General features: G+C 63.8%; 111 protein-coding genes, 1 tRNA gene and 2 pseudogenes (2 of these 114 cut by a window edge). 45 read left to right on the top strand and 69 right to left on the bottom strand.

The features are described from left to right. Window positions 1–177, top strand: the 3' end of a protein-coding gene (locus DW352_RS05410; RefSeq protein ID WP_115689240.1) for an allantoate amidohydrolase. It extends 1,050 nt beyond the left edge of the window; only the last 177 of its 1,227 coding nucleotides appear in the window; its start codon lies beyond the left edge, outside the window; the stop codon is at window positions 175–177. Here DW352_RS05410 and bioD read toward each other — a convergent pair. Both bioD and bioF read right to left on the bottom strand, forming a co-directional pair. Beyond that, the gene (gene bioD, locus DW352_RS05405) at window positions 169–846 is read right to left on the bottom strand and encodes a dethiobiotin synthase (RefSeq protein ID WP_115689238.1); all 678 of its coding nucleotides are present in this window, start codon (window positions 844–846) and stop codon (window positions 169–171) included. The two genes, DW352_RS05410 and bioD, sit on opposite strands and share 9 nt — an antisense overlap. Window positions 847–848: 2 nt before the next feature. Beyond that, entirely contained in the window at window positions 849–2,000 is a 1,152-nt protein-coding gene (gene bioF / locus DW352_RS05400) for an 8-amino-7-oxononanoate synthase (RefSeq protein ID WP_115689236.1), read from the bottom strand. Window positions 2,001–2,067: 67 nt separating this feature from the next. On the opposite strand from bioF, the gene DW352_RS05395 reads away from it, so the two are divergent. The 3 genes from DW352_RS05395 to DW352_RS05385 all read left to right on the top strand — a co-directional run bounded on the left by DW352_RS05395 (window position 2,068) and on the right by DW352_RS05385 (window position 4,634). Then, on the top strand, window positions 2,068–3,354 hold the full coding sequence (locus tag DW352_RS05395) for an adenosylmethionine--8-amino-7-oxononanoate transaminase (protein WP_115689234.1): 1,287 nt from the start codon (window positions 2,068–2,070) through the stop codon (window positions 3,352–3,354). A 14-nt stretch (window positions 3,355–3,368) separates the two neighbouring features. Next, window positions 3,369–4,259 carry an amidohydrolase family protein gene (locus DW352_RS05390; protein WP_115689232.1) on the top strand — a complete coding sequence of 297 codons (891 nt, stop codon included), beginning with the start codon at window positions 3,369–3,371 and terminating at the stop codon, window positions 4,257–4,259. A gap of 96 nt (window positions 4,260–4,355) precedes the next feature. Then, window positions 4,356–4,634 carry a hypothetical protein gene (locus tag DW352_RS05385; RefSeq protein ID WP_162826800.1) on the top strand — a complete coding sequence of 93 codons (279 nt, stop codon included), beginning with the start codon at window positions 4,356–4,358 and terminating at the stop codon, window positions 4,632–4,634. A gap of 10 nt (window positions 4,635–4,644) precedes the next feature. Here the strand turns inward: DW352_RS05385 and DW352_RS05380 are convergent, their stop codons facing one another. Beyond that, the gene (locus DW352_RS05380) at window positions 4,645–6,051 is read right to left on the bottom strand and encodes a serine/threonine protein kinase (RefSeq protein WP_115689228.1); all 1,407 of its coding nucleotides are present in this window, start codon (window positions 6,049–6,051) and stop codon (window positions 4,645–4,647) included. 3 nt (window positions 6,052–6,054) lie between these two features. Next, on the bottom strand, window positions 6,055–6,795 hold the full coding sequence (locus DW352_RS05375) for a metallophosphoesterase family protein (RefSeq protein ID WP_115694246.1): 741 nt from the start codon (window positions 6,793–6,795) through the stop codon (window positions 6,055–6,057). A 189-nt stretch (window positions 6,796–6,984) separates the two neighbouring features. Between DW352_RS05375 and DW352_RS05370 the strand changes: the two genes are divergently transcribed. Next, window positions 6,985–7,668, top strand: coding sequence for a Spy/CpxP family protein refolding chaperone (locus DW352_RS05370; protein WP_115689226.1), 684 nt, complete (start codon window positions 6,985–6,987; stop codon window positions 7,666–7,668). A gap of 88 nt (window positions 7,669–7,756) precedes the next feature. On the opposite strand, the gene rimO is transcribed toward DW352_RS05370, so the two are convergent. Beyond that, window positions 7,757–9,100 (bottom strand): 30S ribosomal protein S12 methylthiotransferase RimO, encoded by a 1,344-nt coding sequence (gene rimO / locus DW352_RS05365; protein ID WP_115689224.1) that lies wholly within the window; start codon window positions 9,098–9,100, stop codon window positions 7,757–7,759. A gap of 142 nt (window positions 9,101–9,242) precedes the next feature. Next, the gene (gene olsC, locus DW352_RS05360; protein ID WP_245434327.1) at window positions 9,243–10,058 is read right to left on the bottom strand and encodes an ornithine lipid ester-linked acyl 2-hydroxylase OlsC; all 816 of its coding nucleotides are present in this window, start codon (window positions 10,056–10,058) and stop codon (window positions 9,243–9,245) included. 441 nt (window positions 10,059–10,499) lie between these two features. Between olsC and DW352_RS05355 the strand changes: the two genes are divergently transcribed. Continuing rightward, window positions 10,500–10,859 (top strand): hypothetical protein, encoded by a 360-nt coding sequence (locus DW352_RS05355; RefSeq protein WP_115689220.1) that lies wholly within the window; start codon window positions 10,500–10,502, stop codon window positions 10,857–10,859. 10 nt (window positions 10,860–10,869) lie between these two features. On the opposite strand, the gene DW352_RS05350 is transcribed toward DW352_RS05355, so the two are convergent. Further along, a complete protein-coding gene (locus DW352_RS05350; RefSeq protein ID WP_115689218.1) occupies window positions 10,870–12,075 on the bottom strand; it encodes an MFS transporter in 1,206 nt (401 codons plus the stop codon). A gap of 164 nt (window positions 12,076–12,239) precedes the next feature. Here DW352_RS05350 and DW352_RS05345 point away from each other — a divergent pair, with 164 nt between their 5' ends. Further along, a complete protein-coding gene (locus tag DW352_RS05345; RefSeq protein WP_115689216.1) occupies window positions 12,240–12,911 on the top strand; it encodes a TetR/AcrR family transcriptional regulator in 672 nt (223 codons plus the stop codon). Here DW352_RS05345 and DW352_RS05340 read toward each other — a convergent pair. The 6 genes from DW352_RS05340 to DW352_RS05310 form a co-directional block, all read right to left on the bottom strand. Next, window positions 12,908–13,546, bottom strand: a complete 639-nt coding sequence (locus DW352_RS05340; protein ID WP_162826799.1) for a TetR/AcrR family transcriptional regulator — start codon at window positions 13,544–13,546, stop codon at window positions 12,908–12,910. The genes DW352_RS05345 and DW352_RS05340 overlap by 4 nt on opposite strands. A 17-nt stretch (window positions 13,547–13,563) precedes the next feature. Continuing rightward, window positions 13,564–14,439, bottom strand: coding sequence for a DMT family transporter (locus tag DW352_RS05335; protein ID WP_115689212.1), 876 nt, complete (start codon window positions 14,437–14,439; stop codon window positions 13,564–13,566). Between the two features lie 221 nt (window positions 14,440–14,660). Further along, on the bottom strand, window positions 14,661–15,035 hold the full coding sequence (locus tag DW352_RS05330) for a hypothetical protein (protein ID WP_162826798.1): 375 nt from the start codon (window positions 15,033–15,035) through the stop codon (window positions 14,661–14,663). Window positions 15,036–15,439: 404 nt separating this feature from the next. After that, window positions 15,440–16,231: a phytanoyl-CoA dioxygenase family protein gene (locus tag DW352_RS05325; RefSeq protein ID WP_115689208.1), complete on the bottom strand. Its 792-nt coding sequence runs from the start codon at window positions 16,229–16,231 to the stop codon at window positions 15,440–15,442. Window positions 16,232–16,668: 437 nt separating this feature from the next. Then, window positions 16,669–17,025: a hypothetical protein gene (locus tag DW352_RS05315; protein ID WP_115689204.1), complete on the bottom strand. Its 357-nt coding sequence runs from the start codon at window positions 17,023–17,025 to the stop codon at window positions 16,669–16,671. Window positions 17,026–17,709: 684 nt separating this feature from the next. Continuing rightward, complete coding sequence (locus DW352_RS05310) at window positions 17,710–18,720, bottom strand: hypothetical protein (protein ID WP_162826797.1); 1,011 nt, start codon at window positions 18,718–18,720, stop codon at window positions 17,710–17,712. Between the two features lie 1,353 nt (window positions 18,721–20,073). On the opposite strand from DW352_RS05310, the gene DW352_RS27280 reads away from it, so the two are divergent. From DW352_RS27280 to DW352_RS26705, 5 genes are all read left to right on the top strand, one after another. After that, on the top strand, window positions 20,074–20,340 hold the full coding sequence (locus DW352_RS27280; protein WP_245434326.1) for a hypothetical protein: 267 nt from the start codon (window positions 20,074–20,076) through the stop codon (window positions 20,338–20,340). Between the two features lie 95 nt (window positions 20,341–20,435). After that, on the top strand, window positions 20,436–20,687 hold the full coding sequence (locus tag DW352_RS27675; RefSeq protein WP_483469168.1) for a beta-barrel domain-containing protein: 252 nt from the start codon (window positions 20,436–20,438) through the stop codon (window positions 20,685–20,687). Window positions 20,688–20,885: 198 nt separating this feature from the next. After that, window positions 20,886–21,554 carry an acyl-homoserine-lactone synthase gene (locus DW352_RS05300; protein WP_115689200.1) on the top strand — a complete coding sequence of 223 codons (669 nt, stop codon included), beginning with the start codon at window positions 20,886–20,888 and terminating at the stop codon, window positions 21,552–21,554. Next, complete coding sequence (locus DW352_RS05295; RefSeq protein WP_115689198.1) at window positions 21,535–21,852, top strand: hypothetical protein; 318 nt, start codon at window positions 21,535–21,537, stop codon at window positions 21,850–21,852. The genes DW352_RS05300 and DW352_RS05295 overlap by 20 nt, the downstream gene beginning before the upstream one ends. Beyond that, window positions 21,800–22,363 (top strand): hypothetical protein, encoded by a 564-nt coding sequence (locus DW352_RS26705; protein WP_162826796.1) that lies wholly within the window; start codon window positions 21,800–21,802, stop codon window positions 22,361–22,363. Before DW352_RS05295 ends, DW352_RS26705 begins: the two co-directional genes overlap by 53 nt. Window positions 22,364–22,586: 223 nt before the next feature. Here DW352_RS26705 and DW352_RS05285 read toward each other — a convergent pair whose 3' ends face one another. Together DW352_RS05285 and DW352_RS27570 are read right to left on the bottom strand one after the other, a co-directional pair. Further along, the gene (locus tag DW352_RS05285; protein ID WP_115689194.1) at window positions 22,587–23,783 is read right to left on the bottom strand and encodes an HNH endonuclease; all 1,197 of its coding nucleotides are present in this window, start codon (window positions 23,781–23,783) and stop codon (window positions 22,587–22,589) included. Window positions 23,784–24,256: 473 nt separating this feature from the next. Next, on the bottom strand, window positions 24,257–24,520 hold the full coding sequence (locus DW352_RS27570) for a hypothetical protein (protein ID WP_115689192.1): 264 nt from the start codon (window positions 24,518–24,520) through the stop codon (window positions 24,257–24,259). A gap of 173 nt (window positions 24,521–24,693) precedes the next feature. Between DW352_RS27570 and DW352_RS05275 the strand changes: the two genes are divergently transcribed. Both DW352_RS05275 and DW352_RS05270 read left to right on the top strand, forming a co-directional pair. After that, window positions 24,694–24,966 carry a hypothetical protein gene (locus DW352_RS05275; protein WP_115689190.1) on the top strand — a complete coding sequence of 91 codons (273 nt, stop codon included), beginning with the start codon at window positions 24,694–24,696 and terminating at the stop codon, window positions 24,964–24,966. Between the two features lie 283 nt (window positions 24,967–25,249). Continuing rightward, complete coding sequence (locus DW352_RS05270; RefSeq protein ID WP_162826795.1) at window positions 25,250–25,609, top strand: hypothetical protein; 360 nt, start codon at window positions 25,250–25,252, stop codon at window positions 25,607–25,609. Between the two features lie 1,517 nt (window positions 25,610–27,126). On the opposite strand, the gene DW352_RS05265 is transcribed toward DW352_RS05270, so the two are convergent. Then, window positions 27,127–27,414, bottom strand: coding sequence for a ribbon-helix-helix domain-containing protein (locus DW352_RS05265; RefSeq protein ID WP_115689186.1), 288 nt, complete (start codon window positions 27,412–27,414; stop codon window positions 27,127–27,129). A gap of 218 nt (window positions 27,415–27,632) precedes the next feature. On the opposite strand from DW352_RS05265, the gene DW352_RS05260 reads away from it, so the two are divergent. Beyond that, the gene (locus DW352_RS05260) at window positions 27,633–28,007 is read left to right on the top strand and encodes a DUF930 domain-containing protein (RefSeq protein ID WP_115689184.1); all 375 of its coding nucleotides are present in this window, start codon (window positions 27,633–27,635) and stop codon (window positions 28,005–28,007) included. Window positions 28,008–28,199: 192 nt separating this feature from the next. Here DW352_RS05260 and DW352_RS05255 read toward each other — a convergent pair whose 3' ends face one another. The 9 genes and pseudogenes from DW352_RS05255 to DW352_RS05220 all read right to left on the bottom strand — a co-directional run. Continuing rightward, a complete protein-coding gene (locus DW352_RS05255; protein WP_115689182.1) occupies window positions 28,200–28,406 on the bottom strand; it encodes a hypothetical protein in 207 nt (68 codons plus the stop codon). Continuing rightward, on the bottom strand, window positions 28,403–28,720 hold the full coding sequence (locus DW352_RS05250) for a hypothetical protein (protein WP_162826794.1): 318 nt from the start codon (window positions 28,718–28,720) through the stop codon (window positions 28,403–28,405). Before DW352_RS05250 ends, DW352_RS05255 begins: the two co-directional genes overlap by 4 nt. A gap of 32 nt (window positions 28,721–28,752) precedes the next feature. Further along, on the bottom strand, window positions 28,753–28,998 hold the full coding sequence (locus DW352_RS05245) for a hypothetical protein (protein ID WP_115689178.1): 246 nt from the start codon (window positions 28,996–28,998) through the stop codon (window positions 28,753–28,755). Between the two features lie 9 nt (window positions 28,999–29,007). Further along, window positions 29,008–30,822: a helicase HerA domain-containing protein gene (locus tag DW352_RS05240; RefSeq protein ID WP_115689176.1), complete on the bottom strand. Its 1,815-nt coding sequence runs from the start codon at window positions 30,820–30,822 to the stop codon at window positions 29,008–29,010. A 10-nt stretch (window positions 30,823–30,832) separates the two neighbouring features. After that, a complete protein-coding gene (locus DW352_RS26700; protein ID WP_162826793.1) occupies window positions 30,833–31,045 on the bottom strand; it encodes a hypothetical protein in 213 nt (70 codons plus the stop codon). 31 nt (window positions 31,046–31,076) lie between these two features. Next, window positions 31,077–33,710 carry a DNA methyltransferase gene (locus tag DW352_RS05235; protein WP_115689174.1) on the bottom strand — a complete coding sequence of 878 codons (2,634 nt, stop codon included), beginning with the start codon at window positions 33,708–33,710 and terminating at the stop codon, window positions 31,077–31,079. Beyond that, a complete protein-coding gene (locus DW352_RS05230) occupies window positions 33,707–34,252 on the bottom strand; it encodes a hypothetical protein (protein ID WP_115689172.1) in 546 nt (181 codons plus the stop codon). The genes DW352_RS05235 and DW352_RS05230 overlap by 4 nt, the downstream gene beginning before the upstream one ends. After that, window positions 34,249–34,536 (bottom strand): hypothetical protein, encoded by a 288-nt coding sequence (locus DW352_RS05225; RefSeq protein ID WP_115689170.1) that lies wholly within the window; start codon window positions 34,534–34,536, stop codon window positions 34,249–34,251. The genes DW352_RS05230 and DW352_RS05225 overlap by 4 nt, the downstream gene beginning before the upstream one ends. Window positions 34,537–34,761: 225 nt before the next feature. Beyond that, window positions 34,762–35,136 (bottom strand): annotated as a pseudogene (locus DW352_RS05220) (molybdopterin cofactor-binding domain-containing protein); the annotation flags it as partial. Between DW352_RS05220 and DW352_RS05215 the strand changes: the two are divergent. Both DW352_RS05215 and DW352_RS05210 read left to right on the top strand, forming a co-directional pair. Further along, complete coding sequence (locus DW352_RS05215; protein WP_115689166.1) at window positions 35,108–35,545, top strand: hypothetical protein; 438 nt, start codon at window positions 35,108–35,110, stop codon at window positions 35,543–35,545. The pseudogene DW352_RS05220 and the gene DW352_RS05215 sit on opposite strands and share 29 nt — an antisense overlap. Then, window positions 35,542–35,904, top strand: a complete 363-nt coding sequence (locus DW352_RS05210) for a hypothetical protein (RefSeq protein WP_115689164.1) — start codon at window positions 35,542–35,544, stop codon at window positions 35,902–35,904. The genes DW352_RS05215 and DW352_RS05210 overlap by 4 nt, the downstream gene beginning before the upstream one ends. Before the next feature lie 139 nt (window positions 35,905–36,043). Here the strand turns inward: DW352_RS05210 and DW352_RS05205 are convergent, their stop codons facing one another. Continuing rightward, the gene (locus tag DW352_RS05205) at window positions 36,044–36,391 is read right to left on the bottom strand and encodes a hypothetical protein (protein ID WP_162826792.1); all 348 of its coding nucleotides are present in this window, start codon (window positions 36,389–36,391) and stop codon (window positions 36,044–36,046) included. A 1,008-nt stretch (window positions 36,392–37,399) separates the two neighbouring features. On the opposite strand from DW352_RS05205, the gene DW352_RS05200 reads away from it, so the two are divergent. The 4 genes from DW352_RS05200 to DW352_RS05185 all read left to right on the top strand — a co-directional run bounded on the left by DW352_RS05200 (window position 37,400) and on the right by DW352_RS05185 (window position 39,042). Next, a complete protein-coding gene (locus tag DW352_RS05200) occupies window positions 37,400–37,807 on the top strand; it encodes a hypothetical protein (protein WP_162826791.1) in 408 nt (135 codons plus the stop codon). A gap of 227 nt (window positions 37,808–38,034) precedes the next feature. Further along, entirely contained in the window at window positions 38,035–38,430 is a 396-nt protein-coding gene (locus DW352_RS27165) for a hypothetical protein (RefSeq protein WP_115689158.1), read from the top strand. Next, on the top strand, window positions 38,427–38,786 hold the full coding sequence (locus tag DW352_RS05190; protein WP_115689156.1) for a hypothetical protein: 360 nt from the start codon (window positions 38,427–38,429) through the stop codon (window positions 38,784–38,786). The genes DW352_RS27165 and DW352_RS05190 overlap by 4 nt, the downstream gene beginning before the upstream one ends. Next, a complete protein-coding gene (locus DW352_RS05185; RefSeq protein ID WP_162826789.1) occupies window positions 38,779–39,042 on the top strand; it encodes a hypothetical protein in 264 nt (87 codons plus the stop codon). Before DW352_RS05190 ends, DW352_RS05185 begins: the two co-directional genes overlap by 8 nt. 884 nt (window positions 39,043–39,926) lie before the next feature. On the opposite strand, the gene DW352_RS05175 is transcribed toward DW352_RS05185, so the two are convergent. The 5 genes from DW352_RS05175 to DW352_RS05155 form a co-directional block, all read right to left on the bottom strand. Then, the gene (locus DW352_RS05175; RefSeq protein ID WP_115689150.1) at window positions 39,927–41,615 is read right to left on the bottom strand and encodes a hypothetical protein; all 1,689 of its coding nucleotides are present in this window, start codon (window positions 41,613–41,615) and stop codon (window positions 39,927–39,929) included. A gap of 84 nt (window positions 41,616–41,699) precedes the next feature. Next, window positions 41,700–43,661, bottom strand: a complete 1,962-nt coding sequence (locus tag DW352_RS05170) for a hypothetical protein (protein ID WP_115689148.1) — start codon at window positions 43,659–43,661, stop codon at window positions 41,700–41,702. A gap of 125 nt (window positions 43,662–43,786) precedes the next feature. After that, window positions 43,787–44,092 carry a hypothetical protein gene (locus tag DW352_RS05165; protein WP_115689146.1) on the bottom strand — a complete coding sequence of 102 codons (306 nt, stop codon included), beginning with the start codon at window positions 44,090–44,092 and terminating at the stop codon, window positions 43,787–43,789. A 59-nt stretch (window positions 44,093–44,151) separates the two neighbouring features. Next, window positions 44,152–44,610, bottom strand: coding sequence for a hypothetical protein (locus DW352_RS05160; RefSeq protein WP_162826788.1), 459 nt, complete (start codon window positions 44,608–44,610; stop codon window positions 44,152–44,154). 712 nt (window positions 44,611–45,322) lie between these two features. Then, window positions 45,323–45,979, bottom strand: coding sequence for a terminase small subunit (locus tag DW352_RS05155; protein ID WP_115689142.1), 657 nt, complete (start codon window positions 45,977–45,979; stop codon window positions 45,323–45,325). 427 nt (window positions 45,980–46,406) lie between these two features. Between DW352_RS05155 and DW352_RS05150 the strand changes: the two genes are divergently transcribed. Continuing rightward, window positions 46,407–46,838, top strand: a complete 432-nt coding sequence (locus DW352_RS05150; RefSeq protein WP_162826787.1) for a hypothetical protein — start codon at window positions 46,407–46,409, stop codon at window positions 46,836–46,838. A 311-nt stretch (window positions 46,839–47,149) separates the two neighbouring features. On the opposite strand, the gene DW352_RS05145 is transcribed toward DW352_RS05150, so the two are convergent. The 9 genes and pseudogenes from DW352_RS05145 to DW352_RS05105 all read right to left on the bottom strand — a co-directional run bounded on the left by DW352_RS05145 (window position 47,150) and on the right by DW352_RS05105 (window position 54,283). Next, window positions 47,150–47,629: a hypothetical protein gene (locus tag DW352_RS05145; RefSeq protein WP_115689138.1), complete on the bottom strand. Its 480-nt coding sequence runs from the start codon at window positions 47,627–47,629 to the stop codon at window positions 47,150–47,152. Further along, on the bottom strand, window positions 47,607–48,173 hold the full coding sequence (locus tag DW352_RS05140; protein WP_115689136.1) for a hypothetical protein: 567 nt from the start codon (window positions 48,171–48,173) through the stop codon (window positions 47,607–47,609). The genes DW352_RS05145 and DW352_RS05140 overlap by 23 nt, the downstream gene beginning before the upstream one ends. A gap of 331 nt (window positions 48,174–48,504) precedes the next feature. After that, entirely contained in the window at window positions 48,505–49,845 is a 1,341-nt protein-coding gene (locus tag DW352_RS27160; RefSeq protein WP_210209934.1) for a hypothetical protein, read from the bottom strand. 276 nt (window positions 49,846–50,121) lie between these two features. Next, complete coding sequence (locus DW352_RS27155) at window positions 50,122–50,367, bottom strand: MerR family transcriptional regulator (protein ID WP_210209933.1); 246 nt, start codon at window positions 50,365–50,367, stop codon at window positions 50,122–50,124. A gap of 110 nt (window positions 50,368–50,477) precedes the next feature. Next, window positions 50,478–51,377, bottom strand: a complete 900-nt coding sequence (locus DW352_RS05120; protein ID WP_162826786.1) for a hypothetical protein — start codon at window positions 51,375–51,377, stop codon at window positions 50,478–50,480. Window positions 51,378–51,733: 356 nt separating this feature from the next. Continuing rightward, window positions 51,734–52,684, bottom strand: a complete 951-nt coding sequence (locus tag DW352_RS05115) for a tyrosine-type recombinase/integrase (RefSeq protein WP_342634903.1) — start codon at window positions 52,682–52,684, stop codon at window positions 51,734–51,736. Window positions 52,685–52,780: 96 nt separating this feature from the next. Further along, window positions 52,781–52,927 (bottom strand): annotated as a pseudogene (locus tag DW352_RS27565) (Arm DNA-binding domain-containing protein); the annotation flags it as partial. Between the two features lie 207 nt (window positions 52,928–53,134). After that, a tRNA-Ser gene (locus DW352_RS05110) sits at window positions 53,135–53,224 on the bottom strand. Window positions 53,225–53,353: 129 nt separating this feature from the next. Next, the gene (locus DW352_RS05105) at window positions 53,354–54,283 is read right to left on the bottom strand and encodes a LysR family transcriptional regulator (protein WP_162826785.1); all 930 of its coding nucleotides are present in this window, start codon (window positions 54,281–54,283) and stop codon (window positions 53,354–53,356) included. A gap of 142 nt (window positions 54,284–54,425) precedes the next feature. On the opposite strand from DW352_RS05105, the gene DW352_RS05100 reads away from it, so the two are divergent. From DW352_RS05100 to DW352_RS05065, 8 genes are all read left to right on the top strand, one after another. Then, the gene (locus tag DW352_RS05100; RefSeq protein ID WP_115689126.1) at window positions 54,426–55,406 is read left to right on the top strand and encodes an MBL fold metallo-hydrolase; all 981 of its coding nucleotides are present in this window, start codon (window positions 54,426–54,428) and stop codon (window positions 55,404–55,406) included. Between the two features lie 15 nt (window positions 55,407–55,421). Next, window positions 55,422–56,444, top strand: a complete 1,023-nt coding sequence (locus tag DW352_RS05095) for a Bug family tripartite tricarboxylate transporter substrate binding protein (RefSeq protein WP_115689124.1) — start codon at window positions 55,422–55,424, stop codon at window positions 56,442–56,444. 58 nt (window positions 56,445–56,502) lie between these two features. Next, window positions 56,503–57,465 (top strand): tripartite tricarboxylate transporter substrate binding protein, encoded by a 963-nt coding sequence (locus DW352_RS05090; protein WP_115689122.1) that lies wholly within the window; start codon window positions 56,503–56,505, stop codon window positions 57,463–57,465. 11 nt (window positions 57,466–57,476) lie between these two features. Then, window positions 57,477–58,268 carry a transporter substrate-binding domain-containing protein gene (locus tag DW352_RS05085; protein WP_115689120.1) on the top strand — a complete coding sequence of 264 codons (792 nt, stop codon included), beginning with the start codon at window positions 57,477–57,479 and terminating at the stop codon, window positions 58,266–58,268. A gap of 220 nt (window positions 58,269–58,488) precedes the next feature. Beyond that, window positions 58,489–59,403 (top strand): septal ring lytic transglycosylase RlpA family protein, encoded by a 915-nt coding sequence (locus DW352_RS05080; RefSeq protein WP_115689118.1) that lies wholly within the window; start codon window positions 58,489–58,491, stop codon window positions 59,401–59,403. Window positions 59,404–59,478: 75 nt separating this feature from the next. Next, window positions 59,479–60,699, top strand: a complete 1,221-nt coding sequence (locus DW352_RS05075) for a D-alanyl-D-alanine carboxypeptidase family protein (protein WP_115689116.1) — start codon at window positions 59,479–59,481, stop codon at window positions 60,697–60,699. Between the two features lie 158 nt (window positions 60,700–60,857). Then, window positions 60,858–61,526 carry a dTMP kinase gene (gene tmk / locus DW352_RS05070; protein ID WP_115689114.1) on the top strand — a complete coding sequence of 223 codons (669 nt, stop codon included), beginning with the start codon at window positions 60,858–60,860 and terminating at the stop codon, window positions 61,524–61,526. Further along, a complete protein-coding gene (locus DW352_RS05065) occupies window positions 61,523–62,554 on the top strand; it encodes a DNA polymerase III subunit delta' (RefSeq protein ID WP_115689112.1) in 1,032 nt (343 codons plus the stop codon). Before tmk ends, DW352_RS05065 begins: the two co-directional genes overlap by 4 nt. A 4-nt stretch (window positions 62,555–62,558) precedes the next feature. Here DW352_RS05065 and DW352_RS05060 read toward each other — a convergent pair whose 3' ends face one another. The 5 genes from DW352_RS05060 to DW352_RS05045 all read right to left on the bottom strand — a co-directional run bounded on the left by DW352_RS05060 (window position 62,559) and on the right by DW352_RS05045 (window position 65,277). Then, window positions 62,559–63,182 carry a phosphatase PAP2 family protein gene (locus tag DW352_RS05060; protein ID WP_115689110.1) on the bottom strand — a complete coding sequence of 208 codons (624 nt, stop codon included), beginning with the start codon at window positions 63,180–63,182 and terminating at the stop codon, window positions 62,559–62,561. A gap of 61 nt (window positions 63,183–63,243) precedes the next feature. Further along, the gene (locus tag DW352_RS26690; protein ID WP_162826784.1) at window positions 63,244–63,405 is read right to left on the bottom strand and encodes a hypothetical protein; all 162 of its coding nucleotides are present in this window, start codon (window positions 63,403–63,405) and stop codon (window positions 63,244–63,246) included. Window positions 63,406–63,490: 85 nt separating this feature from the next. After that, window positions 63,491–63,883: a DUF6481 family protein gene (locus DW352_RS05055; protein WP_115689108.1), complete on the bottom strand. Its 393-nt coding sequence runs from the start codon at window positions 63,881–63,883 to the stop codon at window positions 63,491–63,493. 120 nt (window positions 63,884–64,003) lie between these two features. Further along, on the bottom strand, window positions 64,004–64,693 hold the full coding sequence (locus tag DW352_RS05050) for a PhoH family protein (protein WP_115694245.1): 690 nt from the start codon (window positions 64,691–64,693) through the stop codon (window positions 64,004–64,006). 329 nt (window positions 64,694–65,022) lie between these two features. Next, a complete protein-coding gene (locus DW352_RS05045; RefSeq protein WP_162826783.1) occupies window positions 65,023–65,277 on the bottom strand; it encodes a hypothetical protein in 255 nt (84 codons plus the stop codon). 282 nt (window positions 65,278–65,559) lie between these two features. On the opposite strand from DW352_RS05045, the gene DW352_RS05040 reads away from it, so the two are divergent. The 6 genes from DW352_RS05040 (at window position 65,560) to murJ (ending at window position 73,673) form a co-directional block, all read left to right on the top strand. Beyond that, complete coding sequence (locus DW352_RS05040) at window positions 65,560–67,185, top strand: sensor histidine kinase (RefSeq protein ID WP_245434453.1); 1,626 nt, start codon at window positions 65,560–65,562, stop codon at window positions 67,183–67,185. A gap of 97 nt (window positions 67,186–67,282) precedes the next feature. After that, window positions 67,283–68,422, top strand: a complete 1,140-nt coding sequence (locus tag DW352_RS05035) for a DUF2778 domain-containing protein (RefSeq protein WP_115689102.1) — start codon at window positions 67,283–67,285, stop codon at window positions 68,420–68,422. A gap of 198 nt (window positions 68,423–68,620) precedes the next feature. Further along, window positions 68,621–70,216 carry a methionine--tRNA ligase gene (metG, locus tag DW352_RS05030; protein WP_115689100.1) on the top strand — a complete coding sequence of 532 codons (1,596 nt, stop codon included), beginning with the start codon at window positions 68,621–68,623 and terminating at the stop codon, window positions 70,214–70,216. 2 nt (window positions 70,217–70,218) lie between these two features. Continuing rightward, complete coding sequence (locus DW352_RS05025; protein ID WP_115689098.1) at window positions 70,219–71,013, top strand: TatD family hydrolase; 795 nt, start codon at window positions 70,219–70,221, stop codon at window positions 71,011–71,013. Beyond that, window positions 71,010–71,807: an MBL fold metallo-hydrolase gene (locus DW352_RS05020; RefSeq protein ID WP_115689097.1), complete on the top strand. Its 798-nt coding sequence runs from the start codon at window positions 71,010–71,012 to the stop codon at window positions 71,805–71,807. Before DW352_RS05025 ends, DW352_RS05020 begins: the two co-directional genes overlap by 4 nt. Window positions 71,808–72,044: 237 nt before the next feature. Beyond that, window positions 72,045–73,673, top strand: a complete 1,629-nt coding sequence (gene murJ / locus DW352_RS05015; RefSeq protein WP_245434325.1) for a murein biosynthesis integral membrane protein MurJ — start codon at window positions 72,045–72,047, stop codon at window positions 73,671–73,673. Here murJ and DW352_RS05010 read toward each other — a convergent pair. The 10 genes from DW352_RS05010 to DW352_RS04965 form a co-directional block, all read right to left on the bottom strand. Further along, a complete protein-coding gene (locus DW352_RS05010) occupies window positions 73,662–74,981 on the bottom strand; it encodes a TRAP transporter large permease (RefSeq protein WP_245434324.1) in 1,320 nt (439 codons plus the stop codon). The two genes, murJ and DW352_RS05010, sit on opposite strands and share 12 nt — an antisense overlap. Window positions 74,982–74,994: 13 nt before the next feature. Further along, on the bottom strand, window positions 74,995–75,510 hold the full coding sequence (locus tag DW352_RS05005) for a TRAP transporter small permease (RefSeq protein ID WP_115689095.1): 516 nt from the start codon (window positions 75,508–75,510) through the stop codon (window positions 74,995–74,997). A gap of 211 nt (window positions 75,511–75,721) precedes the next feature. Continuing rightward, complete coding sequence (gene dctP, locus DW352_RS05000; protein ID WP_115689093.1) at window positions 75,722–76,690, bottom strand: TRAP transporter substrate-binding protein DctP; 969 nt, start codon at window positions 76,688–76,690, stop codon at window positions 75,722–75,724. 150 nt (window positions 76,691–76,840) lie between these two features. Continuing rightward, window positions 76,841–78,412, bottom strand: a complete 1,572-nt coding sequence (locus DW352_RS04995) for a phytoene desaturase family protein (RefSeq protein WP_115689091.1) — start codon at window positions 78,410–78,412, stop codon at window positions 76,841–76,843. 136 nt (window positions 78,413–78,548) lie between these two features. Continuing rightward, window positions 78,549–80,165: an ATP-dependent acyl-CoA ligase gene (locus DW352_RS04990; RefSeq protein WP_115689089.1), complete on the bottom strand. Its 1,617-nt coding sequence runs from the start codon at window positions 80,163–80,165 to the stop codon at window positions 78,549–78,551. A 3-nt stretch (window positions 80,166–80,168) separates the two neighbouring features. Beyond that, window positions 80,169–80,951 carry a cyclase family protein gene (locus DW352_RS04985; RefSeq protein WP_115689087.1) on the bottom strand — a complete coding sequence of 261 codons (783 nt, stop codon included), beginning with the start codon at window positions 80,949–80,951 and terminating at the stop codon, window positions 80,169–80,171. A gap of 10 nt (window positions 80,952–80,961) precedes the next feature. After that, window positions 80,962–82,200, bottom strand: a complete 1,239-nt coding sequence (locus DW352_RS04980) for an SDR family oxidoreductase (protein WP_115689085.1) — start codon at window positions 82,198–82,200, stop codon at window positions 80,962–80,964. After that, window positions 82,197–83,378, bottom strand: coding sequence for a thiolase family protein (locus tag DW352_RS04975; protein WP_115689083.1), 1,182 nt, complete (start codon window positions 83,376–83,378; stop codon window positions 82,197–82,199). Before DW352_RS04975 ends, DW352_RS04980 begins: the two co-directional genes overlap by 4 nt. A gap of 1 nt (window position 83,379) precedes the next feature. Then, entirely contained in the window at window positions 83,380–83,880 is a 501-nt protein-coding gene (locus DW352_RS04970; protein ID WP_245434323.1) for a flavin reductase family protein, read from the bottom strand. After that, window positions 83,877–84,389 (bottom strand): flavin reductase family protein, encoded by a 513-nt coding sequence (locus DW352_RS04965; protein WP_115689081.1) that lies wholly within the window; start codon window positions 84,387–84,389, stop codon window positions 83,877–83,879. The genes DW352_RS04970 and DW352_RS04965 overlap by 4 nt, the downstream gene beginning before the upstream one ends. Before the next feature lie 152 nt (window positions 84,390–84,541). Between DW352_RS04965 and DW352_RS04960 the strand changes: the two genes are divergently transcribed. Further along, window positions 84,542–85,210, top strand: coding sequence for a GntR family transcriptional regulator (locus tag DW352_RS04960; RefSeq protein ID WP_115689079.1), 669 nt, complete (start codon window positions 84,542–84,544; stop codon window positions 85,208–85,210). A gap of 27 nt (window positions 85,211–85,237) precedes the next feature. After that, entirely contained in the window at window positions 85,238–86,326 is a 1,089-nt protein-coding gene (locus tag DW352_RS04955) for an LLM class flavin-dependent oxidoreductase (protein ID WP_115689077.1), read from the top strand. Here DW352_RS04955 and DW352_RS04950 read toward each other — a convergent pair. From DW352_RS04950 to DW352_RS04925, 6 genes are all read right to left on the bottom strand, one after another. Continuing rightward, window positions 86,277–87,254 (bottom strand): NADP-dependent oxidoreductase, encoded by a 978-nt coding sequence (locus tag DW352_RS04950; protein WP_162826781.1) that lies wholly within the window; start codon window positions 87,252–87,254, stop codon window positions 86,277–86,279. The two genes, DW352_RS04955 and DW352_RS04950, sit on opposite strands and share 50 nt — an antisense overlap. Then, window positions 87,247–89,118, bottom strand: a complete 1,872-nt coding sequence (locus DW352_RS04945) for a dipeptide ABC transporter ATP-binding protein (RefSeq protein ID WP_210209932.1) — start codon at window positions 89,116–89,118, stop codon at window positions 87,247–87,249. The genes DW352_RS04950 and DW352_RS04945 overlap by 8 nt, the downstream gene beginning before the upstream one ends. 2 nt (window positions 89,119–89,120) lie before the next feature. Next, the gene (locus tag DW352_RS04940) at window positions 89,121–89,978 is read right to left on the bottom strand and encodes an ABC transporter permease (protein WP_115689073.1); all 858 of its coding nucleotides are present in this window, start codon (window positions 89,976–89,978) and stop codon (window positions 89,121–89,123) included. Then, window positions 89,978–90,994, bottom strand: a complete 1,017-nt coding sequence (locus tag DW352_RS04935) for an ABC transporter permease (RefSeq protein ID WP_115689071.1) — start codon at window positions 90,992–90,994, stop codon at window positions 89,978–89,980. The genes DW352_RS04940 and DW352_RS04935 overlap by 1 nt, the downstream gene beginning before the upstream one ends. 104 nt (window positions 90,995–91,098) lie before the next feature. After that, window positions 91,099–92,634, bottom strand: a complete 1,536-nt coding sequence (locus DW352_RS04930; protein ID WP_115689069.1) for an ABC transporter substrate-binding protein — start codon at window positions 92,632–92,634, stop codon at window positions 91,099–91,101. Window positions 92,635–92,817: 183 nt separating this feature from the next. Further along, window positions 92,818–93,504, bottom strand: coding sequence for a hypothetical protein (locus DW352_RS04925; RefSeq protein WP_115689067.1), 687 nt, complete (start codon window positions 93,502–93,504; stop codon window positions 92,818–92,820). A gap of 136 nt (window positions 93,505–93,640) precedes the next feature. Here DW352_RS04925 and DW352_RS04920 point away from each other — a divergent pair, with 136 nt between their 5' ends. From DW352_RS04920 to DW352_RS04910, 3 genes are all read left to right on the top strand, one after another. Next, window positions 93,641–95,050 (top strand): FAD-binding oxidoreductase, encoded by a 1,410-nt coding sequence (locus tag DW352_RS04920; RefSeq protein ID WP_115689065.1) that lies wholly within the window; start codon window positions 93,641–93,643, stop codon window positions 95,048–95,050. An 88-nt stretch (window positions 95,051–95,138) separates the two neighbouring features. Next, window positions 95,139–95,858, top strand: coding sequence for a GntR family transcriptional regulator (locus tag DW352_RS04915; RefSeq protein ID WP_115689063.1), 720 nt, complete (start codon window positions 95,139–95,141; stop codon window positions 95,856–95,858). Between the two features lie 23 nt (window positions 95,859–95,881). Further along, the gene (locus tag DW352_RS04910; RefSeq protein WP_115689061.1) at window positions 95,882–96,655 is read left to right on the top strand and encodes an HpcH/HpaI aldolase family protein; all 774 of its coding nucleotides are present in this window, start codon (window positions 95,882–95,884) and stop codon (window positions 96,653–96,655) included. A gap of 111 nt (window positions 96,656–96,766) precedes the next feature. On the opposite strand, the gene DW352_RS04905 is transcribed toward DW352_RS04910, so the two are convergent. From DW352_RS04905 to DW352_RS04875, 7 genes are all read right to left on the bottom strand, one after another. After that, complete coding sequence (locus DW352_RS04905; RefSeq protein ID WP_115689060.1) at window positions 96,767–97,594, bottom strand: ATP-binding cassette domain-containing protein; 828 nt, start codon at window positions 97,592–97,594, stop codon at window positions 96,767–96,769. A gap of 183 nt (window positions 97,595–97,777) precedes the next feature. Then, complete coding sequence (locus DW352_RS04900; protein ID WP_115689058.1) at window positions 97,778–98,656, bottom strand: ABC transporter ATP-binding protein; 879 nt, start codon at window positions 98,654–98,656, stop codon at window positions 97,778–97,780. Beyond that, a complete protein-coding gene (locus DW352_RS04895) occupies window positions 98,653–99,552 on the bottom strand; it encodes an ABC transporter permease (RefSeq protein WP_115689056.1) in 900 nt (299 codons plus the stop codon). The genes DW352_RS04900 and DW352_RS04895 overlap by 4 nt, the downstream gene beginning before the upstream one ends. After that, entirely contained in the window at window positions 99,545–100,552 is a 1,008-nt protein-coding gene (locus tag DW352_RS04890) for an ABC transporter permease (protein WP_115689054.1), read from the bottom strand. Before DW352_RS04890 ends, DW352_RS04895 begins: the two co-directional genes overlap by 8 nt. Before the next feature lie 168 nt (window positions 100,553–100,720). Then, on the bottom strand, window positions 100,721–102,253 hold the full coding sequence (locus DW352_RS04885) for an ABC transporter substrate-binding protein (RefSeq protein ID WP_115689052.1): 1,533 nt from the start codon (window positions 102,251–102,253) through the stop codon (window positions 100,721–100,723). Between the two features lie 168 nt (window positions 102,254–102,421). Continuing rightward, window positions 102,422–104,002 carry a phytoene desaturase family protein gene (locus DW352_RS04880; RefSeq protein WP_115689050.1) on the bottom strand — a complete coding sequence of 527 codons (1,581 nt, stop codon included), beginning with the start codon at window positions 104,000–104,002 and terminating at the stop codon, window positions 102,422–102,424. Window positions 104,003–104,087: 85 nt separating this feature from the next. Further along, window positions 104,088–104,870, bottom strand: a complete 783-nt coding sequence (locus DW352_RS04875) for a cyclase family protein (RefSeq protein ID WP_115689048.1) — start codon at window positions 104,868–104,870, stop codon at window positions 104,088–104,090. Between the two features lie 294 nt (window positions 104,871–105,164). Here DW352_RS04875 and DW352_RS04870 point away from each other — a divergent pair, with 294 nt between their 5' ends. Together DW352_RS04870 and DW352_RS04865 are read left to right on the top strand one after the other, a co-directional pair. Then, window positions 105,165–107,315, top strand: a complete 2,151-nt coding sequence (locus tag DW352_RS04870) for a thiamine pyrophosphate-dependent enzyme (RefSeq protein ID WP_115689046.1) — start codon at window positions 105,165–105,167, stop codon at window positions 107,313–107,315. A 17-nt stretch (window positions 107,316–107,332) separates the two neighbouring features. Next, entirely contained in the window at window positions 107,333–108,907 is a 1,575-nt protein-coding gene (locus DW352_RS04865) for an indolepyruvate oxidoreductase subunit beta family protein (RefSeq protein WP_115689044.1), read from the top strand. A gap of 103 nt (window positions 108,908–109,010) precedes the next feature. Here the strand turns inward: DW352_RS04865 and DW352_RS04860 are convergent, their stop codons facing one another. After that, a complete protein-coding gene (locus DW352_RS04860) occupies window positions 109,011–109,511 on the bottom strand; it encodes a MarR family winged helix-turn-helix transcriptional regulator (protein WP_115689042.1) in 501 nt (166 codons plus the stop codon). 134 nt (window positions 109,512–109,645) lie between these two features. Here DW352_RS04860 and DW352_RS04855 point away from each other — a divergent pair, with 134 nt between their 5' ends. After that, a complete protein-coding gene (locus tag DW352_RS04855; protein ID WP_115689040.1) occupies window positions 109,646–111,094 on the top strand; it encodes an oxidoreductase in 1,449 nt (482 codons plus the stop codon). A gap of 174 nt (window positions 111,095–111,268) precedes the next feature. Next, window positions 111,269–113,155, top strand: partial view of a bifunctional salicylyl-CoA 5-hydroxylase/oxidoreductase gene (locus DW352_RS04850; RefSeq protein WP_115689038.1) — the 5' portion only. The gene runs 432 nt beyond the window's last position; only the first 1,887 of its 2,319 coding nucleotides appear in the window; it begins with the start codon at window positions 111,269–111,271; the stop codon falls past the right edge of the window.

The raw sequence follows: 113,155 nt of genomic DNA, 5'->3' as shown, positions 1-113,155 counted from the left end.
CCGTCCGGAGCCGGTCACGACGCGCAGACCATGGCGCAGCTCTGTCCATCCGCGATGATGTTCGTGCGTTGCCGCCGCGGCATCAGCCATAACCCGGCGGAGTATGCGAGCCCGGCCGACATGGGGCTCGCGGTCGCGGCCCTCATTCGATTTATCGAGCGCTTCGCGTCACAGTAGCGCGGCGATGCGCGCGAAGGCCGGATGCTGCGTGAGGCCGCCGGGCAGCCGCGGCAGGCCGATCACGGGCGTTGCATCCGTGAAGCGCGTGAGGCTTGCGACCGTTTCGTCGAGCTCGACCGGATTGCGTTCGCTCTCGCTCACCACGATGGCCGCGACTTTCAGCTTGCGTTGCGTCAGCACGTCGAGCGCCGTGAGCGTGTGGCTGATGGTGCCGAGATAGCCGCCGACCACGAGGATGAGCGGGATGCCGAGCGTGGCCATCCAGTCCAGCACCGTGCGCTGGCCGTCGATCGGAACCATGATGCCGCCGACGCCCTCGATGAACAGCATGCCCTTGTTGCCCTCGACCGCCGCGCGGCTGAAGCCGACCAGCGCGTCGAAGTCGATCGGCCGGTTCTCGCGCGCCGCCGCAAGGTCCGGCGACAGCGGCGCACGAAAGCGCCATGGCGCCATCGCGGCGATTTCTTCGGCATTGGTCTCCCTGCCGAGCGCCTTCAACAGCACGGCCGGATCGCTCGTCGTTTCCGTCGAGGAGTCGTAGCCACTGACCACCGGCTTGAGCGCCTCGACCGATTGGCCCGCCTCGCGCAGATAGCGGATCAGCCCGGCGGTGACGAAGGTCTTGCCGATATCCGTGCCGGTCGAGGTGACGAAATAAGCGCTCATGTTCAGGCCAAAATCCGCGTGCGCACGATGTCGGCGAGCCGTTCGATCTCGTCCATCGGGTGCTGCGCGGTGAAAGTGAGACGCAGGCGCGCGGTGCCTTGCGGCACCGTTGGCGGACGGATCGGCGCGACGAGGAAGCCTTCCTCCATCAGCAGACGCGACGCACTGAGCGCAGCGTCGGCTTCGCCGATGACGATGGGCACGATCGGGCTTTGGGCATCCGGCAGGCCGAGGCTCGCGGTGAAGACTTTCGCCTTCTGGACCGGCGCCGCGGCATAAGCCGGCTCGCGTTCGATAAGATCGAGCGCGGCAATCGCCGCCGCCACGGCGGAGGGCGGCAGGCCGGTCGAATAGACCAAGGTCCGCGCGCGGTTGCGCATCAGCTCGATCACCGGCGCGGAGGCGCAGAGATAACCACCATAGGCACCGATCGCCTTCGACAAGGTGCCCATCTGCAAGGGCACCGGCACGTGCGCATTGCCCATGAAGCTCGAGCCGCGGCCGCCGCCGATCACGCCGATGCCGTGCGCGTCGTCGCTCATCAGCCAGGCATCGTATTCCTCGCCCAGCGCTTGCAACGCTTCGAGCGGCGCCAGATCGCCGTCCATCGAGAACACGCCATCGGTGACGATAAGCGCGTGGTCGTGCGCGGCGCGATGTTCGGCGAGCAGCTCACGCGCATGCGCGACGTCGTTGTGGCGGAACTTGAGGACGCGCCCGCGCGACAGCTGCGTACCGGCGAACAGGCAGTTGTGCGCGAGTTCGTCAATCACGATCAGCCCGTCCGGCCCGATCAGCACCGGGATGATGCCGGAGTTGGCGAGATAGCCAGAGCCGAACACGACGGCGGCTTCCGTCTGCTTCACCTGCGCCAGCCGCGTTTCCAACTCCGCATACAGGGGATGATTGCCGGTGATCAGCCGCGAGGCGCCGGAACCGGCTCCGTAACGGTCAATGGCCGCCTTGGCCGCGGCCTTGATCGCCGGATGTTGGGTGAGGTTGAGATAATCGTTGCACGAGAACGACAGCAGCCGCTTGCCGCCGCGCTCGACGAAGATGCCGTCCTCGCGAAAGGTATCGGTCAGGCCGCGGCGCAAACTGCGGCTTTCAAGCTGGTCCAGTTTCTCTTGCGCGAAGGCGTCGAGCGAGTGCATCAGGACTACGTGTACACGTGACGGAGGGGTCCTTTGGACCCACGGGCGGGCGAGGTCAAGGACGCGGATGGCGGAAGATACCAGCAAAAGCAAGGCGGCGCCGGAATGGTATCGGGCGGGCCTGCCGCACATCTGGCTGCCTTACGCGCAGATGAAGACGGCGCCGGCACCGCTGCCAGTCGTCCGCACCGCCGGCAGCCGCATCGTGCTCGCCGACGGGCGCGAACTGATTGACGGCATCGCGAGCTGGTGGACCGCCTGTCACGGCTACAACCATCCGCACATCCGCGCCGCTGTCGCGCGCCAGATGGCCGACATGCCGCATGTGATGTTCGGCGGGCTGGTGCATGAGCAGGCGCTGACCTTGGCGCGCCGGCTGGCGGCCATGCTGCCCGGCGATCTGACGCGCGTGTTTTTCTCCGACTCCGGTTCGGTCTCCGTCGAAGTCGCGATGAAGATGGCGGTGCAGTACTGGCTCAACCGCGGCGTCCGCGCCAAGACCACCTTCGTCGCGTTCAAAGGCGGCTATCACGGCGACACCACCGGGACGATGGCCGTGTGCGATCCCGACGAAGGCATGCATGCGCTGTTTGCCGGATTGCTGCCGCAACACATCATCGCCGACTTGCCGGACACCGAGGAGCATGCCGCCGCGCTCGATGCGCTGCTCGCGCGCGCACACGGCACGATCGCCGGCATCCTCGTCGAGCCGCTGGTGCAGGGCGCCGGCGGCATGAAGTTTCACGACGCCGGGACCTTGCGCCGCCTGCGCGCGCTCGCCGACAAATACGAACTGCTGTTGATCTTCGACGAGATCTTCACGGGCTTTGGCCGCACCGGCGCGATGTTCGCGTGCGAAGCTGCGGGTGTCACGCCTGACATCGTCACCTTGTCGAAGGCACTCACCGGCGGCACGCTGCCGCTCGCGGCGACGATCGCGACGTCGACGGTGTTCGACGCCTTCTGGTCCGACGATCCGCAGAAGGCGCTCATGCACGGGCCGACCTTCATGGCCAACGCGCTCGCCTGCGCCGCGGCCAATGCCTCACTCGATCTGTTCGAGCGCGAGCCGCGGCTCGATCAGGTGGCCCGGATCGCGGCCGCGCTGGAGGAGGGTCTCGCACCGGCGCGTGAGTTTCTGCGGGTGAAAGACGTCCGTGTGAAAGGCGCCATCGGCGTCGTCGAACTCGACCGCATCGACGATGTCTCCGCGCTGCGCGCGCACTTTGTCGGCGAGGGCGTGTTCGTACGGCCCTTCGGCAACATCGTTTATCTCGCTCCCGCCTTCACAATCGCCCAGGATGAGCTAAACACGCTCACAAGCGCCGTGCTGAAAGTCGTGCGCAGTTTGTAGGGCGAGGAAGCGACATGGGTGACTACACCGGACCGGTGATCGATACGCACCATCACATCTGGCTGCGCAAGGACGTGCCTTGGCTGGCCGAGCCGCCGATCCCGCGCATGTTCGGCGACTATTTCGGCATCCGCCGCGACTATCCGGTCGAAGAGTTCATGCAGGACGTGACGCCGCAGGGCGTTACCAAGTCGGTGCACGTCACCGCCAATTGGGGCCGGCCGCTCGACGAGACGCGCTGGCTCCAAGCGCAAGCGGACAAGCACGGTTTTCCGCACGGAATCGTCGCTCAGGTGGACCTTGCCGATCCGGACATCGAGGCACAGCTCAAGGCGCACAAGCAGTTTCCGAATGTGCGCGGCGTGCGGCAGATGCTCTATTGGGACCCGCTGCCGGTGCGCCAGGCGGTGCCGCGCCCGGACTACTGCAACGCGCCGGAATTCCACCGCGGCTTCGCGCTGCTGGAAAAGTACGACCTCAGCTTCGAACTGCAGGTCTATGCGCCGCAAGCCGGCTATGCGGTCGAGCTGATCAAAGCCTTTCCGAATGTGCGCATGATCCTGGTGCACGCCGGCATGCTGACCGACCGCACATCGGAAGCCATCGACACGTGGCGCCACGCGCTCACGGCCATGGCCGCGTTTCCGAACATGCATGTGAAGCTGTCCGGCCTCGGCATGTATAGCGGCGGCCTGACCCTGCCGCAGGGGCGGCAAGTGATCCGCGATGCCATCCAGATCTTCGGCGTGGCGCGCACGATCTACGGCAGCAATTTCCCGCTCGAGAAGCTGCACGCGAGCTACGCCGACTTCTTCGGCATCTATCGCAAAGTGCTGTCAGAATATACCGACGCCGAACAGCGCGCGGTATTGCACGACAACGCGGTGAGGTTTTACCGCGTCTGATGCGTAGTTTGCCGGAGCGTCCGGTTGATGCAGATCAACGGCGGCTCTTTGTAGTTTCGTTCTAGTGCGCTCATCGGTTCAACGATGGAGACGATGATGCGCACGTTGATAATCAAGGCGCTCGCCGCGGCCGCCGTCACGGCCGCATTGTTGGCGCCGGCGCCGCGCGCCGAAGCGATGACGCCGGCGCGGATCGCGGCCGCGGCCGACATGGTCAATCATGTCGAAAAGGCGCGGGTGGTGCGGGTCTGCCGGCGGGTTTGGAACGGCTGGACCTGGATCACGCGCTGCCGCTGGGTGAATGTCTATTCCGGGCCGTACTACGGTCCGAACGGGCCTTACTATTATCGCGGCTATCGCTATCGCCGCTGGTAATACACACTGTCTAAAGCGCGGACGGTCGTGGCGGGCGCACGACCGTCACGCTGCAGGTGGCTTCCGCGGCGACCTTCGCCGAGACGCTGCCGAGCAGCTTACGCACGACGGACGCTTGGCGCGCGCCGATCAGAATGTGATCGACGCGGTTGTTCTCGGCGAATTCCAGGATGGCGGCGGCCGGATCGACCGCTTCCAGCACATGCACCGTCAGCCGCCGCTCGTCGAGCTCGAGCGGCGCCGCCCAATGACGCAAGCCGACGAGGCGGTCGATCTGCTTGCTGTGGCCTTGCGCGTCGAGCGTGGTGTCGAGCGCGATACGGCCGAGCCGGCGCACGTTCAGACACGCGAGCCGCGCCGACGGCAGCATCGCTAGCAGGCGCTGCGCCGACAGACGGAGCGCGTCGTTGACGCCTGCGGGCTCGGCCTCCAGGTCGATTGCCACCGCCACGATCGGCGCCGAGTGAAGCTGCGCGCTGACCGGGGCCTTGCCGCGCGGCGCCTTCAGGTCGGTGTTGAAACGCCGGCGCAAGGCGACGGTCCACGGATCGCGCGTCAGGCGTTCGGCGCGCTGCGTCAGCTTCACCTGATCGGGATGAGCAAGGTCGAAGGCAAGCTGGGCCGCTGTCGGATAGCGCCACGCCGGCTCGATCTCCAGACACTTGAGCACGATTTCCTGCAGCCAAAGCGGATAGTCTTCGCGCAATTGGCGCGGCGGAGGCGGATCGCGCCACAGGCGCCGCCGCATGCCGCGCAGGCTCTCGCTCTCGCCGAAAGGCCGTTGGCCCGTCGAGAAAAAATAGAGCAGCACGCCGAGCGCGAACAGATCGCTGCGCGGATCGTTGCGGATGTCGCGCAATTGCTCCGGCGACATATAGGGTGCGGTGCCGAAGGGGACGCGGAATTCCTCCTGCATCAAATCGGGCAGTTGCTCGTGATGCGACAGACCGTAGTCGAGCAATACCGCTTCGTCGGTTGCGCGAAACATGATGTTGCTCGGCTTGATATCGAGATGCACGACATGCTGCCGGTGCAGATCGTCGAGCGCGGTTGCGATCTTGACACCGATGTCGGCGACCTCGGCGTAGGGCAGGGGCAGGTCGCCGAGACGGGACAGGAGCGATTTGCCGGTGATCTGCTCCATCACGATATAGGGCTGCACCGCGAAGTCGCCGACGCCGAAGCATTTCGGCACATGCGGGCCCAACAGGCGCGGCACGATCATCTGCTCCATCTCGAAGGAGACGACGGCCGCGGGATCGGCGCCTTCGGCGATATGCGGCACCTTCATCAGCATCGGCGTTTCGATGTCGCCGCGCGTGACCCGCCACAAGGTCGCCATGCCGCCGCGATGGACCGGCTCTTCGAGACGAAAGCCGTCGATCACCGATCCGGCTGCGAGCAGCGGCTTGACCATGTCTCACATCCCGCGGAACAGCCGCTCGGCCAGCCAGACCGGCAGGCCCGCTTTGCGGATTCGATCGGCGGCGGTGTCGACATCGTAAGCCGCACGGCAATAGGTCAATTCGCGCCTGTCGGTGTCGAGCAGCGCGTAAGCGGCGGCCGGATTGCCGTCACGCGGCTGACCGACCGCGCCGAGCACCGCGAGCCAGCGTCGCCCCGGCAGCAACGGAATGGCGACGTCGGTGACCGGCGTGAAGGCGGTCATCTTCGCCGTCGCGGAAAGGCTGTACAGCGCCGGTTGGTGGATATGACCGCAGAAGGTCACTTGCGCATCGGTGGCCATCAGGCTGCGCGAGGCCTCGACCGTGCTTTGCACGTAGATCCATTTCGCCGGATCGCTGGCGTCGGCATGAACATAGAGACGGTCGCCGTCGCGTTGCGTCATCGGCAAGGTCGTCAAAAAGTGGCGCTCGGCCACGCCCAACACGCCGCGGGTCCATTCCAGCGCCACTTCGGCCTCGAGATTCATCGAGCCGCTCGGCGTCTCGACAGCCTGATCGTGATTGCCCCGGACGGCCTGTGCGCCATCGGCGACGAGGGCCATCACCGTTTCCGTAGTCCAAATCGGATCGGCGCCGTAACCGACGTAGTCGCCGAGCAGCACGTATCGTTCCGCGCCGCGCTCGCGCGCCTGGGCGAGGCAGGCTTCGAAGGCCTGCCGGTTGGCGTGGATGTCGGCGAAGAAGGCGATCAACACGGCAAGGTCCCGGATTTGGCAAGCATGGCGCCATAGCGGCACCGGAACATGATCTTTGTCAAACGCCGCGCGCGGGCCGATGCCGTTACAATTCGCCACCTCACTGAAACAAATTTCAACGCAATCGCCGTACGGCCGCACATTTGCTGATCGAAAACCCCGCACGTCATCACGAGAGGAGAGCAGACGATGCGAATTTCGGTCACGGCGGCGGTACTGGCGGCAAGCCTTGCGACCGGCGGTATCGGTCTCGCGGTGCGCGCCGCCGCGAACGACGGTGTGGCCCTGCCGGCGAAGGACCAGGCGCGACTGCCCTCGAGCGAGGTTGCGGCTGCGGGCCATGATTATGGGACGGCCCTGATCCAATTGGCCCAGGTCGCGCGCCCGCAACTGCCGGAAGGCGCCCGGCCCATGCCGCCGGACGCAGGCATGCGGCCGATGCCGGCCGGCCCAATGCGCGAAGACGGCGAGCCCTTCGGCCCACCGCCGCCGATGGCCCGCCATCGGCCTCAACCGCTGCCGCCGACGCGCGCGGCCTGCGAGGAGCGTATGGCCCGCCATGCGGCGATGGTCGGCTACATCAAGAGCAAGTTGCAGCTGCAAGGCGCGCAGAAAGACGCGTGGCGCAAGATCGAGGACGCGGCCGACCCCGCGGTCGCCAAGCTGCATCAAATCTGCGCGCTGCTGCCGGTGCAGCCAGGCCCGCCGCCGGCGCTGCCAGACGCCATCGAGTTTGCCGGCAAGCAGTCGGCGGCGCGTGCCGAACTTCTGCAGGCGGTGAGCGGACCGATGCGCGCGCTCTACGACACGCTGTCGGCCGACCAGAAAGCCGCGCTCGTGCCACCGATGCCGCGGCTACACGGACCTTTCTGACCTCTCCGCTACCGCCCCCCACGCTTGGGTAGCGGAGTGGGCGACCGCGGCGCGGCCCGCCGCGGTCGTCTCTCTTTTTTGGAAGCAGTTAGAAGCCGACGACGGTGCCGTGCAGGTCGTAGGCGTCGGCGCGCTCGATCTTCACGGTCGCGATTTCACCGACACGCAACGGCCGGCGGCTCGCGATATAGACGGCGCCATCGATCTCCGGCGCGTCGGCCATCGAGCGGCCTTTCGATACGGTCGGGCCAACTTCGTCGATGATGACCTGCTGGCGTGTGCCGACCTTGCGCTTGAGGCGCCGCGCCGAGATCTTCTGCTGCGCCTGCATGAAGCGATGCCAGCGCTCTTCCTTGACCTCTTCCGGCACCGCTTCCGCCAGATCGTTGGCCGGCGCGCCCTTGACCGGTTCGTACTTGAAGCAGCCCACGCGATCGAGCGCGGCTTCGTCGAGCCATTGCAGCAGGTACTCGAAATCCTGCTCGGTCTCGCCGGGGAAACCGACGATGAAGGTCGAGCGCAACGTCAGGTCCGGACAGATCTCGCGCCAGCGCGTAATGCGATCGAGCGTCTTCTGCTCGGCGGCGGGGCGCTTCATGCGCTTCAACACATCGGGCGACGCATGCTGGAACGGGATGTCGAGATAAGGCAGCACCTTCTTGTCGGCCATCAGTTCGATGACCTCGTCGACATGCGGGTAGGGATAAACGTAGTGCAGCCGCACCCAAACGCCGAGTTCGCCGAGCGCGCGCGAAAGATCGATGAATTTGGCGCGCACGTCCCGGTCGCGCCACTGGCTGGCGGCGTATTTGAGATCGACGCCGTAGGCCGAGGTGTCCTGTGAGATCACCAGCAGCTCTTTGACGCCGGCGTTCACCAGCTTCTCGGCTTCGCGCAGCACGTCGGCGGCGGGGCGCGACACGAGATCGCCGCGCAGCTTCGGAATGATGCAGAAGGAGCAGCGGTTGTTGCAGCCTTCGGAAATCTTCAAATAGGCGTAGTGCCGTGGCGTCAGCTTGATGCCTTCCGGCGGCACCAGGTCGATGAAGGGATCGTGCTTGGGCGGCACGGCTTTGTGCACGGCCGCGAGCACGCTCTCGTAGGCCTGCGGCCCGGTGATCGCCAGCACGTCGGGATAGGCCGCCGTGATGTTCTCCGGTTCGGCGCCCATGCAGCCGGTGACGATGACCTTGCCGTTCTCCTTCAGCGCCGCGCCGATGGCACCGAGCGACTCGGCCTTGGCACTGTCGAGAAAACCGCAGGTGTTGACGATGACGAGATCGGAGCCCTGGTGCTGGCGCGTGAGCTCATAACCCTCCGCGCGCAGGCGCGTGATGATGCGCTCCGAATCGACCAGCGCCTTCGGGCAGCCGAGCGAAACGAAGCTCACCTTGGGGGCGGCGGTGTCGGTATTTTTGTCGGGATCCAGCATACGGGGAGGGACGTAGAGGCGAACCCGGCAGAAAGCAAGGCAGAGGACCCGTCATCCTGAGGTCCGAGCGTAGCGCCCCCCGAGGATGAACGGCCAATGAGGCGCCATCACCCTTCGAGGACCGCCACCTCAGGGGGACGGCCTACCGGTTCCTCAGCGCCTCGGCCTCTTCGTAGAACTTCTTTTCCCAGGCCTTCTGGTTGTCCAAGCCCTCGCGGATGAAGGGCGTGAACACCGCCAGATTCAGCAGCAGCCAGTTGAGGAAATTGGCCGGGAACCGCAGCGGCTTGCGGAAATCGACGAACAGCACCACCCGCGTATGGGGCGTCCTGTTCCAGGCCTCGTGCTCGAAGGCGTCGTCGAAGATCACGGCCTCGCCCTCGCGCCAGCGGTAGACCTCATGCTCGACCCGGATGCCGAGCTCTTCGCGCGGCTCGGGGATGATCAGGCCGAGATGCAGCCGCAGCACGCCGTTATAGGGCCCCCGATGCGCGGGCAGGTGCTTGCCCGGCTCGAGGATCGAATACATCACCGTGATGAGGCCGGGGATGTTCTGGCAGGCGGCCCAGGTCTGCGGGCAGGCCTTGATGTTATTCTCGGAGCTGAAGCCATAACCGCAGAGGAAGAACGTCTTCCAGCCGCGGTCCTGGCTGATCGTGGCCACGTCGGCCGACAGCTCATGGAAGCCGGGCAGGTCGTCCTTGCGCGTCAGCACCCGCTCGAGTTCGGCCCGGATGGCCGGATAAGCCGCTTCGACTTTGCTCGCCCACGGGAAGACCGCCTTGTCGTAGATCGGCGGATTGCCGACCTTGCTGAACTGCACGTTCATGCGCTCGACGAAGGCGACGATGCGCATGAAGATGCGCGTGATCAGACTCGGCCGGCCCATCGGCTTGATGCCGTCGGTGCCGAAGCGCTGGGCCGGCGGATTGGTGTCTTGTTGCGCGATGGTGGTCACCCGGCATGCTCCTAAACGGGACGAGTCCCTGTCGGACATCGTACTGTCACAATAGCAATTGGCCTGAATCGAGGAAAGTTTGTGGCACGGGAACCGTCGGCGTGAAGCCGCCCATGGGCCGCACCACCAGCCGGGGTGTCGTCGCATATGTCCACTACACTTGAATAGTCGGCTTCAAGCCGATGCGGACTGAATTCGGGCGTTGCCGGCGCGGCTCCAAACATGCCGTTGCGCGACTTGTCCATTCTTGCTCATCTTCGCATGGCAAGATCCGCATGAACGCCAGGATCACCGGCATGCGGGCGGTCGAGGCGGCGACGACGCCTTTCGACGGTCCGCGTCCGTCCATCCACATGTGCGGATCACCGTGCGCGCGGTGGGCGAATAAGGTGGTCTGTGGCTCGGCCAGGCGCTAATGTGCCACATCCAAAGGAATCCGCCGTGGCCCGTATCATCCTCCTGGCCTTGCTCGCCGCCGTCATCGGCATCGCCTTCAGTCCGGCGAACGCGGCGGACATGAAAGTGTCCTCACCGACGACGCAGCCGGAGATCTGGCGCTACAACCGCCACAGCGATGTGTTGCCGTTCCCGCGCAGCCGCCGTTCCCAGGCCGTCTATGCCTCCGACGCCTGTTGGGCGGAGTGCCAATCGTTCTGCACCTGGAACGAGGCGGCCTGCCTGCAAGTGGATGCGCAAGGGCGCTGCCTGCGTGTCACCGACAGCTGCGATCGTTCGTGCCAGCGCGACTGCCGCACGCGAGGCGGGCCGTTCGTGTCCTTCGACGTGCTGCTAGGCGACTGACGGGAAGCCGTCACTCTGTCTGCGCCAGCCGCTCCGGGTCGAGCGCCGTCCGCGCGAAGGCGAAGAGCAGCAGGCAAAAGGCCGCGAAGGCCAGACAGAAGACGACGACCGCGGACGCAAGACCGACATGGTCGGCGAGATAGCCGACGCCGAGGATCGGCGCGATCGTCCCGAGATAGGCGATGCTCAGAAACGTCGCCAGGATGCCGGCGTGATGCTCCTGCCGTGCGACGGTGTTGATCACGACGAGCCCGGACATGAAGATGAGGCCGTGGCCGACGCCGATGGTGACGATGGCGACGATGAAGAGGACCGGGCCGCCGGTCTCCATCGCGGCCGCCAGCAGCAACACGCCCGCCGTCATCACGCACAGCGCGATCGGCAGGCATCGCCGCGGCGGCAGGCGCCGCGCCGGCAGCTGAACCAAGGCCGAGCACAGCAGCACCGCGCCGATGGCCGTGCCGCTGACCGCCGGCCCGTGCCAGGGCAGCAACGCGCCGAGGAATGACGGCGCCAGCGCCGCCAGCAGGCTGAACAGCGCGAAGGCCGAGAAGGTCGAAAAGGACGCGACGAGAAAGCCCGGGCGCGCGCCGGCGTGGGGAAAGCCGAGCTTCGGCAGCAACGACAGCCTCGCGCCGACACGGACGGGCAGCGCCGTGCGCACGAAGCAAAGCCCGACCAGAATGATGGCGATCGCCACGATGACGACGAGGTAGGGCGTCACGAGCGGCGCGGGGGCGAACTGCGCGACGAGGCCCGCGACCAGGGGGCCGGCCCCGAAGCCGGCCATGGTCGTCATGGAGGCGACCAGTGGCGCGCGGCGCGGCCCGCCCGGTTCGATCTGGAGGAGGCCGGTCGTTCCCGCCGTCGTGATCATGCCGGAGGCGATGCCTATCAACGTTCGTCCGACGCTCAACGTCGCGACACCGTCGGCGACCGCGGACGCGCCAAGGCCGAGCAGCACGATCACCAGGGCCGCCCGCAGGACGATCACCGGCCCGATATGGTTGGAGAGGCGGCCGAGGCACAGGAAGGCGGCCAGCACACCCACCATGTAGACGACAAAGATGACCGTCGTCGTCGAATGCGGAATGCGCCAAGCCTGCTCGTAGAGCGGATAGAGCGGGCTGGCGAGGCCTGTCCCCATGGCGCCCGCCGCAAGCGACAGCGCCACGATGATGAAAGGCAGCCACGACGCCGTGCGGGTATTGGCCACAACGTGGAATCCTTGATCGGATGTTAGGCAGAGCTCGACCGCAGCCCACGGCCGACTTTAGAAGGCGCCGCGAGGCCGCCCGGAGCGCTTTGTTGACGGTTTATAAATGACCGATAAGTCATTTATAAACTCGGGCGCGCCTTTGCAAGTCGGGAGGAGAGCCGATGGTGGCCAAACAGCAGGCGAAAGCGCCGCCGCGCAAGGCGGCCGCGCGAACGCGCGGACCGAGCCCGGAAAAGACGGCCCGGACGCGCGCGGCGATCATTAAGGCGGCGATGGCCGAATTCCTGGAATGCGGCTTTGCCGCCGCGACCATGGCGGGAATCGCGCGGCGGGCTGGCCTCGCCAAGGGCACGGCCTATCTCTACTTCGACACCAAGGAAGCGCTGTTCACCGGCATCGTCCGCGACGTGATCACCAACCCGCTCGATGAGGCGCAACAGCAGGAGATCGGGCCGCAGGAGAAGGTGGCGGATTATTTCCGGCGCACGCTTCTACCGGCGGTGCGGAATATCGAGACCGGTGGCCGTGCCGCCGTCGCGCGTCTGGTCGTCGCCGAGGGCGCGCACTTCCCGTTCCTCGCCGATGTCTATCGGCGCCAAGCCTACGATCCGCTACTCGCGCACATCCGCCGATTTGCGCAAATCGCTCGCGAGCGCGGCGAACTCAAGAACGACACACTGGTGCGTCATCCGCATCTCCTCATTGCGCCGCTTTGGATCGGCATGATCAACAACGGCATCATGGACCCGTCGCATCCGATCGATATCGGCGCGTTGTTCGAGGCGCAGATCGCGCAGTGCTTCGGCACGGCCGCGCCCCGCGTGCCCGGCTAAGAGGCGCGCGCGCAGCCATGCAGCAGGGTGTCGATCGCCGCGTCGATCCACCGCTCGACCTCCGGCCAAGCCGGCTTTTCGCCCATCAGCGCGCGATAGAGTGCATTGGTGACGATCATGTCGTGGAATTGGATCGCGAGAATGTCTGGAGCAACTGGCCGTAACTCGCCGCTCCGCTGTTTGGCGGCGATAAAAGCGGCGATGGCTGCGCGCGAGCGGCCAGGGCCGCTTTCGAACCAGACGCGGGCAAGCTCTGGAAAGCGGCCGGATACGGCGATGATGAGGCGCTGGAAGGCGATGTGACGGTCCTCGAGCAATGTGCGCATCAATGTCGCGCCGAGGACCCGCAGACCATCCGCCGGCCCCAAGCGCGAGACATCGAGCTGGTTGAAGGCGATAAGAAAATTCGTGCACATCTGCTGCACGCTTTCGCTGAGCAGCCCTTCCTTGCCGCCAAACGTCTTGTAGACGCTCGTCTTCGATCCGCCGACGACCCGGACGACTTCATCGATCGTCACGGCATCGTAGCCCTGCGCGAGAAAGAGGTCGGTCGCCGTGTCGACGATCTTGTCGCGCCGCGCAAGGCCTTTCGAGGTTGCACGCGAAGCGGAGGCGTCTCTTTCGTCTGCGATCATGTCATATCGCTCCGTCGTCATTTCTTCGGATGCGCGTGATGGTGCGCCGGACGAAAGGCACGCCGATCGACGTGCTGACTGTAAAGCAGGCTCGCGATCACCAGAACCACGCCACCCGCTTGGACCGGGCTCGGAACAAAGCTTCGAAACGCGGCGTCGAGAATGAAAGCTGTGACCGGGGTGAGCAGAAAGAACGGTGCGACGTGAGCGGCGCCCGCGCCTTCGATGGCTTTGAACCACAGGACGAAGGCGAGAGCGGTGATGAATAGGCCGAGGACGACGAAGCCCACAACATTCAAAGCGGTAATGCCGGCCGGCAGGTCGGAGCAGACGATGGCGGCGACGCTCAACTCAACGCCGGCAACGAGCAACTGCCACGCCGTAAAACCGATCAGCGATCGCGGGCGTCCCCACTTGTGCACCAGCAAGCCACCGAGCGCCACGGAAAGAGCGCTGCCGAGGGCCGCGGCAACGCCGATCAAATCGATGCCGGCATTGCTCTTCAGCACGACCATGGCCACGCCGACGGCGCCCACGGCGACCGCAGCGATCTTGGTCACGGCCGGGATCGCGCCGAGCACGGGCCACGCGAGCAGAACCATGAAAAGCGGGCCGAGCGCCTGAAAGGTCGCCGCGACACCGCCTGGCAGGCGGATGGCGGCGACGAACAACAGGCCGAAGAACAAACCGCTGTTCAGCGTGCCGAGAATGACGATCCGCAGCCACCAGTCCCTCGGCGGCAATTCGCGGACGAACACGAGCAGAGGCAGACCGCCAGCCAGGCCGCGCACCGCGCCGATGAAAATGGGATTGTGCGGCAGCATGGTCGTGGTGGTGATGTAGGTGAAGCCCCAGAGGATCGTGGCCCCGGCGGCAAAGATTTTCGGATTCATAACGGTCCTGCAGAAGTCGGATGCAGGGCTCTATCATTTTGTACGCTATCGTATCAATTACGTACTTAGTCGTACATTTACGACATGCATGAAGCGCGTGCGATGCCGTCCAAACCGGTATCGGGCTAGACAAGCGGTCTCATTCCCGTGATGGGAGCAACGACGGCGCGCCTGCCCGGACGAAGGGGCATGCTAGGGCCGAGGCTTGGCAGCCGCCGAGACTAGGCGCCGGGCTTTTTTCTTTCAGCTGGCTTCTTCGCCGGCGGCTTCGGTGCCGGCGGCAGCGGCGAATAGGCGTCCGGACAACGGTCGACGGCGACGACCTCGCGAAGGTCGCTCACCTTCTCATTGGCATAGAAGATGGCGTAGATCTTTCCGTCCTGCAGTTTGACGCAGGCGAACCAGTCGTAAAGCTGCGGCGGCTGCGTGGCCTTCAGCTGCGAGATAAGGGCGCCCTGCGTTGCTAACTTCGGATAGTTCACGAGGAACCGCGTCGCCTGCGCGACGTAGTCCGCCGGTGCCGGCGAGGGCTGCAGCGGCGGCACCGCCGAGCACCCCGACAGGACGAGAGCAAATACGATTGGTGTGAGGCGCATGGGTGACGGGTCTCGTGCAGGTCGGCGTCGTCGCTTGATAGCCCATCCGACCGGCAATCTGCCAGCGGCGCTTGCCTGGCGTCGTCCGACCTTCCGACTCGGCTCTCCTTCGCGACCGACTGAGGCGCGCGCCGTGTGTCGAGTTCCGACATCGATCAATTCAGCATTCGGCCGCTGCACGGCAATATCCGCGCAGGCTATCGAGAAGACGCCTCGCCGCTCATCCAAGAGAGATTGCCGGGCCGAGCGACCGAATCCGCTCATGCGCGTTGCGCCGCTCGCGCATGGCTTTTCCGTCGCCGCGTGCGCCTCTTGAGCGGTCTTGTGCTCGTCATGCAGGCGTACATTGCGCCGCAAGGCTCCGTCCGCTGTGGCGATGCAGGAAAGCGGACGAAGCGCGCTCTTTAGCGGGCGATTGCCGTTCGGATCGACTGCTCAACGGGCGAATAAATGCCGTCTTGTCGATCAATGCAGATCGGCTCCCGGGGGATGAGCGGAGGCTGTGCAAGGAAGCGCGGCTCGGTCCCGCGATGGCGCTGCGCGGCATGCACGAGAAAGGGATGGCACAGATACACGGTGCCGGCTTCACCGACGGCGAATACCTCCGGCCGACCGGACGACGCTGCGAATCCGTCCGCCGCGAGTTCCCGAAGCGTCAACCCCGCTTCGCCCGCAGGCGCGAGTTGGCGGGCGATATCAAGATGCGAGCCCATGCGGATCCGCGTCGGCGCATCGTAGGGGCCGACATCGGAGAATAGGAACAACATCAGCAATGCGCGTCCCTTGCTGGAGATGTTGGCTCGCCATTCCATGAAGTCGGGATCATCGCCGAAACTCATGTCGACATGCCAACCAACGTCCCCTGGGTTTTCTGATGACGGAAAGCGGACCGGGAAGGTGCCGAGCGCGACACACGGCAGCCAGCGACCGGGGCCGACGAGCTGATCGAACGCGTTATGCAGTAGTGGCGTGTTCGCCGCGTCCCGGAACGGAGGCTGACCGAACTGGCCGAGGCGGACGACCGGTCGCGTCCAGGTCGCGCGGTTATCCGGGTCACAGCCCGTGGCCGGCCATAGAATGGATCGCGCCGCTTTGGCCGTCGGCCTGCTGAATGCGGCATTGATGCGAACAAAGCCGTCGCGAACGAACGATTCGATGTCTGCCGCGCTCAGCGCGTGCATGGGTTCAGGTTTCATGGAGGTTCTCTCAACGACGCAGATCAATGGGCGGCGGTCGATGGCCGCGCCCGACGAAGCCGAAATGTCCCGGTCAGATCAGCGGGAATGCGGCGGCGCGATTGAGAGTGATGAACTTCATACGATGATGATTAGGCATTCACGCGCGAGAGAGAAAGGCGACCGAATGGCGCAGATTGGACGCAAGCTGTAGCAGCTGCTGCTATTTCAGGAAGCGAAACGGCGCTGGCGGAAGGGGTGGGAAATAGGAGCTATTTAAAATCAATTACTTAGGACGATTTCGGCGCAGCTACCCATCCTGCTACCCATCCTCGGCAACGAGAGCGTCGCCCGTATCGCTTAAGAAGATTGGCCGATCGCGACTTGTCGATCGTGCAACGTGTGGACATCCGGTAGGCACTTGGGTCGCTTCAGCACTAGCCACCGCGGCTCTGGGCCTATTCCAAAGACTGGGGACTCCTGGCTAGGCGCATCGCCCATGTGCGCGAGCGCTCTTCCTGCAATTCGCGTTCAGCTAAAAGCTTACGATAAAACCTGTCTCGTCGATTGAGCCAGACTGTGTCTTGCCAATCTATCAAGTAATAGACGCCACCACCTGCCGTTACAGTGAACACAAAAATTGCGAAACCTGCCGACTCGGGACCCGCCCCAGTCACTGTCGAGAAGACCATCAGCATCATGTACACAGCCGTTCCGCAAAAGACGGCCGTGATGAGCGGATTCAGGTTTGAGCGAGGGCCAGCCAGCTCGGCTGCAAGCCGGTCCAGCTCTGCCTGCTCTTTGGGATGCAGCATCGTCGCCCTCGCAGCAGTCGGTCAAATGCTTTGATAATGACCGGCGGCGAGCTACTTTAGCGCTACGTGAGCAGCTATTGCAATCGCCCACGCATCTCCCATTTGAACTACGTGCAGTCTTCGAGCGAGCTAAAGCGAGCGCGACGATTATAACGTTAGGCATCTCGCCTATCGGTAGAAATGCGGTTTGCTCCCCAGGGCTCTTCAGTACGACGATCCACAATTCTTCGGCAGCCGAGCTTGAACTTGAACGGGTCGTCTTTGCCGCCAGGAAGTCTCTTTCTCCAAGGATCTACAATGCCATGGGCCTTGTCCTCCACGCGTTTAATCTTGGCGATCGTTGGGGCGTCATAGGTGTCCGTCTTGAAGCGCGACATTCAGTGACCAAGGCGGCACAGTTCTCAAGGCTGTTGTCGCGCGAAATGGCGTCCGGATTGATGTGCTCGTAGCGGATGCGGCCGTAGGTGAGGGGGCGGCCGCACGGCTCCTTGAAAATGTGCGGCATCAGGTGGCACTCGCACGTGGCCACCCCGTCGACCTTTGAGTGCTCGTATGCCTGCCGCTGGGTGGATCATGAGCGTCTGGCGATGTGTTATTGAATTCATCGCCAATAAATTTTCGTTTCTCAACGGCACTTGCAGCGGGTGCCCGCCCGCGTTGCAGCGGGCGGGGGCGTTTGCTCAATCAGATCGCGCCCGCGAAGGCGACACGGAGCTTCGAAAGGAAGTCCGAAAACGCTCGGCCATTGACGAGGAAGCCGTCGCCATCTCGACGAGCAAGATCGGCCCAATATTCGAGATAGGCGTCAAGCGACGCTCGGGTCGTCGGTCGCGCTGCCCAAAGAGCGGTGCGATGCTCGTCCTCAGCGTCCGAGAGTTGGTCTATCACATCGTCGGGCCCTGCAATGGCTGCGAAGGCTGCGCGATGCGCGGCGATCAACCGCGGTGTTTCATCATCGGCCGGAGGCTCTGTGCGGTCGGCGCTCGGCAGCGCTGAAAGCAATTCAAAAACGCTGCGCCGCAATGTTCTGATGAAGATCTGGGTTTCCTCATCGTCGCCGAACATCACTTCGTCAAACGACCATTCGACAACATAGTTCAAATATGCCGCAAGTCCCTCGGGCGTAGTGGGTGTAGTGTTCGCCAACGCTGCGCGGGCGGCTCGCGATCGATTGACAGCGGCAACCATCTCGGGAGTGCGATAATCGCCAGGAGCGCAAGCACGCTTTTCGCCGCGCTCACTCATCTCGTCCTCGATCCGGCACCGTGCAAAAAATGCTTCATAAGCAGAACGATCTTGCTGAATAGCCGCGAAAATCGGGTCGCTTTCCGAGGGGCTGAGGGCTTCGTCTTGGACGACGATCGATGCTGAACCGACGCGCGAGATTGTGAGAATGTCGCGCCGGATCGACGGCCACCACTCGTCATCAACGTCATCGGCCCATGCAAGTAGCTTAAGCGCCAGAACTTTAGCGCGAAGTCCGTCGAGTGTACGAGCCGGTGTGTCATAGACCACCCGGCCGACCTCCTGCATCTCGTCCCAGATTTCGTCGAATTCATCTTCTGCCGTATATACGCCGCACCGTTCATCGAGTTCGACTTGTCGATCTCGCTGCATCCGATGGATCGCCGTGCGCGCATCGGAAGTGTCCCGCTCCCAGACCGCGAGCGGATGTTTATCCGACAACACTTTCATCTCTGCGTTCGTAATACGCTGCCATAGATCCGCATACTCCGACGGGGGCTCCGGTTCCGGAGGCAGTGGCGGAAGCTGTGACTCGGCTGCCTTAACGCGAGCGCGAGTCTTGCTGCATGCGTCGTCTGCCGTCTTGAGGCGCCTTCGTAGCGATTTCAGTCGACTGATGAAAGAAAGCAACTTCTCGTCCGGGTGGATTTCGGTAGACGCCGGCGAGAGGTTCGGTGGCGCGGCCATGGCAGAGGCAGACGCAAGCGACGCAACAGACACAACGGTGTTCATTAGAAAACCCCTACGCGAACTGGTTACAGGTGCACGGCCGGCGGCCGCGGCGACATTCTCGACAGGGTTCGGGGGTGGAGTAGTGGTCTCGTGCGCACAGGCGGGTAGCGCCTGGGCGTCTGCTCGTGCTGGTGACGTCATGTGATGCTCGCTGGTTTCGGCTTTCCACAGCCGTCGCCGGTAGCGGACCGGCAGCCGGGGGTTGGAAACCTGCCAGCGAGACAGGTCGGCGGCTTTTAGCTTTCGCCTGGACATGGCGCACCGCCCCCGGCCATAATGGCCGTGGTCGGGCGCCCGCCAAGGCGTCCTACTGCGCTAGGAGCCGCCAAGGCCCCATGCGCCTCGGCAGCTTCAACGGCGCTAACCGTGAGCGTGCCTATCGCTGGTCCGGGTTTCCACACCCGCGGACAGATTCTCTGATTTGCGAAAGTCGCGCAAGCCCCTGTGGAAGCAGGGGTCGCGCCTTTGCGCGTGCGGCGACCGATGCGATGTCGCCGCTACACGGTTCAGCTTGAGCCGTGTGCGGGTCGAGGCGGCCATTGCCGCTCGCTTCAGGGGCACGTGCGTCGCAGAACGTGAGCGGAATGGCGACGTGGAACGCGTCTAGAGTGGATTGGAGCAGGAAGCTCTCTACCTGGCGTCAGATACTCAGGATGCTCGCGAAAGTTCGACAAATTCACGTCGTCGGCCTGACGCCAGATCGCGCCGTAGGGCGCACCCAGTTTTGGTTGGCGGGCGGCACGCGCCACTATTCTCGCTTTGCCAGGGCTTTTGTCAGCACAACGCGACATTTTCCGACGGTCGATCGGCCGACATGAACGGCCGGCCGTGCATGCCGTCGCAAGATCGCCCCGAGACCACACAAGGTGTGCGACGACGCGGCGCTGGAGAAATTCACGACTGATCCGCAGTGAACGATTTTCATCGCCGCTTGCGGCAGGGCGCGCGGATGCGCTGGTCGATGGAAGGTTATGGGCAGCCGCTCTCAATGCTGCCTATCGATGGCGGGACGCTGAGGCGACCAGCGACACATGACAATCCTGCGGATTCGTCGCCGATGAAGGCGAGCAAGTGATAGGCAGCCGTCCTGATCACCTCAGCATCGCCGGGACGGAGATCGCGGCCGGACAAGCAGTTGGTTTCGATGGTTACGACATCGTCCCCGTTTCGGGCCACTGTGACAGCCCACGTATCGGTCATTGTCGCTGTGCGTTTCTTCAAGGCAGTGTTTCCTCCTACCGCGTGCTCAAGCCGGGATCGTTTGCCGTGAGCTTCTACGGCTGGAACGTCGCGGACAAGTTCATCGCGGCGTGGCGCGCGGCGGGTTGCCGCGACTAAATCGGCCGACAACGAACTAATCAGACATTTTCGGGCGAAGGGTCTCATGTCCAATATCAACTGGGGAACTATGTCTTCTAGCATTATTCCGACCTATGGCAACTACAGTGGCGCGAACTATACCGGAGGCCAAATTGGTGGAAACGATACGAGCGTGCCGCCAGTCGATGCGCTATTACGCTGTTCGTATTGTGTTGTCGGCCGACCAAGTGGCACGCCTAGAGGGCCTCAAGATAGTGCCGGGTATGCCGGTGGAAGCATTCATCCAGACTGAGATGCGGTCAGTTATATCGTATCTGACAAAGCCTCTCAGAGATCAAATTGAGAAAGCGTTTCGAGAAAGATAGGGCGGTGTCCTCTGATGTGGGGTCACTGCGGCAATGTCAGCCTAGTCGATGGTCGCGCCGTTGACCGGCTCCGCCGGTAGGCGGGCGCCTACGGCGCGGCGAGATCTCGCTCTAGCGTCAACCCCTCAATTTTGAGGGTTACGGTTGAATCGCACCTGGCCGAGCATCCCCCGGGGAGTCTTGCCATCGGGGGACGGCATGCTTGACGTGCACATCATCACCAGTGCCAACCGGCATCTTTATCAGCGCGAGCTGGACGAGCACCACCAGATACGCCACCGCATCTACATCGAGGAGCTGCGCTGGCCAGGGCTGACGCCGCGCAGCGACAACCGCGAATACGACCAGTTCGACACCGATGACACGGTCTATTTGCTGGGGCTCGAGGCCGGCCGCGTGGTTGGCGGTCTGCGACTCGTGCCGACGACGGGACCGCATCTGATTGGCGACGTGTTTGCGCGCTTCGCCGAGCAGAGAGGCGTGCCGCGCGCGCCGTCCATTGCCGAGTGGACGCGGATATTCGTTGTGCCCGAGCGGCGCGAGGAGCACACGGGCTCCAAGATCGGCAGCACGGTCATTGCCTCGATGATCGACTACGGGCTCCGTGAAGGCCTGTCGGGCATCTCCGTGCTGATGAACACCTTCTGGCTGCCTAAGTTCTTGAACTACGGCTGGCGGGTACGGGCGCTCGGCCTGCCGGATGTGCACGAGGGCGAATGGCTGGTTGCCGTGTTGATTGATGTCACGTCCGAGGCGCTTGCTGGCATCCGCGCTGATCGCGGCCTTGAGCATCGCTCCGCGTTGGTGCAGCGCGGTCCCGTTCGTCCATTCATCCCGGGGGCGAGACATGTCCCAGCCGTCGCCTGATGACCGCGAAATTGAGCTGCACGCGATCGACATCGTGCGGGACATCCTCGCTCGGGCGGGTACGCTGCCGCGCTTGATGGAGGTCCATTACCTGATGCAGGAGCCGGACCTATTTGAGATCGTAAGGTGTATGACGGCATTGCCGGACAAGGAACGCGCGAAACTGCTGCAGTTCTTCGAGAAGCATGGGATGCTTTCGCGTCTTCGTGTCCGCGAGGTGGGCGGAAGAGCGTTGCACTTGGAGTATGACAAGCAGCCGTTGCAGCGAACGGTGCAAGCAATCACCAGAGTTCTATAGCCGTTATGGGCCATATGAGATTCCGCGTTACCTTCCATTCGAAAAAAAAGATCTGAAGGATGCTTGGGCATCGATCGACGACGACGTTGGGGCGGAGCTTTCTTGGGCACAAGGCGCCTACATTTTTTCACTCAGGAACGGCAGGAATTACAAACCTCTGTACGTCGGCATTACTAAGCATCAAGGATTCCGTGCCGAAGTTTTCAACCCGACTAACAAAGTCAAGATTCTGCGCGACTGGGCTGACATGAAAGGCACCTTGATCTTGCACCTTCTTGCGAAGCCAAAAGGCGTGCACAATGGTTTTTCAGTCGGGATCAGTGAGGAATGGCTAAGGTCCTTAGAGGTCTTGCTGATATTTATGTGTCGACGCAAGAACTCCAAGCTGTCCAACAAAATGCACACGAAACTCTTGGACGGCATCGGTATTGACGGCATAACAAATACGACTAAGAAGCTCGGCAAGCCTCGCGGCGCTGTCGCAACGCTTCGGAATGCTCTCTGGTGGTAAGCCGGCTACCGACCCCGGCATGTCCGACCTTTGCGGCCGTTTCTATGTCCCGGCCTGCGGTGACGATCCCTTGCGCGATATGGCACCCCTCGCCGGGGGCAGTCGGTCCCGCGTCCCGCCTTTGGCGGCGCTATGCTGACGCTCCTGCGGCTACCCTTTCTCCGGTCTCGGGGCTGGCAATTGGCTCCGCGCCGTTCGCCAAATGCCCTCTTTATGAAGAGCATTAGCGCTGCCTGAGCGCCGGCATTGCGGAGCGTGATGTCAGCCGCCGCAGGATGTGATCCAGCGTCGGTATGCGGTGAGAGGCCGTCCTCCATGCGATGTATTCGAACATCGATATTGGGCCGATCGTCCGCTTAAGTTGGGGAAATGAGACAAAGACGCGCTCTTCCTTCAGCTTGTCTGCGGCATTGAAGGCGGCATCTACCGCGCTGTCCGTGATTGAAACCTGAGCGGTGCGTCCGCTGGGGAATATGATGGCGAGCACGGCGTCCTTCTTGACCGCCGTGAGGAAGAAGACAAATCCGGCGGGGACTCTGAAGGGCTTGAGCGACAAGTCCTGAAGGTTAGTGAAATAGGTTTTCATTCGGACGGTCGGCGATGCGGTGTCCAGGTTTGACCTCCTGGTTTGCAGAAGCCTGCGCAGCGTGGCGGTGTGTTGCAGGTCGCCGTACTCCGGGCCGAAGAGGGAATGACCAAAGCCGATTGCCAGCTTTGCGAGGAACCGGACGTCAAATAGGAGGTCCATCGGCACGCGGTTGTTGAGCGGCTTTTGCGTGTCAATAACAGTTCTGATTGCAGCCCGCTCTGCCTGTGCTTCCGGATCTTTTCTGCAAAACCGGCCCTTGATGCGCTTGCTCGGCAGTTGGTGTTCCAGATCGGTCTCCGTGCCGAGAAAGATAGGCTCGCCGTGGAAATGGCTCTGGACCGACCTCATGTTCGACAAGAACCAATAGGGGTGCTCGGAGGCAAGGAACGAATAAACGCGGCCTGTTTTCTCGCGGCGGCGTCGGACCGGATCGCCGCCCGCAAAGGTGTCGAAGTCTTCGCCGTGATCCTCGTGGATGTGCCACGCGGTGCCTCCGTCGGGCGCCAGCCATACCTCGGCGACTTCGCCGTCCTCGAGGGCGAGGTTGCGGTTCAGGCCGAAATAAATGAGGGGAAAGACGTTGCCCGAGTCTGGGGCGTAGTCGAAGCACGATTCCCACGCATTGTACTCGACGGAATTTTGAAAGAATGCCTTTGCGACCGGCGCGTCAACGTATCGGCCGAAGATTGAGTTGCACCGCTGGCATACGTCGCGGGTGACCGCTTCTTTGCAATCGGAGGAGCCGCCCATAAACTGAGGGATAATATGCTCCTCAGAAAACTCGTTGTCGGGCTTGATCTCACAACAATAAATGCAGGTTCTGCTTTCCATTTCGTGACGGTCAATCAAGTTGCAATGAATGTGGCCATCCTAACTCAAATGCCGTCACATGGGAAAAGTCCTCCTGAATAATAGCGTTTGCCCGGCTCACATAAGAGTCGGAAGGGGCGCTGCCCCTCGCGCGCGCAAGCCGTCTCCCAAGCTTCCGCGCTTCGCTTGTGCAGCATGGGAGCCCCTCGGCTATGCGCTTGCTACCCCCGCTCTTCGCCAGAGGGGCAGGGTTGCAGGGCAACCTTTGTCGGACAGATTGGCGGAAATTCGCGCAGAAGATATGCACGCCTTCGTGCATTTCGACCACAGCATCGATTGGGAAGCCTTCGAGCTTGTGCTGGAGGTGGTCCGATGAGCCCTCTCGTCTGGTGCCCGCGCAACACCGTGGTCCACGGTGATTGCGTGGAGGTCATGCGCCGGATGGCGTCCGCTTCGGCGGACTTCATCCTTACCGACCCGCCATATCTGGTCCGCTATCGATCACGTGATGGCCGGACCGTGCGCAACGACGATAACAGCGTGTGGCTTGAGCCGGCCTTCGCGGAAATGTAAACTCCGCAATGCGGGCAGCCGTGCACCCATTCATTGCCGATCTTCTTCGACGTCCAGCCTTCGGCCTTGGCGGCCGGCCAGACCTCTTGCCAGTCGTCGCCGTCCCCTTCGATGCTGTTGCCATCAAAGGTCTCATCACAGCTATCGCATTCAATGACGATGCGGCCGCCTTGGCGATCGATCATGCCGCCGCTCCTAGTTGTGTTCCGGCGAGCAGTTCGTCCGCCCACGGCGACATCGCGACGAAGCCCTGCCGCGGGTAATCGATCAGCCGCCTCGAAAAAGCGCAGTCCTGCAACGAGAAGATACGTGCCGCATTTGCGGACAGATAAGATATTTCATACGTGAGAATAGGCACATGACCGATAAGGCTGGCGATTTCATCCGACACAATTGGCCGGTGATCGCCGCGCTCGCGGCGGCATTGATCGCTTGGGGAACGTCGACCGCTCAGCTCGCTGGGCTCGCCGCCAGCAATGATCGCGTGCTGACCAAGCTGGACCGGCAGAATGACGCCCTCAGCGAAATCCGGGCCAACGTCTCCGGCATCCAGGCTGGCAGCCTTGCGCAGGGCTCCCGCGTGGCCGACCTGGAGATCCGGCTGCGCTCGCTCGAGGCCAGGCGGCAGTGATGAGCGGAGTGCTTGTCACGCGTGATGGCCTGACCGCCTAACCTTTCTCCCCAGCCTGGTATCCGCCCGGCAACTCATCCGCCCTCGGCCGCGCGCCGGGGGCGGATTTTTTGCGTTTGAGGGGGTCAGGAGGGGCCGGGCGGGCGCGGAGCCGCCGCCGGAGATTCGCTAAATTGGGGTCCGCCGAGGGATTGTCGCGGCGCCTCCGAAATAACGCATTGGCGGCCTTCCTATTGAATGGTTATTAGGGACCACATGCGCGCCCGCGCCGACGAGGCCTCCAATGCCGCCCCCGTATCGCCGACCACACCACCACGAGCGTGTCGCCAATATCGAAAGCATGAAGCGCGCCTGGGAGGCCGAGGCCGACGCGCTGGCCACCGTGCGCGAGTTTAACGTCCGGATAACGGAAAAGCGCGACGTCTGGTTCTGGCCGACGATCGCCGCCGCGCTGACGGCAAAACACGCGTGGGTGACCATCGTCTGCGATAGCTGCGGCGGCCTCACCGACCTGGACCTGCGCATGAAGCCGCGTGACCCCGAAGCTTCGATTCGGGTCGTTCTGCGCGACGTCCGCTGCCCGCGTTGCAACGGCCACGGCCGGCCGCGCATCGTCGGGCTGGCGCAGTCGCCAGCCCGATAGTGCGACCATGTGCAATCTCTACTTCGACCAAAGGGCAGGCGCGATCGTGCGCCCACGCGCGCGACGCGAAAGGCAACCTTTTTCGCACTGCAATAACGATTTAAATTCGAACCTTTGCACGGGCGCGTTATTATCCCCGCAGAGTACCTGGGCGTGCGTGGCTGAGAGACCCTGACGTGGTCCCGCCTGACGAACAGGGAGGGGACCATGCCGCACACGCAATCCGAATCCAGCCGACGATCCGAAATCGACCGGCCTCTTTGCCCGCAGTGCGGATCGGAGATGTGGCTCGCCCACATTCGTCCCGATGGACCGGGAAAGGAATATCGGACGTTCAATTGCCCCGTGTGTGAAATCTCGACGGGCGACAGCGATCTTATACGGCAAATGAGCCTTAAACAGCCTCCCAAGCGCGATTGAGCCGCCCGAGTTCGCGACCTCTTCCTCGCGGGCGCAAGGTGTAGGCGGCGATCATTGCCGAGCTCGAGGGGCGGCCGCTTCCGTTGGCGCCTTGCTCAAGCCAAAGCTTCAAACTCCACCTTTACGATATCCCCCTCGCGCCAAACCGCTCGGCACTGTCGGCTGCTTTTGCCGAATCCGGGAAGCTGCAAAGCAAACGAATCTGGGAGGATTACGTCTGGCGCCTTGATGAACGCTCCTCTCCACGTCAGGTCGCACACCATGCAGCGCACCGGTTCCCCCTGGCCTGTTTCAATGTACGCGCTGATTTCCGTCGCCGGGGGGGCGAAGCCGTCGCGAGGGGAACGGTATTATGGTCATTCCGCCGCACTAGCATTTCATTATAAACGCCGCGTTGAGAAAAGCGCTTAACGCATCGTTCCCGCCTTTGATAAACTAAGGTGGAATGGGATTAGGAGGCGCACACCTCATCATCACCATCGTAGGCACCTTCTGTGGCGTTGGCGGTTGACAGACCCATTTTGCTTCAGGCTTCAATATTTCAATATGGAATGGCAGCATGGTTCGGCTTGAATTTCGCCTTCTCCTCGAGGAGATAGCTGAACATCATCGGCACGTCGTGAATGTCAGCCGGACCTTGGTCGATACCGTCCAATGCTCCCGCAAGCTTATCCTTGAGTCTCGCGAGCTCATCGCACGTGTCGAGAATGTATTGCGTGGGCTTTAGCGAAGGCCGTTCAACGACGAGAGCCTTGCATGATGGTTCTTTAGCAACTACGATTTGATCGTGGATGGATTGTTTTTCGCGCTGATGTAGGGCGATGTATCTCGTAACTCAAAAGCCCGGGAGTTTCGGCGCCCACGACGTGCTTGCGTGCAAGCTGTGTGATGGCCAAATGCTGTTGACGCGTCGGTCGCCGCATCCGAAGTTAGGCCCGAAGTACGAAGAACAGCGGTTCACCTGTGGGCGATGCGGGCACGCGGCGATAAGGTCCGTTGACGCTGATGGGGCGCTATTTCAAGACGGGGCGTGACTTAAATGCTGCCGCTCTCCGTCACCTGTCGCCCCTGCGCAAAATGCCCATGTCCGAAATGCCCTAGCGCGAGCGGCTATGGAGCGAATCCCACATTGCATTCGGAATGGCACCGCTGGCGTACAGGAACGCAAATACACGTATCGCCGACGATAGATGGTTGGGGCCTCGCGAGAACTCAATGTGATTCAATAGCGTCGACAGTTTCACTCCGTGTTCCATCGCCGCTGCTCTCACCGACATCCAGAACGGCTCTTCAAGCGACACACTGGTCCGTCTTCCATTGATGGAGACCGAACGCTTCTTTATAGCGTTCGAGGGGTCCCCAAGTGCTTGCGTCGCCGAATGCATGACCGTTTCGGTTGGCATGGGCCGAGTGAACCTTGCGGTTACGAGTGAAGGAAGAGCATAGTACGGCTGTCGACACCGGTCCAGATGGCGAACATACATGCTGTGCCTCTTAGGCTAAGACGGCGGCTTTATTCGAATGACGTTTACCGAGTAATGGCCATAGCTCGCGGCGGCTCCCTTAGGTCGCTTTCCTGAATTGGAGGACAGCTCTATTGCGGATGATATTTTTGCTCGGCGGCTTATTATTGCTTGCGTCATCTGCGTTGGCTGCCGACGCCCGATTGCTCGCGAATCTTAGGCGCCTGGATCCGTCTCTTAGGCTCGAACAGATATGCGATCTCGAAGCAATGAACCAGCTCAGTCGCCGAGGCTTTGACGCAGACCGGGCAAAGTCAAATGTTAGCGTTAGTCCAATTCACAATGGCGACATCTTAATCGCCAACGGTGCAGCATTCCGCTCTCGAGGAAATTGGTATCACCTGTCATTTGTCTGCGTAGGCACCCCAGACCATCTACATGTAAAATCGTTTCGGTACATGATCGGGCGCATGATCCCGCAGTCGAAGTGGTCGTCACTTGATTTGTGGCGGTGACAAGGTCCTCTATGAGCCGTGGCCTAAAGAGGTGGCGGGCGTTCCCGCTTTCGCCCCAAGCTCGCGCAATCCAAGTGCAGCTCTCGGTTCATGGTGACTTCCGTGTTGCCAATTAGTGCGACGGGAGGTTTGGGCAGCCTTGATGTGCGGGGGCCTGATCACTCCGGCCTAGTATATCGGCGCGGCTGGCCATCAGAGCTTGAACTTCTGCTTCCCGATCGTGATCGTGCCCTCGGCGGGCGACGCCTGACGGACGGCGGTAGCGAATTCGATCGCATTATCGAGTTCGAGCTTCACGCCGGCGGCGTTCATGTCGGGGGAGGCGGGATGCTTATGGGTCACCTTCAGTTCGATCGTGACGTCAGCGGTTTTGGTGGCCGGTGGGGTGGTGGTGCTCATAGTGGCTTTCCGTTCCACAAGGCTGCGGGCGACGCGAGGACGGGACGTATCCGAGCCCATAGGCCGGCGGCATCTTCGTATTCAGATTTCGGAGGGACGGCGGCAAGCCCGTGCTCGCGCTGTATCTTCTTCCCAAGTTCATGGTCCCGATCCCATGAAGCAAGTTCACAAAGGGCGCGTAGCGCGAGCGGCTCGGGGTTTTCGGGCAAGTCGCGGAACGTCTTAATCAGAGCGTGGCGCAGGTCGATCTCCCAAGCCAATTCTCGGCGAAGATCGTCCAGCGAGAGGGAATTGATGTAGTTCATATCGGGCATTGTTTACTCCTGTTCAGTCGTGGTCCCGGCATTTAGAGGACGAAGCGCGAATCGATTGCGCGCAACGTGCTGGCGTCAGGCGCCTTATGCTCTTGTAATTCGCGCTCAAACTCAGTGTTGTCCTCCTTGCGGTGGACCTGAACGATGGTGATGTAGGCGACGAACGGCACACCGCTCTCGGTGACACCCTCCCATACGCGCGCTTGGAGGGTGGCGCAGGCGCAAGTCGGATCGGAGATCGAGACGACACGGTCGGTGGATTGGATGGTGGCTTTCATGAAGGCCTCTCAGAAGAACAGCGACGCATCGGCACGAACGCGGCCTTGCGACGGATAGGTCATGAAACCCATATCTTTGAGCTTCACGATCGCCGCCTTGACCTTGTTCGTGTGGATCGAATAGCCGCAGGCGGCCGCGAGCTCCTCGCGCGTACAGTCCTCGGGGTAGATCGATGTCAGATGAGCGAGGAGCTTATCGGTCGGCTCCCCGAGGATGGCGGTGATGCGCGCCCGCATTTCCGCAGCATCTCGCGGCACGTCGACAGGGATCGCTCGAGCGCTGCCGGCATCGGTAAGCTTGAGCGTGCCGGTGCCGTACTCGATCAGACCGTCGTTCTTTAGGGCGACGATAGCGGCCTTCACCTTGTTGGTATGCAGGCTGTACCGGGCCATGAGTGCGACAAGCTCTCGGGCCGGATCAGTGACGCCTAACGCTCTCAGCTCGGCGAGGGCGTTGAGGAGCTTCTGTTCGTAGGAGCCATCGCGGCCATCAGAAAAGCCCTCGCCGGTCGGCAATTGGCCCGGAACGACGATCGGGGTAGCCGGCTTGGCAGGAGACGGCGATCGGGGCGCGACGGTCGGCGTGGGGCGGGGAGCCGCTTCGGGCGGCGGTGCATAGATGGGCTTTAGAGCGTCCTTGTCGCGCATCAGCGCTTTCAGACGCTCGGCCGTGGCCATCCGGAAGACTTCGATTGCGCCCTTCGCTGTCGAATTCATCTGATCGACATCGGTCTGAATTGCCGCAAGGGCTTCGGCGACATGAGCCTTCGCGTTCCTGATCGCCTCTGTCTTGGCCCGCTCAAATCCCCGTTTTTCCGCCGCCTTGGTGGTAGCGTTATCCGCCATCTGCTTGCTTGCGTCTTGGTTTATGAGCTTCTCGAGTGCCGCCTTCTGCGCAAGTAACGTAGAGATTTCCGCGCGCAGTTTCTTCGGGTCGTTGGCCTTCGCCTCGCTCTCGACCGCCACGAGCCGCCCTTTAAGGCTGCTGAGATCAAGGGGCTTGAGTGCGGCCGTGCGCTTCACTTTTTCGCCGCGCTTTGGCGTGCGTGAGCTATCGAAAGTCTCCTTCTGCGGAAACTTCGCGGTGGTGAGCACGCTGCGGCCGGGCAGCCAGACCACGCCTTGACCGATCTGGAGCGTCGGCAGGGCATCCTTGATCGCCTTGCCTTGCGCCTTGTCGGCTTGCCCTTCGATCCAGCTATCGAGGGCATCGCGATCTTGCGAAGCGGTGAGTTTGAACGCCAACAAGCCGTCGACCTGGCTGAGGACGTTCTTGTTCAGCACCGCCGGCCGCTGCGAGATCAGCCAGGGGATGAAGCCCTTAACGCGGCCGCGGCGGACGATGTTTTCCATGTGGCCGAGCAGGGTCTCGTCTCCGCCGGCCGGCTTTTGCGGAGCGAACAGGTCAGCCTCGTCGACGACCAGGTGGAAGGGCTCACCAGAGGCCTTGCGATAGAGCGTTTCGAGGAACGCGGTCATGAACCGGCGCTCGGCTGCCTTCGAACCAAGTTCGCGCAGGTCCAGAATGCAGCTCTCAGCCATGGTGGCAGCGGTCTCGCCGATCAACGCGCCGGCGTGCTCGGTCAGCGGAAGGTCGCCGCGCGGGCCGCCAAAGATGACCACGTTGTAGGGCGACGCGTGCTTGCCGTCGGCGGTGAGACGCAGGCCCCACCAAACGCCGAGCGGGTCGACGATGACGACGCGGGCCTTCTTCGACAGCAAGCGCTCGACAGCGACGCCGGCATTGTAGGTCTTGCCGCTGCCAGACGTGCCCAGGAAGCCAAGGCGATCGTCCAGCGCTGCACTCGGTATGGGATGGCTCATATTTTCCTCGTTAAAGTTGGGCAACGCCGAGCAAAAGGCGTTTCGGATCGACGCCCTCGGGCATCGGGACGGGACGCACCTTGGAGATCGAGAGGAACCGACGGAAGGAACAGACGTAGACCGACGAATACTGGCTAAAAGCTCGCCATCGCGCTTTTGCGGCCGTCTCTGCGCCGAAGATGATTGGCGAATAGCCGTCTACTTTGACTTCGAATGCCCTCATGCCGTGCCTCTGACCTGTCACGCGTGACACTTCACTCCGCCGCTTCGGACGTCGCGGCCTCTTCGTTCAAAAGATCGAACAGTGACGGCGTTGCCGCCTTCTCCTCGGCCGCGCGGCAATGCGCCACGCCGTCCCGGAAATAGTCCGGATTGAGCTCGATGCCGTGGCCCCGGCGTTTCTGCAGGATGGCGCAGTAGGGAACGGTCATGAGTCCGCCGAAGGGGTCGAGCACCAGCTCGCCCGGCTGCGTGTATTGCGCGATCGCTCGATCGACGATGTCGAAGGGCAGGGGGCAGAGGTGCTTTTCCTTGCCCTTGGCCGCTTGGATCGTGTTGAGCGACCGCATACGCGTGACGTCGGTCAGAACGTCGGGATGCCAAGAGTGCGCAGGGATCAGCGCGAAGTCGGAGGGCAATTTCTTGGCGCCTTCCAATGCCTCCGCGCAGGCGACGTGGTGCTCGAAGTCGTATGTTTGCGCGAGCGAGAACTCCCGCCACTTCTGGAAGATGCCCTTGTAGGGCAAGGCTGCCAGCTCTGACGGTGTGAGGAAGCGGTTGCCCTTCGATCGGCCGAAGCCGGCCGCGTCGAGCTGCCAGCGCGCGCGCGTGTAGTCCTCCTTGGTCTTGACCACCGGCTCGTCCGCATAGCCGCGCGAGCGATCGCTCTGCGGCTTGCGGAAGAGGTGCAGGTATTCCGGCAGGCCGAAGCCCATGCGGGTGCCGTCCTTGCATTGCTCGGTCCAGCCGAGCCGATAGGTCTGATTGTTCTCCCGCACCACATCGGTGACGATGGTTTTGGTCCCCAGGTACGCGAAGCCATGCGCCATGTAGTGCATGAGCGTGCGGGCGCCGAACGGGGCTACAGTCTGGAAACCGAGGCCCGATCGGGAGCCTTCGACGATGCGGTCCTTGCAGTGGACCGCGAAGACTCGTCCGGGTTTGAGCACCCGCAGCAGCTCGGGGCTCAGAAAGCCCATCTGCCGGAAGAAGTGCTCATCATCATCGGTGTGGCCGAAATCCCGATAGCTCGGGGTGTACTCATATTGCGTCGAGAACGGGATCGACGTCATGATGAAGTCGACCGTGTTCTCCGGCATGCGCCGCAGCTCGTCGACGCAGTCGTTATGGACGCACGTGAAGGCTTGCCCTTTCACTTCGACGCGGTTCACCTCCATCGTGCGGGTGAGCACCGATTGCACTGCGAGCTGGGTCAGCCCGTATTCGCGGATCAGGGCCGACATGCGCGCGGCTTGTTCCTCGTAGCGGCGCCAATTGTCCTGCAGCGTGCGCACCACCTCGCGCTCAGCCTCGGTGAAGATGAAGTCGAGGCGCACCGCCTTCGGCTTCTTCCTCGGGAAGCCCTTGAACGTCTGGCCGTACCGCTGGAGGCGGTGCACCGCCTGGATGATGTCCTTGAACTTCCACCCGATGCCGACAAAGACCGCCCACCAGCAGTGAAATTGAAAGTTCGGCCCGGAGCCGATCATCATCGGCTTGCCGGCCAGCTCCTGGATGCGGCCTTCGGCGAAGTCGACGAGGGCGGTCTCGCGCTCGTCGAGAGGCTGGGAGCCATAGACCGTGACCGCCGACGGCACAGCCTTCTCGATCGCCTTCCGCTCCGCCTCGAGGTCGTGCCAGAGGATGCGATGCGCCTTCGGCGCCTCGGCCCGGATTTCCTGCATCTTTGCGATGCGCGCCGGCAGGCTGTCCCGCTTTTCCTTCGCCGAGCCCTGCACGCCGGCGGCGGAATCCTTCAGAAGCCGCATTTGGCCGTCGGCCTCGGCGCCGGCGTCGCGGTGGTCGGTCGGGACCTCATGCCAACGGATATCGAGCGGCGGTAGGTCGTAGCCTTCGTCCGAGAACGATTTGTCGACGTCCGACGGCTTCTGGATGAAGAGCGCCCACGAGGCCACCCACAGCCAAAATTCCTGCTCCTTGTGGGGGTGGATCGTCAGTTCGTCCGCGCGCTCGCTGTTGCGCTTGAAGAAGCGTGTGCGCGCCTGTCCGACGTCCATGATGTCGAGATAGCCGGCAAAGGCGAGCAACTCGGAATAGTCCCGAGGATCCGGCGTGGCGGTCCCGACGTGCCGATATGCGACCTCCTTGGCGCGCTCCGCATACGTCCAGAACGTCTTGGTGTTCATGTTGCGGAGGATGTCGCCTTCGTCGAACGTGGTCCCTCCGAAGCGGCGCGGATCGATCTTGCCCTCGCGCACGCTTTCGACGTTGGTGAGGTTGATCGCCTCGCGATCGAGGTCCTTGTCCTCGCGGATGAAATTGAGCTTCACCGCGTGCTTGCCGGTGAACCACTTCTCGGCATCCTTGAAGAACGAGAGGCGGGCGCCGAGCGGCAACGTGATCAGCGTTGGTGCGCGCGTGTGGCGCGCGGTGAGCCGCATCATTTCGAGGTGCCATGTCGTCTTCTGCGTGCCGAAGCGCGAGAACAGCGCGCGGCGGCCACCGGCGAGGCCCCATTGCACAGCCACCTTGATGTGCGGCTTGAGCGCGGGGTTGATCTCGGCCGGGTCAACGTCGAAGCCGGCGCGCGGCGCGACCTTGACCTTCTCCTCGAGGAAGGTGGTGTAGGCGTCCTTGTCGGCGGCCGGCGCCGGCGTGTCGCCGCGGCGGGGCAGAAAGGCGGGGAGCTCGAGCGGTTCGGTGGTCATAGCGCACCCCCCGCCAGCAGCCGCGCGACGAATGGCGATAGGGTGATCCAAGCTGTGACGAGCACGCCCAAGGACCAACCGATGGTGAAGATGGTCCAGTAGCCGTATTGGCGCGGCGGAGGCGCCGGCGTTGGCATGACCACAGCGCCTGGCCCACCCACGGGGGCGGACGCGTCCAGGTCGCTACTGGCAGCCGCCGCTGGCGCTGGCGGGAGCGGACTAGGCGTCGGCACCGGCGTCGGCGAAGGCGGACCGAGCGTCGGCGCAGGCGCCGGCGGGGTCTGACCGGGCGTCGGCGATGCCGCCTGCTCATCCGCGCGAAGCGGCCAAGCCGTTGGCGTCTTGAGCGCGCCCGCGACGCGATCGGCGACCGCAAAGGCGAACTTGGCCGTCTCTTCCGATCCCTCGAACCGGACGAGCGCATTGAAGCATCCGTCGATGATGCCGCGAGCATGTTCGGCCGTAGCATCCTTGCCCCAATTCGAGGCGGCAACGAGCAACTGGCCTTCGTTGGCCATCATGATGTCGGAGCGCTTGCTCATTCGGCGCCCCCGAGCTTTTCCCAGCAGCCGAGGCAGATGGGGGCAGGGCCTTTTGGCGCGCTGGCGCGGTGCACGATCGCGGTGCTGCACTTGCAGCAGGTCGTGAAGATCTCGTGATCGTCGGGAGCGGGCGGCAGCCGGGGCACGCCGGCGTTCGTGCAGATCAGGAAGTCGGCGTTTTCGGCCTGCGTGTTGGTGAGCACGCGGGCGACCTGGCGCAGCGGATGGTCCGCCGGCCACTCGGCATCGGTGCGAGTGGTGATAGCGTTGATGAACTTCGGCATCACACCACCCGCAAGCGGCCGAGGTGGTAGAGCGCAGCAAGTACGGGAGCGAGCGGGCTTTCAGAATCGCCCCCTCGGCTTACCCGGTCGTTGCCCCGGTTGCGGCGGGGGATGTCAGAATCGGAAGTTGTAATTTCAATGGGTTGGTGCAGGTTCGAATCCTGCCGCTCCGACCATCTCCATCCGTCATCCTTCCAGAGATCGGCCGATTGCCCGCGTCGCGGGTCAAGCGCGCGCGTTCTTTTCCCGTTCCGCCTCTTTCAGCCGCGCATAGACCCGGTCCGGCCGCAGCGGCAGGCGATGGAAGCGCACGCCGGTTGCGTCCCGTAGGGTATTGGCCAACGCGGCGGCAACCGGGTTGTACGAGCTCTCGCTCATCGATTTGGCGCCGAGTGGGCCGAGGCTGTGCACTTCGGTCCGCGGCACGTCGCCGAAGGCGGGCAGGTGATAGGTGCGGAAGCTGGTGGTCGTCACCTTGCCGTCGGCGTCGATGATGACTTCCTCGAACAGCGCCGCGCCCATGGCCTGCGCCACGCCGCCTTCGATCTGGCCACGGCACTGCATCGGGTTGATGACGCGGCCGGCGTCCGCCGCCTGGAGCGGCGACTGTCCCGCTGGCGATATTCTCGATCTCGTCTATGACGGCACGCGCTTTCAGCTCGTGTCGATTTTCGCTGGTATCGCATCGGGCGGTTCACCGACGTTGTCGCCGGGCGATAGCGTCGTTGTCGATCCGGTCACGGCTCTGCCTGAGCAGGCCCGCAAGAAAGTCGCTGTTGCCGGCACAAATCGCACTTTCGTTGCGGGTGATCGCGGCAAGTTCGTGTATCGCACGAACGGCGGATCGGCCATGGTCGACACGCTGCCGTCGAGCGGTCTTGTGGCGGGATGGGTCACGACCGTTAAGAACGGGCACGCGGCGGGGCAGGGGGCGCTTACGATCAATCCGGCGGGCGGCCTGCTTATCGAGGGGGGGCGTCCTTCCTCGTCAATCCCGGCGCTTCGGTGACGATCAGCTACGACGGCACCGGGTTCATTTCGATGAACGAGACGGTCGTCAACAAGACATTCGGCGGGATGTCGAATGGTAACGTTATTACGGCCTTCACCGTTCGGACCGACATCGGGATTTTTGCCGTTTGCAACGGGTCGGTTTCGTCACTTGCGCAGAATGTGAGTGCCCACGTCACACTTCCATTCAGTTACGGCACGGCCTCCTACACAATCTCGCACATGATCGTTGGCGCTACGATGTCGGGGCCGGCGGCAATTAGCGGCAACAAGTCGACGTCCGGATTCGATATCCAGAACCTCTCGCCGCAGGCGGGCAACATCAACGTTGAATGGCATACGGTAGGAGCACTGTGATGACTAGCTGTCGACGTCGCGCCGAAAGGTGTCTGCAAGGGCTCGCTTGCCGGCACAGTGATGGCGCTGACCGCATTTCCGACCGGCTGTCTCGCGGTGGTCTCCTGGAAATCAATGGCAACGGCTCTCTAGCGCGCTATCATTGCGAAAGCCGCACGATCCGTGGCCGGCCGTGACCATTGCACCGCGGGCATTTGACCTCGCGAAGCACGGCGCGGATCGAGACCTCCGCCGGGCGTGGCTTCATCCTCAGATCCAAATCGGTCGTGCTATCGCAGCTCTCGCACAGGATCGTCACCCACGGATGCTTTGCTGTGATGGCCGCCGCGATCGTGGGCCATGCCCATATTGGCCGGCCTTGCTCACGCCGAACATTGAAGGCCAGCACCATTTCGCGCGCGTCGGCTTCAGCCTCCCATGCACGCTGCATCGCTTCCGTGGTCTTGACGCGTTCGTGGTGGTGAGGGCGGCGGTATTGTTCGGGCACTACTCGCCCCTCGGTGCTTGTAGAAGTTGCGTCATTCGGTACCGGGCGCCTTCTCTCGACAAGAGGGATAGCGCTAGAAATCGTGGACAGTGGCCGTGGGGCGATCTCGCCACACGCCTATCACAGGCGCGACAGGCCAGGCCCAAGATCCAGAGGGAAACACGGCTCGGCCATGGGCAGACGTTAACGTATGTCATCCCACGGGTTATGCGGAGGCGGTGACCAGGAAGCATCATGGCAGGCTCTCTCTGCGGCGCGGCGCACTCGCTCCGCGACGTCGCTTAAGCTCTCCGGTGTCGGAGCGGCAAGTCGCCCCCTCCCAGTGCCGGCTCCAGCAACCGGCCAACTCCTCACATACGCCTTGACCTCTTCCCATTCGTAGAGCGCGATGCCCTTGCATTTGCGCGGACGGGGCAGCAGGCCCGCAGACACGTACTCGTGGATCGTCGTTTCCCCAAGGCAGAGGTGTTTCGCCAGAGTTTTGACGTCTTGGAAGGGAGGCGGATAGGGAAGGGTCATTGCACTCGATCTCGTCATACCTATCCATTCACGCGCGCGAAAGCGGCCCCGGAGGGGGCTTGCTCTTCGCTGCCAAATCGCGTGAAATGTTCGTGGGTGTGGAAACCCGGACTAGTGAGCGGTTGACGGATTGGCGTCCGTCCCGATTTGCGCCGTGAGCCTTGGCGGGCTCTATGCGCTGGTCGCGCCTTGGCGGGCGCGCTGACCTGGCCATTATGGCCGGGAGCGGTGCGCCATGTCCAGCCGAAAGGTAAAAGCCGCCGACCCGTCTCACTAGCGGGTTTCCAACTCCCGGCTGCCGGTCCGCCACCGGCGCGGCTGTGGAAAGCCGAAACTAGTGAGCATCACATGACGTCACTCGCACGAGCAGACGGCCAGGCGCTACCCGCCTGTGCGTCTAAGCCCAGTACTCCATCACGAACCGCTGTCGAATATGTCGACGCGGCTGTCGGCCGCTCGCCCGTAACTAGTTCGCGTAGGAGTTTTCTAATGAATAGCGTTGTATCTGCTGCCTCGCTTGCGTCTGCCGCCGCCATTCCAAACGGTGTGCTCGCCGATCCGAACAAATCCCCTGACCCTGCCTTTGCGGCAATCGAGCGATATCGCGAAGCGCGCCGCGCGCTAGCGGAGGACGTCAAAAACTTCCCGGGGCGCGACGTCGATGAAGATCTTACCGCCGACGAGATCGAGGCCGTCGACGAAATGCTTTTGACGAGGCCGGCAACATTGCAGGGTTGCGCCGCGCTGCTTCGAGAAATCGCAGCCGCCGCAGAAAATATGGGAGTCCCCCTGTTTGATAACTTCGGCGGCATCGATGATGCTGGCCGAGACTTTTTGCCGATGCTCGCCGCCTTTATTGAGGCCACGGCGTCCGGCGGGACGGCGGTGCGGTCATGACAACATCGCATCACATAACAACGGATAACGTAATCGAATTCCGGCCGCGCGAACGCGCCGGGCAGGTGCCAGCGCGTGAATTCCAGCGTCCTAAAGATTCCGGTTCGGAAGCTTTACCGCGCATGGGCGGGGCCGGCCCGCGGAGTTTCCGATCCGGAAACTTTAGCTCGCGATCTGCCGATCGGCCGACAAAATACGATGGGCCGCTCATTGGCGAGGGTTCGCCAGTGCACGCGCGTTGGGACCGCTGGCGCAAGGCCTCGATGAGGCTCGAATATCTGCGGCGGCTTTCCGCCGCCGCATCGACGGCATGGTGCCTATATCATCAATACGGCATGAAAGACTGCGAGTGGTTGGCCAAACAAGAGCGCGGTGCCGACGCGTCTTCCGGTGATCTGGCCGACAGCATCAAAGAGGCCGAGAAGGATCTGATTCTCACGCCGGTCATGCACAAGGCGGACCTCGAATATAAACGGAAGCTCATCGCGGATTTCGATCCTGCAAAGTTCGGGCTTTCGTCCAAGCGAATCGCAGCCGTGCTTGCTGCCGATGAGGCATTTCTCGCCATTCCGCCGCGCCTCCGGCCGCGCGCCCTGGCCACCGGGAAGGTGGTGCGGTCATGAGCGGCGAGCTGATCGAACTGACCGGCGCCCGTGCGCCGAAGAAACCCGCTATCGCCGAATCGAGCGCGCGCGATCTCAACGACCCCCGTTACTGGATCGAGCCGACCCTCGCGCCGTCGTTCGTCTCGAACCTTCGCCCCTACGTCACCAGGGCGCGCGGGCTCGCAACCGTCATGTTTGCGGCGATCGAGCAAGGGCTACCTTATGACAGCGACAGCGCTGCGCCTCAGGCGATCGTACAGGTGAAAATCTGTGTGCCTGAGGGATTGCTGCAGGACGTCGCCATTGGGCTGGCCACGGCGGCCGGCGCGGGCCTTGTCGATGGCGAGGAAGTGGAGGACGGCGATCATGCTTGATAGCCCGCTTGATCCCGCCTGCACGGCTGACACCTTCTGCGAGGGTATAGGCAACATCACGCGCCGCGGCGACAATTTCCGTGTCACTTGCGTCGCCGAACGAGAGCGAGACGGCGAGGTCGAGCGGCTGGTCGTCGCGCACCTCGTATGGTCTCGGGACGATCTGGCGACGGCGATACGCCAGATGCAGGCCGCCTTGGACGGTCGTCCCTTCATGTCGGCCATCCGGCCGGCTGAGAACGTGACGCTGTGCTGACCGCTGACATGGCAAAGCGAGACGCGTGGCGCGTGCCGCCACCAAAGCCGGAGGCGCTCTACGGCGTGATTTGGCGCGAGGCCGAAACCGCAATCCGTGACACGTTTCGAGCTCATCCGGAGCACTTGACGACGAAGGGCCGGCACGCGGCCCAAACATCCCTCGCCAAACGGGTTACGGGCAGGGTGGTAGCGCTGCTGAGGCGCCGTGGCGTCAAGATACCCAATGATGATGGGGGGATTTCCGGCCTGTTGTAGATCGCGCGGCGGCGATCTTCAGTTAGGGTCGCCATTCTGGCGACTCTAACTGGGGAAATTAGCCAGATGAACGAGCGACAAATTGTCGTTAGCTGATCTTCGGGGGTTTGCCGGTTGGCCCGTATTCATTTTGGATCGTATTGGTGGTTTTCACTGTGACCACATGTATCGCAAGTGAAAGTCCGCTGGAGAACACCTAGCGCTCCGAAGGTGGGGTCGAGCCGCGATGCTGTTACCTTCATCCGACCTTCATTGCAGATAGGACAAACGTTGCCGGCTTTCCGCGTCACGTGCGTGGCGGAACGTGAGCGAGACGGCGATCTCGAGCGTGGATGCCGTTTCAGCGCGCCTGCACACCGAAAATCCGTATGCAGGCTTTATCGCGCACGACCAAATGAATGGCTTTGAAGAGCCAATACATTGATGGGCACATTCCGCGTGACCTACAAAGTCCGGCCGTCGCGTCGGGCTTTTGCTGGAGCGAGCGACTCATGTGTCGTCGGAGGATCAAGCGGCAGATTTGCCGCTTGAGGCCAGCGCCCGACAAATTGTCGCTTGCTGCGGTTCATTCGTTCTGCTGAGGATGTAAAGCCGTCGCAGACGCAGCACTCCTACCACCGGCTGCGATCAGCCGTAGAATTCCTCGACTACAATGATCCCGGAGCCGCCAGTGCTGCCGGGATTTGCACCGCTGCCCCCGCCGCCAGCGCCACCCGCACCCACCACGTAGGGATAGGTTGCCGCCGGCGACGTGATGTAAAACACGACTCCCTCACCGCCACCGCCGCCGCCGGCACCACCCACACTGGCCGCCGAAGAGCTTGCGCCCCCGCCGCCGGCACCCGTGTTGGGCGTCCCTGCATTGTTGTTGCCGCCGATCGACCCAAAGGGGCCGCTGCCGCCTGAGCCGCCGGTACCGGTCACGGAAGGCGCGCCGACCGTACCGCTATTACCCGTCGAGCCGCTGATTCTGCTGATCAGCGTGCCAATGCCATTGGTACCGCCAGAGCCGCCCAAGCCAGCCGGACCCGGCGGGGGCGTATTGGTGGCACTGCCAGCCGTGCCTGGGTTCACGGTCCATGCGCCAAAGCTCGACGCGGTCCCATTCGACGCGTTGGTTGGCGTGCCGCCTGCGGCGCCGCCGCCACCAGCGCCGGCGCTCATCTGCACGCGCAAGCGCGTCGCCCCGAGCGGTCTTGTATAGGTGCCAGCTCCCGACGTGAGCCGGGTTACGGTCGGCTGCGCCGTCGTGAGCCGGTCGTAATACCAAACGCCGGCCGTTCCAGCGTCCGTGTAGATGTAAACCGAAGAGCCCGGCGGAATGACGAACGAAACCCCCGACGCCTGACCGACCACGCTATCGTTGGAATCGATGACGAACGTCACCGCGTTCGTGGCGGCGCCCGGGAGCGCCCACACGTAAAACCCAAAACCCGGAAACAGTGTATTGGCTCGCGGAAGCGTGAAGCTGATGGGCCCCGTCGCGGCGTAGCGCTTCAGATCATAGGTTTGATCGACCGTCTGGTTTGAGGCAACTGCGATCGGCAGCGTGTTAACGCGCACATTGCCGGCGCCATCGGTCTCGAGCCCGGACCCGATACCCTGTGTCGCGATAGCACCGAGCCCAAAGGCAGCGCGCCCGAGCGGCAGTGTCGCCGCGTTGACGACCGGCTGCATGGCCGAAGAGATGGAGCCCGTTGCAGGCAGCGTGCACGCGATGATGTTGTTGCCCGTGCCATCGCCGCAAAGGCCTTGATTGGCCATCTGCGCCGCGGGCGGGAGTGGCAGAGGCGGCGTCGTATTCGCGATATTGGCGACGATCGCGCGGCCGATATGTTCATTGATCTGCTGACCCTGCATCACGCCGGTATCGAGGCCGGTTTCAGCGCCCTTGCCGAGCGTCGCGATCGAGGCCAGATTCTGCAGCGTGATCGCCTGCGTCAGCGGCAATGTTCGATAAATCGTGAGCGTCGTGCCGGCTGCGATAGGCGTCCCACTGGGGTTATAGGTGACAGTCCCGCCAAGCCCCCAGATCGCACCCTGCACCGGCGCGTTCAGCACGAGCTGATATTGGGTGGTGCCGCTGCCCTGGATGAGAACGGTTTGATTGCCGCCGGCATCGGTGTAGACGACGCTGATATAGGCCGCTGCGACACCGATAAAGTTGAACGAGAACTGCGTCGTGTGGCCATCGCCGAGCACGATGCTCTTGTTGATCTGCAAGTTTACCGTAGCGCGCGCTGGCTTCAAAGAGCCAGAGTACGTCAGGGCGAACGCGATCGCGAACGCGCACAACGGCGCGAACAAACCGCGCATGGGGTGACGACGCCTAGTCATCTTGACTGTCCTTTTCGCTAGCGTGGAATGACACGCGGTTGACCGACGCGACCGACTAGGCAGCTATTGGTATAGCGAGTAACCGCTGACCACGCCCCCCGTGCGGATTGGGGCTGACGTGCAAGTGCCGATAGCCGGGTCACGCAGCGTCACGGTCGTGCCGGACACTCCCGCCACAACGTTGCCGTTGGCGATGCATGCGCCTTTGAAGCTCAGCGTCACGCCAGTCTGGGAGGATGTCGTCGGGTGGCTAAGCCCGACCGTGGTGCCTGAGACAGAGCTCACCGTAGTGCCAGCCGCGATTCCGGGGCCTAGTAGGGGCGACCCCACAGTCATAAATCCGCTGCTGCTGACCGTGATGGATGAGACACCGGATGAGAATGTCGCGGTCTTATCGGCAGACCCATTGATGGACTGTCCCACGGCTATACCGCAACCCGCGCACGCGGCAGTGACCGAGGTAGATCCAGCCGTCGTATTGGCGCTGGTCGTCACTACGCCCAATGTTCCGGGGAAGTAAGGAATGCCCTGTAGGCCCGTATCGATATTGCTCTGCTTTACGATTTGAAATGGATACGAGACGGTGTTGCCCATGCACGCGGCGCTAAAGGTGATTGCCTGGGCATTAATCGACGAAATATCGTTAGAGAAGATGAAGCCCGACCAATAGAATGGGAAGCCGTTGCAGGTGACGTTAATGGTGTTGCTCGGATTGCCATTGGTGGCGAAGTAGCCGCCTGTCGGCGAGTTGCCGAGATCGATAAAGTCCTGACCGCCGCCGCCGAACTGGACCGTTACGCCACTGCCCGACGTCGAGGTTACGCACCCCGGCGATGTGATGCAGCTGAAATTGACCGTCGTGCCAGCGACGCTCGTCACATAGGCGCCGGCCGGAATGCCAGCACCGACCACTCCCTCGTACGGGACGATGCTTGTCGCGCTCGAGACAGTGATCGAGGAGGCGCCCGAAGAGAAGTTCGCCGATACGGTACCGATATTTGGGTTGATCGTGAAGTCGTTGCGAAACTCGACATAGCCGCCAAAGTTGATGGTAACCGCGTTGAACGGATTGACAGTAAACCCGAAAGTCACGCCCGCACCGAAGATCAGGCTGCTGCCCTGGCCAACGACGAACATATCGTTGCCTTGGAACGCGTTTCCGACGATCGCGCCGAGCATGGTGCATTTGTAGTTCTGCACCATCAGCTGCGCGCCGTACGCGATACCAATGCAGTAGCCGGCGTTAGGCGCTGGCGAGAACGTAGTGTTTGTTGAAAACCCGTTGATGATCAGCCGAGTCGCGCCAGTCAGTCCGACGAATGGACCCATGATCTGCACGCTGTCGGTATAAGGACCGTCGTCGTCGGTCTGCACCGTCACGACCTGGCCGCCGAGATCATACCCGGATTGCAGCATGGCCAGTACATGACTGACCGTGCGGCATGGACTCGCGGCCGTGCACGGATTCGAGTCTGAACCGGCCAGTGCGACATGAAAGGTTGTTGCCGTCGTGAGAAGCGTACGGCCACTGCTCGCATTGACGCAGGTGGACGTTCCGCTCGTATCAATGGTACCGATCGCTTGCCCCAGCGGACAGGTCACGGATTTGACACCGCCGATCGTCGCCGCTTGCGCGGGCTGGATATTAAGACTGCCGCCCGACGTGCCGAGGCCGGTGCCGATCGCAAGTGAGTACAGAGGGCCTGGCGAAACGCCGTTGAGCTTCGTGCAGGCCACGATACCGCCGGCGACGATGGTGCAATCGCCGGACATTGGCACCGCCGCGGCGACGTTCGAGGCATTGCCGACAAGAATATAGCTCTGTGTAAGCGGAATGGTCGAACCGCCAGCGAACGCGTTTTGCACGAATTCAGTCGAGGCACACGCGTTCGTAATGTCGCCATTCGGCATGGTGGGGCAGGTGACATTCTGCGCCGACGCGGACCCAATTACGGCGACAACAATCACACCGATGGATAGGAGGATGCTAGCAGCCGTTTTGACCGTAGATTTAGAGGAGGACATTCCGCGACTCCGGATCGTCACGCTCTTGCGTGACCGGACATCGCGCCGTGACCGACGTTCCTGCGCCGGGGTGGAAGGCCAAAGGATTAGGCTCGAAGTGGCCAGCCTCGAGTACAAGCAACGCTTTAGTCAGCGATCGAGAGAGGCGTTACCTTAATGGTGAGAATGCTGTGCTCTTTGGGACCGTTACTTCGGTCCCACAGGTTCCCAAAAACGTCGACGCTGACGAGGCTGTGCGGACTGTCGGGCGGTAGCGCCATAATCGCCGCCTGCACAAAGTCTGCGGCACCCGCCAATTCTGCGCGTCGCAACTCCACGATCCGGATTGCATCAGCCTTCGACCGGCTCACGAACTGCACGGCGATGCTCTCGGCTGAAGCAGACGTGCCCATCGTGAGCAAAGTCAGAGCGGTGAGAAGAAGTTTTCGCATCGTATATCCCTTCGGGCATTAATCGTTGTTCTCGGCTCACTCAGTACCGACAACGCGCGTCAGCCGCCGATTTTGCGGACGCCGCCAACGTCGATGCCGGCGGGGATGGCGGGCGCGAACGGTCCCGTGCTGTTGTTGGCCATCAGCATCACCGGCGCGCTCGACCTGGCGTGCTGCGCGGAAGGGGATGGTTCGGGTGCCCGCGGCGGCACACGCGCCTCGAGCACCGCGACGCGTTCTTCGAGGAGTGCCATCCTTTCGCCGAGGCGCGCGATCTCGCTGAGCTCGGCCACTCGCTTTGCTTCGGCTTCGCATGAGACGCGGGCAGCTTGGGCTTCTACTTCCTTGACGATCCACTCGCGCTCCTCGCAAAGCGCGTCGAGTTCCGCCGGCGGAAGACGCTCGATCATTCGAAGACCAAACCCGCGGACCTTCGCCTGAGGATCGAGACGGAGGATTGTCGCCTTGGCCGAATCGTATCGCGCGACGAGCGCGCGGAAGGGAGAAAGCGCCTCCAAATTGCGCCGCTCAACCTCGGCAGCGATATCGGAAACATCGTTGATCGGCTTGATCGTCGGTATTCTGCCAAATCTACTCATCAGCCATGTCCGGGTTGTGAGGCCGCCTATCGCGGATGCCCGGGACTATGCGCCGAGAAAATTTCGGCGCCTAATTTCGTCGCCGCTGACGATTTAATTTTTTGACGAATTTCGCGTCACGAACCGGCCGGGGCAAGTGAGACGCCTTGTTTAGGTGAAACACCCCCCCCACCAGACGCGCGCCATCGCGTTTCAATTCTTACTGACAGGATCAGGAAATTCTGGTCGAAAACAAAGGCAATTATCGTTCGTAGAGAACAAAACCAAGAGCCATACTCCCATTACACACATCTTAAAAAGTCCCTCGTAAAATCCGCAGCCATTCGCGTTTCCCTTCAGGTCAGAAACGATCAATGTCTCGGGAACGTTACGCAACCTGCTAAACTCTGCGTTTGAGATAGGGTAGAGGGGCAGAGCTTCCGCGGCTCTGCTAACCCCTTGATGCAAGGCAAACTGCCACACAGCATTAATGTAGGCATAGTCGGGACGTTCAACCGCTGCCTTGCAGGCAGCATCGGCCGCATCTGCATTGACCGTTGCTAGGCGTCCTAAGAATTCCTCGTTCGCGCGATTGTGAGTAGCCGCAATGCGCTTGAGCTGATCATGCTGATCCGATACGACACCCTGTCGCCTATCGCGGTATGTCATCACTGCTGGTGCCTTTGACAGCCGAGGGATCAGACACAGAAGGCTCGGTCGGCGCCGCCAATTCCTCGATAACCTCGAGCAGAGCGACTTTGTCTTCGAACGTGATTTGCTCAAGCTGCCGCTGCGCTGCCCCCCAGCGCTCCAACAATTCCGGCGCGGCGCCAACTTGGTGTCGATCAAGGAACGCGCCGATCGAGCGCATTAGCGTCGCGATCGCCGCTTCCTTTGAGACCAGCTTCAACTCGGCGACGGTCCCATCCTCATGGAAACGAACCGACGAGATAGCCGCGCCTTGATCACGGCTGAGCTTCGTCAGTGATTTCAATTTCGGCGGGTTGCCGGCCTCAGGCGAGGTGGCGGCCTCGAAGAAGTCGACAACATTCGCTTCGGCAGCGGGTAGCAAGCAGGATTGGAGGTATTGAACGCTTAAGCCAGCACTCACCTTGAACTCACTGCGCAATTCTTCAATCCGAGCAGCAACTTCCGGATTCTGCGCCAGCTTGGCGCCGTTCGGGCGCGCCCATTGCTCCGCCGAGCGGAAGCCGGCCAGCCTATACGCGCGATCGACGGGCGTCATCGATGCAACTTCAACGGCAAAGCGCTCGCGGCGGGGATTGCGTAGCTTCGGCATCGGATCCATCGACAGTAGATTCGTCACAGGCACAGCTTAATCCATTCCGCAAGCGCATAACAGTGAATGAAGCAGGAGATTCCACCGAGTTCTGTTGCCGCGATTCCAGATCGCCACAATGTCGTCACCACCTCAAGAACCGTGACTGCTTTTGGCGTCGTCATGCGGATCGGTCATAGCCGGCCAAGCGCGGCTGTCGCGGTTGCTCCCCGACCCCAGCGGCAACACTTTGCACCCCCCAGGGAGGGCCACGTATAATATGCGCTTTCGATGAGGCATTCCGATGGCGTTGACTCCCCTGGCTGTTGCTCGGGCACAGCTGCTAACTGCAATCGATCTCTTCGTTGCCGACATGGACCCGGTGTCAGTGCAATCCCTTGCAGGGAACGCGCGAGAGATCCTCGAGGACCTATGCCGATATGCAAACGTAGAGCCCATGACTGAGCTCTTGCTCGCCGATCATCCCGGGAAACCGAAGAGAGACATCTACGCAGCGATGAACCTCTACCGCAATTGTTTCAAGCATGTCGGCACGACAGAGGCGGAGAGGGCAGACGATCAGCTCACGTTAGACCAGTTCGATGACACCAAGAACGACTACCTGCTCTACATCTGCATCGAAGATTATCTTCGTCTTAGACACTCGTCGCCGATCCCAATGCAGATATTCCACGCTTGGTTCTGTGCTTGTCACGCTCACCTGCTTATGTCGCAGGCCCAGGCCCAGAAGTTGCTCGATCTCTTTCCGGGTATTCAGACGATGACGCGCGATCAGCAGAAACGAGGCTTAGCCGGCTGTATCCAACAGTTTTCATCGCATTCCGAATTGCTCGCACATCCGGAGACCGAAGTGTCCTTCACCGAGTAGCCGAATGCTCAGTGGTGAAGGTTTGTTGCGAAGGACATAGGCGAAGCCGTCCCGATGCTGATGCATCGAGACGCTTCCTATGCCCTTGCGATCGGATGCTCAGCGGAGCCAGGCCCGTCGCTTCGGACCCTGTGCTGCTGATGGCGAGCGCACAGGTCGCGTCTACTTGCGGCGACAATCCATCTCGCCGGCAGCCGCCCTCACGCTCAAGGCCGGGCTATACCTTGGCTGCGTCCCACGGTAGGCAGGCTCACTGATGCGCTGCCGCCGTTAACCGACCAGCGCAACCGAACTCACACATCGAATAGAGGTCAGCCTGACGGCGTTAGGCGCGGCATCACGGCAGCGAGTCGGTCACGCATTGTGGCGCAGTGCTCGGCGCTCCAGTCGATCAACGGCTCGGCGATAAGCAGTTTGCGCAGCGTTTCCGCGCGATGCTTGACCCGCCACATTTCGACGAGCGCGACCCGCCGCAACTCGGCGGGGGCAGGGCGCCAATGGTAGTCATACGGCTTCCCGTCTTCGTTCTCGCCGCATTCGCCCCGATACCATCGTCGCGCCGCTGCAGCGACAGCCCAGGTCGGCACGTCCTCGAGCGCCGCCTGGAAGGCCTCGCCGGCTGCCTCAGCGCCGGCTTCATTCTGTTGCGCCGACGGCAGCGCCAGCATCAGCTTTGTGATGATGATGAGGGTCTGGCCCTCCCACTCACCGCTTTCGAGTGGCGTCTGCGCGCAAAGGGCGTCGAGATTTTCGACGTGCTTCTCGATCTCAGCGCGTTCGGCGGGGTTCAAGGTCAAGTTCGACGGGAGCGTTGGTAGCGTCCGATACTTGCCGTCCGGTCCCGGCTGCACCTCGTCTCTCATCGATTCGACGCGCGAGGCGGCCCATGCCGGCAAGGATGGCATCCGATCCGGTCGGCGCACGTCTGGTAGGGGAATGGGTTGAGGGCCTATGGCCCTGAGAGTAGGAACGGCCATAGCCTTTCTCCTGCGCGTTGATGATCCAATTGCGCCACGTCGCCGCCCAGTCGCGTTTCGTTGCGCCGGCGCCGCACTTGGCGGTCCAGTAATTCGTGAATTTCTCGGCCTCGGCCGCGATCTGCGTGTTGGCCAGGCCCCGGTCTCGGGCAAAGGCGATATCGGACGCAGATGGCCGCCAGTCGGTCGGAAGGCGCGTGCCGCGCGGCTCGCTGGTCCGCTCCTTGGCAGGTATGAGCGCCCGCTTTGACGCTCGTTCCAAGGCCTCGACGAGCCGCACGGCGTCGGCCGGAGTACCACCACGATCAAAGTGCGCCTGCAGCTCGGCGGCGATCGGCGTCTCCGAACGCTCCGTCATGGCATCACCTCCGAGCCAAACGGACGTGGGGCAGGGGTGCCGCACGCGTCGGAGGATAACTCGTTGCTCGACAAGCTGCCGGTTCCGCGGTCGCGGTTCTTTGCGTGATGGCGGTCAACACCTTCGCGCTGTCGATGCTTCACCTTCGGGTCCGCCATCGCGATGGCCGTCGCCCTGCTGATCTTTTCGCGGACCTCAGGCCGTGCCATGCGAGCCTTCGTCAAGACTGCGTGCGTAGCGCGACGGGTAGGATCCGCCCAGAATGCGATCAGCCGTCGGCGCAGACGTTCGCGCGTCTCGGGAGAGTGGGGTTTTCGCTTGGGCTTGTATTTCATGGTGCCGCTCGTTCAGCGGAAGCATAAGCGTTTGTAACGAACGCGACCTGCTCCGCGTTGATGTCGGCTCTGACGCGGTCGTCCCGAAGTGGTGGCACGTCTCTTTCGAACCGAGGCTGCCCGGGGACGTCCGGTGCCTTACAAACATCGCTGGGATGAGAAACGAGTTTGTCTTGGACTTCGCCGGTCGATGGATCGAAGGTAATGGCCGCGCCGGCGGCCTCCGTCGGGCACTCGGCTTTGATCACCGGATGCGCGGTGAAGCGCTCACGGTCTCCTTCGCGCTCGAGCGCCTTGCGCTGGCCCGGCGGGATCCAGAACAGCCTCGTTGCGCCTGTATGACCCTTGAGCCATACCACCCAGCAGTATGCCGTCATGGTGTCGCCATCCGGTTCCCAGCGGCCCATGTGCAACGGAATGCGCTCGGAGAAGAGCGCCACAATCGCGGGGGGATTCGGCGCGAATAGATTGTTGAACCGGTTCACTGTCTCAAGCCATTGCCAGCGCACGAACATCGCGACGCCGACGCGAGCGTGGCCCAAAGCACGCAGGGCGAACTCTTCAGCCTTATTGAAAGGTGGGTTGGTGATGATCCAATCCGCATAGGGATGCTCGGCATCATCGGCCAGGAAGTCGGCGAGATGGTCGGCGTAGCCGTATTCGTGGACGTCGGACGCGATCACGTTTGCGAAATATTCGCGGAGAACTTCGGCAATGTGTCCGTCACCGGCGGCGGGCTCCCGCGCTGTCCGGCAGTGGACGTCGCCGCGGCAGTCGATTTGTGGAAACACCTTCTCTATCAGAGCGCGCGTGCCCCACGGGGGCGTTGGCGAAAAGTCGAGGCTGTCATTCGGCTCGGTACGGCGATGGGCGACGGCACCCGCGCCATTGACCGGCCCACGCTCTGGCGGCGGCTTCAGGACGTTGATTGAATGCTTTTCTGGGTGCTGTTCCGCATAGGCGCGGCAGCGTGCGACGAGACGTCGATAACTATCTCCGTCGATCTTAGCGATCGCTTGATCTTCAGAGGACTCGTTTGCTGTGACCTGAAGATCATCCAGCGTTAGGGGCGGTAAACTATCATTCGAGGATGATAGTTTCTGTTTGCGACCTTCCTTGAGCCGTCCCTCTTGCTTTAGCTGAAGCAGAAGCTCGCCACGACGGCGCTTCGCCTGCACTCGGATTTCCAGAGCATCGAGCTCGAGCTTTCGATTCCTTACACGTCGTCCGTATTCCCGCACGGCCGCGGCCTTGTCGATCCAATCGGTCACTTCGTCGACCGTCTTAGCCTCAGCAATGGCCCGGCAGGCGGCGTCGTACTTGAGGAGCGCGGTCACTTCCGGCCCCCCGCTTGCGCTAAGACATCGTCATTGCAACTGCTCGGCCCGGCGAGGGCCGGGTCAATGAGCATCCGCACAGTATCGCCGCAGAGAGGCCGGCGCAGTCCGCAATAGGGCAGTGCGTCCCTTTGCGAATTTGCGCGCTGGCGCGTATCAAAATGTTGTGCGAAGAGGGGCTCAGCGTAATTGCCGGCACTTATCATGAACTGGTTTCCATAAGTCTGAATGCCGAGAATGTGGTGGCCGTTTGCCACCATATGCCGCACCGACGCGTTAATTCGCCCGCTGACTAGGGGGAGCGGCTTCGTCGCCCGCGACGAGCGCCAGCAGTGACGGCACCAGCACCAAACGGCGACGTCTCACCGTGGTCGATTTAAGACGACCTGCGGCGATCTCTTCGTAAATTGTGGTGCGGCTTAGCCCTGTGACTGCACAGGCCTGCAGGATTGTGCAGGTTAGGCGTTCGGCAAACGGGATTTCCTCGGAAGCGGACGCGCTCGCGCACTGTTGCGGGTTCATCGTCTTAGTCCTCGTAATGCAGCCGCCTATCGCGGATGCCCGGGACCATGCGCCGAGAAAATTTCGGCACCTAATTTCGTCGCCGCTGACGATTTAATTTTTTGACGAATTTATTGGCCGCGTATAGTCGCCACCCTTCCCCTGCGTGGCGCTTCGTATTTATCTCCTTGAATTTCCTTGAAATAATCCTGGTATATTTTTTTAAATCTTCTGTGGGAGACTCCAGTGAGAAACCCCATCTCATAGAGGTTCTTCAGGCAACCCTCTTGGTCTTTACCGGAGCGCTTCTCCTTAGCCTTCGCACGATGATGTAAATAAATTGCGTTTCTAACTTCTTTGACCCGCTCTGGGGCCAATCGGACTTTGCCGCCAGCTGAGACCGTCTGGTTATATTCGTCGGACGCAGCCACCTTCAGCTCTTGCCCATTCGACTCGCAAAGCGGAGGCGATGTCGCGCGCGTTACTCCATGTATCTTCTGGTAAATGATTTCAAACTGTAGTTCGTTGATTCCAAGAAGGCCGCCGGCATCCATGAGTTTGATGTAGCATTCTTTTTGCGCGGCCCCATCCTTATGCTTGGGATACGCCTCTTCGAATAGTTTGATCGCTTTTTCTACCTGCTCCTCCGTCCACTTCTCTTGTTCTTTTCTCTGCTCGTTTGCCTCTCCGAACGGCAGGTCTCCAGCATGCGTAGGTTCTTCTATTACTTGAGGGGTTTCACCGTTCCGAGCGACGCGATTGTGCGCCGAATCCGCTGGCACCTGTTCAGAAATTCGCGACTGCTGGATGGCGTCTTGGTCCCGATTGTTCAACCACCTCAGAACGGATTCTCGCGGGAATAGAGCGTCCCAGGAAAATGCCTCCGCTGCACCTCGCGAGTCATCGGACAATTTGGCCCAAGCCAATGGTGATATCGGCCCGCTTTGATTCGAGGCTTCAAGCTTCCCTGATTGAAGCGCGACAAGCACCGTTCGCCACGCAGCAACTGCGTTTATACCGTCCAACTGCATTGGACCATTGTATCGCACCTGCCTCGACCAAATTGACCTCCAGCACCGGTATGCAGATGACCCCTCTTGGTCCCAAAGAAGCCCCATGTACGCTTCTCTCGTTGCTCGAGAGGGGCCACTGGAGAGATCAAAGGTGGAAACAACGAGCCGCCCATTGGGCCAAATTAGCTGCGCGAGTACCGGCCCTAGTCTCCAGAAAGGCCGCTCAAATAGTCTGTCGACGAAAGCGCGCTCTTCTATTTCTGCTTCACGCCGTTGAATGTCGCCCTCGGTTTTCTGTATCGCGCTGACTTCCTGCGGACTACGAAGCCACGGGAAATCGTAGGCACCACGTCTCACCACTGCAAAGTTTGCGGTCATCGCATTGCCCGTCCAGATCTTTGGCGTGTCGTTCCCATGAACGAGACGACCGAACCCGGCTGCACCAGGGTGTCACAGTAGGTTGCCCAGGCACGCATTAGCCGACGACGCTTTTCGAAAAGATCGCCGCGCCGATATGCCGCCTCCACCTCATCATCGATCTTATGCGCCAAGGCCATTTCGGTGACGATGTTCTCGTGCCGCGTCGTCTCTGCCGCCCAGTCCTTGAAAGTGCTACGAAAGCCATGGACGGTTAGCTTCGGCCGCATGTCTCGAAGCAGTTCGAGCATCGCCATATTCGAAAGCGGGCCACCGCGCGGGCTTCGGAACAAAGCTCCCTCACCAGGTAGACCACCCATTTCTTTGATGATCTCGATCGCGCGATCGCACAATGGCACGCGATGCTCACGCCCGCTCTTGGTACGGATAGCCGGCACCGTCCAAATTCTCTGCTTGAGATCGATCTCACCGGGCAACGCTCCGATGACTTCATTCGTGCGCGCAACTGTCAGGATCAAGAATTCAAGCGCGCGGGCGGACATGCCATCTCGTTTGCGCAGATCCACGATGAAGCTCGCGATGTCGGAGTAGGGGAGCGCCGCTCGGTGCCGAACCGTCGCAACTCTACGCCTAGGCGGTAGCAGATGATCCAAGTGCCCTTTCCACCGAGCAGGGTTTTCTCCTGTCCGATATCCACGGACACGTGCCCAATCCAAGATCTTCTCGATCCGGCCGCGCACGCGGTTCGCCGTTTCGGTTTTTGTGCTCCAGATCGGCTCGAGCGCCTTCAATATGAGGGTCGTTGTGACGTCGTCGATACCAATGTCGCCGAAAACTGGAAACGCATACGTTTCAAGCGACGTTGACCATTGGGCCGCATGTTTTGGATTTCGCCAGCCGGAACGGTGCGCCTTGATGTACTGGTTCGCAGCCTCCTCGAACTTCACGACATCAACGGACGCTGCTTGTCTGAGGCTGCGTGCGCGTTCTCTCTCTACAATCGGATCCAAGCCATCTGAGCAAAGTCGGCGGCACTCTCGCGCTGCGGCGCGAGCATCCGCTAGTGAGAGTGCCGTAAGAGGCCCCAGGCCCATCTCGCGTCGGCGACCGCGAAGTCGGTACCGGTATATCCAGGAACGCGCAGTCTCGCCCGTGACCTGCAGATAAAGGCCGCCGCCGTCAGGATACATGCCGGGCGTCGTCGCTCGTGCGACTTGAAGCGCTGTCAGCCGTTCGACCGTCCTGGCCATCCGTACCCGCCCAGCTACCCACCCGAATCATGCGGATTATGGCGAACTCACGCGGACGCTGAAACACAACGGACGAAAAATTAAACAGGTTTTTCAGTACCTTCGTCGACGGTCGTGCACATTGGCGGACGGCGGCGGACGTGCTGCTGGCGGAAGGGGTGGGATTCGAACCCACGGTGGGCTTGCACCCACGCCGGTTTTCAAGACCGGTGCCTTAAACCACTCGGCCACCCTTCCGTCGCATGAACTGCTGAACAACCCGGTTCGCCCCCGCCGGAAACCGGCGCGGCGTCCCGGTCGCTCCCGAGGCCGTCGATATGCACCGGCGACGCGTAAAAGGGAAGCCGCTGCGTTGCAAGTTCCCCGTTACGCGCCGCGGCTAAGCCGACGATAGACCGCTCTGACCTGTTCTCGCAGCCACACGTGGGCGCTGTTACGATCGTTGCGCAATTGCCAGACCATGTGCGTGGCGACCGTTCCCAATTCCGCCGGTATCGCCCGCATCTCCAAACCGAATGAGCTGACCAAGGCGCGCGCGGCGAGTTTCGTGAAGACGCCGACCATGTCGCCGTCCTGTAGGAGACGCGGAATCGCCGTAAAGTTGCTCACCGTCACAAGCGCCCGACGGCGCAGCCCGAGTGTCGCAAGAAGGTCGTCGAATATCTGCGTTCGGCCGCCGGTGGCGCTGACGACCACGTGCGGAAACGACAGAACGGCGTCGATCGACAATCGCCGCCGCGCCTTGGCGAGCGGATGCCCACGGCGCATTACGCAGAGCAAGGGCTCGCGGTACAACAATTCGCCTTTCAGATGTGAGGGCAGGTCTTCGCTCCAACCGAGCAGGAGATCGATCCGCTCGTCATTGAGCATCGCGAGGGCCTGGCTTCGATCGGCGGTGGTGACGTCCAGGCTCATCTTCGGCGCGAACCGCTGCAGGCGCGCCGCAAGGGACGGGACGACGGCAAGCGTCAGCCGGTCGGGCGCGCTGATGCGCAAGACATCGGTGGCCGACCGCGGATCGAAATCGGTGGTCTTCAGGACCGACGTCTCGACGATGGCCATGACTTCGCGCAGCGGCGCCTTCAAGGCTTCCGCGCGCGGCGTCAGCGTGAAGCCGCCGGCGCCCCGCACCAACAAATCGTCGTCGAGCGCTTCGCGCAAACGGTGCAGCGCGTTGCTGACGGCAGGCTGCGAGCGGCCGAGCGTCTGCGCCGCCCGCGTCACCTGCTGTTCCGATAGCAGCACGTGGAGCGTCTTGAGCAGATTGAAATCCAGATCGGCGAGACTTTGAGGCACCGGCGGAGTATCCGTTTTGTGAATGTCTATATTCTCTGTATCAATTTGACAAATATCGGACACCGCTCCTAGTGGCCTCGTAAATGCGTGGGGCAGCCAGGAACGCGCTCGGCACCACGCCTAACGTTTGGGGAGGATCAGGATGCTGACGCGTCGCACCGCGCTTACCGCCGCCATTTCGCTGGCGGCCGGTGCCAGCATGGGAGCCGCGCGCGCCGCGGCCCCCTTAGTTCGTACGGGCGCGCCCGGCTTTTATCGTTATTCGGTCGGCGGCTTCGAAGTGACCGTCGTCAACGACGGCGTCAGCCGCATGCCGATCGGCGACGGCTTCGTCAGCAACGTCCCGACCGCCGACGTGAAGGCAGCGCTCTCGGCGTTGTTCATGGATCCGAACATCTACGCGGGTCCGTATAATCCGATCTTCGTTAATACCGGTTCGAAGCTGGTTCTGATCGATACTGGCACCGGCGAAGGTGCGTTTCGCGCGAGCAATGGCCTCAACGGCCGGATGCAGTCGACATTGAGCGCGGCCGGGATCGACCCGGCGGCCGTGGATGCCGTGATCATCTCTCACTATCACGGCGATCACATCAATGGTTTGCTGCGCGCGGACGGCAGCCCTGCCTTTCCGAATGCCGAGGTACTGGTGCCTGCGCGCGAGCATCAATTCTGGTTCGATGACGGCGAAGTCGGCCGCGCCAAAAATCCGCGCGTAGCGGACGGCGCCAAGAACGTGCGCCGCGTCATCGCGGGCGCCATCCTCAAGCGTCTTCGTACTTACGAATGGGATGCCGATGTCGTCCCCGGCATCCGCGCGGTCGGAACACCAGGCCACACGCCGGGACATACGTCGCTCGTCCTCAGTTCGGAAGGCAAACAGATCTTCGTTCAGGGCGACGTCACGCATGCGCCGTTCTTGTTCGCCCGCCATCCTGACTGGCATTTCATGCTCGATGTCGACGCTGTTGCGGCGCAGGCGACGCGTCATAAGATTTACGACATGCTCGTCGCCGAACGCATGCTGGTGCAGGGTTTCCACTATCCGTTCCCCGCGCTCGGTCATGTCGAACGCGAGGGCGATGGATATCGCGAAGTTCTGGTGCCGTGGAATACGACTCTGTAAAGGATCTGTTTTCCCATGTTTGATAAAGCGATTACGACGCTCCTGCCGCGGCTGAATGGCCGCGCGAGCCGCCGCGAGTTTCTGCGCACTGCCGGCGGCATCGCCGCGCTCACAGCCATGCCGTCGGCTTTGCTCGCCGACCAATATCCTTCGCGCAACGTGACCTTCGTCGTGCCGTTCCCACCGGGCGGCACGCCCGACATTCTCACGCGTCTGCTCGGCCGCAAGCTCGGCGAAGTTTATGGCCGCACCTTCGTCATCGAAAACCGCGGCGGAGCAGGAGGCTCCATCGCCGCGGAAGCCGTCGCCCGAGCGGCCGCCGACGGCTACACCTTGATGATGGGCCACATCGGAACGCTGGCGGTGAACGTCAGCATTTACCCGAAGCTGGCATACGATCCGCGCCGCAGCTTTGTGCCGGTCAGCTCCGTCGCCAAGGTCAACAACCTGCTGGTGGTCAATCCCTCGCTGCCGGTCAACTCGGTCGCGGAGTTGATCGACTATGCGCGCAAGAACCCGAAGAAGCTGAACTATTCATCCGGCGGCAACGGCAGCGCCGCTCATATCGCCATGGCTGCCTTCGCCGACGCTGCCAAGATCGAGATGACGCACGTTCCTTATCGCGGCACCGCGCCGTCCGTGACCGATCTGCTAGCCGGCCAAGTACAGTTGACGATGACCGGCACACCCGCAGTCATCGGCCACGTGCATGCCGGCAAGCTACGTGCGCTCGGTCTCTCCGGCCTGAAGCGGCTCGCGTCCGAGCCGAACATTCCAACGATTGCCGAAACGCTCCCCGGCTTCGAGGCCAACCAGTGGTACGGCGTCGTCGCACCAGCCGGGACGCCCGACGCAATCGTACGGCAGTTGAATGAGGACATTCGTAAGGCAATGTCCGCGCCCGATGTCGTCGATCTGCTCGCGCGTGATGGTGCCGAGGTCTGGGTGGGCTCGCCGGAAGAATTCCGTGCCTACATCGCGCAGGAAATCGATCGCTGGGCCGATTTGGTCCATCGTGCGAATATCCGCGTCGACTGATAGGCGGTAGGAAGCGGACGTTCGTCGCTCGATATCTGCCTCATCGGAGGAGTCCATCATGCAGCTCAAATTATTGTTCGCCGCCTTAGGTCTTCTGCTGACAGCCGTTCGCGCGGACGCCGAAACGTTCCCGACAAAGCCGGTGCACATTCTCGTGCCTTATGCGCCGGGCGGCGCGGTTGACATTCTTGCGCGCACACTGGGACAGGCGCTGTCGAAGAGCTGGGGCAAACTCCCGGTCGTGGAGAACCGGCCGGGCGCTGGCGGCATCATCGCCTCGCAGGCACTCACGCAGGCCGCGCCGGACGGTTACACGCTGATCCTGGTGGCGAGCGGACATCCGCTCAATCAATTCATCTATCCGAAGCTGCCTTACGACACCTTCAAGGACTTCGCGGCGATCACGGAAGTAGCGGCTTCGCCATTGGTGATTGCGGTCGCCAAGGACAGTCCGATGAAGAACCTCCAGGACATCCTGTCGGCCGCGCGCGCGAAGCCGGATGCACTCTCATACGGCATGTCGGGTGTCGGCACATCGGCGCATCTCGCCGGAGAGCTCTTGAACTATATGGCGAAAGTGAAGATCACAGCCATTCCGTATAAGGGCGGCGCGCCCGCCTTGACGGCCGTGATGTCTGGCGAAGTGCCGATGAGCATCAATCCGCTGGCGGAGGTAATCGGACAGGTGCAGAGCGGCACGGTGCGGGCCGTCGCGGTGACGACGGCACAACGTTCGGATGTGCTGCCGAATGTGCCGACCGTCGCGCAATCCGGCGTGCCGGGTTACGACACCGCGGTGTGGTGGGGCTTGCTGGGGCCGGCTGGAATGCCGGCCGAACTCAGCGCGAAGATACAGCAGGACGTCGCCGCCGCGCTGCGCGATCCGAGCGTCGTTGAGTACTTGAAGAAGACCGGATCGAGCCCCGTCGGAAGTTCGCCGCAAGCTTTCGACGCCTACATGCGTGCCGAGGCCGACAAATGGGGCCCGGTCATCAAGAACGCCAACATCAAGGCGCAGTAAGGGAGGCGAACATGAAGGCGCCGAATGTTGCACGGCTCGCGTCGGCCCTCGTTGCGCTGTTACTTGCCGTCTCGGCTCACGCCGCTGACGCCGACTTTCAGCAAGTGCTTGCGCCTTCCGGCAAGCTCAGGGCTGCGCTCTATCCGGGCACGCCGACATCCGTCGTCGATACGAAAGAAGCCCAGCCGCGGGGCGTCGGCTACGAACTTGGCCGCGCGCTCGCATCCAAGCTCGGCGTGCCGTACGAACCGGTGATCTACGCGAAGAACAGCGAAGTGCTCGAGGCCGTGAAGACCGGCAAGGCCGATGTCGCCTTCACCAATGCGTCGCCGGCGCGGCAGAAGGAAATGGATTTCGGGCCGGCTTATCTGCTCATCGAACTCGGCTATCTCGTTCCCGCCAACTCAGCCGTGAAGACGTCGGCAGACGTCGACGAGAAGGGACGAAAGATCGGCGTCACCGCCAACAGCACGTCGGACGCGACCCTGTCGCGCACGCTCAAGAACGCCGAGGTCGTGCGTGCGCCGACCGTCGGCGCGGGTGCGGAGATGCTGGCCGCCGGCAAGATCGACGCATTCGCCACCAACAAGGCGACGCTGTTCAAGATGGCCGAGAAAGTCCCGGGATCGCATGTCCTGTCCGATCGCTGGGGTGAAGAGCATCATGCCATCGCCCGGCCGCATGGGCGCGACCAAGGCGCTGACTTCATCAACGCCTTCACCAAGGAGGCGCTCGCCTCGGGACTTGTCAAAGACGCCATGGACCGGGCCGGCCTCAAGGGCGCGATCCCCGCAACACCATAGCTGCAAGGGCAGGGAAGGCCGCGAGCGGCTGGTTCGAAAGTCAGACTCGGCACGCCCTTGCAAGGGCGCAGTCGCTTCTGTATCCGAGCAATCGTTAACCGAAGCCGCCGCTCGGCGCCCCCCCTGGAACGGTTCATTTACCACGGGACCCACAGGGCGGTTTCCCAAGCGGCTCGTTCGGGCTATTCTGTACGTCTCGCAGGGGATTTAGGTCAGCAGGATGGGTTTTGGGGGGATCGGCCAGGTTAGCCGCGTCGCACGCCTGTTTGCGCTGGGCGCACTCGGGCTCACCCTGGCCAATTGCTCCGGCGGCACCTCCAGCAAGCTCGACCCCAAATGGGGCGTGGCGGCCAGCCCGCGCGTGATCGAACCGGGTCAGCCCGTGCCGAAAGGCGGCGGCGTCTACCGCGTCGGCAAGCCTTATACGGTCGCCGGGCGCGTCTATGTCCCGGAAGAGGACCCCCATTACACGGCCGTCGGTCTCGCCTCGTGGTATGGCGACGACTTCCACGGCCGCTACACCGCCAATGGCGAGATTTTCGACAAGGAATCGATCTCGGCGGCGCATCCGACATTGCCGCTGCCGTCCTATGTCCGCGTCACGAACCTCAGCAACAAGCGCTCGATCGTCGTGCGCGTGAACGACCGCGGGCCCTATGTCGGCAACCGCCTCATCGATCTGTCGCACAAGACGGCGGACTTGCTCGGCTTCCATGGCCGAGGCGTCGCCAAGGTGAAGGTCGATTATATCGGCCGCGCGCCGCTCGAGGGGTCGGACGACCGCAAGCTGGTGGCCACGCTGCGCGAGGGCGCGCCGGCGCAAGCGCCGGTGATGGTCGCCTCGGCCGGCAAGAACTTTGCGCCGGCCTATTTCGATTCGCGGCCGATGTCCCAGATGGCCGCGCGTGCGCCGGCTTTGCCGCCGGAACGGCCGTATCGGCTGGGCGACGAGAGCGAGCATCGGACGGTGACCGCCGCCGCCGTGCCGGCCCGCACCAACCCGGATTTCGCGCTGGCCTCGACCCGCTCCGTCGATTCGGTGCCGGCGGAGCGTATGGCGGCGCCGACCTCGGCCTATGCAGCGCCGGCCGTCGAGAGCCGCAGCGGCTTTATGAGCGGCCGCGGCCTTTACTGAGCCGCATTTTTTCGCCACATCATTGCCATTGTCCCCGCCGGGCGCGATCGCTTCCGGCGATATGAGCATTTGACGATGGCCCTTGGCTTGAAGATCGCACGCGTGGCTGTTGCGGCGCTGGTGACGGCCGGTCTGCTGGCGAGCCCGGTGCTGGCCCAGCGCGGCCGCGATGCGACCGCCCAGCCGAAGAAGGACGAGCCGCAGATCACGGCGCCGCATGCGATCCTGATCGACGCCGAGAACGGCGGCGTGCTTTACGAGCGCGATCCCGACAAACTCATCTTTCCCGCCTCGCTCGCCAAGCTGATGACGGCCGAATACGTCTTCCACGAGATCAAGGAAGGCCGCATCAAGCTCACCGACGAATATCCGGTCAGCGAGAACGCCTGGCGCAAGGGCGGGGCGCCCTCCGGCACCTCGACCATGTTCGCGGCGCTGCATAGCCGCGTCAGCGTCGACGATCTGCTCAAGGGGCTCGCGATCCAATCGGCCAACGACGCCTGCATCGTGCTTGCCGAAGCCATTGCCGGTAGCGAGGCCGAGTTCGCCGCCAAGATGACGCAGCGTGCGCGGCAAATCGGTTTGACGCAGTCGGTCTTCACCAATTCGAACGGCTTGCCCGATCCCGGCACCAAGGTGACGACGCGCGAACTCGCGACACTCGCGCGCGAAATCATCCTGAACTATCCCGAGTTCTACAAGTATTTCGGCGAGCCGGAATTCACCTGGAACAAGATCCGCCAGCACAACCGCAACCCGCTTTTGCCGATGGGCATCGGCGCCGATGGCCTCAAGACCGGTTTCACCAAGGACGCGGGCTACGGTCTGGTCGGCTCCGCGGTGCAGAACGATCTGCGGCTCATCGTCGTGGTCAACGGCCTCAAGACGCCGAAGGAGCGCGCCGAGGAAGCCAAGAAGCTCCTCGAGTGGGGCTTCAAGAGCTTCGAGCAGCGCCTGCTGTTCGCCGACGGCCAGGAGATCGGCGCGGCCAAGGTCTATGGCGGCGCGTCTGGCCGCGTGCCGCTGGTCGCGACCGGCGCGGTCAAGGTGATGATGCCGAAGGCCGGTGGCGATAAGCTGATCGCGCGCATTGCTTATACCGGGCCGGTGCCGGCGCCCGTCACCGCCGGTCAGCAGATCGGCAGCCTGAAAGTCTGGCGCAACGACAAGCTCGTGCTTACGCAGCCTTTGAAGGCGACCGAGAGCGTCGCCAAGGGCTCGCTGTCGCAACGGGCCCTGGATGCGGTGACCGAGTTGGTCATCGCCCTGTTCCGCTCGGGGGCGGAGCGGTTATGATTGTGTTGTCATTCCGGGACGGCCCCAACGGGTCCGCGCGAAGCGTGGCCCGATGGCAGGCTCCGGGCCGGACCCGGAATCCGGCCATAAGGAGAGAACATATTGCTGGATTCCGGGTTCGCTCGCTGTGCTCGCGCCCCGGAATGACGGGAGTCTGAATGCGCGGACATTTCATCACCTTCGAAGGCGGGGAGGGCAGCGGCAAGTCCACCCATGCCGCGACGCTCGCGGCGCAGCTGAAGGCGCGCGGCGTCGAGGTGGTGCTGACGCGCGAGCCGGGCGGCTCGCCCGGCGCCGAGGTGATCCGCCACATCATCCTCTCCGGCATCGCCAAGCCGCTCGGCGCCGAGACCGAGGCGATCCTGTTCGCCGCGGCCCGTGACGATCACGTCAAAAGCACCATCCGCCCGGCCTTGGAAGCGGGCAAATGGGTGATCTGCGACCGCTTCATCGACTCCACCCGCGTGTATCAAGGGGTGCTCGGCAAGGTCGACGCCAAGCTGATCCGCGGGCTCGAGCGCGTCACGGTCGGGGGGTGCTTTCCCGAGTTGACCTTCATGCTCGACGTGCCGGCGCCGGTCGGGCTCGCGCGCGCCAAGACGCGGCGCGGCAATGCAGGTGCCGATCGCTTCGAGGCGGAGTCAGTCGAATTCCACGAGCATCTGCGCAGTGCTTACCGCGCGCTCGCCGATCGTGAGCCCAAGCGCATCATCGTGATCGACGGCCGCGCGCCGCGCGAGGTGGTGGCCGAACGCATCTGGACCACCGTGCAGCAGCGCTTTGGCGCCGCGCTCGATCGGCCCACGGCCGAGGCGGTCACGCCGTGAGCGAAGCGAGCGACGACGACCTGCCGCATCCGCGCGCGACCAATGTCCTGTTCGGCCACGCCGACGCCGAGCGCGCGCTGCTCGATGCCTATAAGAGCGGCCGCGTGCCGCATGCCTGGCTGATCGGCGGCCCGCCCGGCATTGGCAAGGCGACGCTCGCTTACCGCTTCGCGCGCTTCGTGCTGGCGCATCCCGATCCGCAGGCGGCCGAGGTGCAGAATGCGACTTCGCTCGCCGTCGATCCCGACAATCCGGTCGCGCATCGCATTGCCGCACAGGCGCAAGGCGACTTGCTCGCGCTCGAGCGCGTGATCAACGAGCAGACCGGCAAGCTGTACACGGTGATCCGTGTCGATGACGTCCGGCGCACGGTGTCGTTCTTCGGCTCGACCGCGGGCGAGGGCGGCTGGCGCATCGCGATCGTCGACTCGGTCGACGATCTCCAGCGCGAAGGCGCCAATGCGCTGTTGAAAGTGCTGGAGGAGCCGCCGGCGCGCACATTGCTTCTCCTGGTGAGCCACGCGCCGGGCCGCGTGCTGGCCACCATCCGCTCGCGCTGCCGGCGCCTGTTGCTGCGGCCGCTCGACGAAGCCGATGTGGTCGCCGCCGCAGCGGCGGCCGGCGGGCGCAGCGCGGACGACCCCGAACTCTTGGAAGCGGCGCGCGCGGCGGGCGGCAGCGTCGCGCGCACGCTTGCGCTGCTCGACGGCGCAGCGCTCGGTCTGCGCCAGCGCGTGCTCGACCTTATCGCGCAGTTGCCGAATCCGGATCCGCGCGCGCTGCACGCGCTCGGCGATGCGCTCGGCGGCACCGATCCGGCGACGCTCGAAACCTTCATGGACCTGGTGAACGATTGGCTGTCGTCGCGGCTGACGGACGCAACGCAAGATAAGCGGCGTTTGGCGGCGGTGGCCGAGACCTGGGACAAGGTCAATCGCGCGGCGCGCGACGTCGAAATCTACAATCTCGAGCGCAAACCGCTGGTGTTCAACGTCTTCGGCGCGCTCAGCGACACCGCGCGGGCGTAATCGCTCAAGCCTTCAGGCGCCAGAAGGCGACCGTCATCCAGCCGATCGAAGTGCCGAGGAAGGCGCCCGCGATCATGTCGCTAATGAAATGGAAATCGGCGCCGATCAGCCCAACCACGACCGCCGCGACGGCCAGCGCGTAAAGCGGTCGCCCCTTCGGCAGCATGATCCACGGCACCGAGACCAGTGCGCAGATCGCTGCGGTGTGGCCGGAGGGGAAGGAGCCGTAGCCAGCGCCGCCATGGAAGAAGTTGAAACCGTAGACGCCGTCGCGGATGAAGGACGGATTGTTCTGCACGAAGGTCTCGGGCCAGGTTCGGCCGAACACGTATTTGAGTTCGCTCTTCGTGATCTCCGTCACCAGCACGCTGATGCTGGTCAGCACAGCGACGGTACCGACATGCGCGAGCGGGCGTCCGCTCAACACCCACAACCCTGCAGCGAAGAACGCAACACAAGCCAGCGGCGCGAGCGGCTCCGGGATGTAAGTCAGTGTCGCGAAGGTGCCCTGATACGCGTGGTAGGCGTAGGCCATCTGTGCGACCGGCCGGTCGAGCCACAGATACGAGCCCGCGCCAACCACCGCCGTCGCGGCCAAGCTCGCGCTCCACGTACCGATCGCCCGCATACCCACCCCGCGTCAAGACGGCGCAGTTGTGGCGGGAAGAACGGACGATCGCAATAGCGTTCTACATAGGCCGCATCGACGGCCGTGGCGGCTCGTGTTCGGCCTTGCGCTCGAACTCTTCGGCCAGCTGACGCAGGGCTTCAGCGACGAAGGGATCGGCTTGGTCGGTGGCGCTGCGGCGGCAATGTTCTGCTTGGCTGAGAAGATACTGTTGAGCGGTCATTGGGCGGGTTCCGGTTTGCCGGGACGTTTTTGTTCGCCCCCAACAACGCCAAGGCCCGCCCTCGGTTCCTGACGGAACCTACCACTCAGTAACCGCGGCGACGCACTTTTTTGGCGGCCTTGCGGGCAGCGTAACGCGCATCGCGTGCAGCCTTCTGCTCAGCCAGCAGGCGCGTTTCGGCTTCCGCCTTCTCGGCGGCAATCATCGCTTCCAACGCCTCGGCTTCACGGCGGGCGACCTCGGCACGTTCGGCTTCGATGGCGGCCAGACGGGCGAGTTCAGCCTCGCGGGCCTTCTTCTCGGCATCACGGACGGCCTGGCGAGCCAAGCGGGCTTCGTGAATGGCCTGGCGCTTGGCGCGCTGCTCTTCCACCGCCGGATCGACGGCAGCGGCACGGAACTTCTCGAGCATCGCTTTCTTGACGGCAGCAGCATCGCGGCGACGCTGCTCGATATCGGGGGTACTGAAGGCAGCCATTGATTCTCCTCGTGACGGGCTTCAACCAGCCATATCGCCCGTCACGGCGTCATGTTCAACCTCCGGAGGGCCGCTGCCCTCCGGAAATTGTATCAAATAACGGTATCGGCCGGTGACAGCCTAAATCTTTGCCTCCTCGAAGGCCTGCACCCACATCGCGCAGATGCCGGAGCGCACGATGTCCTCGTGCGTGAACGAGACCACCGGCACGGGCAGGTTCTGGCGCGCGATCATGTCGATCACCACGCGCAGGCCGCTGTCGGCGGCGAGGTCGCACTGGCTGACGTCGCCGTTGATGACGACGGTGCAGTCGTCGCCGATGCGGGTGAGGAAGGTCTTGATCTCCGCCGGCGTGCAGTTCTGCGCCTCGTCGAGCAGCACGAAGGAATTCTTCCACGAGCGTCCGCGCATCACTTCGAACGGCACCATCTCGATCGAGCCGTTCTTCAGCGCGATGTCGAAGGCCGCCTTGCCGATACGGTCCTTGATCGCATCGGTTACCGGGACGGCCCAGGGCGCGAACTTGTCCTGCAACGAGCCTGGGAAGAAGCCGAGGGAGCGGCCGCATGGGACATTCGGCCGCGTCAGGATGATCCGGTCGATGCGGCGGTTGCGGTAGAGGTCGGCGGCATGGGTCGCGGCGACCCAGGTCTTGCCGGTGCCCGCGGGCCCGAGAACGATGACCTGGGGCGACCTGCGAAGAGCGTCGAGGTAGTCGGCCTGGGTAGGGTTGAGCGCCCTGATCGGCGGCAGGGAACGCTCGGTCTCGAATTTATCCTGAAAGTTTATGATCTCCGCGGATCCAAGCATACGTTCATGACGGCGCTTTTTCTTCGCGAGGTTCTTACCCAAGGGCCTGATCCTTTCGGTGGACTTAAGGTGAGTTGCAAACGCCAACAGCCCGCGAACGCCGAACTCGGACAAGGCCGAGAGCGGGCGCGCGGGTACAACAGGTGCTGTAAGAGGGAGGGGCTGATCGGCGGCCGCAAGGCGGGCATTCGGGGTTCTGTGGGTCCCGACTGACACCTATCGATCCGTAAGGTACGAACCGCCATAGCCAAGAAGCTAGTCGATTCGGGTGACGGAATTCTAAAAATTATTGCGGTGCACGCGTACTTCCGGGCGAGTGCCCGGCGACGCTAGTTCCGCTGCAGGCCGCAATATTGCTGTGTGCCGTTGTCCCAGCAGCCGGTCCGTTTGCAGACGGCGCTACGCTGGCCGCACGTGGTGATGCATGCCGACAGGTTGGCCTTGATCGCGACCTTGTTGCAGACCGCGATGCATGTCTGCTCTTCGCCGCTGCAGCGCATGGCGGCCGCGTGGATGGTCGTCGCGCCCAAAAGGGCTCCCAACAGCGTGACCGCGGCAAGCACCGTGAGACGAATTCCGGACATGCGCATCACCTTTCGCTCCACTCAGATTCCGAATCGCGACACCATCGCCGCGACACACTGGGCATGCCGCGCGACGCCCGCAAGGCGGGCTCGCCACAGGCATGCAGGATCATCTGAGTTCCGCGCCACCCGCCGATTTAACGGCTAGCTTTTCGCTACGTCTGGCCTAGATTCAAACCACGGGGCCGCAGTCGGCACGCCAGGGAATGTCACGATCACCCGATGCGCCGGCGCAAATATAATTTCCGATTCCACCTTGGCGTGCTCGGCGCATTGACCGCCGTGCCGTTCATTCTGGCCGGTGCCGTACTGGCGGTCGTCTATGTCAATGCCCAGCGGCAAGCGATCGAGCATGACCTCGTCAGCGCGGCCAGGGATCTGTCCAACGCGGTCGATCGGCAGATCGATGGCGGTCTGGTCACCCTTCGCACGCTCGCCTTTGCCAAGACTCTCGAGCAGAGCGACCTCGGCAATTTCTATTCTCAGGCGGCGCGCATCGCCGGCATCTTCCCCGGCAGCGTGGTGACGTTGCGCCGGGCGGACGGCCAGCAACTCGTCAACACCGCCTTCGCTTGGGGAAGCCCGTTGCCGAGCTCGCTTGAGCCTGGCCTCAGGGAGAGCGACGAAAAGGCGCTGAAAAGTGGCCAACCGGTGGTGTCGGATATCTACGCGTCGAGCACCACGGGTCAGCACTACGTCATGGTGGAGTTGCCGATCACGTTCGACGGCACACCGCATCTGCTTGGCCTGGCCTTGCGGCCGGAGTCGATTTTGCAACTGATCGACCAGAGCAGTGCCGTTCGCCCGGACTGGCTCGTGATCGTCCTTGACGCGAGCCGCCGCGTGCTCGCGCGCACGCGCGATCATGATGGCTTCGTCGGGCGTAATGCCAGCGACGGTTTCGTCCAGAAACTGTCAGGCACCGAGGGGGTGGTGTCGTCCACGACTCTCGACGGCACCGATGTGCTGGACGGTTATTACAAATCCCCCCTGACAAACTGGACCGTTGTTACGGCGGCGCCGCTGTCCTCGATCAATCGGTCCGTGCGCGAAGCCGCGCTCGCGATCGCTGCCGCTGGGGCGCTCGGCCTCGTCTGTTCGCTGCTGTTCGCCGTGCTGTACAGCCGCTACATCACGCCGCCGATCTGGCGCCTGCGCAATGACGCGTTGGCCCTGAGCCGGCGCGAACGTGTGACCGCCTTCAACACCGGCATCACCGAGCTCAATGCCGTGAGCGATACGCTGGCCAATGCCTCTGTCTCCCTTCGCCGCGACGAAGAGGCCAAGGGCCAGATGATCAAGGAGCTCAATCACCGGGTGAAGAACTCGCTTGCGACGGTGCTCTCGATCGCCAGACAGACCGCCGCCAAGGCCGACAATTTCACCGAGTTCTTCGACGCGTTCTCCGGCCGGCTGGTGGCGCTGTCGCAGTCGCACGATGCCTTGAGCGAGGGCGAGTGGGTGGAGGCCGATGCCCGCGAGTTGGTCCAGCGCGTTTGCGTCAGCGTCGCCGGGGCCGACCGGATTGCCGCCAAGGGGCCGCCGGTGCCGCTCTATCCGCGCGCGGCGCTCACGCTCGGCATGGTGCTGCACGAACTGTGCACCAATGCCTCAAAGTATGGCGCGCTGTCCCGGCCCGAGGGCGCGATCACGATCGAATGGTCCGTGCTGCCGCATGCGCCGGGCGGCGCGACATTTAAGTTGGACTGGATCGAGCAGGGCGGTCCGCCGGTCGAGGCGCCACAAAAGAAGAGCTTCGGCACGCGTTTCATCAACGACAGCATCCGGCACGAACTGAGCGGTTCAGCCGACTTCGATTTCCGGCCGCAGGGACTGCACTTCCAGTGCCGGTTCCCGCTGCGGCGCCCGGATGCGCGGCCTGTCGAGACGAACCGGGCCGGTGCTTAACCGCGACTTAACCCTAATCGCTGCAATCTTAGCGACATCAAACGCGCGGGCGCGGGCGACGCCATCGCTGTAACACTTGATCCTAAGTTGCGTGAGTATGCCGGCAGCGGTCGCGACGTTCCCTGAAGTCGAAGCCTTCGACACCCGAGCCCTCGTCACAGCCACCGTGAACGGGGCGCGATGGACGGTACGTAGCCTTGCGCTGGGCCTCAGCGCGGCCGCCGCGGTTGGCGTCTGGGCCACCTGCGCAACAGTCGGCGGCGTCTGGATGGTCACATCGACGCTCTCGAGCCACATCAACGGTCCCACGCAAGCGCCAGCCGGCACGACGATGTTCGCCGGAACGCAGTTCGTGGCGCTTGCCGGGTCAGCCGATCAGCGGATCTCGCCACGTGCGCCGGAACTGACGCTCGATGCAAAAGTCGCGCGGGCGAGGGCGCTGGTCGTCGAACTCGCGGCGGCGATGCCACCGGCACCGCTGAAACCGATGGAAGTCGCCGCGGTCGCGCCGACCGCGCACGCTAAGGCGCCGCCGGCGCCACGCATCGAGCAGATACCGCTGCCGCATCCAGCGCCCGCCCGCCCCGAGGCGGTCGCCGAACGACAGACACAGCCCGCGCCGCAGGCCGAGCCGGCCCCACCGGTGCCCGTCGCCGCACCGAAGGTCGCGGCGCCGCAAGTCGTAGCGCCGGCCCCCGAACCCGCGCCGCCGAAGATCGCCGCGCTGCCACGCGCGGAAACCAAACAGCCGACAACGGTCGACGGTCGGACCGCCGTCTACGACATCTCGGCCAGCACCGTGTACATGCCGAACGGTGCGCGGCTCGAGGCGCATTCCGGTATCGGCGAGAAGATGGATAACCCGCGCTACATCCACGTGCGCATGCGCGGCCCGACGCCGCCGAACGTCTACAAGCTGACCATGCGCGAGCAGCTGTTTCACGGCGTGCGCGCCATCCGCTTGAACCCCACGGACGAGCGCAAGATGTTCGGCCGCGACGGCATGCTGGCACACACCTACATGCTCGGCCCGAGCGGCCAATCAAACGGCTGCGTGTCGTTCAGGGACTACGACAAATTCCTGCGCGCCTTCCTGAATGGGGAGGTGGACCGCCTCGTGGTCGTCGACAGCCTCAACGGCGCGCCGCCCGTCCACGTGGCACGCGCGGGCCGCGCGCCCTCCGCCAGCATCTTCGCATCGAGCGAACCGATCGACCGCGCCAAGGGCACCTGGTAGGCGCTCGCTTGCCCGGCCCCGGAGGCGTTGCTACCTAACCGTTTGACTCGTCACGGCCGGCTTGTTTCGGCCATCCGCGCCCTTGAAAACGCTTCATTTTCAAGCTGGATGGCCGGGCGAGGCGGCCCTGCCACCTCATTATACGGAAAACCACCGGGTGGACGGGCGTTTTGCCCAGCGCCCGCCCGGGAAAGCATCATGGCCGCGAAGACCCCGTTCTACATCACCACCGCGATTTCCTACCCCAATGGCGCGCCGCACATCGGCCACGCCTATGAAGCGGTCGCGACCGACGCCATTGCCCGCTTCAAGCGGCTCGACGGCTTCGACGTCTTCTTCCTGACCGGCACCGACGAGCACGGCCAGAAGATGATGCAGACGGCGGCCAAGGAGGGGCTGACGGCGCGCCAGTTGCGCGACCGCAACGTGCCGCTGTTCGAGAAGATGGTCGAGCGGCTCGAGTGCTCGAACGACGACTTCATCCATACGACGGAAGAGCGCCATCACCGTGCCTCCCAGGCCATCTGGGAAGCGATGGAGAAGAACGGCGACATCTACCTGTCGAAATATGCCGGTTGGTACTCGGTGCGCGACGAGGCCTATTACGCCGAGGACGAGACGCACCTCAACGAGCACGGCAAGCGCATCGCCACCAAGACCGGCACGCCGGTCGAGTGGGTGGAGGAGGAGAGCTATTTCTTCCGCCTCTCCGCCTACCGGCAGAAGCTCCTGGACCTCTACGAAAAGGTCCCCGAGTTCGTGCGTCCGCGCGAACGGCTCAACGAGGTCGCGAGCTTCGTCAAAGGCGGCCTGCAGGACCTGTCGATCTCCCGCACGACCTTCGACTGGGGCGTGAAGGTGCCTGGCAACGACAAGCACATCATGTATGTGTGGGTCGACGCGCTGACCAATTACATCACCGCGGTCGACTATCCGAACGAGACCGAGAAATTCAAACGCTACTGGCCCGCCGATCTGCACGTGATCGGCAAGGATATCGTGCGCTTCCACGCGGTCTACTGGCCGGCCTTCCTGATGTCGGCCGGTCTGGCCGTCCCCAAGGGAATCTTCTCGCACGGCTTTCTGTTCAACCGCGGTGAGAAGATGTCGAAGTCGACCGGCAACGTGGTCGACGTCTTCACGATGACCGACACCTATGGCGTCGACCAGTTCCGCTATTTCTTCCTGCGCGAGGTGCCGTTCGGCCAGGACGGAAATTACAACCACGAGGCCATCGTCAACCGCATCAATGCGGATCTGGCCAACGACCTCGGCAACCTGGCGCAGCGTTCGCTGTCGATGATCGGCAAGGCCTTCGGCGGCGTGCTGCCGACGCCGGGCGCCTTCACGGCGGAGGATCAGGCGATACTGGCCGCGGCCGATGCGATGATCACCACGGCGCGCGAGCAGATGAAGTCCTATCAGCTCCACCACGTGCTCAATTCGGTATGGACCGTGGTGGCGGAGGCCAACCGCTATTTCGCCGGCGAAGCGCCTTGGGCCAAGGCCAAGACCGATCCAGAGCGGCAGGGGACGATCCTCTACGTCACCGCCGAGGTGCTGCGGCAAGTCGCCATCCTGGCGCAGCCTTTCGTGCCCTCGTCGGCCGGCAAGCTGCTCGACATTCTGGCGATCCCGGCCGGCGAGCGTGGCTTCGACGCGCTGGGGACGCGGATCAAAGCGGGCACCACATTGCCGCCGCCGGCTCCTGTGTTCCCCCGCTATATCGAGGCGGAGGCGGGCGAGGCTGCCCCGGCCAAGGACAAGAAAGACAAGAAGAAGGGCCAGTCCTGACGATGCTGGTGGACAGCCACTGCCATCTCGACTTTCCGGACTTCGCCGCGGAGCTCGACGCCATCGTCGCGCGTGCTAAGGCGGCCGGGGTGGCGCGCCTCGTCACCATCTCAACCCGGGTGAAGAAGCACGCGCAGCTTATTGCGATTGCAGAGAAATTCCCCGAAGTTTTCTGTTCTGTCGGCACCCATCCGCACCATGCGGACGAGGAGATGGACATCGACGCGGGAGCCCTGATCGCCATCGCGCAGCATCCCAAGGTCGTGGCCATCGGCGAGGCGGGACTCGACTATCATTACGACACCGGGCCGCGCGAGAACCAGGCGAAGAGCTTCCGCCAACATATTGAGGCAGCGCGAAAAACGGGCCTGCCGCTGGTCATTCATGCGCGCGACGCCGACGCCGATATGGCGCAGATCCTGAAGGAGGAGGCCGCCCGCGGCCCCTTCAAGGCCGTCCTGCACTGTTTCACCGCCGGCCGCGAGCTGGCGTTCACGGCGGTCGAGCTCGGCCACTACATCGGCTTCACCGGCATCCTGACCTTCAAGAATTCCGAAAACCTGCGCCAGATCGCCAAGGACCTGCCGGCCGACCGACTTCTCATTGAAACAGACTCGCCGTATCTCGCGCCCGTGCCGTACCGCGGCAAGCGCTGCGAGCCGGCTTATGTCGCCGAGACCGCTAAGATGCTGGCTTCCGTGCGTGGCGTCAGCCCGGCCGAGATTGCCCGGCAGACCACCGAAAACTTCCATCGACTTTTCAATAAAGTCCCACAAGCCATTGAAATAGCAGCATGAGCGTCACCTTCACGATCCTCGGCTGCGGTTCGTCCATGGGCGTGCCGCGTGTGGCGCTGGGCTGGGGCGATTGCGACCCGAATAACCCGAAGAACCGCCGCCGCCGTTGCTCGCTGCTGATGACGCGGACCAACGACGAGGGGCACAAGACCCAGGTGCTGGTCGATTGCTCGCCCGACCTCCGCAACCAGCTGCTCGACGCTGAGGTCCAATGGCTGGACGGCGTGCTCATCACCCACGAGCACGCCGACCACACGCACGGCCTCGACGACCTGCGGCCGCTGTTCGTCCATAAGCGCCGCCGGGTCGACGTCTATCTCGACGAGCCGACCTCACGGGCCATGCACGCCCGCTTCGGCTATTGCTTCATGACGCCGCCCGGCAGCGAATATCCGCCGATCGCGCATGAGCGGCGCCTGACCCCCGGCCATAAGGTCACGATTTCAGGGCAGGGTGGCGATATCGAAGTCCTGCCGGTGCTGCAGGAGCACGGCGATATCCCGTCGCTCGGCTTTCGCGTCGGCAACGTGGCCTACTCGCCGGACATCAAGAATCTGCCCGAGCAAAGCCTGCCGCTGATGCAAGGCCTCGACGTCTGGGTGGTCGACGCACTGCGCAAGGCGCCGCATCCGAGCCACTTCAATCTGGACGAAACGCTGTACTGGATCGACCGCGTGAAGCCCAGGCGCGCCATTCTGACCGACCTGCACACGGACATGGACTATGCCGCGCTGCGCGCCAGCCTGCCGCCGCATATCGAGCCGGCTTACGACGGCATGACGTTCGAGCGCTGAGCGTCCGGGTCTTGCCCGGGGCCGCGGCAATGACGACGATTTTAGCGAAATCGACGTCGAAACCCGGCCCATTGGGCTGGGTCTTGCTGGTCCAGAGCCAGATCTGGGTATCAGTATATATTCCATAATATGTCTTATGCGAATCGGGCTTGGACTTTCGGGTATCGCCACGATGACAGCTGCCGCCCTTGCCGCCATTCTCGGCGCGTCGCCGCCGTCCAGCCTTGAGGCCTGCGCTTGAGTTCCGATCAGACGACACCGCGAAGCACCGGCCGCATCGTTGGCATTGCCTCGGTCATCTGGGCCACCTCGATCTTCCTCAGCCGACTGCTCGGGCTCGTGCGCGAGCAGATCGTCGGCCGGACCCTCGGCGCCACGCGCGAGGCCGATCTGTACTTTGCCAGCTTCACGCTGCCGGACTTCCTGAACTACCTGCTGGCGGCCGGCGCGCTCTCGATCGTCTTCATTCCGATCTTCATCGAGCATCTCCGCGAAAGCGGCAGCGAGCGAGCCTGGCAGGCCTTCAGCGCCACGGCGAACTTCATCGCGGTCGCGAGCCTGGTCGGCATCGCGGTCCTGTCGGTGTTTGCTGGGCCCTTGGCCGATGTCGTCGCGCCGGGCTTCACGCCGGCGGAGATGGGACAGCTCGTCCGGCTGATCCGCATCGTGCTGCCGGCGCAGTTCTTCCTCATCGTCGGCGGGCTCATGTCGGCGGCGCTGCAATCGCACGATCGCCATTTCCTCCCGGCCATGGCGCCGCTCGTCTATTCGCTGGGCATCATCGTCGGCGGTCTGGTCGGTGCGCCGCTGGGCTGGGGCGCCGAGGGCTTCGCCTGGGGCGTGCTCGCCGGCGCCGCCTGCGGTCCGTTCCTGCTGCCGCTGATCGGCTGTCTGCGCATGCAGATGACATGGCGGCCGATCTTCTCGCCGACGAACCCCGATCTCATCCGCTATCTGAAGCTGTCGTTGCCGATCATGATCGGCTTTTCGATCGTCGCCGTCGACGAATGGATCACCAAGAACCAGGCTTCGTATCTGGCGGAAGGGACCCTCTCCTATCTTCAGTACGCACGCACGCTGATGAAAGTGCCGATGGGCATCTTCGGCATGGCCGCAGGCGTTGCGTCCTATCCGACGATCACGCGCCTGGTGACGGCGGGCAATATCGTCGAAGCCTATGCGGTGCTGGCGCGCGCTGTGCGCATCACGCTGCTGCTGACGTTCGCCGCGCAGGTCGTGGTCACGCTGTGCGGGTTCGAATTCGCTTATCTCATCTGGGGCTATCTCTCGCATCGTTTCGTCGAAACCGACGCGCGGAACGTCGCGGCGGTGCTGAGCCTCCTGTGTCTCGGCCTTGCCGGATGGTCGGCGCAGACTTTGGTCAGCCGCGGCTTCTACGCCCTGGGCAATACATGGCTGCCGACCCTGGTCGGCACCGCCGTCGCCTTCAGCGCGGTACCGATCTACGTGGTGCTGCGTAAACATTGGGGCGCCGAAGGCCTGGCCGTCGCGAGCGCTATCGCCATCCTGATCTATGTGTTCCTGCTCGGCGGATTGCAGTACCGGCGTTTCGTCCGCGAGGCCGCCAAGCATGGCGGCACGCTCGCCGGCACGCCCGGCATTCTCGATGCGGCCGTCAGAATGGCCGTTGCCACCGCTATCGCCATCGGCCTCGGACTGGCAGCGCGCCCCTACGCGCTTGACCATCTGCCGGGCACGGCACTCGTGCCACTGCTCGCGCGTATCGCCCTGCTCTCGCTGCTCGGTCTCAGCGTCTACGCCCTCATCGCCCGCCTCCTCGGCGTGCGCGAACTATCGGATGCGGCGCGCCTCCTGCTGCGCCGCAAGCGCGCGTCAGCCCAATAGCGCCGGCAGCCAGGTCGCAACCGCCGGCACCAGCACGATCAGACCGAGCAGCAACAGGCTCATGATGATGTACGGCACCACGGCGCGGAAGATATCGCCCATGGTGACCTGTGGCGGCGCGACGCCGCGCATGGTCATGAGCAACAGGCCATGTGGCGGCAGCAGCAACCCGAGCTGCATGCAGATGAGGTACAGAACGCCGAACCAGACCAGATCGAGGTCGAGCCGCTGCACGATCGGCATGAACACCGGCAGTGTGATCAGCATCATGCTGACCTGATCGACAAAGACGCCGAGGAAGATCAACAGCAGCAGCATGCCGGCGAGGATCATGCCCGGCGACAGGCCGTGGCCCAGGATGGCCGAGACGATGCCTTCGGTGGCGCCGGAGAAGCTGAGGATCTGGGAGAAGGTCGTGGCGCCGAGGATGATGAACAGGATCATCGCCGAGATGATCATCGTGCCCTTGAGCGCCGTCATCAGCGCCTTGATGGTCAACACGCGGTAGCCGGCCGCGAGCGCCATGGTGGCGATCGCGCCGAGCGCGGCGGACTCTGTCGGCGTCGCCAAGCCACCCGACATGGCGCCAACCACGACGACGAAGATCGAGATCAGCGGGATGACGTAAAGGACGAGAAGTTCATATTTCGCCCAGCCGTGCCGCTCCTCGATTTTGGCGGCCGGCGCGAGCTTTGGATTGAGCAGCACGCGCACGACGATGTAGCCGACAAAGGCAACGCTGAGGATGAGGCCCGGTACGACGCCGCCGATCAAGAGTTTGGAGATCGAGATGCCGGACAGCGAACCGAGCAGCACGGTCAAAGCGGACGGCGGGATCAACATGTCGACGGCGCCGATCGCCATGATCGGCCCCGTGGCCATGACCGGATTGTAGCCGCGCGACAGCATCACCGGCAGCATCAAGGAGCCGAGCATGGCCGTGGTGGCGATGGTCGAGCCGGAGATGGCCGAGAACACTGTACCGGCGACGACGGCCACGACGGCCAGCCTCCCCGGCACTTGGCTGATGAGGCGCTCGATGCCTTCGATCACCTTCAGCGCGAGGCCGGTGTGAAACAGGATCTCGCCCATCAGCACGAACAGCGGAATGGGCGTAAGCGAAAAGCTCGACACCGCGACGACGCTGTTGCGCACGATCTGTTCGATGCCGACGGCGCCGCCGAGATAGAGCGAGGCGCCGATCAAGTTGACCGCGAGGAAGGTGAAGGCGACCGGAATGCCCATGAACAGGAGGACGGTCGAGCCTCCGAGCAACAACAGGGCCGCAGCCTGCCACGACATCATCATTTGAATTCAGCCTTTAGGAAGCCGACGTTGCGTCGGCGCGCGGTCCCCGCTCCGCCAGCGCCAGGAAGCGCATGCGGAAGATGAACTCGATCGCCACCATCAAAAAGCACACCGGCATCGGCGCGAAGATCCACCACTCCGGCAGAACCAGGGTCTTGATCGACACCGAACCGGCGGCATAGCTCGCATAAGTGACGATGACGCCGTACCAGACGAAGTAGGCGCAGCAGATGATGCCGATGACGTCGCCGATCCATTCGAAGCACCAGGCGATGCGCGGCGGGATCACGCGCAGCAGGATGTCGACGCGGATGTGCTGCCCGCGCCGCAGCAGGCCGGGCGCGGCGAGAATGGTGGTCAGGTAGAGACCGTATTCGGACAATTCGTTGCTCGGGGGAATGCCGCCTAACCCGACATTGCGCAGCAAAACGTCGAAGCCGGTCAGGAAGGTCATGCCCAGGAGCAGCACGCAAGCGATCGCCAGCATGCCGTCGAGCAAGCGGCCGTACCAATCAGAAAGCCGCTCCATTGTTACCTCTCCCGCACCTGCCGTCATCGTCCCCGAAAGCGGACGATCCAGTACTCACCGCCTTCGCGTTAGGCGGCATCAGATCCATACTCCCGCTCGTCCCCGCGAAAGCGGGGACCCAGCGCCGAACGAGCCCTATTTCAAAGACCGCGCTGGATTCCCGATTTCGCGGGAATGAACGGAGAGTATCCCCAGGTAATCACGAACCGACTCAATTCGCCTTCGAGAAGAAGCCGCGCAGCTTCGGACCATGCTCCGGGCTCTGCCGGATGATGCCGGCCCAACCGGCCTCATAGGCCTTGTCGAGGAAGAGCTTGGTGTTGGCGGCATCGAACTTGATCGCTTCGATGCCCGCTTTGGCCTGCTTCTCGGTATCCTCGGCGTTGAGCTTGGCGAACTCGGCGACGCCTTCCTTCTCGGCTTCTTCGCCCGCCTTCTGCAGAATAGCCTTCTGCTGCGGCGTCAGCTTGTCCCAGGTGGTCTTGTTGACCAGCGCCGAAACCTCCGCGGTGTAAAAGCCCGGATCGACGCGGTACTTGGTCTTCTCGTGCCAGCCGAGATCGAAGATGCCGGTGATCGGCCAGCCGTAACCGTCGACCACGCCGCGCTCCAGCGCGGTGTACACTTCGCCCGGCGCGGTCTGCACGACGGTCGCGCCCTGCGCCTGGAAGAAGTCGCGATAGACCGGCGTGATGCGCAGCTTGAGGCCAGCCATGTCGGGGCCGGTGATCTTCTTGTTCAGATAAAGATGAAACGGATTGTCGCCGACGAAGTTCGCCAGGAAGATCGCGTTCATCTTCTGCGCGTAGATGGCGGCCATGTAGTCGAAGCCGCCGTTCTTGCGCACTTCGGCCATCGGCACCTGCCGCAGCTTCCAGGCGTCCGCTTCCGGCATCACGTTCGTGTAGAAGGCGCCGGTGACGTTGGCGATATCGACCACGCCGTTCTTGAGCGCATTGCCCACCTCGAACGGCGGCATCGCCTTCGGCCCGCCGATGTAGTTGATGCGGATGATGCCCTTGCCCGTCTCATTCACGCGCTCGATGAAACGTTCAAAACCACGCGAATAAGTTGTCTTCTCGGCAAAGGACGTGACGGCCCGCAAGGTGACTTCCTGCGCGAGCGCGGCGCCCGACAGTCCGAATAAAGCAAGTGTGGTGAGCGCTGCGAGTTTGCGCATGGTTTCCCCTTCAGTGTTTGAATTTTTAGCGCGGCGAACCCACGCACAATTGGGCGAAAGTGTGGACTGCCAAGTATCGCAAGGTCAATCCCGCCCACATGAAATCCCGCCGCTGCGAACTATGTTTCCGACGGTGCCGGCGTCGGTCGATCACCCCGCCAGCATCTTCGCAACCATGAAGCCGGAGCCGGCGCCGACGCCAGCGCCCGGCCAGGTCGACGCGCCGCAAAGATAGAGACCGTCGACTGGGGTCTTGTAGCGCGACCAGCCGAACACCGGCCGGAAGACGAAATTCTGATCGAGGTGATGACTGCCCGAAAGATTGTCGCCGCCGATCAGATTCGGATTTTCACGCTCGATATCGAGCGGGGAGAAAACCGCGCCGCCGAGAATCTTGCCGGACAGGCCCGGCGCATAGCTTTCGAGCAATGCGAGCACGCGCGCGGCATAAAGCTCCTTGGCTTCGTCCCAATGGGTCGCGCCGATCTCGCCGGCGGCATCGCCGCGGATCGCGGCCGGCAGCACCCGCACCTGAACCCACAGCACATGGTTGCCTTCCGGCGCGCGTGAAGGATCGATGGCGGTCGGCTGGCCAACCACCAGCACCGGCTCACGCGGCAACAGGCCGGAGCACGCCTCCGTATAAGCGGAGGCCATGGCCTCGAAGCTTGGTGCGAGATGCACGTAAGCAAACTTCTTGAGCTGTTTGCCCGCCTTCCAATCCGGCAGGCTCGACAGCGCGAGATGGATCATCATCGTGCCCGGCCCGGCGCGGAAAGCCGCGACCTTGGCATCGAACGCGGTGCGCTCGGTATCGGCCGCCAGCAATCGGCCAAAGACGAGCTTGGGATGAGCGTTGGCGATGATCGCCCGCTTGGCCGAAAAAACCTCGCCGCCGGAAAGGCGCACCGACGTGGCACGGCCGCCCGAGGTTTCGATGCGTTCGACAGCGCGGCCGAGATGCAGTTCGCCTCCCAGCGACGTCAGGGTGCTCACCAGCGCATTGACGACGGTTGCCGCGCCGCCCTGCCCCAGCGCCATGCCGAAGCTCTGATTGGCCATCGATTCCAGATATGGAAACAGCGCGCCGCCGGCCACATCCGGGCCGAAGTCGAGATGCAGGCCCCAAGAGGCCATCATGACTTTCAGCTTTTCGTTCTCGAAATGCGCGTCGAGGAAATCGCGCGGCGACGAGAGGACGAGCCGCGCCAACGCGCCGATCCCGGCCATGCGCTTGGCGCGGTAGACGCCCCACAACGCTTTTACCGAGCCCCATGACGGCATCGGCGCCCCAAGCAGCGCGAAGATGTGCGGCGCGTCCTGCGCGAAGTCCGCGAACATCTTGCACCAAGCCTCGGCGTCGCGCGGCGACAAGGCCGCGATGCGCTTGGCCGTAGTCTCGAGATCGGTGCTTACGCCGAGCCACGTACCGTCGGCAAAAGCGCTGGAGAAGGTGTCGGTCGCACCGACAAGGCCGAGACCGTTCTCGATCAGCGTATCCTTATAGGCCGCAAAGAACGGCGAGCCGGCGAACATGCTCAGATTGGTGGCGAACAGGTCGTGCTTGAAGCCCGGCAGCGTGACTTCGCGCGTCTTGACCGCGCCGCCGGCCTCTTTGGCCTGCTCGACCACAGCCACTTTCCAGCCCTTGGCGGCCAGATGCACCGCGGCGGCAAGGCCATTATGGCCGGCGCCGACGACGATGGCGTCATAGGTGGTCATGCTCAGTCCCAGGTCCCCAGCTCGATAGCCGTCATTCCGGGACGATGCGGAGTATCGGACCCGGAATCCAGCAGCATTGTCGTTGACCGTGACCGGATTCCGGGTTCGCGCGCAAGCGCGCGCCCCGGAATGACCGTTATCTCTTCAAGACCACGCCCGCCTTCTCGCGATCCCACGTCGCCGCGGTCCGGCCACGCTCCCGCAACTTGAACTTCTGCACCTTGCCGTTTTCCGTGCGCGGCAGGCTGTCGACGAATTCCACAAACCGCGGGATGGCGAAGTACGACATCTTGCCTTCGCAGAAGCGAACCATCTCCTCCTCGGTGGCAGTGGCGCCGTCCTTGAGGATGATCGCCGCCATCACCTCGTCCTCGGCGAGGTCGGACGACACCGGGAATATCGCCGCGAGCGCGACCGCCGGATGGCGGATCAGCACCTGCTCGACCTCGAAGGACGAGATGTTCTCGCCGCGGCGGCGGATCGCGTCCTTCATGCGATCCATGAAACGGTAATAGCCGTCGGCATCGCGTACGACGCGATCGCCGGTGTGAAGCCAGAGATTGCGCCAGGCCTCGACCGTCTTCTCGGGCATGGCGAAGTAACCGGTGGCGAAGCCGAACGGATGATCGCAGCGCAAGATCAGTTCGCCCGGCGTGCCGTCCGGCACCTCCTCATCGTTGTCGTCGACGATGCGCGCTTCCATGCCCGGCACCAGTTTGCCCATGGTGCCCGGCTTCCGGTCGTCGACATAGGAAGCCATGATCAGGTTGCTCTCGGTCGAGCCGTAGCCGTCGAGCAGGACGACGCCGGTGCGCTCGGTGAACTCGGCGTGGTAGTTGCCGGGCACCCCGGGCGCCAGCGCGACGCGCACCTTGTGCGCCTTTTCCGCCGGCGACGGCGCGCGCGACAACAGCATCGGCACCATGGCGCCGAGCAGATACGTCACCGTCGCGCCGGATTTCTCCAGCGCCGGCCAGAAGCCGGACACGGAGAACTTCGGCTCGGCCACTTGCGTCGCGCCATGCAGCAGCGCCTGGAAGAAGCAGTTGAGCGCGTTGGTGTGAAACAACGGCAGCGGCGTGTGCAAGACGTCGCCCGCCCGCACGCCGAGCTGCCATCCGGTATAGAGAGCCCACCAGAAATATTGCGCGTGCGGACAGCAGACGCCTTTCGACAGGCCCGTGGTGCCGGATGTGTAGAGGATGGTGAAGAGATCGCCCGGCGCGATGGTCGCGGCCGGCGCGGCGACCGTTGCCGGCGGCAAGGCGTCGATCGGGATCGGCTTCGCGGCCGGCGCGGCCTTCGGCGTGCCGATCAGCCAAATGCGTTCGAGCGGCAAGGCCGAAAAGTCCAGACCTTCCAGCGCCTCGATAAACTCAGCATCGACGGCGAGGATCTTGGCGCCGGAATTGCCCAGCATGTGCTGAAGCTGGAAGCCGCGCGAGGCGGCGTTGATCGGCACCGACACCGCACCGATCCAGGCCGCGCCGAGCACGAGCTGCATGATCTCGGGCTTGTTGCCGCAGATGATCGCGACGCGGTCGCCGCGCGCGATGCCGTGCGCCGCGAGAAGGCCGCCGGTGCGCGCGGCGATATCGACCGTCTCGGCATAGGTCCAGCGCGTTTCACCGCAGGCGAACAATGTCCGGTCGCCGTACTGCGCCGCCTGCATGCGCAGCATGTCAGGCACGTTGCGGCGCTCCGGCGGAAACGCCTTGGTCAGCGTCAGATCGAGCTCGCGAGTCTGCAACATGAGCTACTTCGAGGCGATGAGGGCGAGAACACGAAGCGGGCTGCCGGAGCCCTGCTTGATCTTCAACGGCGCGGCGACGACGACGGCGCCCTTGGCCGGCAGCTGATCGAGGTTGGTCAGGCACTGCAGGCCATACCGGCCCTTGCCGTGCATGAAGAAATGCGCCGGGAACGGCGGATTGAACAGATGCGCCTGTCCCGCATCCGTACCGATGGTCTCGGTGCCGAAGCCGAGCACGTCACGTTCCTCGACCAGCCACTTCACCGCCTCGGCGGCGGGGCCCGGCGTGTGCGCCCCATCCTCCTTTAGATTGGCGTAGGCCTTGTAATCGCGCTTCGACCAGTCGGTGCGCAGGAAGACCCAACTGCCCGCCTCGATGCGGCCGTGCTGCTTCTCCCAGGATTCGATACGCTCCACAGTCAGCAGGAAATCGGGATCGGCCGTCGAGTCGGCCGAGCAGTCGATCACGCAGACCGGCGCGATGAACTTCTCCGGCGCAATGGTGTCGACGGCGTTGTTCGGCAGATCCTTGCCGGACACCCAATGGATCGGCGCGTCGAAATGCGTGCCGGTGTGCTCGCCGACGGTGAAGTTGTTCCAGTACCAAGCCGGGCCGCGCTCGTCGTAACGCGAAATCTCCTCCAGGCGGAACGGCGCGCATTGGCCGAACTCGGGCGGCAGCGCGATGATCGGAAATTCCGGAGAGAGCGTCTGCGTCAGATCGACGACGCGGATCGCACCGGACGACACCGCTTTGGCAAAGGAGAGAAGATCGGGAGCACTCATCTGACAGTCCTTATTCGCCGAGCTCGCGCTCGAGCGCCTTGGGATTAACGGCGAGCCGCGCGCGGATATCTTGCGCGACGTCACCGACGAAAACATCTTCCGTGCCCTTGCGCAGGGCGTCGATCACCGCCTTGGCGAGCGCTGACGGCGCGACCTTCGGTGGCGGCACGGTCTGGTACCATTCGGTCTCGAGCGGACCGGCAAAAGCATTGACCACCTTCACACCGCCCCCGCGCAGTTCGGCCCGCAGGCTTTGCCCCGCCGACAGGCACGCGGCTTCCACGGCCGAGAAGACGCCGTAAGCGGGCCAGGCGGCCAGCGCATGCACCGACAACAGATTGACGAAAGCGGCGGCCGAGTTGACGCCATCGGCGCCGCGCATGCGCAGCACCGGCCCGAACGCCTGCGCGAGACGCAGCAGGCCGAAATAGCGCAGCTCCATCGCGTCGCGCGCGTCGCTCAGACCGTGACCCACGACTCCGCCGGCGCGGACATGCTCCGCGGTGTTGACGACGATATCGACACGGCCGCCGATCTGCTGCGCCAGTTCCGTCACCGAATTGCTGTCGGTGAGATCGAGCGGCACGATTTCGACGCCTGCGAGCGCGCGCAGCTTGTCCTCACCGGGAAACGGCTTCCAGCTGTTGTCGATGCCGACGAAGACGAGCGACGCGCCGGCATCGACCAGCGCCTTCGCCAGCGCCTGCCCGAGCGGCCCGCGGCCGTCGGTGACGAGCGCGCGCCGGAATTTGGGATCGCAGGTCATTTCACGTAACGCCGGATCGTCGGCCATGTTGGGTGTGTCCTCCTGCGGCAGCGCGAACATCACCGGCGCGCCGCCGCGGTCGAGCTTGAGATCGAGACGCACGCGCGCCTTCGGCATCACGTCGCCGTGCAGATACGCGACCGCGGTCGGACCGGCATCGAGCTTGACGAGGCCAATGCGGCGCGGCGGCCGTTCGCGGAAATAAGGCTCCGGCGAAATGTGCACCGTCGTCTCGCTGAGCACCGTGCCGTTCCGGTCGACATCCTTGAACGGCAGCTTCGGCGACAGACACGACGGACAGGCTTCGCGCGGCGGATAGGCGACCGTGCCGCATTCGCCGCACACCTGAAGCATGAAGCGGCCCTCGGCCGCTGCGGCGGTGAGGCCCTGCGCCGTGCGGCTGCGCGCTTGCGGCGGCAGCAGCGGCGCGCGGGTGCGCGCCAGCGGGTTCTTGCGTTTGGGCCGGGCCAGCGGTTCGGTCATGTCGGCCTCGCCAGGATCGCCGCGGCCGATGACAGGCCGCGGTCGTAATTGATCATGCCGAAGCCGGAGACGAGGCCGAGCTTCGCATTGGGCACCTGCGCGCCCAGCGCCGCGCCGGTCAGTTGCCGGATGGCTTCGACCACGCCGAGATGACCGCCGGCGGCACCCGCCTGCCCGACCGACAACTGGCCGCCGGAGGTGTTGTGCGGAAAGTCGCCGTCATTGGTGAAAGAGTGGCTGCGCACGAAATCCGGGCCCTCGCCTTTCTTGCAGAAGCCCAGATCCTCGAACTGCATCATCGAGATCACAGGATAGTCGTCGTAAGTCTCGACGAAATCGATATCGGTCGGCTTCACCCCGGCCATCGCCCACAGCTCGTCGATATCCACCACCCAACCGCCGCGCACCTGAACGGGATCGTCGCCGAATGCGTTGTGGCGTTCGATGGTGGACAGCAGACGAACCCAAGGCAGGCCAAGCGACTGGGCGGTTTCCTCGCGGCACACCAGAAACGCTTCCGCCCCGGCGCACGGCATCACGCAATCGAACAGATGGATCGGATCGGCGATCGGTCGCGCCCCCATATAGGCGTCCAGGGTCAGCGGCGACTTCATCAGCGCGTACGGATAGGACAACGCATTCTCGCGCTGCGCCACGCAGATCTTGCCGAAGTCCTCGCGCTTGGCGCCGTACGTGTCCATGTAATTGCGGGCGATCATCGCGAAGCTCGCATTGGCGCCGCCGGCGGCATACGGATAAACCGCGTCCTGCGCGAAGCGCGAGAAATGCGCGAGCGTCTTGCGGAAGCTGTCGACGTGGTTGGTGTCGCCGGCCACGCAGGCGACGATATCCGCGTCACCGGCCTGCACGGCTCGCGCGGCGCGGCGCAATGACACGACAGCGGCAGCGCCACCCAACGGCACGCTGTCCAGCCAACGCGGCGACAGACCGAAATGCTGCGTCAAGCCGATGGCGCTATCCGGCGCCAGCGTGAAGCTGGATATCGACAGGCCATCGATATCCTTCACGCTCAGACCCGAACCTTTGACAAGCGCCCGCAACGCACGGCCGATCCACCACTGGGCGCTGTTGGTCGAATAGCGCCGATACGGAACGGTCACCGGCAGGCACAAGACCACGCCGTCATAAGCTTTGCGGGTGCCCCGGCCCACCGTCATTTCATGCGTCCTCGGCTGCTCCGCGCAAGGTATCGAAGCGGCCGTCGAGATAAACGAGCGGCACGATGCGCTCGCGCCATAGCTCGATCGCGGTCACGCGCCCGATGAACACGGTATGCGAGTCGACGTCGATCTTCTGCATCACCTCGCAATCGAAGCTCGCGAGCGAGCCAATCAGCGCCGGCGCCGCTGTGACCAGCGTCGTCCATTCGCGTCCGTCGAAGCGGGTCGCGCGCTCCGTCGCCGACGAAAAGCGGCGTGCCAGATCGTCGTCGGTTTCGGCCAGCAGATTGACGCAGAAGAAGCCGGCGCGCCCGATGATGGCGTGCGTCGTAGCGGTGCGATTGACGCAAACCAGCAGCGTCGGCGGATCGGCCGACACCGAGCAAACCGACGTCGCCGCCATGCCGTGGCGCTCGCCGTTCTCGGCGGTGGTGATGATCGATACGCCGGAGGCCAGCCGCCGCATGCCGCGCTTGAAGAGATTGCTGTCGAGGCTCACCGGTAGCCTCCCCGGAAGAACAGCAGCGGCTCGCCATCGGGTCGACCGACGTAATCGACCAGCCGGCCGATGGCGATGATGGTGTTGTGGCGCTCGATCGTCTCCTCAAGCACGCAGTCGAGCGCACCGATGGCGTCGTTGAAGACTGGCGCGCCGGTGGTGAGCGTGCCCCACGCCCCCGGCGCAAAGCGATCGGCGCCACGTTTGTCGGTCTTGCCGCCGAACATGTCGGATACCGCCTCGGCGCCACGCGGCAGGTAATTGATGGCGAAGTGCTTGCCCTGCTCGACAGCGGCCAACGTCGAGGTCCGCTTGTCGATGCTCACCATCAGCATCGGCGGATCGGCACACAGATGCGTGGCCGATAGCGCGAGGAAGCCGGACGGCCCCTCCGCGCCCTGCGCCGTCACCACGGCGACCGCCGAGGCGCGCACCCCGATGGCGCGCCAGAACGTCTTCACATCAATGGTCTTCGTGCCCGAGCCGGGCTTCGGCGCGTCGTCAGTCATGGCTCTCCCCATCGTCGGCGCGGTTGGGCGCCCGAGACCGGTTCCACCGCTTGACGGTGCGGGCCCGGCGGATATGATGGAAACAGTATACTGTCGACGGTCGACAGAGCAACAGTCCTGCCGCCCGATTTACAGCCTGGAGAACCCCGCCGATGTCGGCTGCCGCCCCGGACCTGCAACGTGCGCCCTCGTTGGCGGAGCAGATCTATCAGCGGCTGCGTTTCCAGGCCCGTGCCGGCGCCTTCGAGCCGGGCGAGCGGCTCGTTGAATCGAACTTGGCGACGCAACTCGCGGTGTCGCGCTCGCCCGTGCGGGAAGCCTTGAGCCGGCTGACCGCCGACGGCCTGCTGGAGATGCGCAGCGGCGGCTTCTACGTTGCGATGCCGACGCCGCGGGACATGGCCGAGATCTTCGAGATGCGAAGGTTGCTCGAGCCGACGGCGGCGCGTCAGGTCGCGCGCGAAAAATCGGCTGAGCTGGTCGTTGAACTGACGGCCGCGTTCGACCGCACGCGCGCCGCCAACGAAGGCGGCGACTTCGCCACCTTCACCGACGCGAATTACAGTTTCCGCGCCCTGTGGGTCGCGCGCGTCGCCAATCGGCGTCTGCGCGAAACCATTCTGCGCTTCGACGATCAGGCTGGATTCGTCCGCCGTACGACCTTGATCCGCGCCGACGCCCGCATCGAGGTGATCGCGCTGCTCCAGGATTTCATCACCGCTTTCAAGACCGGCGACGAGGACATCGCCACCAAAGCCACGAACGCGTTCATCGACGGCGCCGAGCGGCATTACCGCGACGTCGCGCACTCCTTCTCGTAACTCCCGACCAGCACAGGCATCACGACCATGACCAATCCCATGCGCGGCCCGAACAAATTCAAGCTCGGCCTCTTCTCGATGAATTGCGACGGCGGCCTGGCGCTGACCAAGGTGCCGGAGCGCTGGCCGGCGACCTGGCCCGATATCGTCGCGGCCGCGCAGATGGCCGACAAGGCCGGGCTCGAATTCATCCTGCCGATCGCGCGCTGGAAGGGCTTCGGCGGTGAAATGAACAGCCGCGAATGGGCGTTCGAGACCTTCTCCTTCGCCTCCGGCCTGTCCGGCGTCACGCAGAACATCGCACTGTTCGCGACCGTGCACGTGCCGATGGTGCATCCTGTGTTCGCGGCGAAGGCGCTCACCACGCTCGATCACGCCTCCAACGGCCGCGCCGGCTTCAACATCGTCTGCGGCTGGAATCCTGAAGAATTCGGCATGTTCGGCCTGCCGATGATCGAGAACCGCTACGACCAGGGGCTCGAATGGTTCGAGATCATCCAGAAGATCTACACCGCGCCTGAACCGTTCGATTACGACGGCCAGTTCTACAAGCTCAAGGCCGTGTCGGGCAAACCGGCGCCGATCCAGACGCCGCGGCCGATCACGCTCAACGCCGCCTTCTCCCCGCCGGGCCGCGAATTCGCCGCCAAGGCCGCCGACTATCTGTTCACGACCTTCGTCGAGATCGAGAAAGGCCGCGAACACATCGATGACATGAAGAAGCGCGCCGCCGTGACGGGCCGCGATGTCGGCGTGTTCACCACCTGCTCGGTCGTCTGCCGGCCGAGCCAGGCGGAAGCCGAGGACTACTTCGAACATTACGCGGTGACGATGGCCGACACGGAAAGCGTCGATCATTACATGGGGCAGAAGGAGAAGTTCTCCGGCTCGCACGAGCCCGAGGCCTACCGTTTGCACCGCAAGCGCTTCGCGGGCGGCGCGGGCGGCTATCCGCTGGTCGGCACGCCGGAGCACATCGCCTCCGAAATGGTGAAGATGAGCAAGGTCGGCTTTGCCGGCACGGCCCTGTCCTTCGTCAACTACAAGAACGAACTGCCCTACTTCATCAGCCATGTGCTGCCGCTGTTGCGCGAGGCTGGGTTGCGGCAGGCCTGATCGCGATCACCGTTTTGCCGCGCGCGTGCCCCTGCTCCGACAGGCGGTGCGCCGCGGCGAAATCGGAGAACGGCAACACGTGCTCGACGACCGGCTTGAGCCGGCCCGCCTCGACGAGCGCCAGCAACGCCGCCAGCGCCTGAGGATCGGGCAGCACCTGCGCCATCTTCACCGACACGCCGTATTCGGTGCCGCGATCTTCATAGGGTTCGGCCGAAAGGCACACCAATGTGCCGCCCTTGCGCAGGACGGCATAGCTGCGCCGGTGCACATCGCCGCCCATCGTGTCGAACACCACGTCCAACCCTGAGACGCGATTCTCGAATTTCTCGGTGTCGTAAGGGATGACGACATTGGCCCCGAGCGCACGCACGTAATCCGCGTTGCGCGCCGAGCACGTGGCGAACACCTCGGCGCCGCGGGCCCGCGCGATCTGCACCGCCAAGGTGCCGACGCCGCCGGCCGCCGCATGGATCAGCACGCGCGTGCCGGGACCGATCCCGGCTGCCGTGACCAGCGCCGCCCAGGCGCTCAGGCCGGCCAGAGGCAACGCGGCGGCGTCCGTGAACGACAGGCTGTCCGGAATCTTCACCGCCAGCGGTGCCGGCAGGACGATCTGCTCGGCCCAGGCACCGACGCCGCGCGCGGCGAGGAAACAGATGCGCTCGCCGACGCGTGCCGGATCGACACCCTCGCCCACGGCGCTGATGACGCCCGCGCCGTCGCGGCCGGTGATCATCGGCAGCTTGGCGGGGAACACGCCTTTCAGCATGCCCGACCGAATCTTCCAGTCGATCGGGTTGATGCTGCCGGCATACACATCGATCAACACCTCACCGGCGGCCGGCACCGGCGCCGGAATGCGCTTGGCCTGCAGCACGTCGGCCGAGCCGTAGTCGGAGAATTGGATCGCGAGAATGTCAGGCATTGGCGGCCATTGCTTGTTGCCGCGTGCTCTCACCCTCGACGGGTTGCGGCTTCCAGATTGCGGAGGGATCGTCCGGCGGCACCGCCGCCAGAAGCGTGCGCGTGTAAGCATGCTGCGGATCGGCGAACACCTCCGCCGTCGGACCACTCTCGACCACTTCACCGCGATACATCACCAGCACGCGATCGCAGAGATAGCGAACGACGGACAGATCGTGCGAGATGAACAACATCGAGAAGTGCCGCTCGCGCCGCAGGCGCAGCAGCAGATTGAGCAGTTGTGCCTGGACGGAGACGTCAAGACCGGACACGATCTCGTCCGCGACCAGGATATTCGGCGCGACGCACAGCGCGCGGGCGATGTTGACGCGCTGCTTCTGCCCGCCCGAGAGCTGCGATGGAAACCGGGTCGCCGCTTCCGGCGGCAGGCCGATCTCGGACAACAAGGCTTCGGCGCGCGCCAGCCGCTCTTGCCAATCGCCCTCGCCCACGGCCTCCATTGCCTGCGTGACGATGCTTGCCACCTTGCGACGCGGATTGAGCGCCGATTGAGGATCCTGAAATGCCAACTGCACATGGGCGCGCTGATGCGCCTGCGCGGCCTTGCTGCCGTCGGTCACATCGCGGCCGGCGATCGTGAGAGCACCCGCCGTCGGCATCTCGAGCCCGCACATCATGCGCGCGACCGTGCTCTTGCCGCTACCGCTTTCGCCGACGATGCCGATGAACTCGTTCTGATGCAGCGTGAAGCTGACATCCTTGACGGCGGCGAAGTCGCTGTGACGGAAGAAACCGCTGGAGGTGCGGAAGATCTTGGTCAACCCCTCCGCCTTCAAGAGCGGCTCGCCCATCATCGGCGCGCCGACATCGACCAAAGCCGGCGCGGCAATGGTCGGCGTCGTCTCGCTGCGCAGGCAGGCGGCGAGATGGCCCTTATCGGCTTCGACATAAGGCGGCCGGGCCGTCGTGCACGCCTCCATCACGACGGGACAGCGCGGCGCGAACAGACAACCATTGATGCCCTTGAGCGTGCTCAAACCTGGCATGCGCTCCGGCAACGCATAGAGCCCGCGCCCGGCCCCGCTCATCGACGGATTGGAAAGCTGCAGGCAGCGCGTATAGGGGTGCGCCGGCCTGGCAAAGACTTCGCGGGCCGGACCGTATTCGACCGGCCGCCCGGCATAGAGCACCATGATGTGATCGCAGATCTGCGCCGCGAGGCGCAGGTCGTGGGTGATGAAGACGACGCTCGTGCCCTCGTTCTGCTGCATCTCGGCGATGAGCTGAACGATGCGCGCCTGAATGGTGACATCGAGCGCGGTGGTCGGCTCATCGGCGATCAGCAGCTTCGGCTTGCTGGCGAAAGCCATGGCGATCAGCACGCGCTGGCACATGCCGCCCGAAAGCTGATGCGGATATTTGGCCAGCAGCTCCGCCGGCCGCGACAGATGCACCGCCGCGAGCATGTCGATGGCGCGCGCGCGGCGCTGCCGGCGGCTGCCGACCCTCAGCCGCGCCAGATGCTCGTCGATCTGCTGGCCGATGGTCAGCACTGGGTTGAGACCGGAGAGCGGCTCCTGCGGCACGAAGGCGATCTCACGGCCGAGCAGTTCGCGCCGGCTTTCGGCCGGCATGCGCACGAGGTCCTGGCCGTCGAACATCAGCTCGCCGCCCGAAACCGCAAAGCCCGACGGCAGAAGCTGCGCGACGGTGCGGCCGATCATCGACTTGCCGGCGCCGGATTCGCCGACGAGACCGAGGATTTTCCCCGCCGGCAGCGAGAAGTTCAGCTCCTGGATCACCGGCACGGTGCCGCCCAGAAGGGCGGCGCTGACGGCGAGGTCTTTGGCGATCAACATGTCCATCGTCACACCCGCTGCGTCGCCGTTACGCGCACGTCGAGGGTGCGGCGCAGGCCGTCACCGAGCATGTTGAAGCCGAACACCGCGAAGAAAATGGCCAGGATCGGGAAGATGAGGTTCCAGGGATTGTCATAGATGTATTGCCGCGAGTCCGCGATCATTTGGCCCCACGCGGGCGTGTCCGCCGATACGCTCATGCCGACGAAAGAAAGAATAGCCTCGACGATCACCGCGATGCCCATTTCCAGGCTGACCAGCGTGATCAGCAGCGGCAATGTCGCCGGCACAATCTCGCGCGTGATCGTGCGCCAATGCGAGAAGCCGAGAAGACGCGCGGCGGATATGTAATCGCGGCGGGCGACGACCATCACCTCGGCGCGCAGCACGCGGCAGAATCGCGTCCAGTCCACCACGATGATGGCGAGGATGACATTGCGCAGGCCGACGCCGAGGCCAACCATGAGAATGAGCGACAGCACGACCGGTGGAAACGACATCCAGACATCGACCGCGCGGCTGATCAATGCGTCGATGCGGCCGCCGAAATAACCGGCGATGTAGGCCAATACGGCCCCGAGCAGCATGGCGCCAAACGACGCAAAGACCGCGACCGTCATCGCGACGCGCGCGCCATAGATGAGCCGCGAGAGCACGTCGCGGCCGAGACTGTCGGTGCCGAGCAGATGCGCGGCATCCCCACCCGCCGTCCACACCGGCGGCAGCAAGGTCGCGATCAAGTCCTGGTCGTTGGGATCGTGCGGCGCCAGATACGGCGCGAACAGCGCGCAAATGCAGATGACGATGATGATCGCGAGGCCGGCGATGACGCGGGCGGAACGCAGCCAGGGCGGCAGGTGCATCATCACCGGATCCTCAGCTTCGGATTCAACACGAGATAGAACGTGTCGACCACGGTGTTGATGATGAGCACGACGAGACAGTAAGCGAGCCCGACCGCCTGGATGATCGGCAGGTCGGCATTGCGCACGGCATCGACCATGAGGTTGCCGAGGCCGGGATAGGAGTAGATCACTTCGACAAGCAGCGTGCCGCCGAACAGGAAGCCGAACTGCACGCCCATCAGGCTCAAGGTGGGCAGGATCGCGTTCTTGAGCGCATGGCGCACAAGAATGCGCCGCTCGGACAGGCCGCGCAGGCGGGCGAGATGGATGTAGTCTTCCTGATAGACGTCGATCAGGCTCGAGCGCAACACGCGCATGATCGTCGGCGAAAAGGCGATACCGAGCGCGAAACACGGCAGGATCATGTGCTGCAACGCGCTCCAGAAGACGTCCGGTCGGCCGGCGGTGAGCGAATCGAACAGCAGGAAGCCGGTGCCCGTCGGCATGCGCATGTCCGGGTCGATACGACCGGTGAACGGCAGCGCCTGCAAGGCAACGCCGAACAGCAGGATGAAGAACAAGCTCCAGAGAAATTCCGGAATCGACAGCAGGAAGATCGAACCGAAATCCAGCGCCGGCTCCTTGCGCGTGCCACGCACGTGAAACAACACGAGACCGCCGACGATGCCGAGGATCGAGGCGATGATCATCGACAGCACGGCCAGCTCGATCGTCGCCGGCAAAGTGTCGAGCACGAGGCCGAGCACGCCACGGCGGAAATGAATCGAGGTGCCGAAATCGCCGTGCAGGACCTGCGACAGCCAGATCAGATATTGCTGCGGCAGCGGCTGATCGAGCCCCATCTCGCGGCGCTTGGCCTCGATCTCCGCGATGGTCGCTGTTGGCGGCATCGACATCGCCGCCGGATCGACCGGCAGCACATGCAGCACCAGGAACAACAGCAGCGACACGATCAGCAGGATGAAGACCGAGACCGCTAGCCGCCGCCCGATCAACGGGACGATCGAAGAAAACATCCGGGGAGCCTATTCATCGGGACCGTCGCGCCCCCTCTTCCGGCCGCGCCCGCGCGCGGCCGAGACCTGAATGTCCTCGCCATCCGGCGAGGCTAACGATGGTCTTACGACCAGTTCATCGTGCTGCCGAGAATCCAGCCGTTGGCGTATTTCTCGTAGGAGAGCTTCTTCTTGCGCACCACGGTGATCACGGTCTGCAGCACCGGGATCGAGGCGCCCATTTCCACCGCGGTCTTGGCAAGCTCTCGCCAACCTTCGATGCGCGCCTTTTCGTCGGTCGTGGCCATCAACTTGCTGATGGTGGCGCCGAGCGTCTGATCCTTCCAGGCCGAGAACGGCATGGTTGGGCTGAGCAGAAAGCCCGCGAAGATCTCCGGATCGCCCGACGCGTTGTCCCAGCTATACAGCGTCACATCCGGCAGCTTGGCGGCGCGATTGAGCTCGAAATACTTGGCGTATTCGATGGTCTCGATCTCGGCGTCGATGCCGACCTTCTTCCACATCTGCTGGATGGCGCGGGCGACGTCGTAGTCGCTCGGAAAGTGGCCGTTGGTGGTGCCGAGCTTGAGCTTGGCCGGCTTGTCGACGCTGTAGCCCGACTTGGCGAGCAGTTGCTTGGCCAGTTCCGGATCGTAGGCGAATTTATAGCCCGGAATGTCACCGGAAGAGCCCGGCGAGACGGGAAGCGATACCGGGACGGCGGCCCCGCCATAGAACGCCTTCGACAGCGCGGCCTTGTCGATCGCATGATGCGCCGCCAGACGGATATTCGCGTCGGCAAAGCCCTGATCATTGCGGCACTGTAGAAGGATGACGCGCGTAATCGGGTTGATCTCGCCGGCAAGGTTCGGCTCTCGCTGCAGGCGCGAGACTTCGCGCACCGGCACATTGATGGTGAGATCGACCTGCCCCGATTGGATGGCCGCGACGCGGGCCGACGGATCCTTGATGATCTCGAAGGTTACACGCTTGAGCTTCGGCTTCGGGCCCCAGTAGCTGTCGTTACGCTCGAGCACGATGCGCGCATTGAGCTGATATTCGACCAGTTTGTAGGGGCCGGTGCCGATCGGCTTTTCGCGGAATTTCTCGACGCCCACCTCTTCCATGTACTTCTTCGGCACCACGTAGCTGCCGAGGAAGGCCATCCAGTTGGGCAAGGTCGGCGACGGCGAGGACAGCTTGATGGTCGCCTTGGTCGGCGACTCGACGACAATGTCGGTCACCTTGCGATAGGAGTTCTTGGTGTCGACAGCGTGGCCCGCCTTGATGCGTTCGAAGAAGGTGTAGCGGAAGTCTTCCGCCGTCATTTTGTCGCCGTTGTGGAACGTGACGTCGTCGCGCAGTTCAACGGCCAGCGAGAGACCGTCGGGGGAAAACTCCCACTTCTTCACCAGCTTCGGAATGAGATTGAGCTTGGTGTCCTGATCGATCGGCTGATCGAACACCAGCTTGAACATCGGCTGCGAGTCGGGGCTGAAGCGCTGGTTCGGATCCCAGGACGGCACGTCGCTCGGCCAGCCGATGGTCACGGCATCGGCGGTCTGCGCGAGAACGACCGCGCTGTCCAACAAGGCCGAGCCGCCGGCCATGGACGCGGCCAACATCTGCAGGACTGTCCGGCGTTCGATCTCGATCGTCATCAGTTTTCCCCTCGCTGTTCTCACCCGCTCGCTTGCGCGATGCCATTCGGCCGATGCCCTCGGTTACGCGACGGGGCACCCGAAATTATTTGAAGCCTAAAATGGATACAGTTTGCCCGCAACTGCCAAGCGGCCGTTTGAGGGGGATATTTTGGGCAAGCGCCGCCTCTTGGGCGGGCAAACTCAGCCAGCGTGCCGCGTCCGCTGCATCGCAAAATGAGTCACCGCGCCGCTGAAGGCCGGAAACTCGCGGTAATGTCGCCGCAGCTCTTCACGCACCGGCGACTGCATCGAGGTATTCAAGTGCTCAATGCTGTCGAACACGACTTCATTGCCAATCAGATAGTCGGCATCGGTCACACTCGGATGCCGGAGATCGTCGAGCGGAAGATAACACATGATGGCGCGGATGTTCGGCAGTTCTCCCTGCGTCACCGGATGCGTGGCGATATAGTTCGCACGGAAGGCCTCTTCGTCCTCGGCCGGCCGTCGATACCGGACCACGTAAGACAATGGCGCCGCGAGCGGGGCCGGTTCGGTGCCGCCCGCTATGGGATAATACAGCCGCTCCATGGCGGCGCCGGTCGCCGACACGCCCGCGGGCAATGTGCCGATTGCGCCGGCCATATCGTCAATCGCCGCGGCGAGTGCGGCACGGCTGCCGAACTCCGCGACGATGATCATCGACGGCCCATGGCCGTCGTTATTGTAAGGATCGGCGGCGGTGCCGCCCGATCCGACATAGGTGTCGAGACTGACGAGACCCGGCAGCTTCGCCAAGGCGCCGCGCGGGCCGCGCGCAAACCAATCGCTCAACGAAGCGCCCGCGCCGGACGGGCCCTGCAACGTGATTTCATAGACCCAGCTCATCGATCACCCACGCATTTGACGCATTCAAGCGCAACGTCCATCGACCCGCGCAATGCTTTATGCTTAAAATATTCGTCCTCGGCCGCGGTCGCGTCAAGCGCGACAATGGATCGATGGCATCGTCGAGAGTGAAGACATGAACGAAAGCAGTGTTCCCGCCGGCGCCAGTCCCCTCGCCGCCGTCGGCCAAGTCATCGAAGCGTTGCGAGCCCGCTGGCCCGACCGCGTCTCCACCTCGGAGGCGCTGCGCCGGCAGCACGCGAACACCTTCACCTGGCATCGGCCGCAATTGCCCGATGCCGTGGTTTTCGCGCATACGACCGAAGACGTGCAGGAGATCGTGCGTCTGTGCGCCGCAAATCAAATACCGATCATCCCGTTCGGCACCGGCACCTCGCTCGAAGGGCAGATCAATGCGCCCTATGGCGGCATTTCGATCGACCTGTCGCCGATGAAGGAAATTCTCGCCGTGTTTCCGGGCGACCTGTCCTGCACGGTACAGGCCGGCGTCACGCGCAAGCAACTCAACGACTATCTACGCGATCAGGGCCTGTTCTTTCCCATCGATCCGGGCGCCGACGCCTCCATCGGCGGCATGGCCGCGACGCGCGCCTCCGGCACCAATGCGGTGCGCTACGGCACGATGCGCGAGAACGTATTGTCGCTGACGGCGGTGATGCCGGATGGCCGGATCGTCCGCACGGCGCGGCGCGCGCGCAAATCGGCCGCCGGCTACGATCTCACCCGCCTGCTCGTCGGCTCGGAAGGCACGCTCGGCATCATCACCGAGGTGACCTTAAAACTGCACGGCATTCCCGAGACCATTGCCGCCGCCGTCTGTCCGTTCGAGACGCTGCAAGGCGCCTGCGACACCGCTATTGCCGCGATCCAAAGCGGCATTCCGATCGCGCGTGTCGAACTGCTCGACGAGTTGCAGATCAAGGCCTGCAATGTCTATTCGAAGCTGACGCTGACAGAAGCGCCGACTCTGTTCGTGGAATTTCACGGCAGCCAGGCGGGCGTCGACGAACAGGTGGCGCTGTTCCAAACCATCGCCGGCGACAACGGCAGCCGCGACTTCCAATGGTCGACCAAGCCGGAGGAACGCACCAAGCTCTGGCAGGCGCGCCATGACGCCGCCTTTTCGTGCATGGTGCTCAAGCCCGGCGCGAACGTTCTGCCGACCGATGTCTGCGTGCCGATCTCGCGGCTGGCCGAATGCGTGCTCGAGACCAAGGACGATCTCGCCCGCCGCAATCTGTTCGGGCCGATCGTCGGTCACGTCGGCGATGGCAACTTCCACGTCGCGGTGCTGTTCGACCGCGACGACGCCGACGAGGTGAAGCGGGTCAAATCCTTCTCCAAGGCGTTGGCGCACCGGGCCATCGCCATGGATGGCACCTGCACCGGCGAGCACGGCGTCGGCCAGGGCAAGATGGCGTATCTCGATGCCGAATACGGCGAGGCGCTCGACCTCATGCGCGCCGTCAAGCGCGCGGTCGACCCCGATAACATCATGAATCCAGGGAAGATTTTCACGCTCTAGGAGCCGGGCATGGCGCCTATGCCGCCGCCGGCTTGGCTTGCCCGTGATACTGGATACAATATCCTGAATCGCAATCGACAGTTTAGCAATGACAGACGACACTCTTGACGGGCGCGCGCCCCTGCCCCTGCGGCCGAACTCACTCCGCGAGCAGATCCGCGAGTCCATCCGCACCCAGCTTCAGCACGGCGAGATCGGACCGGAGGATCGGCTGGTCGACGTCGACATCGCCAACAAGCTCGGCGTGTCGCGCATGCCGGTGCGCGAGGCGCTGCTGCAACTGGTGAACGAAGGCTATCTCGTCGGCACCACGCGCGGCTTCGTGCTGCCGACTTTGTCGCTCAAGGACATCAAGGACATCTTCGAGGTGCGCAAGCTGCTGGAGCCGCGCGCCGCCGCCAACGCCGCGCGCAATCTGACGGCGGAGAGCGAAGCGGCGCTGCGGGAAGCGCTCGCACGCGCCAAGAAAGCGCATGCTGTGCGCGACTTCGACGAACTCGCCGCCGCCAATCGGCTGTTCCGCGCCACCTGGCTTGCGGCCGAGCCGAACTGGCGCATGGCCGCGACGATCCAGCGCTTTGTCGACCAGGTTCAGATCGTGCGGCTCGGCACGCTGGACGATCCGGAGACACAGGACATCGTGGTCGAGGGGCTGGAGAAAATCGTCAACGCGTTCATTCGCCGCGATGCCGCGGCGGTGGAGGCGCTGATGATGGCCTTCATCCTCGACGCCGAGCGCAGCTTCTTCACCGGCCACGCCAAACGACAGCAGCCGGATTTGGCGCACGAGCGCCGGACCGGCGCCTGACGCCCTTCTCGAGGAATCCCATTTTGACCGACAACGAGACGCCTCTGCGCCGCCGCCTCGGCCGGCAGCCGCTCGCGGCTTTGTGGATGTCGGTCGGTTCGCCGACGATCGTCGAGCTGTCGCGCCAGGCGCGCGCCGACGTGATCGTGATCGACATGCAGCACGGCCTGTGGGATCGCGCCACGCTCGAACAGGCTGTCGGTGCGGTCGCGCCCGGCACGCCGGCGCTGGTGCGCGTCGGTGAGAACGCGCCGCTCGCGATCGGCCAGGCGCTCGATGCCGGTGCCGAGGGCGTCATCGTGCCGCTCGTGGAAAGCGCCGAGGAAGCCGCGCAGGCTGTAGCCGCCGCGCGTTTTCCGCCGCACGGCAACCGCTCGGGCGGCGGCGTGCGCCCGCTGGCGACCGGTTTCATCGATTACTGTGTCGCCGCCAATGAGCGCACCGTCGTCGGCGTGATGATCGAGACCGCGCGCGGCGTGAAGAAAGCGGCGGAGATCGCGGCCACGCCCGGCGTCGATTTCGTGCTGATCGGCACCGGCGATCTGATGCTGTCGCTCGGCACGACGGACACGGACGGCGCCTGCCGCAGTGTGCTCAAGGCTTGTCAGAAAGCCGGCATCGCCTGCGCGATCTATACGATGAATGCCGACGCGGCCGCGAAACGCGCCGCCGAGGGCTATGCGCTCGTGACGGTCGCGAGCGACATCGACGTCATCATCCACGGCTTCGGCAGCGCCGTGCAGCAATTCCGCAAGGCCGCGCCAGCCAAGGCGAAGTCCCGTACGGGCAAAACCTGAGCGCCAAACTCCGCTCATTCCCGCGCAAGCGGGAATTCAGCGCGACTTGACGAGTATGCGCCTCATCGCTGGGTCCCCGCTTTCGCGGGGACGAGCGGACAACTAACAGACTCAGCTTTGGGGCCGCCGCTCCAACCACGTCGGATCGATCACCGGCAGCGGGATGGCGTCGATGAGCGTGCGCGTGTAGGCGTCCTGCGGCGCCGCGAAGACGCGCTCGCATGCGCCCTGCTCGACCACGCGGCCGCCCGCGAGCACGTAGACGCGATCGCAGACCGCGCGCACGACCGACAGATCGTGGCTGATGAAAGCCATCGACAGATGCAGGTCGCGCTTGAGCTGACCGAGCAACTGAAGAACCTGCGCCTGCGTCGATACATCGAGCCCGGACACGATCTCGTCGGCGAGCACGAAGTCCGGCTCGAGCACGACGGCGCGGGCAATACCGACACGCTGGCGCTGACCGCCGGACAGTTCATGCGGATAACGCTCGAGCGCCGCGAGCGGCAGGCCGACACGGTCGAGCACCGCGCGCACGCGCGTCTCCGCCTCGGTGCGGCTCTTCGCCAAGCCGTGCAGCAGCAAGGGGCCGGTGAGGATGCTTCGGATGGTGCGCCGCGGATTGAGCGAGGACATCGGGTCCTGGAAGATCATCTGCATGCGCCGCCGCAGCGGCCGCATCGCCTCCTCCGACAGACCGGTGATTTCCTGGCCCTCGAAATGGATCGAGCCGCTGCTCGGCCGCACCAGCCCGAGCAGCGCGCGGCCGAGCGTCGTCTTGCCCGAGCCTGACTCGCCGACAATGCCGACCGTCTCGCCGCGGCCGATCGTCAGATCGACGCCGTGCAGCACGGGCTTCGGCTCCAGGCGCTTGCCGAAGATGCCGCGTTGCTCGTAGGCGACCGTAACGCCGCGCGCATCGATCAGCCCTTCAGCCATGGGCGGCATCCTGGATATGGTCATTCCGGCCGAGCGAGCATCGCGAGCGAGAGCCGGAATCCAGTAACCCGCGATCGTTCGTTACGGGCAGACAGGGGTTACTGGATTCCGGGTTCGTCCGCCTTCGCCCTGCGGGCTTCGGCGTCCGCCCCGGAATGACAGAGAAAGCAAGCGCGCTCCTCGTCATGGCTGCACCTCACGATCGAACGCGGCGATCTCCGCGCGGCAGGCGGCGAACACGGCTTCCGGTACCGGCGCGAGACCGCGTCCGGGCTCATCGTAACGGGGGCAAGCCGCCATCAGCGCCTTTGTGTAAGCGTGCCGCGGCTGGTCGAGCAGGTCGCGCACGAGGCCCTGCTCCATCACTTTGCCCATGTAGAGCAAGGTTGCGCGATCGCAGATCTGTGCCACCACGCCGAGATCGTGCGTGACGAAGACGACGCCGGTACCGTGCCGCTCCTGCATATTGCGGATGAGGCGCAGGATCTGCTTCTGCACGGTGACGTCGAGCGCGGTGGTCGGTTCGTCCGCGATCACCAGCTTCGGTTCGAGCGCGAAGGCCGCGGCGATGAGCACGCGCTGGCGCATGCCGCCCGACAGCTCGTGCGGAAAGCTGCGCATGACGCGCGCCGGTTCGCGCATCTGCACCTCTTCGAGCAACTGCAAAGCGCGCTCATGCGCCTGCTTGGCGCTCATGCCCTTCCACAAGCGCAGGCCGTCGGTGAGTTGCGCCTCGATGCGGCGGCCGGGATTGAGCGCCGTCAGCGGATCCTGCGGGATCAGCGACACCGCCGGCCCGAGCTTGCGTCGGAGCGCCGCCGGGTCGAGCTTGAGCAGGTCTTCGCCCTCGAGCGCGATGCTGCCGCCGGTGATGCGGATGCCGTGCGGCAGGATGCCGAGAATGGCCTTGGCGATGGTCGACTTGCCGGCGCCGCTTTCGCCGACCAGGCCATGCACTTCGCCGCGGCCGATCTCGAGCGATACGTCGCGCAGCACCGGCATGTGGCGCTTGCCGCCGATGACGGCGGTCAGGTGCGATACGGTTAGAAGCGGCGTACTCATCGCTGCATCACCGGATCGAGCGCGCGGCGCAAGCCATCGCCGAGCTGATTGAAGGCAAGCACGGTCAGGAACAGCGCCGTCAGCGGCGCCGCGAATACCCACCAAGCCTGATAGATGATCTGCCGGCCTTGCGCGATCATGCCGCCCCAGGTCGGCGTGTCCGACGACACCGACAGGCCGACGAAGGACAAGATCGCCTCGACGATCACGGCGATGCCCATCTCCAAGGTCAGCAACGCCAGCAGCACCGGCGCGACGTTCGGCAGTATCTCGCGAAACAGGATCGCCAACCGAGAGAAACCGAGCGTGCGCGCGGCGGTGACGTAGTCGGCCTGCGCCTGCGCCATGGTCTCCGCGCGCACCACGCGGGCAAAGCGGGTCCAGTCGATGATGGCGATGGCGGCGATGACGGAGGTAACGCCCGAGCCCATGATGGCGACGACCAGGATCGACAGCAGCACCGGCGGGAACGCCATCCAGATCTCGATCAAACGCGAGACAATGGCGTCGATGACGCCGCCGTAATAGCCGGCGAGCATGCCAAGCAGCGTCCCGGCCACGGCGGCGAGGATCGCCGCAACGAAGGCGACGGTAAGCGCGACGCGCGTGCCGTAGATCAGGCGCGAGAGCACGTCGCGGCCGAGATCGTCGGTGCCGAGAATGAAGCTCGCGTCGTGCTCGGCGAAACCGATCGGCGGCAAGGTGCCGGACATGAGGTCCTGCGCCAGCGGATCATGCGGCGCGACGAACGGCGCCAGGAACGCCAATACGATCAGAAACAGGATAAAGCCGCCGCCCCAGACGACCTTGGGCTGCGCGAGCAACGCACGCACGGTCTTGGCCAGGCGGCTTGGCGCGGCGTCGGCGCGCGGCGTGGTGCCAGCAACATCAGCCATGGCGCAGCCGCGGGTTCAGACCAACGACCGCAAGATCGACCGCGAGGTTGACCAGGATGAACAAAGCGCCGAACACCAGCACGAGCCCCTGAATGAGCGGCAGATCGCGGTTGATCACCGCATCGATCGCCATCGAGCCAATGCCCGGATAAGCGAAGATGCGTTCGACGATGACGGTGCCGCCGATCAAGAAGGTGAACTGCACGCCGGTCAGCGCCAAAGTCGGCCCGACCGCATTGCGCAGCGCCTCGCCGACGACGAGGCGCAGTTCCGACATGCCCTTCACCCGCGCCAGCAGCACGTAGTCCTGCACCATGGCTTCGCTCAGACCGTCCTTGAGGATGCGGGCGATCACCGCGGCGAGCGGCAATGCGAGGGCCAGCACCGGCATGGTCATGTGCGCGATGAGATCGCCGGCGAGCGCGAAACGGCCGGTGAGCACACTCTCGGTCAGATAAAAGCGCGTGACGAACGGCCCGCTGACCGCCGGATCCATGCGGCCGGACAAAGGCAGCACCGGCCACAAGACGCCGAGCAACAACACGAAGGCGAGCGCCCAGACGAAATCCGGCACGGCCAGCAGCAGGCCGTTGACGCCGTCGAGCACGGCTTCCCCGGTCCGCCGTCGCAACAAGGTGCCGGCGACGGCAACCGCCCCGCCGACCAGCACCGCGACGGTGCAAGCAAGCCCGGCGAGCTCGAGCGTCGCCGGCAGGCGCTCAGCCAGCAGTTCGAGCACGTCGCGGCGCAGCGAGATCGAGACGCCGAAGTCGCCCCGCACGACGCCGGCGAGCCAGATGCCGAACTGCACCAGCAGCGGTTGATCGAGCCCGTAGCGCGCGCGCAGATCGGCGATATCGGCTGCGCTCGCACCGGCTCCGATCATCATGGCGACGGGATCGCCCGGCGCGACACGGAGCAACAGGAAGACGACCACCGCGACGCCGAAAAGCGTCACGATGGCCATGACGGCCCGCTTTGCCAGAACCGAAGCGATCATTGACAGGCAACTAAGTCGCGGCTGGTCCGAATCCAACAGACATCGCCCCACACACTCCGCTCATTCCCGCGCAACCGGGAATCCAGGGCCACATGCATATAGGCTCGTTGCACGGCTCCTGGGTCCCCGCCTTGGCGGGGACGAACGGAGAGAGAAATCATCGCCCCGTCAAGCCTTCTTCACAAGCGTCGGCTGCATCGCACCGGAGATGTTCGGCGTAACCTTCAGCTCGGCCTTGAACACGATCGGCTGCACGTATTGCAGCAACGGGATCACCGCGCCCTGCTCCGCGATATATTTTTCCGCCGCCTTGTAGCCGGCGATGCGCTTCTTCTCGTCCGGCTCGCCCCACAGCGGTCCGATCTTGGCGTCGACGTCGGGCGTCTTCCAGCTTGAGTGCGGCGACATCGAAAACATCGCGTGGCCGGTCGAGGTCGATGGATCGCCGATGGCATTGCCCCAGTTGTAGAAGGCGAAGGGCGCCAGCTTATGCGAAGTGCGCAGCTCGAAATGCTTGGCAACCTCGTAAACTTCGATCTGCGCGTCGATGCCGATCTTGCGCCACATGCCGACGATCGCCTGGATCATCTCGTAGTCTTTCGGCTTGAGGCCGCGCGTCGTCTGAATCGTGGTCTTGTATGGCTTGTCGGGGCCGAAGCCGGCCGACTTCATCAAGGCGGCCGCCTTCTTCTCGTCGTAGCCGACCTTGATGGTCGGGTCGTAAGCCTCGTATTCCGGCGCCTGCAACGTATCGATCGGCACGCCGTAGCCGCGCAGCAGCCGCTTCACGATCGCCTGCTTGTCGATGGCGTGATGCGCGGCGAGGCGCACGTCCTTCGGGATATTGGCGTCGTTGTTGATGAAGATCATGCCGATGTCGGAGATCGGCGTGGCGACGCCGGCCAAACCCTTCTTGGCCTTCAGGCGGTCATATTCCTCGTAGGGAATTTCCAGCGTCAGATCGGACGAACCGCTTTCGATCTCGGCGACGCGGCTGGTGGCATCGGTGACGAACTTGAACACCACGGTCTCGAAGGCCGGCTTGCCGCCCCAATATTTCGGATTGGCCTTGAGCCGCAGGAAGGCGTTGCCCTGATACTCGTCGACCATATACGGGCCGGTGCCGATCGGCTTCTTTTCGAAGCCTTCAGCGCCGACCTTTTCGTAATAGGCCTTCGGCAGCACGTAGCCGGTGAGGAAGGCCATCCACTTGAACAGCGCGGGGTCGAACTGCTTGGCATCAGCCGTGACGCGCTTGCCTTCGGTCTTGAAGTTGCCGAGCGTGCCCCAGATGAATTGGATCGGATTGCCGGTCTTCGCATCGCCGGCGCGTTGCAACGACCACGCAACGTCTTCCGCTGTGAACGGCGAACCGTCGTGCCAGGTCACGCCTTCGCGCACGTCCATCCAGATCGACTTCTTGTCGTCGCTCCAGCCCCAGGCCGTGAGCAATCCGGGCTCGAAGGCGAGGTTCGGCTTCTGCGCGATGAACTGGTCGAACACCGAGCGATAGATCGCCTGGATGGTCGGGTTGACGGCGGACGGGCCGACCGTCGGATCGAACGCAGGCAAGTTGACGTTGAAGGCGATGGTCAGCGTGTTGCCGACTGCCGCGCCGGCAAAGCCGTTCGGGCCGATCAGGCCGGCAATCAGGCCGCCCGCGCCGAGCGCGAGCGTGTCACGACGAGTGGGCTTGAACATGGGATCCCCCTTGCGCTGCAATCCGACGGCAAAACTCTACGCTCTGCCGACGGCAACCGTCGAATATTTTAAGCCTAAAAGAAACACCGAACGGCGCCAAGACGATTATTGCAGCATCCGCCGCCGCGAATGCTGCAAAGCTTGGCAACCCGCGGCCCGGACAAACGCTCAGGCAATATCTTGCGCCAGCAGAAATCCGGAGCCGCCACCGAGACCTGGGCCCGGATGCGTCGATGCACCGATATGGTAGAGCCCCGGCACATGCGTCTTGTGATTCACCGACGACTTGAACGGCCGCCACAGGAAGAACTGATCGAGCCCGCAGAAGCCGCCATAGGGATCGCCGCCGACCAGGTTGACGTTCATCGCCGCGAGGTCGGCCGGCGAATAGGTGCGGCGCACCATCACGCCGTCGCGGAAGTTCTCGATGTGCTGTGCGAGGATCGCCTCGACGCGATCGGCATAGGCCTCGCGCAACGCCTCGGTCCACGTGCCGTCCGCTGGTATGTCGATTTCGTTCGCCGCATCGCCTTTGACGACGCGCGGCGCCTCGGGCAATTGCAGCCAGAGGATCGCCTTGCCCTCCGGGGCCCGCGAGGGATCGAGGGCCGTGGGCTGGCCGACGCAAATGGTGGGCACCGCCGGTAGCAAGCCGCGTTCGCATTCGTTGCTGGCGCGCGAGACGCCATCGAGCCCGGGCGTGAGATGCAGCAGCGCCACCTTGCCCAGTTCCGGATGCTTCCAGCGTGGCGGCGCCGACAATGCGTAGTGGATCTGCATGTCGCCTTTGCCGTAGCGGAAGCGCGACAGGCCGACACTGACATCTTCCGGCAGCGGCCGATCTTTCAGAAAGCGCCGGTAAAGTTGATCTGGCGCGACCGAGCAGATGACGCCCTGCGCGGCCGACAGACGGCCCCCGCCGACAAGCTGCACGCCGGTTGCCCGGCCCGCGCGATCCAACTCCACCCGTTCGACGTCGGCGCCGGTTCGAATACTGCCGCCTTGATCCGCAATCAGCTTCGCGAAGGCGTCGAGCAGATTTTGCGCCCCGCCCTTCACGATCGGCGCGCCCGCCGCCTCCAGCGCGAATCCGATGACCTTCACCATCTCGCCGCCATAGGCGCTCTCGGGCCCGATGCCGCAATGCAGCACCCATGGCGCAAACAGAGCCCGCACAACGTCGGATGAATAGCGCGTTTCCAGATGCGCGCGGCCGCTGGCCAAAGCTTCGCCGAAGAATGTCGCGAGCCCGCGCAGTCCCCGTCGCCATGCCTCACGCGCAATCAACTTTGCCGTCGGCCACGACCACAGCGAGCCCCCAAGCAGGCCGAAGACGAAACCGGCGTTGGCGCCGAATTGCTGCATTTCGGCATCGAAGGTTCCGCCGTCGCCGGGCGCCAGCGCCTCGAACTGCGCGATATTGCGCGCCCGATCTTTCGACAGCACGGCGTAGCGCCCGTCCGGCATCAGGACACCGGTCGGCGTTTCGCTGTCGCAGAAGGCCAGGCCGCGCTCGATGAGCTTGGGACCCAGCGCGGCAAAGGCCGGCGACGTGACGAACAACACGAACGTCGTCGCCATCACATCATGCGTGAAGGCGGGGGCAGTGATGGCGTCGGTGCGTATACAGCCGCCGATGCGCTCGTTGCGCTCGAGCACCAGGACCTTGCGGCCTTTGGCGCCGAGCATGGCCGCGCACACCAGCGCGTTGATGCCGCTGCCGACGACGATGTAGTCCGCGTCGCTCATGGAACCGCTGCCCGCTCCGCCTCGCAGGTGTCATGCCCCGCGTCCGCCGATGCGGACGCTGACGGTCGTCAAACGCTGCGCAGCCTTAGCCCGCGACCAGAGCCAGCACGCGCAGCGGCGAGCCCGACCCCTTCTCGATCTTCAGCGGCGGCGTGATCAGCAGCGCGCCAGTCGGCGGCAGCTGGTCGAGATTGGTGAGGCTGGCAAGGCCGAGCTTCTTGGCGCCGTGCATCAGATTGTGCGCCGGGAACGCCGGCTCGAAGGCGAAGGCCTGGCCGTGGTCGGTGCCGACCGCTTCCACGCCCCAACCGTTGACGTTGCGCTCCTTGACCAGGAACGTGATCGCCGCCGTCGAAGGGCCCGGCGTGTGCGGGCCGTCCTCTTTCATATTGAGGAACTTCTCCGGGTCGGTGCGCTTCGACCAATCGGTGCGCATCAGCACCCACGCGCCATCCGGGATACGGCCATATTTGGCCTCCCAGGCCTGGATGTGCGACGGCTCCATCACGAACTTCTCGTCCGCCGCTGCTTCCTTGCTCATGTCGATCACGACCGCGGGCGCAACGAAGCGTTGCACCGGCAGCGTGTCGGTGAAGCCGTCGGCGTAATGCTGGCCCGTCACCCAGTGCACCGGCGCGTCGAAATGCGTCCCCGTATGCTCGCCCATCGAGATGTTGTTCCAGTACCAGCCCGGCCCACGATCGTCGTAATGCGAGATTTCCTCGATCGAGAACGGCTTGGAATTGGCAAGCGGCGGCGGCAGCGCGATCACCGGCGTCGACGCGCGCAAGGTCTGGGAGAGATCGATGACGCGGATGGAGTTGCTGACGATGGCAGCCGCCAGTTGGTTCAAGAGGGACGCGGACATCGGATGGGCTCCTTGCGCTGATTGTCCCGCCACGCCGGCGCAGGGCACGCCGGCGCGAAAATTATTTTAGGGTTGAAATATTATCGGCGCCGGGGATAGTGTCAATTGTCGTGGAACTCGAAAAGCTTCGACGCTGATGCTTGTGCAAGCGCCTTGCCGGAGGCGCAGCGCGGCATCGACAGCGCATTCGCTTTGGGAGTAGAAATTCGCGACGGCGATCGGCGGCATCCCGGCCTGCGCCGATCCTCCTCAATCCCCGAAAGGCCGGAAGCTCGCGAATGAGCGGAGAGCGTCATGGCGGAACGGTCCTTTGCAAAGGAAGTCCGGGATCTCGAACTCGGAGCCGGTGAGGAATTTCGCGGCGAAGGCATCCTCGCGTTGACCAAGGCGTTGCTGCAATCGGGCGTCGGTTATGTCGGCGGCTATCAGGGCGCGCCGATCTCGCATCTGATGGACGTACTCAACGACGCTCAGGACACGCTGAACAAGCTCGGCGTGCAGTTCTCCAACTCGGCCTCGGAAGCCGCCGCCGCCGCGTCGCTGGCCGCCTCGGTGATGTATCCGATCCGCGGCGCCGTCACCTTCAAGGCACCGGTCGGCGTCAACGTCGCGTCCGACGCGCTCGCCAACCTCACCTCCGGCGGCGTCACCGGCGGCGCTCTCATCATCATCGGCGAGGACTATGGCGAAGGCTCCTCGATCATGCAGGAGCGCTCTCATTCCTTCGCGATGAAGTCGCAGATCTGGCTGCTCGACCCGCGCCCCAATCTCGAGTCCATCGTCAAGTCCGTCGAGGACGGCTTCGAGCTCTCGGAAGTTTCGAACACACCGGTGATGCTGGAAGTGCGCATCCGCGCCTGCCACGTGCACGGCTCGTTCATCGCCAAGGACAATAAGCCGCCGGCCTTCACGTTGCAGCAGGCGTTGCAGGCTCCGGTGCGCGACACTAGCCGGATCGTGCTGCCGCCCGCCTCCTATCTGCACGAGAAGGAGAAGATCGAGCAGCGCTGGCCGAACGCGGTGAAGTTCATCAAGGAGCGCAAGCTCAACGAGTTCTTCGATGGCGATCTGACGGACCTCGGCATCATCGTCCAGGGCGGTATGTACAATGGCGTTCAGCGCGCGCTTGAGCGCCTCGGCCTTGCCGACGTCTGGGGCAAGACGCGCGTGCCGATCTATTGCATGAACGTCGTCTATCCGGTGGTCGACGACGAGGTCGCCGACTTCTGCGCGACCAAGAAGGCCGTGCTGATCGTCGAGGAAGGCCAGCCCGAGCATATCGAGCAGTCGATCGCCACGATCCTGCGCCGCCGCGACATCAACACCAAGATTTATGGCAAGGGTGTGCTGCCGATGGCCGGCGAATACACCGCCGATGTGATGCTCAAGGGGGTGCGCGACTTCCTGCTCGGCGCCGCGCCCGGCGTGCTGTCGGACCAGGTGCGCGCGCCGAACCAGCCGACCATCAGCGATGATCCGCGCATCAAGGCGCTCGCCGGCACCGTGCCGCCGCGTCCGCCGGGCTTCTGCACCGGCTGCCCGGAGCGGCCAATCTTCGCGGCGATGAAGCTGGTCGAGCAGGAGCTCGGGCCGCACCACATCGCCGGCGATATCGGCTGCCATCTGTTCGCCTGCCTGCCGCCGTTCAACCTCGGCGCGACGACCATGGGTTATGGTCTCGGCCCGGCCTCGAACGCGGCCTTCAACGTCAAGACCGACAAGAAGTCGATCGCCATGATCGGCGACGGCGGCTTCTGGCATAACGGCCTGACCACCTCCATCGGCAACGCCGTCTACAACAAGCACGACAGCGTCATCGTCGTCGTCGACAACTTCTATTCGTCGGCGACCGGCGGCCAGGACATTCTCTCGTCGCGCGCCGACAACCCGGAGCGTTCGACGCAGAACCCGATCACCAAGGCCGTTGAAGGCGTCGGCGTGAAATGGGTGCGGCAGATCGATCGCACCTACGACGTCGGCAAGATGCGCGACACGCTCAAAGAGGCGCTGACGACCGACACGCCCGGCCCGAAGGTCATCGTCGCCTCCTCCGAATGCATGCTCAACAAGCAGCGCCGCGTGAAGCCGCAGTTCAACAAAGCGGTGAAAGGCGGCGTGCGCATGGTGCGCGAGCGCTTCGGCGTCGATGAAGACGTCTGCACCGGCGATCACGCCTGCATCCGTCTGTCGGGCTGTCCGTCGCTGTCGGTCAAGCGCACCGACGATCCGCTCAAGGACGATCCGGTCGCGGCGATCGACAACACCTGCGTCGGCTGCGGCAATTGCGGCGAGGTGTCGGAAGCCGCCGTGCTCTGCCCGTCGTTCTACCGCGCCGACATCGTCTACAATCCGACCGGCTGGGATCGCTTCGTCGCCAAGCTGCGCAGCGGCGTGATCGGCTTCCTGCAGCGCCGCCGCGCCCGCAACCGCATCGCTTTCGCGTAAGCTTTAAGAAGACACCGATGAACGTCGCGCCTTCGATCTCGCCTGCCCTCGACACCGCCAAGCCGCTGTCCATCGCCGTCATGGCCATGGGCGGTCAGGGCGGCGGCGTGCTCGTCGATTGGATTGTCGCCTTGTGCGAGTCCCAAGGCTGGGCCGCCCAGTCGACCTCGGTGCCCGGGGTGGCGCAACGCACGGGCGCCACGGTCTACTTCATCGAAGTGCTGCCATTGCCACCCGGTGCGCCGAAGGGCCTGCGACCGATCCTGTCGTTGCTGCCCGTGCCGGGTGAAGTCGACATCGTCATTGGCGCCGAGCTGATGGAAGCCGGCCGCGCCATGCAGCGCGGCTTCGTAACGCCCGACCGCACCACCCTCATCGCCTCTTCGCACCGCCACTATGCGGTGGCCGAGAAGCAGAGTCCGGGCGACGGCATCGGCGAAGCTGAGAACGTCTTTGCCGCCGCCGCCGCCGCCTCCAAGCGCTTCATCGCTTTCGATATGGCGGAGCTCGCCGAGAAGGCTGGCAGCGTCGTCTCGGCCGTACTGTTCGGTGCCGTCGCCGCGTCCAAGACGCTGCCGTTCGAACGCGCCGCCTTCGAGGCGACCATCCGCGCCGCCGGCGTCGGCGTCGAGCCAAGCTTGCGCGCCTTTGCGTTCGGCTACGACGGTGCGCTGGCCGAAGCCAGCCACGGCCCCGCCCATACCGCGTTCAAAGCACCGATCGCCAAACGTTATCCGGCGCTTGCGCCGGTCGGCAACGCCGCCTATGACGCGCTGGTGGCGCGCGCGCAGAAGGAATTCCCGCATCCCGCGCACGATATGATCGGCGCCGGCTTGCAGCGCGTCGTCGACTATCAGGATGTCGCCTACGGCAAGGAATATCTCGATCTGCTCGCCGGCATCCTGGCGCTCGACAAGGCCAATGACGGCGAAGCGCGCGGCTATGTGCTGACCCGCACGGCGGCGAAGTACATCGCGACCGCGATGGCCTATGACGACGTGTTCCGTGTCGCCGATCTGAAGACGCGGGGCAGTCGTTTCGAACGGGTGCGCAAGGAAATCGCGGCTGCGCCGGATCAACTCGTCTACACGACCGAATACATGCATCCGCGCATGGAAGAAGTCTGCGGCGCGCTGCCGGCCGGACTCGGCCGCTTCATCGAAAGCCGCCCGGGCTTGTTCAAGGCGCTCGACAAGGTCGTCAACCGCGGCCGCCGCGTGCAGACCGGCACCATCCGCTGGTTCCTGCCGCTCTACTTCCTCGGCGGCATGCGCCGCTTCCGACGCGGCACGTTGCGCCACCGCAACGAGGTTGCGCACCGCGACGCCTGGCTCGCCAAGGTGAAAGCCGCCGCGCCGAAGAACTACGACTTCGCGGTCGAACTGTTGCAGGTGCGCCGCCTGGTGAAGGGCTATTCCGACACGCATGCGCGCGGCACGTCGAAATTCGACAAGGTCATGCTAGGCGCCGCCAAGGTCGAAGGCCGCCCCGACGCCGCCGAATGGGTGCGGCGCCTGCGCGAAGCCGCGCTCAAGGACGAGGACGGCATCGCGCTGTCCGGCGCGTTGAAGACGATCGACAGTTTCGTCTGATACGACGCTAGCAACACTCTCCGCTCATTCCCGCGTAAGCGGAAATCCAGTTCTTTCAGCGGCAGTGCTGGGTCCGCGCTTTCGCGGGACGACGAGCGGACAGTTACCCCAGCGCCTTGCGCGCCGAGTTCTTCGCCTTGCCGAGCAGGCGCATCAGCGTCTCCTGCTCGTTCTTCGACAGGTCGCAAAACAGATCCGCGATCCAGTTCTCGTGCGCCGCCGCCATGGCGCGGAAGGCGCGGCGACCTTCCGCGGTCAGCTTCACAAGTTGCGTGCGCCGGTCGGTCGGCGACGGCTGGCGATCAAGCAGACCTTGCGACACCAGGCGATCCACCAGACCGGTGATGTTGCCGTTCGACACCATCAGCCGCTGCGACAGCTCGCCGAGCTTCATGCCGCCCGGCGCCTTGTCGAGTTGCGCCATCAGATCGAAACGCGGCAGCGTGATGTCGTAATTGTCGCGCAACTTGCGGCGGATCTCGTTCTCGATCAGCACCTTGCAGCTGAGCAGCCGCAGCCAGAGGCGCAATTCCTCTTTGTGATCGCCCGGCCGTTCAATCACCTTGGTTTCGACGTCGAGCGGAAGCGCGGCTGCGTCGTCCATTGCACCGGTCTCCTGGCGGCGCGCGAATCATGCGCGCGGAAATAGGCCTTGCACTCGTACTATATACGCCTGCGGCGCGGGCGCGGAATTATTTTATACTTGAAATGATTTTCGCGCTCCCTACACTCGTTCGAATGTGGCGCCCGCCCGAACGCATCCAATTCGAAGCCAAACTTGGCCATGTTCCGTCGCGCGAAGAAGCCGCGCGCGCTCGGCTGTTTTCTCCCGTCGCGATCGGCCCGGTAACGCTCACGCAGCGCACCTGGATCCCGGCCATGGTGCCGTGGCGCGCGACCGAAGACGGCTTCGTCACCGATGACGTCATCGAGTGGTATGCGCGTTTCGCCCGCGGCCGGCCGGGCGCGATCGTGGTCGAAGCGACCGGCATCCGCGACGTGCCGAGTGGGCCGCTGATGCGCATCGGCCACGAGCGCTACATTCCCGGCCTGCGCAAGCTCGTCGACGCGGTGCGCGAGGCAAGCCATGGCGAGACGCGGCTGTTCATCCAGCTCATCGACTTTCTGTCGATCCGGCGTCGTCCGGATCGGGCGAAGTATCTCGAGCGATTCCTGACGATCACCGACGCGCATCGCCAGGCGCTCGGCGAGCCCGCGCTGCCCGAAGCCGAGGTGCGGACGCGCCTCACCGCGCTGCCGCCGGCCGAACTGGCGAAAGTGCTCACCGAGCGCGAACTCGAAGCGCTCGACTTCGGCTATCGCGAGCGTGTCACCGACATGCATCTCGCGCACATTCGCGACTTGCCCCAGACGCTGCCCGGGCTCTTCGCCGATGCCTCCGCGCGAGCGCAGCAAGCGGGCTTCGACGGCGTCGAGCTGCACTATGCGCACGCCTACACCATGGCGTCGTTCCTTTCGCGCAAGAACACGCGCACGGACGGTTATGGCGGCGCGCGCGAGAACCGTCTGCGGCTGCCGCTCGAGGTCTACGAGGCCGTGCGTGCGCGCGTCGGCGCAGACTTCGCCGTCGGCTGCCGCTTCCTGGCCGACGAGTGCATCGACGGCGGCAGCGATGTCGACGATGCGCGCTTCTTCGGCCTGGCCTTCGCCAAGGCCGGCATGGACTTCCTGTCGACCTCGCGCGGCGGCAAGTTCGACGACGCCAAGCAGCCGGGCGTCGGCGGCGCCGCCTACCCCTATACGGGTCGCAGCGGCTACGAGTGCATGCCGCAATACATTTCCGACGCGCGCGGTCCGTTCGGCCGCAACATCGCGGCGACCGCGGCGATCCGCAGCGACATCCGCGCGGCCGGCCTCGGCACCCCGGTCGTCTGCGCCGGCGGCGTGCACAACTTCGACATGGCCGAGAAGATGCTGGCCGACGAGACCTGCGACATCGTCGGCGCGGCGCGGCAATCGCTGGCCGACCCCGACTGGTTCCGCAAGATCGCGCTCGGCCGCGGCGGCGAGGTGCGGCTGTGCGAGTTCACCAATTACTGCGAAGGCCTCGACCAGAAGCACAAGACGGTGACCTGCCAGCTCTGGGACAAGCTCGACCTCGACGCCCCCGGCGTCGCCAAAACCGCCGACGGCAAGCGCCGCCTGACGCCGCCCGACTGGCAATAGTTACGCAAGCGACCATTGACAGCCGCCCGCCCCGCTGATTATTTTAAGTATAAAATAATTTCACGCGCGGCTGCGGACCGGCATCTTGCCGCCCGATCTTGCCTCGATGTGAAGAACCGCGGCACGCAAAGGCGTGTAATGTCGGGGCAGCTCGTGAAGCAGGACCACTAGATTATGCGCATTGTCTGCATCGGCGGCGGCCCCGCTGGCCTCTATTTCGGCCTCCTGATGAAGAAGGCCAATCCGTCCCATCAGGTCTCGGTCGTCGAGCGCAACCGGCCCTACGACACGTTCGGCTGGGGCGTGGTGTTCTCCGACGCGACCATGGAGAACATGCGCGTCTGGGATCCCAAGACCGCCGAGGAGATCGAAGTCGCCTTCAACCATTGGGACGACATTGAGGTTCTGATCAAGGGCCGGCGCATGCGCACGACCGGCCACGGCTTCGTCGGCATCGGCCGCAAGCGCCTTCTGAACATTCTGCAGAAGCGCTGCGAGGATCTCGGCGTCGAACTGGTGTTCGAGCGCGAGGTCGACAGCGACACCGAATTCCCCGATGCCGATCTGATCATCGCCTGCGACGGCGTCAATTCCAAACTGCGCAACAAGTACCAGGCTGCGTTCGAGCCCGATATGGTCGTGCGGCCGAACCGTTACATCTGGCTCGGCACCGAGAAGAACTTCGACGCCTTCACCTTCGACTTCCGCCGCACCGAGCACGGCTGGTTCCAGGCGCACGTCTACAAATTCGACGACAAAACCTCGACCTTCATCGTCGAGACGACCGAAGAGACCTTGCTCGCGCACGGCCTCGATACCGCAACGCCGGACGAGTCGGTCGCGTTTTGCGAGAAGATCTTCGCCGAAGTGCTCGACGGCGAGCCGCTGCTGACCAATGCGCGGCATCTGCGCGGCTCGGCCTGGCTGAACTTCAACCGTCTGATCTGCGGCAAGTGGAGCCACTTCAACGGCAAGAGCCATGTGGTGCTGATGGGCGATGCCGCGCACACCGCGCATTTCGCTATCGGCTCCGGCACCAAGCTGGCGCTGGAGGACGCGATCGAGCTGACACGTCAGTTCGACAAGTTCGGTCACACCGCCGACAAGATCCCACAGGTGCTCGCGGCCTACGAGGAAGTGCGCCGCGTCGACGTCGCGCGTATCCAGAACGCCGCGCGCAACGCCATGGAATGGTTCGAGGTGGTCGGCTCCCGTTATGCCGACACGCTCGAGCCCGAGCAGTTCATGTATTCGCTGCTCACCCGCTCGCAGCGCATCAGCCACGAGAACCTGCGCCTGCGCGACAAGCTCTGGCTCGAAGGCTACGAGCGCTGGTACGCGCAGCGTTGCGGCCTCAATGTCGAGCCCGGCCAGCGCCCCACTCCGCCGATGTTCACGCCCTATCGCGTGCGCGGCGTGACCCTGGCCAACCGCATCGTGATGTCGCCGATGGCGATGTACTCGGCGGTCGACGGCGTGCCGAACGACTTCCATCTCGTGCATCTCGGCAGCCGCGCCATGGGCGGCGCCGGCCTCGTCTTCGGCGAGATGACCTGCGTGTCGCCCGATGCGCGCATCACGCCCGGCTGCCTCGGTTTGTGGAACGACGAGCAGGCCAAGGCTTGGCAGCGCGTCGTCGACTTCATCCATACGACACCGGCCAAAGCGGGCATTCAGCTCGGCCATGCCGGCCGCAAGGGCTCGACGCGCCTTGCCTGGGAAGGCATCGACCAGCCGCTGCTCAAGGACAACTGGCCGCTGATTTCCGCGTCGAACGGCTCCTACCTCGCCGGCGCGCCGGCGGCACGCGAGATGACGCGCGCCGACATGGACCGCGTGAAGGCCGACTTCGTTGCTGCCACCAAGCGCGCCGCGGCGATCGGCTTCGACGTGCTCGAGCTGCACTGCGCCCACGGTTATCTGTTGTCCGCCTTCCTGTCGCCGCTGACCAACAAGCGCACCGACGAATACGGCGGCAGCCACGAGAACCGCGCCCGCTATCCGCTGGAAGTGTTCAACGCCATGCGCGCCGTCTGGCCCGAGGACCGGCCGATGTCGGTG

The sequence above is a fragment of the Pseudolabrys taiwanensis genome, assembly GCF_003367395.1.
In the GTDB taxonomy this organism is placed as follows: domain Bacteria; phylum Pseudomonadota; class Alphaproteobacteria; order Rhizobiales; family Xanthobacteraceae; genus Pseudolabrys; species Pseudolabrys taiwanensis.
Note: the sequence above shows the minus strand (reverse complement) of the source record. Positions and strands in the feature narration are given on the sequence as shown.

Coding starts and splice junctions, on each gene's coding strand:
- DW352_RS27570 (WP_115689192.1), bottom strand. CDS start 24,520: ATGATCGATCGCCAAGGCGGCCGCATCGTCATTGAATGCGATAGCTGT.
- DW352_RS05190 (WP_115689156.1), top strand. CDS start 38,427: ATGAGCGGCGAGCTGATCGAACTGACCGGCGCCCGTGCGCCGAAGAAA.
- DW352_RS05240 (WP_115689176.1), bottom strand. CDS start 30,822: ATGAGCCATCCCATACCGAGTGCAGCGCTGGACGATCGCCTTGGCTTC.
- DW352_RS05380 (WP_115689228.1), bottom strand. CDS start 6,051: ATGGTCAAGCCGCTGCTCGCAGCCGGATCGGTGATCGACGGCTTTCGT.
- DW352_RS05080 (WP_115689118.1), top strand. CDS start 58,489: ATGGGTTTTGGGGGGATCGGCCAGGTTAGCCGCGTCGCACGCCTGTTT.
- DW352_RS05250 (WP_162826794.1), bottom strand. CDS start 28,720: ATGCCCGATATGAACTACATCAATTCCCTCTCGCTGGACGATCTTCGC.
- DW352_RS04860 (WP_115689042.1), bottom strand. CDS start 109,511: ATGGACGACGCAGCCGCGCTTCCGCTCGACGTCGAAACCAAGGTGATT.
- DW352_RS04990 (WP_115689089.1), bottom strand. CDS start 80,165: ATGTTGCAGACTCGCGAGCTCGATCTGACGCTGACCAAGGCGTTTCCG.
- DW352_RS04895 (WP_115689056.1), bottom strand. CDS start 99,552: ATGGCTGATGTTGCTGGCACCACGCCGCGCGCCGACGCCGCGCCAAGC.
- bioD (WP_115689238.1), bottom strand. CDS start 846: ATGAGCGCTTATTTCGTCACCTCGACCGGCACGGATATCGGCAAGACC.
- DW352_RS26700 (WP_162826793.1), bottom strand. CDS start 31,045: ATGAGGGCATTCGAAGTCAAAGTAGACGGCTATTCGCCAATCATCTTC.
- DW352_RS05310 (WP_162826797.1), bottom strand. CDS start 18,720: ATGAAAGTGTTGTCGGATAAACATCCGCTCGCGGTCTGGGAGCGGGAC.
- DW352_RS05285 (WP_115689194.1), bottom strand. CDS start 23,783: ATGGAAAGCAGAACCTGCATTTATTGTTGTGAGATCAAGCCCGACAAC.
- DW352_RS05300 (WP_115689200.1), top strand. CDS start 20,886: ATGCTTGACGTGCACATCATCACCAGTGCCAACCGGCATCTTTATCAG.
- DW352_RS05060 (WP_115689110.1), bottom strand. CDS start 63,182: ATGCGGGCGATCGGTACGTGGAGCGCGAGCTTGGCCGCGACGGCGGTG.
- DW352_RS05100 (WP_115689126.1), top strand. CDS start 54,426: ATGCTGACGCGTCGCACCGCGCTTACCGCCGCCATTTCGCTGGCGGCC.
- DW352_RS05345 (WP_115689216.1), top strand. CDS start 12,240: ATGGTGGCCAAACAGCAGGCGAAAGCGCCGCCGCGCAAGGCGGCCGCG.
- DW352_RS05385 (WP_162826800.1), top strand. CDS start 4,356: ATGCGCACGTTGATAATCAAGGCGCTCGCCGCGGCCGCCGTCACGGCC.
- DW352_RS04915 (WP_115689063.1), top strand. CDS start 95,139: ATGACAGACGACACTCTTGACGGGCGCGCGCCCCTGCCCCTGCGGCCG.
- DW352_RS04945 (WP_210209932.1), bottom strand. CDS start 89,118: ATGGACATGTTGATCGCCAAAGACCTCGCCGTCAGCGCCGCCCTTCTG.
- DW352_RS04925 (WP_115689067.1), bottom strand. CDS start 93,504: ATGAGCTGGGTCTATGAAATCACGTTGCAGGGCCCGTCCGGCGCGGGC.
- DW352_RS04950 (WP_162826781.1), bottom strand. CDS start 87,254: ATGCCTGACATTCTCGCGATCCAATTCTCCGACTACGGCTCGGCCGAC.
- DW352_RS05265 (WP_115689186.1), bottom strand. CDS start 27,414: ATGCATTCGGCGACGCAAGCACTTGGGGACCCCTCGAACGCTATAAAG.
- DW352_RS05025 (WP_115689098.1), top strand. CDS start 70,219: ATGCTGGTGGACAGCCACTGCCATCTCGACTTTCCGGACTTCGCCGCG.
- DW352_RS05245 (WP_115689178.1), bottom strand. CDS start 28,998: ATGAAAGCCACCATCCAATCCACCGACCGTGTCGTCTCGATCTCCGAT.
- DW352_RS05095 (WP_115689124.1), top strand. CDS start 55,422: ATGTTTGATAAAGCGATTACGACGCTCCTGCCGCGGCTGAATGGCCGC.
- DW352_RS27155 (WP_210209933.1), bottom strand. CDS start 50,367: ATGAACCCGCAACAGTGCGCGAGCGCGTCCGCTTCCGAGGAAATCCCG.
- DW352_RS05035 (WP_115689102.1), top strand. CDS start 67,283: ATGCCGGCAGCGGTCGCGACGTTCCCTGAAGTCGAAGCCTTCGACACC.
- DW352_RS04935 (WP_115689071.1), bottom strand. CDS start 90,994: ATGTTTTCTTCGATCGTCCCGTTGATCGGGCGGCGGCTAGCGGTCTCG.
- DW352_RS05370 (WP_115689226.1), top strand. CDS start 6,985: ATGCGAATTTCGGTCACGGCGGCGGTACTGGCGGCAAGCCTTGCGACC.
- DW352_RS05140 (WP_115689136.1), bottom strand. CDS start 48,173: ATGACGGAGCGTTCGGAGACGCCGATCGCCGCCGAGCTGCAGGCGCAC.
- DW352_RS05120 (WP_162826786.1), bottom strand. CDS start 51,377: ATGCAGTTGGACGGTATAAACGCAGTTGCTGCGTGGCGAACGGTGCTT.
- dctP (WP_115689093.1), bottom strand. CDS start 76,690: ATGCGCAAACTCGCAGCGCTCACCACACTTGCTTTATTCGGACTGTCG.
- DW352_RS04930 (WP_115689069.1), bottom strand. CDS start 92,634: ATGACGATCGAGATCGAACGCCGGACAGTCCTGCAGATGTTGGCCGCG.
- DW352_RS05340 (WP_162826799.1), bottom strand. CDS start 13,546: ATGATCGCAGACGAAAGAGACGCCTCCGCTTCGCGTGCAACCTCGAAA.
- DW352_RS05325 (WP_115689208.1), bottom strand. CDS start 16,231: ATGAAACCTGAACCCATGCACGCGCTGAGCGCGGCAGACATCGAATCG.
- DW352_RS05395 (WP_115689234.1), top strand. CDS start 2,068: ATGGCGGAAGATACCAGCAAAAGCAAGGCGGCGCCGGAATGGTATCGG.
- DW352_RS05315 (WP_115689204.1), bottom strand. CDS start 17,025: ATGCTGCATCCCAAAGAGCAGGCAGAGCTGGACCGGCTTGCAGCCGAG.
- DW352_RS05175 (WP_115689150.1), bottom strand. CDS start 41,615: ATGCGCGGTTTGTTCGCGCCGTTGTGCGCGTTCGCGATCGCGTTCGCC.
- DW352_RS05170 (WP_115689148.1), bottom strand. CDS start 43,661: ATGTCCTCCTCTAAATCTACGGTCAAAACGGCTGCTAGCATCCTCCTA.
- DW352_RS26690 (WP_162826784.1), bottom strand. CDS start 63,405: ATGACCGCTCAACAGTATCTTCTCAGCCAAGCAGAACATTGCCGCCGC.
- bioF (WP_115689236.1), bottom strand. CDS start 2,000: ATGCACTCGCTCGACGCCTTCGCGCAAGAGAAACTGGACCAGCTTGAA.
- DW352_RS04965 (WP_115689081.1), bottom strand. CDS start 84,389: ATGACTGACGACGCGCCGAAGCCCGGCTCGGGCACGAAGACCATTGAT.
- DW352_RS04890 (WP_115689054.1), bottom strand. CDS start 100,552: ATGATCGCTTCGGTTCTGGCAAAGCGGGCCGTCATGGCCATCGTGACG.
- DW352_RS05075 (WP_115689116.1), top strand. CDS start 59,479: ATGGCCCTTGGCTTGAAGATCGCACGCGTGGCTGTTGCGGCGCTGGTG.
- DW352_RS05045 (WP_162826783.1), bottom strand. CDS start 65,277: ATGTCCGGAATTCGTCTCACGGTGCTTGCCGCGGTCACGCTGTTGGGA.
- DW352_RS05185 (WP_162826789.1), top strand. CDS start 38,779: ATGCTTGATAGCCCGCTTGATCCCGCCTGCACGGCTGACACCTTCTGC.
- DW352_RS05270 (WP_162826795.1), top strand. CDS start 25,250: ATGCCGCCCCCGTATCGCCGACCACACCACCACGAGCGTGTCGCCAAT.
- DW352_RS04855 (WP_115689040.1), top strand. CDS start 109,646: ATGTGGCGCCCGCCCGAACGCATCCAATTCGAAGCCAAACTTGGCCAT.
- DW352_RS04885 (WP_115689052.1), bottom strand. CDS start 102,253: ATGTTCAAGCCCACTCGTCGTGACACGCTCGCGCTCGGCGCGGGCGGC.
- DW352_RS05005 (WP_115689095.1), bottom strand. CDS start 75,510: ATGGAGCGGCTTTCTGATTGGTACGGCCGCTTGCTCGACGGCATGCTG.
- DW352_RS27675 (WP_483469168.1), top strand. CDS start 20,436: ATGGCAACTACAGTGGCGCGAACTATACCGGAGGCCAAATTGGTGGAA.
- DW352_RS05085 (WP_115689120.1), top strand. CDS start 57,477: ATGAAGGCGCCGAATGTTGCACGGCTCGCGTCGGCCCTCGTTGCGCTG.
- DW352_RS05390 (WP_115689232.1), top strand. CDS start 3,369: ATGGGTGACTACACCGGACCGGTGATCGATACGCACCATCACATCTGG.
- DW352_RS05090 (WP_115689122.1), top strand. CDS start 56,503: ATGCAGCTCAAATTATTGTTCGCCGCCTTAGGTCTTCTGCTGACAGCC.
- DW352_RS04955 (WP_115689077.1), top strand. CDS start 85,238: ATGACCAATCCCATGCGCGGCCCGAACAAATTCAAGCTCGGCCTCTTC.
- DW352_RS05330 (WP_162826798.1), bottom strand. CDS start 15,035: ATGCGCCTCACACCAATCGTATTTGCTCTCGTCCTGTCGGGGTGCTCG.
- DW352_RS05010 (WP_245434324.1), bottom strand. CDS start 74,981: ATGATGATGTCGTGGCAGGCTGCGGCCCTGTTGTTGCTCGGAGGCTCG.
- DW352_RS04960 (WP_115689079.1), top strand. CDS start 84,542: ATGTCGGCTGCCGCCCCGGACCTGCAACGTGCGCCCTCGTTGGCGGAG.
- DW352_RS04870 (WP_115689046.1), top strand. CDS start 105,165: ATGGCGGAACGGTCCTTTGCAAAGGAAGTCCGGGATCTCGAACTCGGA.
- DW352_RS05295 (WP_115689198.1), top strand. CDS start 21,535: ATGTCCCAGCCGTCGCCTGATGACCGCGAAATTGAGCTGCACGCGATC.
- DW352_RS26705 (WP_162826796.1), top strand. CDS start 21,800: ATGACAAGCAGCCGTTGCAGCGAACGGTGCAAGCAATCACCAGAGTTC.
- DW352_RS05275 (WP_115689190.1), top strand. CDS start 24,694: ATGACCGATAAGGCTGGCGATTTCATCCGACACAATTGGCCGGTGATC.
- DW352_RS05260 (WP_115689184.1), top strand. CDS start 27,633: ATGATATTTTTGCTCGGCGGCTTATTATTGCTTGCGTCATCTGCGTTG.
- DW352_RS05215 (WP_115689166.1), top strand. CDS start 35,108: ATGACGCGGCCGGCGTCCGCCGCCTGGAGCGGCGACTGTCCCGCTGGC.
- DW352_RS05335 (WP_115689212.1), bottom strand. CDS start 14,439: ATGAATCCGAAAATCTTTGCCGCCGGGGCCACGATCCTCTGGGGCTTC.
- DW352_RS05230 (WP_115689172.1), bottom strand. CDS start 34,252: ATGAGCAAGCGCTCCGACATCATGATGGCCAACGAAGGCCAGTTGCTC.
- tmk (WP_115689114.1), top strand. CDS start 60,858: ATGCGCGGACATTTCATCACCTTCGAAGGCGGGGAGGGCAGCGGCAAG.
- DW352_RS05050 (WP_115694245.1), bottom strand. CDS start 64,693: ATGCTTGGATCCGCGGAGATCATAAACTTTCAGGATAAATTCGAGACC.
- DW352_RS05150 (WP_162826787.1), top strand. CDS start 46,407: ATGACTGAGCTCTTGCTCGCCGATCATCCCGGGAAACCGAAGAGAGAC.
- DW352_RS05235 (WP_115689174.1), bottom strand. CDS start 33,710: ATGACCACCGAACCGCTCGAGCTCCCCGCCTTTCTGCCCCGCCGCGGC.
- DW352_RS05200 (WP_162826791.1), top strand. CDS start 37,400: ATGAATAGCGTTGTATCTGCTGCCTCGCTTGCGTCTGCCGCCGCCATT.
- DW352_RS04995 (WP_115689091.1), bottom strand. CDS start 78,412: ATGACCACCTATGACGCCATCGTCGTCGGCGCCGGCCATAATGGCCTT.
- DW352_RS04985 (WP_115689087.1), bottom strand. CDS start 80,951: ATGAGTGCTCCCGATCTTCTCTCCTTTGCCAAAGCGGTGTCGTCCGGT.
- DW352_RS04975 (WP_115689083.1), bottom strand. CDS start 83,378: ATGACGGTGGGCCGGGGCACCCGCAAAGCTTATGACGGCGTGGTCTTG.
- metG (WP_115689100.1), top strand. CDS start 68,621: ATGGCCGCGAAGACCCCGTTCTACATCACCACCGCGATTTCCTACCCC.
- DW352_RS05020 (WP_115689097.1), top strand. CDS start 71,010: ATGAGCGTCACCTTCACGATCCTCGGCTGCGGTTCGTCCATGGGCGTG.
- DW352_RS04880 (WP_115689050.1), bottom strand. CDS start 104,002: ATGAGCGACGCGGACTACATCGTCGTCGGCAGCGGCATCAACGCGCTG.
- rimO (WP_115689224.1), bottom strand. CDS start 9,100: ATGCTGGATCCCGACAAAAATACCGACACCGCCGCCCCCAAGGTGAGC.
- DW352_RS04980 (WP_115689085.1), bottom strand. CDS start 82,200: ATGACCGAACCGCTGGCCCGGCCCAAACGCAAGAACCCGCTGGCGCGC.
- DW352_RS05155 (WP_115689142.1), bottom strand. CDS start 45,979: ATGGATCCGATGCCGAAGCTACGCAATCCCCGCCGCGAGCGCTTTGCC.
- DW352_RS05165 (WP_115689146.1), bottom strand. CDS start 44,092: ATGCGAAAACTTCTTCTCACCGCTCTGACTTTGCTCACGATGGGCACG.
- DW352_RS04940 (WP_115689073.1), bottom strand. CDS start 89,978: ATGATGCACCTGCCGCCCTGGCTGCGTTCCGCCCGCGTCATCGCCGGC.
- DW352_RS04920 (WP_115689065.1), top strand. CDS start 93,641: ATGAACGAAAGCAGTGTTCCCGCCGGCGCCAGTCCCCTCGCCGCCGTC.
- DW352_RS04865 (WP_115689044.1), top strand. CDS start 107,333: ATGAACGTCGCGCCTTCGATCTCGCCTGCCCTCGACACCGCCAAGCCG.
- DW352_RS05225 (WP_115689170.1), bottom strand. CDS start 34,536: ATGCCGAAGTTCATCAACGCTATCACCACTCGCACCGATGCCGAGTGG.
- DW352_RS04900 (WP_115689058.1), bottom strand. CDS start 98,656: ATGAGTACGCCGCTTCTAACCGTATCGCACCTGACCGCCGTCATCGGC.
- DW352_RS05255 (WP_115689182.1), bottom strand. CDS start 28,406: ATGAGCACCACCACCCCACCGGCCACCAAAACCGCTGACGTCACGATC.
- DW352_RS05055 (WP_115689108.1), bottom strand. CDS start 63,883: ATGGCTGCCTTCAGTACCCCCGATATCGAGCAGCGTCGCCGCGATGCT.
- DW352_RS04905 (WP_115689060.1), bottom strand. CDS start 97,594: ATGGCTGAAGGGCTGATCGATGCGCGCGGCGTTACGGTCGCCTACGAG.
- DW352_RS04875 (WP_115689048.1), bottom strand. CDS start 104,870: ATGTCCGCGTCCCTCTTGAACCAACTGGCGGCTGCCATCGTCAGCAAC.